Below are 114,000 nucleotides of genomic sequence, written 5' to 3'. Positions count from 1 at the left end.
GCCGCGGGCAAGACGGGTACCGTCGACAACTTCTCCGCCGCCTGGTTCGCCGGGTACACCCCGGACCTTGCGGCGGCGGTCTGGGTCGGCGACCCGCGCGGCGGCTACCAGCACCCCATGTCGGACCTGTGCATGGACGGCCGCTGCTACGGCCCCGTCTACGGCGCGACGATCCCCGCGCCGATCTGGCAGCAGAGCATGGCCGGCGCGCTGGCCGGCACGCCCGCGTCGCCGTTCGTCCGGCCCCCGTCGCACTTCTTCAGCAAGGGGACGGGCGAGGAGAGCGCCCGGCTGCCCGACGTCCGCGGGATGAAGGTCGCGGACGCCGCCGCGAAGCTGCGCGCCGCCGGGTTCACCGTCCGGATCGGCGGCGCGGTGAAGTCCGACTATCCCAAGGGGACCGTCGCGGAGGTCTCCCCGTCGTCGGCGCGGCCCGGCGACACGATCACGCTGCGCCCGAGCAAGGGCGGCGGCGGGCCCAAACGCCGCGCCGAGGCCGGCGGCCCGCGCCACGGAATCCGCGGCTGACCTGCGCACCTGTGTGATCGTCGGGTACCGGGGTAGATCATCCGTCGGGGTGATCCCAGTACCAGTCCATCGGGGGGACGATCGTCATGCGAGCCATCGCCGTGTCCGAATACGGCGCCACGCCGGCGCCCACGCACCTGCCGCGCCCGGAGCCCGGCCCCGGCGAGATCCTCGTCAAGATGATCGCCGCCGGCCTCAACCCCGTCGACTGGAAGATCGCCGACGGGATGCTGAAGGACGCCCTCGAGGCCCGCTTCCCGCTGATCCTCGGCCAGGACGGCGCCGGCGTCGTCGAGGCCGTCGGCGAGGGCGTCACCCGGCTGCGGCACGGCGAGCAGGTCTACGGGATGTTCCGCGACGTCGAGCGCGGCATCGGCAGCTACGCCGAGTACGCGCTGGCCTCCGAAGACGGCCCCGTCACCCGGATGCCCGCCGGGATGATCTACACGCAGGCCGCCGCGGTGCCGACGGCGTGCGGCACCGCGATGGCGATGGTGGACGAGGCGGACCTCGACACCGGGCAGACCGTCCTGATCGTCGGCGCCACCGGCGGCGTCGGCCAGGCCCTCGTGCAGCTCGCCGCGCTCACCGGCGCCAAGGTGATCGCCACGGCCCGCGACGACATGACGGGCACGATCCGCCGCCTCGGCGCCGACGAGACCGTCGACCACTCGCAGGGCGACCTGAACGACCAGGTGCTCCGTCTGCACGGCGACGGCATCGACGCGATCCTCGACGTGGCCAGCGACACCCAGGGCGCCGAGCGCCTCGCGCAGCTCCTGCGGCCCGGCGGCACCTACATCAGCACGACCTGGTCGGTGAACCCCGACGCCATGGAGGCCCAGGGGCACCGCGGCGTCAACCACGTCGGCGCGCCGTCCGCCGAACTGCTCGACCGGCTCTCCGACCTCATCGACGCGGGCAAGCTGCGGGTGATGATCGAGCGCGAGGTCCCCCTGGAGGCGGCGGGCGACGCGCTCGCCGACAACCGCGCCGGAGGAGCCCGCGGCAAGACGGTGATCCGGATCTGAGGTGATCGCGGCCCGCGTCCGGGCATGCAGCACGGAACAGACCCCCGTGAGGAGACCCACATGAACGAGGACGAGAAGCGCGCCCGGATCCGCGACCTCGACGCGAACATCTCCCGGCTCCGCGCCGAGCTGCCCGGCCCGTCGGCGGACGCCACCGACTTCGTCGACGGCGGCCAGAACCTCGCCGCCCGCGAGGAGCTCGCCGGCCAGATCGAGGCCCTGGAGAACGAACGCCGCCGCCTCCGCGACGAGCTCGAGTAACCCAGGGGGGACGACCCCCTGGAACCCCGGTCACGGTGCTGGCCCAGGGGGACGACCCCCTGGAACCCCCGTCACGGTGCTGGCCCAGGGGGACGACCCCCTGGAACCCCCGTCACGACGGACGGGCTGTTTCCCGCTCCGCTGGCGCTCCGCGGGAAACAGCCCGTCCGTCGTCGGGCATGCCCGCTGCGCTCGCTGGCGCTCGCTCCGCGTGCCTGCCCGTGGCGGTGGCTGAGGCATCCTTCCCGTAAGGAACAAAGCCGGGGCTCCTCCGGTTCATGGTTGCGTCAAGCAACCTTCGAGAGGGGGCCCACGTGATCACCTACGAGGACTTCGAGCGCGCCACCCTGTTCTTCGACGCGAAGGACTACGCCGGCGCCGCCCGGCTGCTGGCCCCCGTCGTCGCCGAGGAGCCCGGCAACCGCGCTGCCGTCGAGCTGCTGGCCCGCGCGTACTTCCACAGCGCCCAGCTCGGCCGCGCCGAGGAGACGTTCCGCCGCCTCGTCGAGCTGGACCCGTGCAACGGCTGGGCCCACGAGGCCCTGGCCCGCACCCTGGAGCGCCGCAGCCGCCCCGACGAGGCCCGCACCTACCGCAACCTCGCCCGGGCGATGGGAGTCGGCTCCGCCGAGAAGGTCGACGTCTCCCTGACGGCGGCCGACCTGGCCTGATCCCGCTCGCCGGGACCCGGCTGAACAACTGACGGGAAGCAGAGCCCGCCCCCCGGGGCACGGGCCTGCCTGGCGACTGACAGGCGGTTTCGTCGCGGAGCGGGGAAAATGTCTGTCAGTCGTGACGGGGGTTCCAGGGGGTCGTCCCCCGGGGCTAGCGCGCGTTCCAGGGGGTCGCCCCCATGGGAAGACGCAGTACGAAGCGGGCGCCCTCCTCGTCGGTCTGGCGGTCGGCGAGGATGAGGGAGCCGCCGTGCGCCGCGGCGATGTCGCGGGAGATGGCGAGGCCGAGGCCGGTGCCGCCGGCGTCGCGGTGCCCGCCCTCGTTGAGCCGGGTGAACCGCTCGAAGACGCGCTCGCGGTCCTCGGGAGGGATGCCGGGCCCGTCGTCGATCACCTCGACGACGGCGGTCCCCGGCTCCTCGGTGCCGACGATCAGGGTGACCGCGGACCGGGCGTGCCGGTCGGCGTTGTCGATCAGGTTGGTGAGCAGCCGGGCCAGCTCGCTGCGTCCGGCGCTCACCGTCACGGGGGCTTCCGACAGGACGGTGACGCGGGCGCGGCGGGGGCGGCGCAGCACCTCCTGGTCGGCCAGTTCCGCCAGGTCCACGGTCTCGCGCGGGAAGTTGCGGTCGGCCTCGAGCCGGGCCAGCGCGAGCAGGTCGTCCACGACCGCGCCGACCCGGTCGGTGTTGTTGAGCAGGGCGCGCAGCGTGTTGGGGAGGTCGGTGGCGTCGGGGTCGGCGAGCGCCAGCTCCAGCTCCATCCGGAGCCCGGCGAGGGGGCTGCGCAGCTCGTGGGAGACGTCGACGACGAACGCGCGCTGCCGCGCCACCGCCTCCTCCAGCCGGTCCAGGGTGGCGTTGATGCTGTCGGCGAGCACCGCGATCTCGTCGCGCCGTTCCGGGACCGGGACGCGGCGCTGGATGTCGGTGGCGGTGATCTCGTCCAGCTCCCGGCGGATCGCCTCGACCGAGCGCAGCATCTGGCTCGCCGACAGCCACGTCCCGTACCCGGCGAGCCCGGCGGTGGCGGGGATGCCGAGGCCGAGCAGCGCCGCGAGCAGCGGCCGCGGGAACAGGCCGGGTTCGGGCGCGAGGGTGTACACGAAGTCCTGGCCGGGTCCCGGCAGGCCCACCCGGTACGTCACGACCTGGAAGCACGGGCCGCCGGGCGCGTCGACGGTGCAGCTGCGTCCGTCGCGCCGGTCGTTGCCCGGCGGGGGCCGCGGGAACGCCAGCGGCGGCCGGCCCTGCATCCGGCTGCTCGCGGCGACGATGCGGTGCTGGTCGTCGACGACCTGCGCGAGCGTGTCGTCGACCGTGTAGATGTGCGGGGCCGGCAGCGCGCCGGCGTGGATCAGCGTCGCGATGCGCCGGCCCTCGCGCGACAGGTCCCCGTCGACGTTGTGCTTCGCGTCCTGCCTGATCAGCGCGATGAAGACCACGTAGAGGACGGTGGACAGCAGGAGCGCGGCGAGCGCCGCCGTCACCGTCACCCGGAACCGGACCCGCGAGCCGTGCAGCAAGATCCGCCACACCCAGCGGGTCAGGACCGCTGCGGCACGGCGGAGCCGGACACTGATGACGACCTCCCGGGTATGTTGCCGATACCCGGTGTTTCTTGCCGGAGCAGGGCAAACGCGACCGTGGGCGGCGGGTAAAAGATCGGTCCGCCTGCGGAGGCGTCAGTCGTCCAGGCCCCAGCGTTCGCGGATCGCCCGGTCCACCACTCCGAACAGCTGGTCGATCACGATCCCGACGATCAGGATGACGATCATGTAGGAGATCATGCCGGGGGCGTCGTTCAACTCGCGGGCCTGCGACAGCAGCACGCCCAGCGAGGTGGTGCTGCCGATGATCACCAGCAGCTCGCCGGCCATCAGGCTGCGCCACGCGAACGCCCAGCCCTGCTTCAGCCCCGCGACGAACGACGGCAGCGACGCGGGCATGATCAGGTGCCGGTACAGGTTCGGCCCGCGCAGCCCCATCACCTTCCCGGCGCGCAGCAGGATCGGCGGGGTGTAGTCGACGCCCGCGATGAGCCCGTTGGCGATGGACGGCGCCGCGCCCAGCACCACCACGAACAGGATGGCGCTCTCGCTCAGCTTGAACAGCATGATCGCGAGGGGGAACCAGGCGATCGACGGCATCGTCTGCAGCCCCGTGATCAGCGAGCCGAACGCGCGGCGCAGCACCCGGAACTGCGACACCAGCGCGCCGATCACGACGCCGAAGGCGACCGAGACGGCGTACCCGATCAGCGCCCGCCGCATGGTGAGGCCGACGGCGCTCCAGAAGGAGGAGGTCGTGACGTGGTCCCAGAGCACGGGGAGCGTGTCCTTGGGCCCTGGCAGGACGTAGGACGGTTTCCAGCCGCTCCACACCACCGCCTGCCAGGCGAGCAGCGCGATCAGGACGGCCGTGATGATCGGCCAGACCGCCGACCAGGCGCGCTGCAGCGCCCGGCCGCGGGCGGCGCCGCCGAGTTCGAGGGCGTCCAGCCCGGCCAGCTCCCGGTCCAGCCGGCCGTCCGCCGCACCGGTGTCCGCGGGGACCGTGCCCTCGGCGATGGTGCCCGCCGGGGCCGTGCCCGGCTCGGGGACGCCCGGGGCCGGTGCGTCGTGCCGGCTCGTGGTGTCATGCGCCATGGCGGCCGACCTCCTCTCGCAGCCGGTCGGTGACGGCCGCGGCGAGCTCGGCGACCTCGGTGGAGTCGATCCGCCGGGGCCGCTCGAACGGGACGGGGAACTCCTGCACGACCCGGCCCGGCCGGCTGCTGAGCAGCACCACCCGGTCGCCGAGCCGCACCGCCTCCCGGACGTTGTGCGTGACGAACAGGACGGTGAGCCCGCGCTCGCGCCAGATCCGCTCGATCTCGTCGTGCAGCAGGTCGCGGGTCATCGCGTCGAGGGCGCCGAACGGCTCGTCCATCAGCAGCACGGTGCCCTGGCCGCCGTCGGAGTCGTCGACGGTCAGCGCCAAGGCCCGGGCGAGCGCGACGCGCTGGCGCATGCCGCCCGACAGCTGGTGCGGCCGCTTCTTCGCGAACCCGCCGAGATGGACCGAGTCGAGCAGCTCGGCGGCGCGGCCCCGCCGGTCCTGCCGGGGGACGCCGCGCATCTTCAGCGCCAGCTCGATGTTCGCCGTGACGTTCAGCCAGGGGAACAGCGCGGGCTCCTGGAACATCAGCGCGACCCGCGCGCCCTCGGTGTCGACGGTCCCGGCGCTGGCCTGGTCGAGCCCGGCGACCAGGTTCAGCAGCGTGCTCTTGCCGCAGCCGGACGCGCCGAGCAGGCAGACGAACTCGCCGGGCGCCGCGTCCAGCGACACCTGGTCGAGCGCGAGCAGGGAGGAGCTCCCCGAGCCGAACGCCTTGGAGACGCCACGGAGCCGGACCGCCGCGGCGGTCCGGCTCGGGGCGGCCGTGACGGCCTGTGTCATTTGTCGCTGACCTGTGCCTTCCCGCTCGCCTTGAGCACGTCGTTGAGGGGGCCGAGCTCGTAGATGCCGTTCAGGTCGGTCTTCTGCAGCAGCCCGATCTCCTCGGCGTGCTGGGCGCCCGCGGTCAGCGACGAGGCGACCGGGTCGACGGTGAAGGTGATCGACTTGAACGCGGAGTCCAGGACGTCCGGCTTGAGGGGCTTGCCGCTCAGCTTGGTGAGGGCGTCGTTGGTGACCTTCTCGGCGTCGGCCTTGTTCTGGTTGATGTAGTCGGTGGCCTCGACGACGCCCTCCAGGAGCTTCCTCACCTCGTCCGGGTGCTTCTTCTCGAACTCCTGGCTGACGATGAGGTTCGTGATGACGAACTTGCCGCCGGGCCACAGCGACGACTCGTCCAGCAGCTTGACGCCCTTGTCCTCCAGGATCAGCCGGGACGCGTAGGGCTCGGGGACCCAGGCGCCGTCGATGGTCCCCTGCTGGAAGGTCTGCAGCGTCTGCGGGTTGTCCTGCGGGATGATCTTGACGTCGCCGCTGCCGTCCTTGTTCGCGGTGAGCCCCTGCTGCTTGAGCCAGTACCGGACGGCGACGTCCTGGGTGTTGCCGAGCTGCGGGGTGGCGATCTTCTTGCCCTTGAGGTCCTGGGCGCTCTTGATCCCGGGCTTGACGATCAGGGCGACGCCGCCGGACGCCGCGCCGGAGATGATGTGCACCGCCTTGCCGTGGGACTGCGCCCAGGCGTTGATGGACGGGTTGGGGCCGACGAAGGTCGCGTCGATCGCGCCGGAGAACAGCGCCTCGACGGCCGCGGGGCCGGCGTTGAAGGTGGCGGTCTTCGGCGCCTTGCCGAGGTGCTTGGCGAAGATGCCCTTCTCGACGCCGACGAGCGCGGTGGCGTGCGTGACGTTCGGGAAGTACCCGAGCCTGAGCTGGGTGCCCGCACCGGACTTCCCGTCGCCGCCGTCGTCGCCGCAGGCGCTGAGCGTCCCCGCGCCGGCCAGGACGATCAGTGCCGCGGCGGCCGCGCGCCATCGGAGTCTGCGATGCATTGTCGGCATTCCCTACTTATCAAGTGTGTTTGACGTGCTTAGTAGACAAGGAGGGCAATGATTTCGTCAAGTCGCTTGCGCGGCACGGTCGCGTAACGGCCCCCGCCGCCGAACGGCGAGCCAGTTGGGCGGTGCAGGGGGTGCGCGGGATAGGCTCGGTGATCGCACCGATCTGTCCCGTACCACCAGGGGGTTGCCCGTGTCGTCCATCGAGGCCGTACTCGCCCGGGAGATCCTTGACTCCCGCGGTAATCCGACCGTCGAGGTCGAGGTACTGCTCGCCGACGGGACCGAGGCCCGCGCCGCCGTCCCGAGCGGCGCCTCCACCGGGCAGTTCGAGGCCGTGGAGCTGCGCGACAAGGACGAGCGGTACGGCGGCAAGGGCGTCCGCAAGGCCGTCAAGGCGGTCAACGAGACCATCGACGAGAAGCTCGTCGGCTACCCGGCCTCCGACCAGCGCCTGATCGACCAGCTGCTGAACGACCTGGACGGCACGCCGGCCAAGTCCGAGCTCGGCGCCAACGCGATCCTCGGCGTCAGCCTCGCCGTCGCCAAGGCCGCCGCCGACTCCGCCGGGCTGCCGCTGTTCCGCTACGTCGGCGGCCCGAACGCGCACCTGCTGCCCGTCCCGATGATGAACATCCTGAACGGCGGCGCGCACGCCGACAGCAACGTCGACGTCCAGGAGTTCATGATCGCGCCGATCGGCGCCGCGACGTTCGCCGAGGCGCTGCGCTGGGGCGCCGAGACCTACCACGCGCTGAAGTCGGTGCTGAAGTCCCGCGGGCTGAGCACCGGGCTCGGCGACGAGGGCGGCTTCGCGCCGGACCTGCCGAGCAACCGCGACGCGCTCGACCTGATCGTCGAGGCGATCGGCAAGGCCGGCTTCACCCCCGGCCGCGACATCGCGCTCGCCCTGGACGTCGCCGCCAGCGAGTTCCACGCCGACGGCCAGTACGCCTTCGAGGGCACCAAGCGCTCGTCCGACGACATGGCCGCCTACTACGGCGAGCTGCTCGGCAACTACCCGCTCGTCTCCATCGAGGACCCCCTCGACGAGGAGGACTGGACGGGCTGGGAGGGCCTCACCGCCGCCGTCGGCGACCGCGTCCAGATCGTCGGCGACGACCTGTTCGTCACCAACCCCGAGCGGCTCGGCCGCGGCATCGAGGCGGGCGCCGCGAACGCGCTGCTGGTGAAGGTCAACCAGATCGGCACGCTCAGCGAGACGCTCGACGCGGTGTCGCTCGCGCAGACCAGCGGCTACCGCTGCATGATGAGCCACCGGTCCGGCGAGACCGAGGACACCACGATCGCCGACCTCGCCGTCGCGACCAACTGCGGCCAGATCAAGACCGGCGCCCCGGCCCGCAGCGACCGCGTCGCCAAGTACAACCAGCTGCTGCGCATCGAGGAGCTGCTGGACGACGCGGCCCGCTACGCCGGCGCCGCCGCGTTCCCGCGCTTCGACGCGCAGGGCGCCTGACGGGCCCGTGTCCCGGGACGAGCGGGACGACCCCCGGGGAGACGACTCCCCGGGGGGCGGCGCGCGCCGCGCGAGCCCGGCGCTGACCAGCCGCGCCGCGATCCTCGCGGTGGTGATGTGCGCGATCGCGCTGAGCCTCGCCTACCCTGTGCGCGAGTACATCGCGCAGCGCAAGGAGATCTCCGATCTCCAGCGCAAGCAGGCCGCCGCGCGCAAGAGGGTGGACGAACTCGCCCAACGCAAGCGGCAGCTCGGGGACAAGTCGTACATTGAGCGTGAGGCGACACGAAGGCTGCACTACTGCCGCCCGGACGTGACGTGCTACATCGTGCTGGACGGCGGCGGGGACGACGGGCGCAAGGCCCGCAACGACGGTCCGGCGACCCGGCCGCCGTGGTATGAGACGTTGTGGCGGTCGGTGGAGACCGCCGACAGGCCGCGCTGATCCCGTTCCGCCGCCGGGCGGGACGGGCGGCCGCGACCGGCGGGTGGGGCCGGGCGCGGGCGCGCCGGAGGTGCGGCAGGCCGACACGGATCACGCGATCCGCGGGTGGGGACGAATGATCGACGAACGTTGCACAGGGGCATCCGAACCGGCGTCCGAGCGGGACGTCGCGGCGGTGGCGGCGCAGCTCGGGCGGGAGCCGCGCGGCATCCGCGGGGTCGCCTACCGCTGCCCGTGCGGGCTGCCGGCGGTGCTGGAGACGGCGCCGCGGCTCCCCGACGGCACCCCGTTCCCCACACTGTTCTACCTGACCTGCCCGAAGGCGGCGTCGGCGATCGGCACGCTGGAGGGGAGCGGCGCCATGCGGGAGATGCAGGAGCGCCTCGCCGCCGACCCGGAGCTGAAGGCCGCGTACACCGCCGCCCACGAGGACTACCTGCGCCGCCGCGCCGAGGCCGCCCGCGAGGACGGGATCGAGCCGCTCCCGGCGGGCATGCAGAGCGCCGGCGGGATGCCGGAGCGGGTGAAGTGCCTGCACGCCCTCGTCGCGCACGAGCTGGCCGTGCCGGGCGCCAACCCGTTCGGCCGCGAGGCGCTGGCGGCGCTGCCCGAGTGGTGGCGCTCCGGCCCGTGCGTGTGCACCGACCCCGCCGCCCAGGACGCCCCCGACGCCGAGGAGGCCAAGTGACGCGCGTCGCCGCCATCGACTGCGGGACCAACTCGGTCCGCCTGCTGATCGCCGACATCGCCGCCGGCCCGGACGGCGGCGCGCTCACCGACGTCGAGCGCCGCATGGAGATCGTCCGGCTGGGCGAGGGCGTCGACCGGACCGGCCGGCTGTCGCCCGCCGCGCTGGACCGGACGTTCACCGCGATGCGCGGGTACGCCGAGCTGATCGAGCGGCACGGGTCGGAGACCGGGGAGGGCCCGATCAAGACCCGGGTGGTGGCGACCAGCGCCACCCGCGACGCCGAGAACCGGGCGGACTTCGTCAGCGGCGTCGTCGACATCTTCGGTGTCGTCCCCGAGGTGATCAGCGGGGACGAGGAGGCGGAGCTGTCGTTCACCGGCGCCACCCGCGAGCTGGCCGAGCTGCGCCCGGCCCGCCCGTACCTGGTCGTCGACATCGGCGGCGGGTCCACCGAGTTCGTGCTCGGCAGCTCGTCGGTGGAGGCGGCGCGGTCGGTCGACATCGGCTGCGTCCGGATGACCGAGCGGCACCTGCGCGACGGCGACCCCCCGTCCCCGGAGCAGATCTCCAACACGGTCGCCGACATCGACGCGGCCCTCGCCGAGGTGCGCCGCACGGTGCCGGTCGACGAGGCGCGCACGCTGGTCGGCCTCGCCGGGTCCGTCACGACGGTCTCCGGCATCGCGATGGACCTGCCGGAGTACGACTCGTCCCGGATCCACCTGTCCCGGGTCACCGCCGGGCAGGTGCACGAGGTGACGCGGCGGCTGCTGCACGCGACGCGGGCCGAGCGCGCGGAGATCGGCGTCATGCACCCGGGCCGGGTGGACGTGATCGGCGCGGGCTCGCTGATCCTCGACCGGATCATGCGCGAGTACGGGTTCGGCGCGGTCGTGGTCAGCGAGCGCGACATCCTCGACGGGATCGCCTGGTCGCTGGTCTGACCCCGGCCCGCGCCCGGCCGGCTACCGGCGCCCGCGCCCGGTCAGCCCTTGAGGGACGCCAGCAGCGCGGGGATCAGCACCGCGTTCGGGTTCTGCTGCGGGACGTACAGGACCGGCGACGCGCTCGCGGCCTGCCGGATCCAGACTCGGCCGCCGTCGACGACGGCGCCGGAGATCGACGACCAGCTCAGCGACACCCGGTCGCCGCGCACGCCGCCCGGGTGGACGGTGAGGCCCTGCGCGACGTCCACCGACTCGCCCGCGCGGACGCGCCCGGCCAGCTCGCCGACCAGCCGCGGCTCCGCGCACGCCTGGCACAGCTGGATGAGCCGCCCCCAGACCGTCTCCGGCTCGATGGTCCCGCCCGCCTCGATGACGACCTCGACGCGCGGGCCGCCGTGGAACGGGTGCCGGCCGGCCTGGAAGATCCACCGGGTGCCGGGGGTCTGGCCGAATCCGGCCGGGATCTGCGCGGCCCAGTAGGCGACCCATTCGACGTGCGGCCACGCCAGGGCCGCCTCGCCGTACGCGACGCCCTGCTCGTCGGCGTGGAGGCGCCGTCCGTGCACGGTCGCGGCGACGCCCTGGACGGCGGGCGGCCCGCCCCAGGAGGGCTGCCGCCCGTGGCCGGGGTACGGCTCGGACGGCCGCCGGTGCCCCTGCTCTGACGTGCGGGCACGCGGCGGGCGGTCGGGTTCGGGGTTGAGGCGGTCGGTCCAGGCCCGGCCGTCCCACCAGCGCAGGCTGCCGGTTCCGTAGGGGTCGGGATACCAGCCCGGTTGCGACAAGGGATGCCTCCGCTCGGCAATGGCGCACGCCGGACGCCCCGCGTCCCCGACCGGCGGAACCGCATCGTACCGAGGGGCGTCGCCGGGGCGTGCGAGGATCGGGGGCATGACCGATGCGCGCGCTCCCCATGTGCCACCTGGGACGGGATGGCCCGACGACCCGGCCGCCCCGGACACCCCCGTCGCGCACGGCGCCGGCGACGTCATCGAGCTCGCCGCCGGGGCGCCGGACCTGGCGGAGCTGTGCGCGCGGCAGTCGGTGTGCCGGGCGTGCGACCGGCTGGTGGAGTGGCGGGAGAGGGTCGCGGTGGAGCGGCGGCGGGCGTTCGCCGACGAGGAGTACTGGGGGCGGCCGATCCCCGGCTGGGGCGATCCGGAGCCGCGCATCCTGATCGTGGGGCTGGCGCCCGCGGCGCACGGCGGCAACCGCACCGGCCGGATCTTCACCGGCGACCGGTCGGGCGACTGGCTGTTCGCGTCGCTGCACCGGGTGGGGCTCGCGTCGCAGGCCACGAGCGTGCACGCGGGCGACGGGCAGCGGCTGATCGGCGCGCGGATGGCCGCGACCGTGCGGTGCGCGCCGCCCGACAACAAGCCGACGCCGCTGGAGCGCACGACGTGCCTGCCGTGGCTGGCGCGCGAGGTCGAGGACGTCGCGGGGAGCGTCCGGTGCGTCGTGTGCCTCGGCGGGTTCGCGTGGCAGGGCGTGTGGCCCGCGCTGAAGCAGGCCGGATACGAGGTGCCGCGGCCGCGCCCGAAGTTCGGGCACGGCGCCGAGGTCGAGCTGGCGCCGCCGCCCTCGGCGGCCCGCCGGGATCCGGTGCTGCTGCTGGGGTGCTACCACCCGAGCCAGCAGAACACCTTCACCGGACGGGTCACCGAGGGCATGCTCGACGCCGTCTTCGTCCGCGCTCGCGACTACGGGTAGCGCGCCGCGTCCGCGCGGGGGCGGGTCACATCTTGCCGAGCACGATCGGCGTCAGCCGGATCTGGCCGTGCTGGCAGACGGGGCTCCCCACCCAGTTCACGCTGATGTGCGTGGTCTGGTTGGGCGGGATGATGTGCAGCGCCCTGGCGGTGGGCTCGCACTGGCCGGTCTCGCTCTCGCCCTCGCCCGGGACGACCCCCCAGTGCAGCTGCTCGTAGGCGGAGGCGCCGGCCGGGATCGTGATCGTGCGGGCGCTGCCCTCGCGGACGACCCTCGTCGGGAGCGCGCCGTTGGCGTTGACGAGGCCGAGCCCGGACCAGCCGCCGGTCGTGCAGGACGACCCGGAGGCGTTCTCCAGCTGGAGCGTGGCGTACCGCTGGCCGGCGCCCGCGTTCCCGTTCGAGTACACCGACGCGTTGAAGTCGGAGGTCGTGCAGTGGCGTATCCCGGTGCCGTTGGGACGGGAGCCGTTGCCGGTTCCGGTCGTGGTGGAGGTACCGCCTCCCCCGCCGGGTCCGCTATGGTGTGGTGAGCCGTTCTGCGTGGACGTACTCGCGGGCGGGCTGCTCGCGTTGGACGAGGGGCTGGCGGTGAAGCTGGCGTCGCATCCGGTGAGGGCTGCGGTCAGTGCCGCCGCGGCCACGGTTCCCCAGATGATTCGTTGCATGTTCGCACACCCCTGATACGAGTCGTCGACGGCGGGGCAGGGCCTTGGCCAAGCGGCCGCTGAAGCCGCGCCGACCGGCCCCTGTTCCGGTCGCCGTCGGCGGCGCTTGGCGCCCCCGTACGGCCCTGTCCCGGCCCGTCCTCTCTCTTGCTGGTACGTACGGTGAGATGCCGGGGTGCCCGGGGAAGTTCGCACCTTCAGACGATCTTTCCGCTGTGACGCGTTTGGCGTGATCCGGTGGCGGATGCGGGTATCGGTCCCGTTATGCCTTCCGAGCGCAAGCACATCGTGATCGTCGGCGGCGGCTACGTCGGCATGTACACGGCCCTGCGGCTGCAGAAGCGGCTGCGCGGCGAGCTGCGGCGCGGCGAGATCGCCGTCACCGTCATCGAGCCCCAGTCCTACATGACCTACCAGCCGTTCCTTCCGGAGGCGGCGGCCGGGAACCTGGAACCGCGGCACGTCGTCGCGCCGCTGCGCCGCGTCCTGCCGCGCTGCCGGATCGTCAACGGGTACGTCACGCGGATCGACCACGCCTCGCGCAGCGTGACCGTCCGCCCGGCGGGCGCACGGACCGCGGGGGTGCCGGAGCGGACGATCGGCTACGACCGGCTCGTGGTGGCGCTCGGCTCCATCTCCCGCACGCTGCCCATCCCCGGCCTCGCCGAGTGCGGGATCGGCTTCAAGACGGTCGAGGAGGCCATCTTCCTGCGCAACCACGTGCTGCACCAGCTCGACATCGCCGCCTCCAACCCCGACGACGAGGAGGTCCGCAGGCGGGCGCTGACGTTCGTGTTCGTCGGCGCCGGGTTCGCGGGGATCGAGGCGCTCGCCGAGCTGGAGGACCTGGCCCGCGACGCCTGCAGGTTCTATCCGGGCATCGAGCGGTCCGACATGCGGTGGATGATGGTCGAGGCGACCGACCGGATCCTGCCGGAGGTCGGTCCCGAGATGGGGCGGTGGACGACCGAGGCGCTGCGCCGCCGCGGCATCGAGGTCAAGCTGGAGACGCTGCTGAAGTCCGCCGAGAAGCGGCACATCGTGCTGAGCGACGGCGATGAGTTCGACGCAGGCACCCTCGTCTGGACGGCCGGGGTGAAGCCGCACCCCGTCGTCAAGGAGAGCGACCTGCCGCTGGACGACAAGAGCCGGATCAGGACGACCGACGAGCTGACCGTCGAGGGCCTCGACGGCGTGTACGCGGCCGGGGACAACGCGGCGGTGCCCGACCGGTCCGGCTTCGCCGAGTTCACCGCGCCGAACGCCCAGCACGCGGTCCGGCAGGCCAAGCGGCTCGGCGACAACATCGTGGCGGACCTGCGCGGCGAGCCCCGGAAGGTCTACGAGCACAAGTACGTCGGGTCCGTCGCGAGCCTGGGCCTGCACAAGGGCGTCGCGAACGTCTACGGGCTCAAGCTGCGCGGGCTGCCCGCGTGGTTCATGCACCGCACCTATCACCTGTCGCGGATGCCGACCGTCAACCGCAAGTTCCGCATCACCGCGGACTGGACGCTCGCGCTGTTCTTCCGGCGCGAGATCGTCTCGCTCGGCGAGCTGGAGTCGCCCCGCCAGGAGTTCGAGCTCGCGGCGGGCCGCACCGCCAAGGACGGCTGAGGGGGCGCGTTCCCCGCGGTCGCGACCCCGGGCGTCCGCTCGGCGACGCGCGCCCCGGGTGCGCTGACCTGGCCGTCTCCACGGTCACCCTCCGGATATGATGACGCCGCCCCTGTAGCCCAATGGCAGAGGCGGGCTCCCTAAAAGAGCCATTGTGTCGGTTCGAGTCCGACCAGGGGCACCGTGCGCGCACCGATCAGCCCCTCGCCGGCGGCGAGGGGCTGATCGGGTGCGGGATCTCTGCGCCAGGGTCGTGGCGTCTGCTCGGGCGCAGCGGCACGACGGCGGGGGCGTCCGTCGGCGGGATCCCACCAGGTCCGTATGAAGTTCGGCCGTATGCGGTTGTCGGCGGCTCGCGAGGCGGTCAGTAGTGACGCTCGCGGCGCGCCCGCTCGTGCTCGCGGACGAGGGCGGAGGCGTAGCCGTGGGAGAGGTTGTGCTCCTCGGCCAGCCAGGTGCTCCGTTCCTCGCAGCGGGTGAACGAGGGACCGTTCTCGATCGTCGAGAACCACTCGGGGAGGTCACGTCCTGTGACCAACGGGATGCGGGCGATCAGCTTGCTGTGCGTCTCCGGCGAGTGGTTCAGTGACAATTGGCACCTCCAGGTCGCGGGGCTCTTCCTGGCACTCTGCAACACCGGCCCGTATGTGACAACCCCCTAACGGGGACCTATCTTTTACGTTACGTAGATCATTCGTAACGGGGAGGTCCCCCGGAAAAGCGCAGGTGGCCCGTGCCGGGCGCGCAAGCGCTCCGGCACGGGCCACCGCGGGCCGGTCGTCAGGAGAGCCGCTCCAGGACCATCGCCATGCCCTGGCCGCCGCCCACGCACATGGTCTCCAGCCCGAACTGCTTGTCGTGGAACTTCAGGCTGTTCACCAGCGTGGAGGTGATCCGGGCGCCGGTCATGCCGAACGGGTGGCCGACCGCGATCGCGCCGCCGTTGACGTTCAGCTTGTCGAGGTCGATGCCGAGGTCCTCGGCGGACGGCAGCACCTGCGCGGCGAACGCCTCGTTGATCTCGACGAGGTCGATGTCGCCGATGGTCATGCCGGCCAGGGCCAGCGCCTTCTTCGACGCCTCCACCGGGCCGAGGCCCATGATCTCGGGGGACAGGCCGGTGACGCCGGTCGAGACGATCCGGGCCAGCGGCGTGAGGCCGAGCTCGGCGGCCTTGGTGTCGCTCATGATGACGACCGCGGCGGCGCCGTCGTTCAGCGGGCAGCAGTTGCCCGCGGTGACCGTCCCGTCCGGGCGGAACACCGGCTGGAGCTGCGACACCTTCTCGTAGGAGGTGCCGGGCCGGGGGCCGTCGTCCTTGGACACCACGGTGCCGTCGGGCAGGGTCACCGGGGTGATGTCCTTCTCCCAGAACCCGTTGGCGAGGGCCTTCTCCGCCAGGTTCTGCGAGCGGACGCCGAACTCGTCCTGCGCCTGCCGGCTGACGCCGCGCATCCCGGCGACGTTCTCGGCGGTCTGCCCCATCGCGATGTAGATGTCGGGGACCTGGTCGTCCTGGCGCGGGTCGTGCCACACCGGCGCGCCGCCCTCGGCGGACTTGGCGGTGCGGGCCTGCGCGTCGGCGAAGACCGGGTTCTGGGTGTCCGGCAGGCCGTCGCTGCTGCCCTTGGCGAACCGGCTGACGGTCTCGACGCCGGCCGACACGATGACGTCCGCCTCGCCGGCCTTGATCGCGTGCAGCGCCATCCGGGTCGTCTGGAGCGAGGACGAGCAGTAGCGGGTGATGGTCGCGCCGGGCACGTTGTCCCAGCCGAGCAGGACCGACACCACGCGGGCCATGTTGTAGCCCTGCTCGCCGCCGGGGAGCCCGCAGCCGAGCAGCAGGTCGTCGATCTGCGACGGGTCGAGCTGCGGGACCTTCGCCATCGCGGCGGTGATCATCTGGGCGGTGAGGTCGTCGGGCCGGATGTCCTTCAGCGACCCCTTGAAGGCGCGTCCGATGGGCGAGCGCGCGGTGGCGACGATGACTGCCTCGGGCATGTGCGGGTCTCCTGTCTCAGCGGCCGTCTCCGGACCCGGCGCGACCATCGCGGGCGGACGGTGTTACTCGCCGGTCACCAGCAATCTAGCTCCCGCGCCGCACCCGCGCGCAACCCGGCCCCTCCGGCTGTGCTGACGGTGAGTCTAATAAGTATCCGCTTACTCACCTGGGCGGGGAGTCCCGGCCCGACCGGCCGCGTCAGGCGATGTCCGGAGCGACGGCCGTGGACGGCGGCGTGGTGTCGGCGGCCGGCGCGGAGCGGCGGCGCAGCAGCCGCGCCCACCGCCCCCGGGGACCCCGGTCGCGGCCCGCCACGGACGCGCCCGACACCTCCGTGCCGGAGATCTCCGCCGCCTCGGCCGCCGCCAGGTACACCGGCAGCACGGCCTCGCCGAGCCGCGGATCCGGCAGCGCGCCGAGATCGGGCTCCACGCCGAGCGCGTGCGCCATCGACGGCAGCACGGCCGCCGCGGCGGCGGCATAGCCCCGCGCGGACGGGTGGTAGCGGTCCTCGCTGAACATCGAGATCGGGTCCGCGGCGAACTCGTGGCCCAGCAGGTCGCCGAGCGACACCGAGCGCGCGCCCCGCTCCACCGCCGCGATCGTCTGCGCCGCGGCCAGCTGCCGGCTCGCCCGCCGCGCGATCCACTTCAGCGGCTGCATCAGCGGCTTGATCGTGCCGAGGTCGGGGCACGTGCCGACCACCACCTGGCAGCCCGCCGCGCGCAACCGCACCACCGCGTCCGCCAGGTACCGCACCGACGTGCCCGGCGGCACGCGTCCCGTCACGTCGTTCGCGCCGATCATGATGACGGCGATGTCCGGCCGGACCTGCAGCGCCCGGTCGGTCTGGTCCTCCAGCTCGGCCGACCGGGCGCCCGAGCGCGCCACGTTCGTCATCCGGACGGGCCGCTCGGCGATCGCCGCCAGCCCCGCGGCCAGCATGGCCCCCGGCGTCTCGTCGGCGTCGTGCACGCCGAGCCCCGCCGCGGTCGAGTCGCCCAGCATCACCAGCGACAGCGGCGGGCCGGAGAGCGCCTCGCCGTACAGGCCGTCCGCCGCCGGCGGATCCCCGTTCGGCGTCGCCTGGATGATCTTGCGGGCGAGCTTGGCCTCCGCGACGAGCAGCCCGAACGTGATGCCGCCGAGGGCCGTGATGCCCCCGCCGCCGTAGGCCGCGGCCGCCGCGATCCGGCGCGCTGTGAACGCTCTCAGCATGTCCGTTGACCCTCCGTGATCGAGTTGTACCCTCGCGGGGGCCGTTCGATGCCCGCGGGGCCGATCTCGGCTACCGTCGGTGCTGGGGCATCCCCCTGTGGTGCGTCCGGTTCCCCTGCGTCACACGCTGCTGGAACGGGCGCCCGACCCGTGGAATTCCGACACACTGAACGACAAGGACGTCGCGGTGCACGTACACGACTCGCTCGTCGAGCTGATGGGCAACACCCCTCTCGTTCGGCTGCGCAAGGTGACCGGCGGCTCGCCGAACGAGCGCGGCCCGCAGGTGCTGGCCAAGGTGGAGTACTTCAACCCCGGCGGCTCGGTGAAGGACCGCATCGCGGTCCGGATGATCGACGCCGCGGAGAAGTCCGGCGCGCTGCGGCCGGGCGGGACGATCGTCGAGCCGACCTCCGGCAACACCGGCGTCGGGCTGGCCATCGTCGCCCAGGAGCGCGGCTACAAGTGCGTCTTCGTCTGCCCGGACAAGGTCGCCAAGGACAAGGTGGACGTGCTGCGCGCGTACGGCGCGGAGGTCGTGGTCTGCCCGACGGCCGTCTCGCCGGAGCACCCCGACTCCTACTACTCGGTCTCCGACCGGCTCGCCGCCGAGATCCCCGGCGCGTGGAAGCCGAACCAGTACACCAACCCGCAGAACCCGGTGTCGCACTACGAGACGACGGGTCCGGAGCTGTGGGAGCAGACCGAGGGCCGCATCACCCACTTCGTCGCGGGCATCGGCACGGGCGGCACCATCAGCGGCACCGGCAGGTACCTCAAGGAGGTCTCCGGCGGGCGGGTCAAGATCATCGGCGCCGACCCGGAGGGCTCGGTGTACTCGGGCGGCTCGGGCCGCCCCTACCTGACCGAGGGCGTCGGCGAGGACATCTGGCCGGAGACCTACGACCGCGACATCTGCGACGACGTCATCGCGGTCTCCGACAAGGACTCCTTCCTCATGACCCGCCGGCTGGCCCGCGAGGAGGCCCTCCTCGTCGGCGGCTCCTGCGGGATGGCGGTCGTCGCGGCGCTCCGCGTCGCCGCCGAGGCCGACCCGGACGCGGTCATCGTGGTCCTGCTCCCCGACGGCGGCCGCGGCTACCTCAGCAAGATCTTCAACGACAGCTGGATGGAGGACTACGGGTTCCTGCCCTCCTCCACCGAAGAGGCCCGCGTGAACGAGGTGCTGACCCGCAAGGGCGGGGCGCTGCCGGAGTTCGTGCACGTCCACCCGCACGAGAGCGTGCAGACCGCCATCTCGATCATGCGCGAGTACGAGGTGTCGCAGCTGCCGGTGATGAAGGAGGAGCCGCCGGTGATGGCGGCCGAGGTGATCGGCTCGGTCGTGGAGAGCGAACTGCTCGACGTCCTGGTCAAGGAGCGCTCTGGCCTGCTGGACCCGGTCGAGGCGCACATGTCCGCACCGCTGCCGACGATCGGCTCCGGCGAGCCGGTGAGCAAGGCCGTCGGCGTCCTGGAGAAGTCCGGCGCCGCCGTCGTCCTCGTGGACGGCAAGCCCAAGGGCCTCATCACCCGCCAGGACCTCCTCGCCTTCCTGGCCGATTCGAACAACTGACGTCCGCGAACCGGGCTCCGGCGCTCCGGTGAGACATGCGTCACATCGGGCGTACCGATGTCACGGGACGCCCGGCCGATCCGCTCTCAGGTCCGCCAGCTTCGCGATGCCCGCAAGCCGCGGGCGGAGGAGACGATCGCCATGCCCAGTCCGATGTCTCGCGCCGTGACCGTCGCCGCCGCGGCGGCGGCCGTCCTGGGCGGCACCACCGCCGCCCGGGCGTCCGTGGAACCCGCCGCCGCCTGGACCGTGTCCGCGGGAGGCGCCACCGAGGTGCACGGCACCGGCGGCACCGCCGTCCTGACCAACGACCGGACCGGTGCCAGGATCACCTGCTCGACCGGCCTGACCTTCGCGAGCCGCGTCACCACGGGCCGCACCGCCGGCCAGCGGTTCGGCCTGCTCGACGACTACTACATCGACTGCACCGACGCGAACGGCCTGGCGCTGAGGTTCGGCGACGCCTACCGGGCGCTGCAGAACGCCGACTTCCTGTACGGCACCGGCTACGACGCTTCCGCGGGCCGCGTGACGGGCTTCCTCGACATCGACACGAGCGCCCCGCAGATCCCCGCCCTCGTCGCGCAGACCCTGTCGTCGAACACGTGCCTGCTGGTTTTGCAGCCGCCCGGGGTCGCCTCGGCCCCGAACCACTACCGGGTGCCGATGACGTACACGAATTCCAGCCGCACGCTGACCCTCGGCGCCCCGCTGTCGCTCGTCGCCCCGACCAGTTGCCCCGGCGTGCAGACCACCGACACCTACACCTACTCGGGCACGGTCGTGATCGGCGAGCCGCTGACGATCACGCCCGCGGCGTCCTGACGGCGGGGACCGGAGGCAGGCGCCCGGCCCCGGACGCGGCGAAGCGCCGGAGACCTCGGCGGTCTCCGGCGCTTCGCCTTCAAAGGGAACCGGATTGCGGGCCCCGGCCCGTGGGCGGCATTTCTGACCGGGGCTCCGCAATCCGGCGACTGCGGGGGCCGCCGTCCTAGGACGGGCGGCCCGTGCCGACGTACTGGTCCTGCATCGGGTCGGGGCGTCCGAGCCTCTTCTTCGGCTCGTCGCCGTGGCCCGGCCACCAGGCCCGGTGGCCCAGCATCGCGGTGATGCCCGGCACCAGGAACGTCGACATCACGAATGCCGACAGCGCGATGCCCATCGCGACGGAGAAGCCCATCTGCTTGAGCATGGACACCGGCGCCAGCAGCATCACCGAGAAGGTGCCGGCCAGGATGAGGCCCGCCGCGGCGACCGTCGGGCCGCCGTGCCGGACGGCGCGGGACGCCGCCTCCCGCGGGGAGTGCCCCTCCTTGGCCTCCTCGCGCAGCCGCGCGGTCATCAGGATGTTGTAGTCGGTCCCGATGGCCAGCACGAACAGGTAGAGGATGATCGGCAGCTGGAAGATCACGCCCTCCTTGCCCTGGGCGTACTGGAAGACGTACACCGCGGAGCCGAGCGTGGAGGCGAAGCCGAGCAGCACCGCCACGACCAGGTAGATCGGCGCGACCACCGACCGCAGCAGCAGCGCCAGGATCAGCGCGATCAGCACCGCCGCCACCGGCAGGATCACCGACAGGTCGCGGTTGTTGACGGCGTTGATGTCGGCGTAGGTCGCCGTCGGGCCGCCGACGTAGGCGCGCGTGCCGGGCGGCTGGATCTTGTGCACGGTCGGCGCCAGGTCGTTCTTGACCAGGCTGATCGCCTCGTTGGAGGCCGGGTTCTTCTTCAGCACCAGGTCGACCCGGGTGACGCCGTTCTTGCCGGGGACGGCCTGGTTGACCTGCCCGACGCCGGGGGCGCTCTTGGCCTTCCGGCTGAACTCGTCGATCTGCGCCTTGCCGATCGCCTGCCCGTTGTCGCTCTTGATGAACACCTGGACGGGCTGGGTGAGGCCGGGCGGGAAGCCCCGCTCCATGTCCTTGGTGGCCTGCGCCGACTCGGTGTCCTGCGGGAACCCGGCGGCGAAGTCGTAGTCGGACTTGAAGCCGAGCGCCCCGATGGCCAGCACGACCATGACACCGCCCGCGGCCAGCGCCGCGACGGCCGGGTGGCGGCCGACGCCGCGGCCGATCGCGCCGGAGACCCGCTCCTTCGGCTGCTTCTTCCAGGCCTTCGACGGCCAGAACACCGCGGTGCCGAGCAGCGACACGAGCGCCGGGAACAGGGTCAGCGAGGTGATGCCCATGGTGACGACGGAGATCGCCAGGGCCGGGCCCCAGGCGCTGAATACGCCGAACGTCGCGAGCAGCAGCACCAGGAAGGTGACGGCGATGGCGGCGGCGGCCGAGGAGATGACCTCGCCGACCCGCTCCACCGCGTGGATCATCGCGGTCTTCTTGTCCTCGCCGGCCCGCAGGCGTTCGCGGAACCGGAACATCAGGAACAGGTAGTAGTCGGCGCCGATGCCGAACAGCACGATCAGGATGATGGTGCTGAGACTGTCGTCCCCGGAGAACCCGAAGATCTTCGAGGCGGTGCCGATCAGGCCGAGCGCCACCTGCATGGTCAGCATGATCACGACGATCGGCAGCACCGCGGCGATCGGCGCCCGGAAGATCAACAGGATCAGCCCGATGATCAGCACGAAGGTGGCGATGCCGACGATCTCGAAGGACTTGTTGAAGGAGTCCTCGTTGTCGACGAATCCGGCGACGTCACCGCCGACCTTCGCCTCGAGCCCGCTGCCCTTCAGCAGGCCGGGCAGGTCCTTGCGTATCTCCTTGACCGCGTCGCCCTGCTTCTTGCTGGCGGCCTGGTCGGTCCCCTTCATCGGCACCGAGATGACCTGGACGGCCTTGTTGGGCGCCACCAGCTGCTGGCCGGTGAGGAAGTTGAGCACGGTGGCCGGCTTGTGCGCGTTCATGGACGCGGCGGCCTTGTCGATCACCCGGGTGTCCGCCGGTGTGATCTTCCCTCCGTCCGAGCGCTTGACGACGACGATCGAGGAGGTGTCCTCCTGCTGGGGGAACGCCTTCTGGGCGATCTTGGCCGCCTGGACCGACTCGTACTTGGAGGGCAGGAAGTCGCCCTGGTCGGACTCGGTGGACAGCTTGGGGGACAGCGTGATGATGAGACCCGCGGCCACCAACCAGGCCACGATGGTCCACCATGGGTGTCTCACGACGAAGCGCGCGAGCCGAGCGAACATGCGTCTTCCTTCAATAAAGGGTCATCTCGGGATACTGGTTAAACGGTAGGGAACGCGCGCGCTCTTGGGCTCAACCCGCGTGCTGAAATGGGGGCTGATACCTCCGGGGGAGCTCCTCCTCCCAGAGGAGGGGCGGCGGGTGGATAGCCTCGTACCCATGGACAACGAGGTTCACCGGGGGTTCGAGACCCTGGCCATCCACGCGGGACAGGAGCCCGACCCCGCCACGGGGGCGGTCGTCCCGCCGATCTACCAGGTCTCCACGTACAAGCAGGACGGGATCGGGGGGCTGCGCGGCGGCTACGAGTACTCCCGATCGGCCAATCCGACGCGTACCGCGCTGGAGGTATGCCTCGCCGGGATCGAGACGGGGACGCGCGGGCTGGCGTTCGCGTCCGGGCTCGCGGCCGAGGACGCGCTCATCCGCACCGTCTGCAAGCCCGGCGACCATGTGATCATCCCGAACGACGCCTACGGCGGCACCTACCGGCTGTTCGCGAAGGTCGCCCAGCCGTGGGGCGTCTCGTTCGACCCCGTGCCGCTCGGGGACGCGGCGGCCGTGCGCGCGGCGATCCGCCCCGAGACCAGGCTGATCTGGGTGGAGACGCCGACGAACCCGCTGCTCGGCATCGCCGACATCGCGATGCTCGCGGGCATCGCGCACGATGCCGGCGCGCTGCTCGCCGTCGACAACACCTTCGCCTCGCCCTACCTCCAGCGGCCCCTGGAGCTCGGTGCGGACGTCGTGGTGCACTCCACGACCAAGTACATGGGCGGCCACTCCGACGTCGTCGGCGGGGCCCTGGTCGTCGCGGACGGCGGGCTCGGCGAGCGCCTGGCGTTCCACCAGAACGCGATGGGCGCCGTCGCGGGCCCGTTCGACGCCTGGCTGACGCTGCGCGGGATCAAGACGCTCGGCGTGCGGATGGACCGGCACTGCTCCAACGCCGAGAAGGTCGTGGAACTGCTGACCCGGCACCCCGCCGTCCGCCAGGTCCTGTACCCGGGCCTGCCCGACCACCCCGGCCACGAGGTCGCCGCCAAGCAGATGCGCGCGTTCGGCGGCATGGTCTCGTTCCGGATGGAGTCGGAGGAGGCCGCCGTCCGGGTGTGCGAGCGGACGAAGCTGTTCACGCTCGGCGAGTCCCTCGGCGGCGTCGAGTCGCTGGTCGAGCACCCGGGCCGGATGACGCACGCCTCGGCGGCCGGCTCCCCGCTGGAGGTCCCGGGCGACCTGGTCCGCCTGTCGGTCGGCATCGAGGACGCCGACGACCTCCTCCGCGACCTGGAACTCGCGCTGAGCTGAGCCAGGGGAGCGACCCCCCTGGAACCCCCGTCACGGTCGAGGGGCTGTTTTCGCGCTCCACCAGCACTCCACGCGAAACAGCCCCACCGCCGGGCAGGCCCGCTGCGCTCGCCGGCGCTCGCTCCGCGTGCCTGCCCGTGACCAGGGGCCGAGGTTCATGCCGGGCGGCGGAAAGCGCCGAACCGGGCATGCTTCCCGCAAGTAACGTGATCAAACATCTATACTCAGCCCGCCAGGTTCGTTCACGAAGGGGCCCGGGGTGCGCAAAGTACTGGTCAGTGGGGCGGCGTTCGCCGCGACGTGTGTCTCCGCCGTAGCCGTGCCGATGGCCGCGCAGGCCACCACTCCCGGCCCGAGCCCGACGCCCTCGGTGTCGGTCCCGTCGGACACCCCCACGGGCACTCCCGGCTCCGACGCGCCCACCGGCCCTCCCGGAAGCGGCGCGCCGGGCAGCGAGTCGCCGTCCGGCACGCCGCCGGCGCAGGCCCCGGACGGGGAGCCGCCGGCCGCCGGCGGCGGCACCGACGGCGTCGTCCGCGCCAAGGCCGTCATGGTCACCCCCAAGCTCCCGCGGTCCGCGACGTACAGCTACGGGCCGTCCGCGAGCCAGCGCGTCGACGCCTACTGGCAGCCGACCCCGGCCCAGCGGGCCAAGGCCCGCGGCAACGCCAGGCGCAACGCCGCGGGGGCCGCGGGCGGCGCCCAGAGCGCCACCCGGCCCGGCGTGCTGATCATCCACGGCGGCTACTGGCTCGGCGGCAGCAAGGACGGCTGGAAGTACTTCGCGCGGAGGCTGAGCGACGCCGGCTACGTCGTCCTGTCGGCGAACTACCGGCTCGCGCCGAAGGCGCAGTGGCCGGCGCAGCGCGACGACGCCCTCGGCGCCCTCCGGTTCATGAAGAAGCACGCCCGCACCTGGAACCTCGACCCCGACCGCATCGTGGTGCTCGGCTCGTCGTCCGGCGGGCAGCTCGCGACGCAGATCGGCACCCACGGGACCGGCACGGACCTCGTCCGCGGCGTCGTGGCGCTGTCGCCGCCGAACAACCCGTTCCTGGCCTACAAGGACGGCGCGGCGGCCGGCGCGTCGTCCCGCCAGCGCAAGCTGCGCCAGGCCGTGGTCGACCTCGTCCACTGCGCGCCCGGCTCGCCGGAGGCCACCCTGGAGGCCGCGGGCTGCTGGAAGCGCGTCGAGGACGCCGACAGCGCCACCCACGCCTCTGCGGGCGACGCGCCGATGCTGCTGCTGCACGCCACCGGCGACTTCGTGCCGGTGACGCAGAGCCAGGGCCTGGCGAGCGCGTTGCGCGCCGCGGGCGTCCAGGTGAAGGTGCAGACGGTCGACGGCGTCATGCACGCCTCGGACATGCTGAACGTGGACGGCATCACGCCCGAGATCCTGCAGTGGATCAAGGCGCACACGAAGGCTCGCCCCTGACCCCGAAGGGGCGCACCCCCGGGGGACGTCAGGCGTTCCAGACCATCAGCACGAGGATCACCAGCCAGAGCAGCGCGATGACGCCGGAGATGGCGGCGATCCGGCCGCGCTCCACCTGGGCGACCTCACCGGCCGCGGGCTTCCCCGCCACCGGCGTCTCCCCGGTGGCCTTCGCGGCGCCGGACCCGCCGCCGTCCTCGGCCTGGGCGGCGGCCTCGGCCTCGGCCTGGGGCGCGGCAGCCCCGGCGGCCGTGGCCGCGGCGGGCGCCGGGCCCGCCTCGTCCAGCAGCTTCGCGGCCTTCCGCTGGTCCCGCTCCACGATCAGCAGCAGCACCAGCGCGACGATGAACAGCGTCATCGACACCGACAGCCACGCCTGCGCGAAGTGGCCCTCGGCCAGCCACAGCCCGAACAGGAAGATCAGCAGCGTGCCGACGCCGTAGATCTGGGTGGTGCGGTTCAGGTACCGCACCACGGTGGCGTTCCGGTTGCGGATGTAGCGCGGCGTGGACATCGTCGCGGCGGTCAGCGGGCCCAGCGTGAAGATCGCGAACCCGATGTGCAGGATGAGCAGGATGCGGTCGGAGGTCGACATGTGCCGACCCTAGCGCCGACCGCACCCTAGCGGCGGCCCCTGCGGACCCTCAGGTAGTCGCTGACGACGTACTCGCCGAGCCGGTCGGCGTCCGGCGCGAACACCCGGCCGCCGTTGCGGCGCGCGACCTCCTCCACGAACGACACCAGCCGCCGGTCGTCGGCCAGCATGAAGAAGTTCATGGTGGCGCCGCGCCGGGTCATCTTGTCGACCTCCGCGAGGGTGAGCACCAGCGTGTCGGTGGACGGCGGGTAGTCGAACAGCGAGCGGCCGTCCGGGCGCAGGTGCGCGGTCGGCTCCCCGTCGGTGACGACGAGGACGATCGGCTCGAAGTCGGGGTGCCGGTCCAGGTGCCGGCCCGCGATCATCAGCGCGTGGTGCAGGTTGGTGCCCTGCACCATGTCCCAGTCGAGCCCGGCCATCTCCTCGGGGTGCAGCGTCCGCGCGTAGTTGGAGAACCCGATGATCTGGATCGCGTCCTGCGGGAACTTGCTGGTGACGAGGGTGTGCAGGGCGAGCGTCGTCTGCTTCGCCGCCGCCCACGTCCCGCGCAGCACCATCGAGTACGACAGGTCCACCAGCAGGCAGACCGCCGCGCCGGTGCGCCGCTCGGTCTCGTGCACCTCGAAGTCGTCGACGCCGAGCCGCACCCGCGCCGGGCGCGCCGGACCGCGCCGGTCCACCGCGTCGGCGCCCACCGGCTCCAGCACCTCGGCCGCGGCGAGGGAGTCCAGGGACGCCGCCGGGGCCGCGACGAGGCCGGTCGCCGCGTCGGGCACCGGGCCCTCCATCGCGCTGCGGCGGATCGCGTTGCTCACCGTCCGGACGACGTCGAGGGGCTGCTCGTCGCCGAACCGCCACTCCCGGCTCGACCCGGTCAGCTCGCCCGCCTGGCCGGCGTCGCGCTGGTCGTGGTCGCCCTGCCGGCCCGACGTGAGCTGCGAGAACACCCGGCGCAGCGCCGTCTCGCCGAGCCGCCGCACCGCCTTCGGCGTCAGCTCCAGCTTCCCGCGGTTGCGCCGCAGGTAGCCCTGCTTCTCCAGCTCCTTCTCCAGGCGGCGCAGCGCGTCGAGGTCGTCGACGGCCTGCCGGCCGAGCGCCCGCCGGACGGCGTCCTCGTCGATGTCGTCGAGCCGCGCGCCCGGGTAGTCCTGGCCGAGCGCCGCCTCCAGCTCCGACAGGTCCGCGAGTTCCGCCAGCGCGGTCGTCGCGTCGCCCATCCCGAGCGGATCGTCGCCGTCCATCTGCTCCGGCCGGCCCCAGCCGAGGTCGGGCCTGCGCGTGCGCAGCGCGTCGCCGAGCCGCGTCATCTCCATCGCGAGGCCCGCGTCCTGCATGGCCTGCTCCATCAGCCCCGCCAGCTCGGCGCGCTGCTCCGGGCTGAGCGAGGCGAGCAGCCGGTCCATCGCGGCGGCGCGGCGGGCGAGCTGGTCGACCAGCTCCTCCAGGTTCTCCGGACGCTCGGGGAACATGTCCCCGTACTCGTCCATGAACCGGTCGAAGTCGGCCTGGGTGTGCTCGCCCCGCGCGTCCTTCTCCAGCATCTCGTTCAGCGACGCCATCATGTCCTTGACGCGCTGCATCGCCGCCGGGTCCTGGTTCTCCAGGGCCTGCTTCATGCCCTGGAACTGCGCGTCCAGCACCTCCCGCCGCAGCAGGTCCTTCAGCTGCTCGAACGTCCGCCGCGCCGCGTCGGACCGCCACTGGTAGTCCGACAGCCGCCGGATCGCCTGCGACGTGTCGGACGGCAGCGTGTCCAGCTCCGCCTCCCGCAGCCGCGCGTCGTCGGACGGGTCGGGGAACAGCTCCGCCCGCTCCTGCCCGATCGCGGTGTCGAGCAGCGCCCGCGCCTCCTCCAGCGTCCCGTCGAGGCGGCCCCGCTCGCGCAGCGCGCGGCGCCGCTCCCGCACCTCGCGGAGCAGGTCGTCGAGGCCGCGGCGGCCCTGCGCGTTCGGCAGCCCGCGGCGCAGCAGGTCCCGCAGCGCGTCGTCGGGACGGGTGCCGTCCAGCACCGAGTCGCCCATCGCGTCCAGCGCGTCGCGGACGTCGTAGGGCGGTGCGAGCGGGTCGGGCCCGTCCTCGTACGCGCCGTACCTGTACCGGCTCATCGAACCTCCTCGGACATGGCGCCTCCAGGACCCGCGATCAGGTCCGGTACGTCGCCGTCCCGTCGGCCCGGCCGCCCTGCACGTCCTTGGACAGCCGCCGGGTCAGGAACAGCCCCTCCAGGGCGAACTCCAGTGCGGCCGCGGCCTGCTCGGGGGAGTCCCCGGACATGCCGAGCCGTTCCATGATCTTGGCGAGGCCGGGGACCTGCCCGATCCTGCGCAGCAGCTCGGTGGAGGACACCAGCTCGCCCGACTCGACGGTGTCGCCGGAGTCGAACTTGTCCAGCAGCCCGGACAGGTCGGCGGGGCCGAGCGTCCGCCGGTAGGTCTCGGCGATCGCGCGGCGCAGCAGGTGCTCCAGCACCTCCTGCTCGCGGCCCTCCTCGCTGACCTCGAACTCCACCTTGCCCATCAGCGACGGCACCACGGACGGCAGGTCGCAGACGCGCGCGACGGCGCGCTCCTCGCCGGCCAGCGCCGCGCGCCGCACCGCGCCCGCCGCGACGGTCTCCGCGCCCGCGAGCGCGAACCGCGCCGACACCCCCGACCGCGCGTCCACCGCCGTCGACTCCCGGACGAGCCGGGTGAACCGGGCGATGACCTCGATCAGGTGGTCGGGCACCTCGGCGGGCAGCCCCGCCAGGTCCGCGAAGTCGGACTCCTGCCGGATCAGCGCCAGCTCGGCGTCCAGTTCGAGGGGGTAGTGGGTGCGGATCTCCGCGCCGAAGCGGTCCTTCAGCGGGGTGATGATCCGGCCGCGGTTGGTGTAGTCCTCCGGGTTGGCGGACGCGACGAGCAGCACGTCCAGCGGCAGCCGCAGCGCGTAGCCGCGGATCTGCACGTCCCGCTCCTCCAGCACGTTCAGCAGCGCCACCTGGATCCGCTCGGCCAGGTCGGGCAGCTCGTTGATGGAGAAGATCCCGCGGTTGGTGCGCGGGACGAGCCCGAAGTGCACGGTCTCCGGGTCGCCGAGGGTGCGGCCCTCGGCCACCTTGATGGGGTCGACGTCGCCGATGAGGTCGCCGACGCTCGTGTCGGGGGTGGCGAGCTTCTCGCCGTAGCGGTCGTCGCGGTGCCGCCACTCGACCGGCAGCTCGTCGCCCAGCTCGGCGGCGAGCCGGCGGCAGCGCACGCACACCGGGTCGTAGGGATGGTCGTTGATCTCGCAGCCGGCCACCACCGGGGTCCACTCGTCCAGCAGCCCGCCCAGGGTGCGGATCAGCCGCGTCTTGCCCTGCCCGCGCTCGCCGAGCAGCACGAGGTCGTGGCCGGCGAGCAGGGCGCGCTCGAGATGGGGGAGGACGGTGTCGTCGAAGCCGAGGATGCCGGGGAAGCGCGGCTCGCCGGATCTCAGCCGGACGAGCAGGTTGTGGCGGATCTCGGCCTTCACCGTTCGCTGGACGTGGCCGCTGGTGCGCAGCTCGCCCAGTGTGGTCTCGCGTGGTGTGGATGAACGCACGCGATCGACACTACGTCGCCGACGCGCGCGATCGCACCTGTGCGCCGAGGATTCCTTGGCCCCCGCGCCCGGGCGCGCCGGGACTCGAGCGGGACCTCTGATGTTGGGTCAGATGCGTCCGGCGGGGGAGACTGGGAGATGTGATGCGACCCGGTGAACGGAGTGAGGGAGGCGGCGCCGATGGCGCGATTCGGTGACGGCCTGGCCCTCGGCCCCGATCTGTCCAGTGCCGCCGTGTCCGCGGTCGAGCAGGCGCTCGCGCCGCTGTCCGCGGCGCCCGACCTGGTCTGCGTCTTCATCTCCGGCGACGACCCGGAGGAGATCGCGGCCGCGGCGCGGCGCGCGGCGCTGTCCGCGGCGCCCGCGCTGGTGATCGGCTGCAGCGCGTCCGGAGTGATCGGCGGGGGCCGGGGCGTGGAGGACGCGGGCGCGGTCAGCGCCTGGGCGGCGGTGCTGCCCGGCGCCCGGCTGGAGGCGTTCCGGCTGGAGACGCTGAAGGCCGAGGACAAGCTGATCGTGGTCGGCATGCCGGAGGGACAGGACGACGACGTGGTGGGGCTGCTGCTGGCGGACCCCTACAGCTTCCCGGTGGACGCGTTCGTCGAGCGCTCCGATGACGCGCTGCCCGGCCTCGCGCTCGTCGGCGGCCTCGCGGAGGCGGGCGAGCACGGCGAGGCGCGGCTGTTCGTGGACGGCGACGTGTACGAGGACGGCGCGGTCGGCGTGGTCATCGGCGGCGCCGTGACCGCCGCGACCGTCGTCAGCCAGGGCGCCCGGCCGATCGGCCCGGACATGGTGGTGACGAAGGCCGACGAGAACGTGCTGTACGAGCTGGCGGGCGTGCCGGCGCTGGAGAAGCTGGAGCAGATCGTCCTGGAGCTGCCCGAGGACGAGCAGGAGCTGGCCGGCCGGGGCCTGCTGATCGGCGTCGCGATGGACGAGTACGCCGACGAGCACGAGCGCGGCGACTTCCTCGTCCGCGGGGTGGTCGGCGCCGACACCGACAGCGGCGCGATCGCCATCGGCGACGTGGTGGACGTGGGGCGGACCGTCCGCTTCCAGGTCCGCGACGCGGGCGCCGCGGAGGAGGAGCTGACCGCGCTGCTGGAGCGGTTCGACCTCGCGCCGGTCGAGGGCGCGCTGCTGATCTCCTGCAACGGCCGGGGGCAGGCGATGTTCCCCGACTCCGACCACGACGCCAAGGTGCTCGACCGGGCGTTCGGGCCGGCCGGGGTCGGCGGGTTCTTCGCCGCGGGCGAGATCGGCCCGGTCGCCGGGCGCAACCACGTGCACGGGTTCACCGCGTCCATCCTGGCGTTCGGCCGGGCGGGGGACCGGTGATGGCGGCTGCGGGTCCGGCGGCCGGTCCGGGCGCGGGTTCGGGGCCGGCCGCACCGGTCCTGGCGGTGGACATCGGCGGGACGAAGCTCGCCGCGGCGGTCGTCGAGCCCGGCGGGCGCGTCGTCGCCTACGACCGCGTCGCCACCCCCAACGGGGAGGGGCTGGACGCCGAGGGCCTGTGGCGGACGCTCCAGGGCCTGCTCGAAAAGGTGCACGCCGACGCGGGCTCGCCGGTGCTCGCGGGCGTCGGCTGCGGCTGCGGCGGCCCGATGACGTGGCCCGCCGCCGAGGTGTCGCCGCTGAACATCCCCGCCTGGCGGGGGTTCCCGGTGCGCGAGCGGCTCCGCGGCCGGTACCCGGGGCTGCCCGTCCGCGTCCACAACGACGCCGTCTGCGTCGCGATCGGGGAGCACTGGCGCGGCGCGGGGCGCGGGCGCAGCAACCTGCTCGGGATGGTGGTGTCCACCGGCGTCGGCGGCGGCCTGATCCTCGGCGGGCGGCTCGTGGACGGCGCGAGCGGCAACGCGGGGCACATCGGGCACGTGGTCGTCGAGCCGTCCGGCCCGCCGTGCGAGTGCGGCGGGCACGGCTGCCTGGAGGCGATCGCCCGCGGCCCCGGGCTCGTCGCGTGGGCGCGCGGGGAGGGCTGGCGGCCCGGCGGGCAGGACGTCACGGGCGTCGAGCTGGCGTCCGACGCGCGTCGCGGCCACCCGGTCGCGGTCGCCGCGATGCGCCGCGCGGGCCACGCCATCGGCGTCGCGCTCGCGTCGGCGACCCACCTGTGCGACCTGGACGTCGTCGCGATCGGCGGCGGGGTGTCGCAGGCGGGCGCGCTGCTGTTCGACCCGGTGGAGGAGGCGTTCCGGGCGCACGCCCGGATGGAGTTCGCGCGCAAGACGCAGATCGTCCCGGCGGCGCTCGGGCAGACCGCCGGGCTGATCGGCGCCGCCGCGCTGATCTTCGCGCAGGACCGCTACTGGAACGCGGCCGACTGACCGGCGCAGGGGCGTCCCCGGACGGCAGGGCCCCGGAGCGCCCTCGCGGCGACGGGCCGGCGCCCGGCACGGCCCGTGGGAAGATCGTGGGATGAGTGCCGTCTTCATCGACGAGGTACGCGCCGCGCGGGACCTCCTCCGCGACGTGGCGGTGCCCACCCCGCTGATCTCCTCCCGGGTGCTGTCGGAGCTCATCGGCGGGCCGGTGCTGCTGAAGTGCGAGAACCTGCAGCGCACCGGCTCCTTCAAGATCCGCGGCGCGTACGTGCGGATCGCCCGGCTGAGCGAGGACGAGCGGGCCCGCGGGGTCGTCGCCGCCAGCGCCGGGAACCACGCGCAGGGCGTCGCGCTCGCCGCATCCATGCTGGGCTGCCGGTCGACGGTGTTCATGCCGGTCGGCGCGCCCCTGCCGAAGATCGCGGCGACCAAGGGGTACGGCGCGGAGGTGCGGTTCCCCGGCCCGACCGTCGACGACTGCCTCGTCGCGGCGGAGAAGCACGCCGAGGAGACCGGCGCGGTCTTCATCCACCCGTTCGACCACCTGGACGTGGTCGCCGGGCAGGCGACGATCGGGCTGGAGATCCTGGAGCAGTGCCCGGACGTCGCGACCGTCGTCGGCGCGGTCGGCGGCGGCGGGCTGATGTCCGGCGTCGCGGCGGCGGTGAAGGGCGCCGCGAAGGAGATCGGCCGCGACTCCGGCGTCAAGGTGATCGGGGCGCAGGCCAAGCGGGCCGCCGCCTTCCCGCCGTCGCTCGCGGCGGGCCTGCCCGTCCGCATCGAGCTCCAGCCGACGATGGCGGACGGTATCGCCGTCGGCCGTCCGGGCGACATCACCTACGGGCTGGTCAGCGAGCTGGTCGACGCCGTCGTCACGGTGACCGAGGAGTCCATCTCGCAGGCGCTGCTGCTGTGCCTCGAACGCGCCAAGCAGGTCGTCGAGCCCGCGGGCGCCGCCGGGGTCGCGGCGCTGCTGGAGCACTCGTACGCGGTGAAACCGCCGGTCGTCGTGCTGCTGTCGGGCGGCAACATCGACCCGCTGCTGCTGTCGAAGGTGCTGCGGCACGGCCTGGCGGGCGCGGGCCGGTACCTGGTCGTCCGGTGCCGCCTGAAGGACCGTCCGGGCGCGCTCGTCACGCTGCTGAGCGAGCTCGCCGAGATGGGCGTCAACGTGCTGGACGTGATGCACGAGCGGGTCGCCGCGCGGCTGCACGTCGAGGAGGCGGAGGTGCTGATGCACCTGGAGACCCGCGGCGCCGACCACTCCGAGGACGTCATCGGCCGCCTCCGCGCCAAGGGCTACACCCTGACGCTCAGCTGAATTGCATTGCCCTTGGCGGTCGGGCCCTGGGGGCCGCCCTTCGGCGGGCGATGCGTGCGATCGGTCGGCGGCTGAGGAGAGGAACTCCGCCTGCCGCGGAGGGAGCGGGCGGGGCGCGCCCTCCGCAGCACCGGTCAGAGGGCCGGCTTGCCCTCGGAGTAGAGCCACTTGGCGGCCCAGTCGCTCAGGTCCTTGTGCCCGATCTTCTGGGCGAACGCGACGAAGTCCTTCGTCGAGGCGTTGCCGTAGCGGTAGCGGGCCGGCCACGCCTTCAGCAGCTTGAAGAACGCCTTGTCGCCGATGGTCTGGCGCAGGACGTGGATCGCCATCGCGCCGCGGTCGTACACCAGGCCGTCGAAGATGTGGTCGCGGCCCGGGTCGGCGACCTTGCCCTTCCACAGGTCGTCGCTCGCCGGGGTCGCGTACTCGGCGTCGAAGAGCTGCTGGACGGTCTTGCCGCCGTGTGCGGCGCCGAACAGCCACTCCGAGTACGTCGCGAAGCCCTCGTTGAGCCAGATGTCGGCCCAGCGCCGCGGCGACACCGAGTCGCCGAACCACTGGTGCCCGAGCTCGTGGGCGAGGAGGCCGTAGGACGGGATCGTGCCGGGGTGGCGGCCCAGGTCGTACACCGGGCGGCCCTGGGTCTCCAGCGCGTAGCCGACGCCCGCCTTCACCGTGATGCCGCCGGTGGAGCTGTAGGGGTAGCGCCCGTACAGCCCGGACTCGAAGTCCACGACCTCGGCCGTCTGCTGGTTGAACTTCTTGGCGTCCGCGGCGGAGATCGCCATCGCGCGGTCCGTCGCGGTCAGGTTCGGGACGCCGCCCTTCGTGCGCCCGTTGACCACGTCGTACCTGCCGAACGCGACCATGGCCAGCTCGCTGGCCATCGGGCTGCGCATCTCCCAGCGGGTCGTGGTCAGCCCGCCGGCCGTGCGCGTGCCGGTCAGGTCGCCGTTGGCCAGCGAGGTGAGGTCCTTCGGCGCGGTGAGCGCGAACGAGTACGTCGCCTTGTCGGTCGGGTGGTCGTTCACGGGGTAGACGGTGGCGGCGCCGATCGGCTGGTTCAGCATGATCCCGCCGTCGGCCGTCGGGACCCACCCGGACACGCCCAGCGCCGGGTCGTTGATCGTCTGCGGGACGCCGGAGTAGACGGCGCGGACCTGGAACCGGCGGTGCTCGCGCAGGCCCTTGCGCGGCGTGATCACCAGTTCCTGCGCGCCGGACCGGGTGTAGGACGCCGGGCGGCCGTCCACGGTCAGCGAAGAGATCTTCAGTGGGCCCTGGAAGTCCAGGTCGAACCGGGACAGGTCCTGCGTGGCGCGCGCGGTGACGGTGGTGACGGCCTGGATCGCCTTGGTCTTCGGGTCGTAGCGCAGCGCGATGTCGTAGTGGGAGACGTCGAAGCCGCCGTTGCCCATGTCCGGGAAGTACGGGTCGCCGGCCCCGGGCGCGCCCGGGGTGAACCGCACGGTGTCGGCGCCGGCGGGGGCCGCCGCCGACACCATGAGGCCCGCCGCGGCGCCGAGCGCCACGACGGCAAGAGCTCTGGGGGTTCTGCTCATTCGATCTCGTCCTCGGGTGAGACGACACAAGTGGATCAAGGATTTACGGTGTCACCGCGGTGTTCAAGCGCGTTTCCATCTCGAATTCGTCGATCCGGGACGGATTTCGCCGCGGAACCGGAACGGGGCCGGCGGTGCGGGCTGTGGACAAGGCGCCGCCGCCCGCCGCTCCGGCGAGCCGAACCGGGGCCGTCCGCACGGGCGGCGGACGGTCCGGAAGGTCCGTTCACTGCGGGATGGTGCCGTACGGGCGGCCCGCCCGGTGGGGGAACCGGCCGCTCTTTCCGAGACCCTTGCCGTCCCTTGTCACTTCGCGGGACGGCCCTTGCGGTACAGCCAGGCGTCGAAGAAGGCGTCCAGCCTCTTGCCGGACACCTTGTTCGCCAGCGCGATGAACTCCTTCGTCGTCCCGGTCGAGTACCTGTGCTCCTTCGTCCACGTCTGCAGCAGCCGGTAGAACGCCGGCTCGCCGATCCGGCCGCGCAGCGCGACCAGCGTCATACCGCCCCGGTCGTACACCGAGCGGCCGAACATCTGGCGGCGGCCCGGGTTGCCCGGCGGCACGTCCCACAGGTCGCCGGCCGAGCCCTCCCGGTACCGCTGGTCGAACTGCTCCTGGACGCTCGACCCGCCGGACTTCTCGCCCCACAGCCACTCCGCGTACGTCGCGAAGCCCTCGTTCAGCCAGATGTCCTGCCAGCGGCCGACGCTGACGCTGTCGCCGAACCACTGGTGCGACAGCTCGTGCGCGACGACCGTCGGCTGGAGCCCGAACGCCCCGTACACGGGGCGCGTCTGGGTCTCGAGCGCGAAGTCGACCTGCGCGTTGTCGATCAGGCCGCCGGCGGAGTCGAACGGGTACGGGCCGAACAGCTTGGACCACTGGTCGATGACGTCGGCGTTCAGCTTGGCGAACGCGTCCACGTTCACGCCGGGGACGCTCGGGTCCACCGCGGTGATCACCGGCTTGCCGTCGGAGGTCTTGCCGGTGCGGACCGCGAACCGGCCGACGTCCACGGTCGCCAGGTACGTCGCCATCGGCTGCTTGACGTGCCAGGTCGTGGTGGTCGTGGCGCGGCGGTCGGCGGCCGGGACGACCGACGGGCCGCCGTTCGGCGATTCGCCGCCGGGCGACTCCCCGCCGCCCGAGCCGCCGCCGGGCGCGCCGGGGAGGCCGGGGGCGCCGCCGCCGCCCGAACCGGTCACCGGCGTCGTGGGCTCGCCGTTGGCGATCGCCGTGAGCCCCTGCGGCACCGTGACCTCGAAGTCGAACGTGGCCTTGTCGCTCGGATGGTCGTTGGCGGGGAACCAGGTGTGCGCGCCGCTCGGCTCGCAGGCGATGAAGACCCCGTCGGACGTGCGGACCCACCCGTAGGTGCCGAGGATCGGGTCGGAGATGGTGCGCGGCGTCCCCGAGTACTTCACCACGGTGGTGAACTTCGCGCCCTTCGCCAGCTCCTTGGCCGGGGTGACCTCCAGCTCGCTGCCCGCCCGCTGCTGCCGCGCGGGGCTGCCGTCCACGGTGATGGAGGAGATGGTGAGGCCGGTCAGGTCCAGGTTGAAGCGGCCGAGCGTCTCCTTGGCCGTCGCGGTGATCGTCGCCGTCGCGGTCAGCTCGGTGGACGCGTCCGGCGTGATGTTCAGCTTCAGGTTGTAGTTCTGCACGTCGTAGCCGCCGTTCCCGTCGCCCGGGACGTACGGGTCGCCGGCGGTCGTCGGCCCGGCGGGGCCCGCGGCGGCGCCCGAGGACGGCCCGGACCCCGACCCGCCGTTGCCGATGGAGACCTGGCAGGCGGCGGTCAGCGAGCCCGCGACGGCGAGCGCGGCCAGCCCCGCGGTCCCGCGGAGCGCGCCGGCGCGCAGGGCGGTGCCGCGCGGCGCGGCGCTCCGGCCGCGGCGGCGAGGGCGGGGGCTGGGGGAGTATCCGGCCATATGCACGCCGCCCAGCCTGCCCGTGCCGGGCCGTGCCCGGCAACTCCGGATGCCGTCAGCCGCGCACGTACGGGTCGGGCAGGTGCGCGCCCGCCTTGATGACGACGGTCCGCGCGACCTTGTCGTGCAGCGCCTGCTTGCGCGGGTCCCACAGGATCCACGCCACGTCGATGAGCCCGATGCAGCCGCAGATGCCGCCGAGGACGGTGTAGAACGCCGCCCGGCCCGCCGCCTGCCCGTTCGTGACCGCCAGCCCGTCGTCCTGCCGGACGACCCGGATCTTCAGCAGCATCTTGCCGAGCGTCTGGCCCCACCTGGCCGTCATCAGCCAGAAGTAGAGGAAGCCCAGGACGATGCTGATCGCGTTGGTGCCGACCCGGGCGCCGTCGTACATGGTGCCGTTGTTGTGGATCACGTGGTCCCAGTTCACGAACGGCAGCGAGATCAGCCCGACGACGATCCCGACGATGATGCCGTCGATGATGGCCGCGCCGAGGCGGGCCCACCGGCTCGCCAGCCCGGCGGACGGGTCGGCGTACTCGCCCGGGCCGCCCTGGTACCGGGGGAGCCCGCCGTAGGGGCCGCCCTGACCCGGGTAGGGCTGCTCCTGCCCGTACCCCGGCTGGCCGTATCCGGGCTGCCCGCCGTAGGGCTGCTGCTCGCCGTAGCCGGGCTGGCCGTAACCCGGCTGCTGCTGGCCGTAGCCGGGCTGCCCGTATCCGGGCTGGCCGCCGTACGGCTGCTGCTCACCGCCGTACGGCGGTCCGGTGTACGGGCCCGGCTGTTCCGGCTGCCCGTGCGGTTGCTGCCCGTGCGGCCGGTCCTCCGGCTGGTCCCCGGACCGAGGGTCATTGGGCGGTTGCGTCATGTCTGAGAGGTTCGCCGCGCCGCGTCCGTCCAAACCTCGCCGGCGTCGGCGGGCACCGGAACGTTACCGCCGTGATGATCAAAGGTTGCCGCCGCGCCGGAGATCAGGTACGGGCGTACGGGTCCGGCGCCCACGCCGGCGCCCGCACCACCACCGTCCCCGCCACCGCGTCGTGGACGGCCCGCCGGTCGCGGTCCCACAGGATCCACGCGTTGTCGAGCAGCGCGACGAACCCGAACAGGCCCCCGAACGGGACCAGGAGGGTCAGCGCCGTCGTGATGGCGTCGGCCAGGAACACGAACCCCTGCCGCGCGATGATCTGCCCCCAGCTCGCGGCCGTGCGGTCGTCCGCCCGCACGACGCGGATCCCGACCGCGCGCTTCCCGATCGTCTTGCCCCATACGGCGTGCTGGACCGTGTAGTAGGCGACGCCCAGGAGCATCGCGACGGCATAGCCCACCGCCAGGCGCGGGAGGTCGTAGGCGTCCAGCGGGTTGTCGAGGCTCTGCCCGCTGTCGGCGACCTCCCGCAACCGGTCCCAGCGGATGGCGAACAGGACGACCGGCACGTTGAAGAGGCCCACGATGAACCGGTCGATGAGCCCCGCGGCGAACCGCAGCCCGCGGCTCGCCGGCGCGCCCGGGTCCCCGGGGGCGAAGGACGGCGTGCCGTAGCCGGCGCCCGGCCCGTACGGGGCCTGTCCGTCCGGGGCCTGCGGGTGAGGCGCCTGGCCGTACGGCGCCTGCTGCGCGCCGGGCCCCTGGCCATATCCGGCCTGGCCGGATCCGGGCGCCGGGTACCCGGCCGGGGGCGTGAACACCGGCTGCGGGCGCCCCTGAGGCGCGCCGTACACGCCCTGGTACGGCGGCGGCCGGTCGTCCGCCGGCTCCGCCGGTGCGGGGACGTCCGGCTGCGCCTGCGCGTCCGGCGCGTCCGGGGAGGCCCAGCCCTGCTCCGGCGCCTCCCGGCGCGGCGGCGCCTCGGAATCCTCGGGCGGCTCGGTGTTCTGCGGCGGTTCGGTCATAGCGCCACAGTGTGCCGGTCCGCGCCCCCGTCCGCCCGCCGGGCTCCTGACCGGCCCAGGACACCGCGTGCCCGGGCCGGTCAGGTGCCGCACGCCGGCGGCGCCATCACAGGTTGCCGCGGCGCTCCTGCTCGCGCTCGATCGCCTCGAACAGCGCCTTGAAGTTGCCCTTGCCGAAGCCGAGCGACCCGTGCCGCTCGATCAGCTCGAAGAACACCGTTGGACGGTCCTGCACCGGCTTGGTGAAGATCTGCAGCAGGTAGCCGTCCTCGTCCCGGTCGACCAGGATGCGGCGCTTCTGCAGCTCCTCGATCGGCACCCGCACCTGGCCGATGCGCTCGCGCAGCTCCGCGTCCTCGTAGTAGGAGTCGGGGCTGTCCAGGAACTCCACGCCGGCCGCGCGCATCCGGTCCACCGACGCGAGGATGTCGTTGGTGGCCAGCGCGATGTGCTGCACGCCCGGGCCGCCGTAGAACTCCAGGTACTCGTCGATCTGCGACTTGCGCCTGCTCTCCGCCGGCTCGTTCAGCGGGAACTTCACCTTCCGGGTGCCGTCCGCGACGACCTTCGACATCAGCGCCGAGTACTCGGTCGCGATGTCGTCGCCGACGAACTCGGCCATGTCGGTGAAGCCCATGACGCGGTGGTAGAACTCGGCCCACTCGTCCATGCGCTCGACGTTGCCGACGCAGTGGTCGATCGCCTGGAAGAACCGCTTCTCCGGCGGCTCGACGATCGGGTCGGCGGCCTCGAAGCCCGGCAGGTACGGGCCGGAGTAGTTGGAGCGGTCGACCAGCGAGTGCCGCGTCTCGCCGTAGGTGGCGATCGCCGCGATCGTCACCTTGCCGTGGTCGTCCTCCAGGACGTGCGGCTCCTCCAGTCCCGTGGCGCCCTTGGCGAGCGCGTGCCGGTAGGCGTGCTCGACGTCCGGCACCTCGATCGCCAGGTCGACGATCCCGTCCCCGTGCTCGGCGATGTGCCGGCCGATCGCGGTGCCCGCCTTCACGGGGCCGCGGAACACGAACCGGGCGCCGCCCGACTCCAGCACGTGCACCGCCTCGTCCGGGCTGCCGTTCTCCGGGCCGCGGTAGGCGACCCGGCGCATCCCGAAGGCGGTCGAGTAGTAGTGGGCCGCCTGCTTGGCGTTGCCCACGGCGAACACGACGGCGTCCATGCCCTTGACCGGAAACTCATCCATGCCCACCAATCTCGACGTACACCTACAAGGTGCGCAAGAGTCGCCGAAATCGCTGCACAATCTGTACAGTCGGCAGCGGAAATGATCGGTCGCTCTGTACAGCGTGACCAGGACCACAGCGACGGGAGGACGCCGTGCCCATCGACGAGCTGGACGGCCGGCTGATCGAGATGTTCGCCGCCGAGCCCCGCGTCGGCGTGCTGGAGGCGTCCCGCCGCCTCGGCGTCGCCCGCGGGACCGTCCAGGCAAGGCTGGACCGGCTGTCGCGCGACGGCGTCATCGCCGGGTTCGGCCCCGAGATCGACCCGGCGGCGCTCGGCTACGGCGTCACCGCGTTCGTCACGCTGCAGCTGCGGCAGGCCGGCGGCCACGACCCGGTCGCGCGCCGCCTCGCCCAGGTCCCGGAGGTGATCGAGGCGCACACGATCACCGGCCCCGGCGACATGCTCTGCCGCATCGTCGCGCGCAGCAACACCGACCTGCAGCGCGTCATCGACGTGCTCGTGGACGTCGCGGGCGTCGAGCGCGCGTCCTCGGTGATCTCCCTCGCCACCCAGATCCCCTACCGCACGCTGCCCCTCGTCCGGGAGGCGTCGGGACGGAACGGCGGCCCCGGGCAAAACGACGGTCCGCCGCCCCGCTGAGCGGGACGGCGGACCGTGAAGCGCACTCCCGGCCGGTGACGCCGCTCGGGGGAGCGGCGATCGCGGCGGGGGTCAGCCGCCGTAGGGGGTCGCGTCGAGGATCTCGACGGTCATGCTGCGGCCGTTCGGCAGCGCGTAGGTGGCCTTGTCGCCGACCTTCTTGCCGTTGATCGCCGCGCCGAGCGGCGACTTCGGCGAGTAGACGTCGATGGGCGCGCCGACCTCCTCGCGGGAGGCCAGCAGGAACGTGACCTCCTCTTCGTCGCCCTCGAAGGTGACCGTGACGGTCATGCCCGGGCCGACGACGCCCTCGGTGCGCGGCGCCTCGCCCACGCGCGCGTTCTCCAGGATCCCCTGGAGCTGGAGGATCCGGCCCTCGATCTTGCCCTGCTCCTCCTTGGCCGCGTGGTAGCCGCCGTTCTCGCGCAGGTCGCCTTCCTCCCGCGCCGCCTCGATCTTCTGAGCGATCTCGATGCGGCCCGGGCCCGACAGGTGGTCCAGCTCAGCCTTGAGCCGGTCGTACGCCTCCTGGGTCAGCCAGGTGACGTTGTCAGCGCGGGTCTCGGTCACGGGTACTCCTCATCCACATGTTGCGATCCTCGCCGGCCCTTCCGGGCGGGCGCCACATCGACATGAAGTGCGGCCGGGTGAAACCTCTAGCCTATCCGGTGTGTGCGGGTAAAGGTTCCCTGAACTCGGCGTGTGCAACCGGCCAATCGGGTTTCACCCGCCGACCGGACGATCCAGGCGTCCGCGGCCCGGACCGGCGTCACGCCTTGCGGCAGCCCTGCACCTGGGCGCTGGTCGCCTTGCCCGGCGTGGGCAGCGTCTCCGACATGCCCGCCTTCGACGTTCCGGCCGGGATCGTGACGTCCCTCTTCGCGATCACGGCCATGTTCTCGTCGAAGGCCTGCAGCGTGCAGTGCACCACGTCCCCCTTCGGCTTCGCGACGGAGAAGTTCACCTCGATGGAGGCCGGGCCCGCGTCGTAGGTGATCAGCTGCGCGTCGATGCCGGGAGTCTGCCCCACGTGCGCGGCGATGAACCCGAAGCCGCCCGCCGCGACCGCGCACACGATCCCGATGATCACCAGGCCGAGCCGGCCGCGCTTGGGCTCGGTGGGCGCCTCCGGCGCCGGCACGCTCGTCGTCATCGCGGGGAATCTCCGTGCGGGGTGCGGACGTTGTCAGGGACAATTCTCGTCTGTAGGCGCGGGTGCTCCGAACCGGGGTCCGCCTTCACGGTAAGAACCGCTCGCTGAGAGGGAGATCCCCAGGTGTCCGAGGTCATCGACGATACGACGTGCGCCCGGCCGGACGGGGGTGCCGAGCCGCTGCGCCTGATGGCGGTGCACGCCCACCCCGACGACGAGTCCAGCAAGGGCGCGGCCACGATGGCCCGGTACGTCGCGGAGGGCGTGGAGGTGCTGGTCGTCACCTGCACCGGCGGCGAGCGCGGCGACATCCTGAACCCGGCGATGGACCGTCCCGAGGTCAAGGCCGACATCGGCAAGGTGCGCGAGGCCGAGATGGCGCGGGCCCGCGAGATCCTCGGCGTCGGGCAGCGCTGGCTCGGCTTCGTCGACTCCGGCTTCCCCGAGGGGGACCCGCTGCCGCCGCTGCCCGAGGGCTGCTTCGCGTTGGAGCCGCTGGAGACCGCCAGCGAGCCGCTGGTGCGCGCCGTCCGCGAGTTCCGCCCGCACGTGATGCTGACGTACGACGAGAAGGGCGGCTACCCGCACCCCGACCACGTGAAGTGCCACGAGGTGTCGGTGGAGGCGTTCGAGGCGGCCGGCGACCCGGAGCGCTACCCGGACGCGGGCGACCCGTGGCAGCCGCTGAAGCTCTACTACCACATGACCTTCAGCAAGGACCGCATCCTCGCGCTGCACACCGCGATGGAGAAGGCGGGCCTGGAGTCGCCGTACCACGACTGGATCGAGCGCTTCGAGGACGAGAAGGAGAAGCGCGCGACGTGGGACGTCACGACCCGGGTCCCGTGCGCGGACTACTTCGAGACCCGTGACCGCGCGCTCCTCGCGCACGCGACCCAGATCGACCCCGACGGGTTCTGGTTCCGCGTCCCGCTGGACGTCCAGCGCGAGGCATGGCCGACCGAGGACTACCATTTGGCCAGGTCCCTGGTCGACACCGAGTTGCCGGAGAGCGACCTGTTCGCCGGCATCCGGGAGAAGGTGTGTCTGTAGTGCTACCGCTCGCCCACGCCATTCCGCTCAACAACGACACGGTCAGCCCCGGCCTCCTCGGCTTCGGGGTGTTCCTGGCGCTGCTGATCGCGCTGGTGTTCCTCGTCCGGTCGATGAACAAGCAGATGAGGAAGATCCAGGCGCCCCGGGAGGCCGATCTCAAGCAGCAGGAATGGGAGCGGGCGCAGGCCGCCAAGGCCGCCGCGGCCGCCGACCGCAAGGCGGGCGACGAGTCCGCCGGCACCGCCTAGCCCGGCGCCCCGGCCGGCAGGCATCCCCCCATGAGCGACGCGCGCACCGGGCACGCCGCGCCGTCCGGCATGCCCGCAGGGCGCCCGTCCAGGGTGGACGCCCTGCTGCGGCCCCGCGGCGACGGCACGGCGCGGGTCACCTTCTTCGAGCTCTTCTTCGACCTGGTCTTCGTCTTCGCGGTGACCCAGCTGTCGCACCGGCTGCTGGAGCACCTGACCGCCCGCGGCGCCGCCGAGACGCTGCTGCTCCTGCTCGCGGTCTGGTGGGCGTGGATGTACACCTGCTGGACCACCAACTGGTTCGACCCGGACCATCCGGTGGTCCGGCTGATGCTGGTCGGCGTGATGATCGCCGGGCTGTTCATGGCGGCGATGCTGCCCGGCGCGTTCGGTTCCGGCGGGGTGTGGTTCGCTGCGGCCTACGTGGTCATCCAGGTGGGCCGGACCGTCTTCGTCGTCGCCACCACCTGGGCCCACGAGCTCGGCCGCAACTTCCAGCGGGTGCTGTTCTGGCAGGCGGTGTCGGCCGTGCTGTGGATCGGCGGCGCCCTCGTGGACGCGGCGGACGTCCGCGCCGGGCTGTGGCTGCTCGCCGTCGCGCTGGAGTACCTGGCGCCGTGGCACGGGTACACGACCCCGCTGCTCGGCCGGTCCAGCACGGCCGACTGGACCATCGACGGCGGCCACATGGCCGAGCGCTGCCAGCTGTTCGTCATCATCGCCCTCGGCGAGTCCGTGCTGGTCACCGGTGCGACGCTCGGCGGCCGTACGCCGGGCGCCGGGGTCGCGGCGGGGTTCGTGTCGGCGTTCGCCGGCGCCGTCGCGCTCTGGTGGATCTACTTCGACCACACGGCGGAGAAGGCGGCCGAGCGGATCGCCGAGTCCCCGGATCCGGGACGTCTGGGCCGGTCCGCGTACACGTTCATCCACATCGTGATGGTCGCGGGCATCATCGTCGGCGCCGTCGCGGACGAGATGGTGATGGCGCATCCCGGCGGGCACGTGACGGCCGGTTTCGCCGCCGTCGCGACGGGCGGCCCGGCCTTGTTCGTGTTCGGGCACGCCCTCTTCAAGCGGGCCGTCTTCGGGGACTTCACGCGGGCCCGCCTCACCGCGCTGGTCGCGCTCGCGGGGCTCGCGGCGATCTCGTTCGCGATGGACCGGCTGACCCTGCACATCTGCACGACGGTCGTGGTGGCCGCGCTGGCGCTGTGGGACGTGCGCGCCTACCGGCTGCGCGACCGCGTCCCGAGCGTCCCGGGAGTGCCGGCGATGCGGCCCGTCCCGCTCGGGGAGGCGGCCGCCGACGGCGCCGAGCCCGCCGAGCCGCCACCGGGGCGCTGAGCCGCGAGCCGCAGCCCCGCGGCCGGAACCCGGGCCGGAACCCGGGCCGGGACCGGGCCGGGGCGCCGGGCCCGGGCGCCGGGCCCGGGCGCCGTGGCGGGGCGTCGTGCCGCCCGGTTGGCGCCCGCCGCGTCGGGGGAAGGACCCCGACGTGCGCGCGAAATTCGAGGACTCCTACCGGGCGCTCCCTCCGGACGCCGCCCGGCTGCTCCGGCTGCTGGGCCTGCAGCCCGGCGACGACTTCGGCGCCGCCGCGGCCGCCGCCCTGGCCGGGGTCCCGGAGGCGGATGCCCGCGACCTGCTCCGGACGCTCGCCGACCGCGGTCTCGTCGCCGATGCGGGCGGCGACCGCCACCGGCTGCCCGGGCCCGTCCGCGACTACGCGCGGGAATGGGCCGCCCGCGAGGACACCGAGGAGGAGCGCGACGCGGCGCTGCGCCGGGTCCTGGACCACTACCTCTCCGGTCCGGCGTCCGGCGAGGCGGAACTGGAGGCGGAGGGACTGGCGCTGCTGCACCGGGAGCGCTGGGCGGAGGCCGCCGAGTCGCTGGAGGAGGGCCTGCGGCTCGCCGAGCGCGACGGCGACCGCCGCACGGTGCTGCTGGCCCGGCACAACCTCGGCCGCGCGCTGATGGAGACGGGCGACCTCGACCGCGCCATCCGGCTGCTGGGCTCCCTGCCGGACGAGTTCGCCGCGCTCTCCGACGACCACGACCGGGCCCGCGCCCTCACCACCCTCGGCGAGGCGTACCTGCGCGCGGGACGGCCCGTTGCGGCGACCAACTTCTTCGGCCAGGCACTGGAGATCGTCCGGGCGGAGGAGGCCCCGGAGCGGGAGGGCGACGCGTTCGTGCATCTCGCGGACGCGGCCCGGCAGCGCGGCGACACCGCGGCCGAGGGCGCCGCCCTCGACCGCGCGATCACCCTCTACGGCTCGGTCCCGACCCCCAAGGCGGAGGACGCGGCGCGCCGGCGGGAGGGGCTCACGCCTTCCGATGGTCCCAGCTGACGACGGTGTCGGGGTCCATGACGACGAGGACGCGCTTGGACATGGCCTGCTCGATGCCGGCGGCCATGGCGGGGTCGATGGGCTCGCCGATCTCGGGGACGGGCAGGCCCGCCATGCGGGAGCCGACGACGTAGCCGACCTTGTGCAGCTCGTCGCGGTCCTCGATGACCAGGCCGCGGCCGTACAGTGCGACGCCGCGCAGCTCGTTGTACTCGACGCCGTCCTCGACGAGGCAGGTCATCGTCGGATTGCGGCGCAGGTTCACGACCTTCTGCGACGAGTGGTACGTGGTGAACGCGATCTTGCCGTCGAGCAGCGCGTAGAACATCGTGACGAGGTGCGGCTCGCCGTCCTTGCCGACGGTGGCGACCTGGACCTTGAAGTTGCCGGCGAGGTAGGCGGCGACCTCCTCGGGGGTCATCCTGATCTTGTCGCGCTTGCTTCCGGCCACGCGGCTCTCCCTTGCTCGCATCGGTCCAGGACGCGGTCAGGATAACCAAGCGCTTGCAACGGCCTTCGCCCGGCACCATGGGGGGATGTCCGCACGCGATCTGATCGTCCTCGGCTCCGCCAGCGCGGTGCCGACCAAGGCCCGCAACCACAACGGCTACCTGCTGCGCTGGGACGGGCAGGGCCTGCTGTTCGACCCGGGCGAGGGGACGCAGCGGCAGATGGCGCACGCCGGGGTCGCCGCGAACGACGTGACGTGGATCTGCGTGACGCACTTCCACGGCGACCACTGCCTCGGCGTGCCCGGCATCGTCCAGCGGATCGCGCGCGACGGCGTCGAGCACCCGGTGAACGCGGTGTTCCCGGCGAGCGGCGCGGAGTACTGGCAGCGGCTGCGGTACGCGTCGGCGTTCCACGACACCGAGGTGGTCCGCGAGTGGCCGGTGTCGGGGGAGCGGACCGCGCTCGACCTGGAGGACGCGCCGTTCTCGCTGGTCGCGCGGCGGCTGTCGCACCCGGTGGAGGCGTACGGGTACCGGGTCGAGGAGCCGGACGGCGTGACGATGCTGCCGGAGCGGCTCGCGGAGCGGGGCGTGCGAGGGCCGCTCGTCCGCGAACTCCAGGAGCGGGGGCGGGTGACCGCGCCGGACGGCACGACGGTCGCGCTGGAGGAGTGCAGCGCGCGGCGTCCCGGGCAGAAGGTCGCGTTCGTCATGGACACCCGCCGCTGCGACGGCGTGCGGGATCTCGCGTCCGGCGTCGACATGCTGGTGATCGAGTCGACGTTCCTGAACGAGGACTCCCCGCTCGCGGCGAGGTTCGGTCACCTCACGGCGGGGCAGGCGGGCCGGGTCGCGGCGGACGCCGGCGTCCGGCACCTGGTCCTCACGCACTTCTCCGAGCGCTACCGCGCGGAGGACGAGCACCGCTTCGAGGACGAGGCCGCCGCCGAGTTCGGCGGCGCGATCTCGCTCGTCCACGACCTGGACCGGATTCCCCTGCCGCCCCGCCGGGCCGCAAAACCTCGCCCGCCACAGTGAGACCCCGCCCAACATGGGCAGGACTCGGGGCATGGCTGAAGAAGTCGATGTCGTCGTCATCGGTCTCGGGCCCGGCGGGGAGGACGCGGCGGGCCGGCTGGCCGAGGCCGGCCTGTCCGTCGCGGCCGTGGAGTCCCGGCTGGTCGGCGGGGAGTGCCCGTACTACGCGTGCGTCCCGACGAAGATGATGGTGCGCGCGGCGGGGCTGATCGCGGACGGCACCCGCATCCCGGGGATGGCGGGCGACTCGATCATCCGGCCGGACTGGGCGCCGGTGGCCGCCCGGATCTGCGACGAGGCGACCGGCTCGTGGACGGACACGGCCGCCGCCGACCGGCTCACCGGCAAGGGCGCGCGGCTGGTGCGGGGGGAGGGCCGCATCACCGGGCCGCGCGAGGTGACGGTCGGCGACCGGGTGTTCCGGGCCCGCCGCGGCATCCTGCTCAACACCGGCACGGCGCCGTCGGCTCCGCCGGTCGACGGGCTCGCGGACGTCCCGTACTGGACGAACCGGGAGGCCGTGCAGGCCACCGAGGTGCCGGAGTCGCTGCTGGTGCTGGGCGGCGGCGCGGTCGGGGTGGAGATGGCGCAGGTCTTCTCACGCTTCGACAGCCGCGTGACGGTCGTCGAGGCGGCCGACCGCCTGCTGCTGAACGAGGAACCCGAGTCGAGCGGGCTGCTGCGGCAGGTGTTCGAGCGGGAGGGCATCGGCGTGCGGACGGGCGCGAAGGTCACCGGCGCGTCGTACGCGAACGGCGAGTTCCGCCTGCATCTCGGGGACGAGACCCTGGCCGCCGACCGGCTGCTCGTCGCGACGGGCCGCCGCCCGAACCTGAAGGGCCTCGGCCTGGACGCCGTGGGCCTGGACGAGAACGCCCGGCGGCTCGACGTGGACGGGCACATGCGCGCCGCCGACGGCGTCTGGGCGATCGGCGACATCACCGGCAAGGGCGCGTTCACGCACGTGTCGATGTACCAGGCGTCCGTCGCGGTCCGCGACATCCTCGGCGAGGAGGGGCCGCAGGCCGCCTACCGGGCCGTCCCCCGGGTGACGTTCACCGATCCCGAGATCGCGTCGGTCGGGCTCACCGAGGCGCAGGCCCGCGATCAGAACCTGCCGGTCCGCACCGGGCTCGCGCCGATCCCGGAGTCGGCGCGCGGCTGGATCCAGAAGGTCGGCAACGACGGGTTCGTCAAGCTCGTCGAGAGCACCGAGTGGGGGGTGCTGGTCGGCGCGACCGCGGCCGGGCCGGCCGGCGGGGAGGTCCTCGGCGCGCTGGCCGTCGCCGTGCACACCGAGGCCCCCACCGCGGCCCTCCGCGAGATGATCTACGCCTATCCGACGTTCCACCGCACCATCGAGACCGCCCTCGCGGCCCTCGACGGCTAGCGCTGCCGCCCGTTGCGGCGGCGCATCGCCCGGGGCAGCGCGGTGGCGGCCCGGCCGACCTTGAAGCTCAACGAGTTGCGGACGGAGTCGAGCTCGTGCTGCGCGCGCGCCCGCTGCTCCTCGGCGCGGGCGAGGCGCTCCTTGAGCTCGCGCGTCCGGTCCTTCTTGGGGGCCTTCGGGGCCGGCTTGCCCTTGACGCGCAGCAGCGGCCGCCCGGCCACCTCCTGCACCTCGTGCCAGAGGTCGTCCTGCTCGCCGAGCCAGGCCAGCAGGTCGTCCTGGACGTCCTTCACGTCGCCCCACGTCCCGTAGAACTTCTGGGGGGTGACGCAGACCGGGCGCAGGCCCTCGGCGGCGACCGCCTCCCAGACGGCGGCGGAGACGCCGGGGGTGTGCTCGGAGCGGTAGTCGTCGCAGACGAGCACGCCCTCCACCGGCAGCATCACGTGCGCGGCCTGGATGTCGCCCCGCACGTGCTCGTACAGGTGGGACGCGTCCACGTGCACGAACCGGCAGCTCTCCGGCCGCACGTGGTCGAGGATCACCGAGGTCGGCGCCTGGACGATCCGCGGCAGGCCGTCGTGGAAGGCGCGGTAGTTCGCCTCGAAGGCGGTGCGGGTCAGGCTCGCGTACGACCCGTCCATCTCGGCCTGGTTGGAGTCGTCGGGGGCCTCGGAGTCGAACAGGTCGCAGACGGTGAAGGTCTCGCCGTCGCGCAGGTGGCGCCCGATGAGGATGGCGCTCTTGCCGAGGTAGGAGCCGAGCTCGACGAGGTCGCCCTGCTGGCCGAGGCGTTCCTGGCGGTCCAGGAACCAGGTGAACAGCCTCTGGTCGACCTTGGGGAACCAGCCGTCGACGTCGTCGAGGGAGGTGGGGGTGGAGGGCCGGGTTTCGGTCATGGGTGAAGCTCCAACTTCAGCGGGTGCAGGAGCGGGGGGAGGGGGAGCGTTGGACGACGTTCTTGGTGCTTGTGCCGGGTCGGGGCCCGTCCGCGGACGGACCCGGTCATCGGCGACGTCATCATAGGGGCGGCGCGCTCGGGGGCAACCCGCCGAAACGGGACGGCCCGGGGCCGTGAACCGGGCGCCGGATCGGGCAGGATCGGGGCATGAACCGGCTCAAGGACGCCACCAGCCCGTACCTGCTGCAGCACGCCGGCAACCCGGTCGACTGGTGGGAGTGGAGCGCCGAGGCGTTCGCCGAGGCGCGCCGGCGAGATGTCCCGGTGCTCCTTTCTGTTGGATATGCCGCTTGCCACTGGTGCCACGTGATGGCGCACCAGTCCTTCGAGGACGGTGAGACCGCGCGGCTCATGAACGAGATGTTCGTGAACGTCAAGGTGGACCGGGAGGAACGCCCCGACATCGACGCGGTCTACATGGAGGCCACGCAGGCGATGACCGGCCAGGGCGGGTGGCCGATGACCGTGTTCATGACGCCGGACGGGCATCCGTTCTACTGCGGAACGTACTTCCCCCGGCAGCAGTTCCAGGGGCTGCTGGAGGCCGTCCACAAGGCGTGGACGGAGCAGCGCGACGAGGTCGTCGGGCAGGGGCAGCAGGTCGTCGCGGCCCTGACCTCGCGCGGGACGGGCCTCGCGGGCGGCGAGGTGCCCGGCGCGGAGCGGCTCGCGCAGGCCGTGAAGGTGCTGGCGCAGTCCTACGACGCGGCGCGGGGCGGGTTCGGCGGCGCGCCGAAGTTCCCGCCGTCGATGGCCCTCGAGTTCCTGCTGCGCCACCACGCCCGCACGGGCGACGCGGAGGCCCTCGCGATGGCCGGGCACACGCTGGAGGCGATGGCCCGCGGCGGGGTGTACGACCAGCTCGGCGGCGGGTTCGCGCGGTACTCGGTGGACGCGGGGTGGGTCGTCCCGCACTTCGAGAAGATGCTCTACGACAACGCGCTGCTGGCCCGCGTGTACGCGCACTGGTGGCGGCTGACCGGTTCGCCGTTCGCGCGGCGCGTCGCCCTGGAGACCTGCGACTGGATGCTGCGCGACCTGTGGACGCCCGAGGGCGGCCTGGCGTCGGCGCTCGACGCCGACAGCGAGGGCGTGGAGGGCAAGTACTACGTCTGGACGCCGGAGCAGCTGAGGGAGGTCCTCGGCGAGGACGACGGCGCCTACGCCGAGCGCCTGTTCGAGGTGACGGGCACGTTCGAGCACGGCACCTCGGTCCTCCAGCTCCTCCGCGACCCCGACGACGCGGAGCGCTACGAGCGCGTCCGGACGCTCCTGCTGGAGGCCCGCGCGCACCGGGTGCCGCCGGCGCGGGACGACAAGGTCGTCGCGGCCTGGAACGGCCTCGCCGTCGCGGCGCTCGCCGAGTGCGGGGCGCTGTTCGACCGGCCCGACCTCGTCAGCGCGGCCGAGGACGTGGCGCGGCTGCTCATCGACGTGCACGAGAGCGGCGGGCGGCTCGTCCGGACGTCGCGCGGCGGCGCCGCCGGCGGGAACGCGGGCGTCCTGGAGGACTACGCGGACGTGGCGGAGGGACTGCTCGCGCTGCACGGCGTCACCGGCGACCCCGTGCACATGCGGCTGGCGGGGGAGCTGCTGAACACCGTCCTCGAACGGTTCGAGGACGGGGAGGGCGGCTTCTACGACACCGCCGACGACGCCGAGCGGCTGTTCCGGCGCCCGCAGGACCCGACCGACAACGCCACCCCGTCCGGGCAGTTCGCGGCGGCGGGCGCGCTGCTGTCGTTCGCGGCGCTGACCGGGTCGGACTGGCACCGGCAGGCGGCGGAGGCGGCGCTCGGACCGGTCGGGCCGCTGGCGGAGAAGCACGCGCGGTTCGCGGGCTGGGGGCTGGCGGTCGCGGAGGCGCACGCGGCCGGGCCGGTGGAGATCGCGATCATCGGCGGCCGGGACGACGAGCGGACCCGGGCGCTGCACCGCACCGCGCTGATGGCGCCCGCGCCGGGCGCGGTGGTGAGCGTCGGCGAGCCGGGCGCCGAGGGCGTCCCGCTGCTGGAGGGCCGCGAACCGGTGGACGGGGCGCCCGCCGCGTACGTCTGCCGGATGTTCACCTGCCGGCTGCCCGTGACGACGCCGGCCGAGCTGACCCGCGAGCTACGTGGGCAATTGGATTAGCCGTCCATTTTGTGGCAACGTGACCTTGCTCTCGTTCCCGCATGGTGTTACCAATGGGTAGCGGAGACGGGGCTGACCCGATGGGGCATGACGGGCAGGGGTGCCCGGTGATGCACCGGGTATCTGGACGGTTGCCGCTCCTCTGGGTCATAGTCGTGGGAGCCGGAAGGCTCGACCTCAAAGGAGCGTGGCAGTGCGGAAGCCGAACCGCCGGGTCCTACCGACGATCATCGGCGTTTCGGTCCTGACCACGCTCGCCGCCAATACGGCGGTCCTCATCGCCCGCGGCCACGACGGCGACCCCGCCCCCTCGCCGCAGGAGAAGCGGGCCCGCTACGTCGCCGCCTCCGGCAGCACCAGCCTCTCGCCGGGCGCGGTCGCACCGCTCGGCAAGCGCCTCACGCCGCACGTCCTCGTGGCGGCCCCGTCCGCGCTGCCCGCCGCGACCATCGCGAAGATCCGGGGCGCCAAGGGCGTGAAGGGCGTCGAGGTCGTCGACGCCGTGCAGGGCATGGTCGCCGGCAAGCGCGTCGGCCTGATGGGCGTCGACCCGTCCACGTTCCGCAACTACACGCCGAAGCCGACCGCGCAGTCCGACGCGCTCTGGCGCAACGTCGCGTCCGGCGACGTCGCCATCTCGTTCACGATGGGCAGCGACGGCGGCGTCAAGCTCGGCAGCCAGGTGCCCGTCGGCGGCAAGCAGCACCAGTCGAACCTGCGCGTCGGCGCCTACGCGACGATGGGCATCAGCGACGTCGACGCGGTCGTCTCGCACGCCACCGCGCAGGCCCTCGGCATGCCCACCGGCAACGCGATGCTGATCAGCGTGCCGAAGACGAAGCCGGCCGCCTTCATCAAGAAGCTGAAGAAGGTGCTGCCGAAGCACGCCAAGGCCGTCGCGGTCAACCCGCAGATCGACTTCCCGAGGGCCGGCTCGGACCACGCGCCGACCTCGCACGGCCAGGTGATGACCGCCGGCCAGGTGCAGACCGTGATCAAGGCGGCGTACTCGCGGATCGGCTGGCCGTACGTGTGGGGCGGCGAGTCGGAGGCCGAGGGCGGCTACGACTGCTCCGGGCTGATGCAGTACGCGTTCGCGCGGGCCGGCATCCGCCTCCCGCGCGTCGCCGCCGACCAGGCCCGCGTCGGCTGGGTCATCCCGTACAACAAGGCCGTCCCCGGCGACATGCTGATCTGGGCCAACGACCCCACGGCGCCCGGCTACATCTCCCACATCGCGCTGTACATCGGCAACGGCAAGATGGTCGTCGCGCCGCGCACGGGCCTCGACGTGATGATCCAGAACGTCTACACCCGCAACCTCAAGGGCGCCGTCCGAGTCAGCCCCAAGCTGGCCGCCCAACTGTCCAGCTGATCCGGCGCCCCCGAACCCCGACTACGGCAGGTGTGACCGGGCCCGGCAGGCCGGACCCCACAGCCACACGGCCTGAACCCCAACCCCGGCACGCTCGACCCCCAGCCCCCAGCCCCCGGCCAGGCTCGAACCTCAGCCCCGGCAGGCTCGGATCCCAACCCCGGCACGCTCGACCCCCAGCCCCCAGCCCCCGGCCAGGCTCGAACCTCAGCCCCGGCAGGCTCGGATCCCAGCCCCGGCAGGCTTGAACCTCAGTCCCCGGCAGGCTCGAACCGCAACCACCTCACGGGCGTGCACGCGGAGCGAGTGCAGCGAGCGCAGCGGGCACGCCCGCCGGTCGTGAGGCCGTTTCGCCGCGGAGCTCTAGCGGAGCGGGGAAACGGCCTCACGACCGTGACGGGGGTTCCAGGGGGTCGCCCTCCTGGATAAAAGTCGCCCCCTGGGCTAAAAGCGACAGCCGCGGGACAGGAAGTCCAGGTTGCGGTCGATGAGGTCCGGCATGTCGTGGGCGGTGGCGTCGCCGTCGATCCACTGGTACATGGCGGCCTGCATGACGCCGATGACGGCCCAGGTGAACGCCTGGACCTCCCGGTCGGTGGGCGGGCGGCCGACCCGGGCGCCGACGGCCTCGCACAGCATCGCGGCGGTGCCCTCGCGCATGGACTCGAAGGTCCGGCTGCGCAGCGCGGGGACCTCGGCGGTCAGCCGCAGCCGGGTGTTGATCACCTCGAGGTCCTCGTCCAGCATCTGCGGGAGGATCTCGCGGAGCGTCGCGCGCAGCGCCTCGACCGTGGACAGCTCGGGCGGCTGGTCGCGGAAGATCTCCGCCATGATCGGGTCGTACTCGTCGGTGACCACGACGTCTTCCTTGGTGGGGAAGTACCGGAAGAACGTGCTCGGGGAGATCTCCGCGGCGGCGGCGATCTGCTCGACGGTGGTCTGGTCGTAGCCCTGCTCGGTGAAGAGCCGGAGGGCGTGGTCCTGGATCGCCCTCCGGGTCCTCAGCTTCTTGCGCTCCCTGAGCGGCAGCCGGGCGAGCCGGTCCTCCAGGCGGTCGAGGGCGTGCTCAGGGTGCGACGTGCTCATGTGTCGATTCTGGTTCATCGGCGGTGACGTCCGCACCCCGGCGGCCCGGCTGGAAGGCGAGGAGGAGGACGGCGACGGCCAGCGACGCGGCTGCGCAGGCGGCGAGCACCGCGTCCATCCCGTGGACGTAGGCGTCGCGGGCGGACGCCAGCAGGGCCGCGTCGTGGAGCTTCCCGGCGACCGCGACGGCGCCGCCGACCGAGCCGTGCGCGGCGTCCGCGGCCGCGCCGGGCAGGCCCCCGGTCGCGACGTGGTCGCGGTAGACGGCCGACAGCAGGCTGCCGAGGCCCGCGACGCCGAGGGTGCCGCCGGTCTGGCGGAGCGTCTGGACGAGCCCGGATCCGCGCCCTGCCTGGTCGGCGGGGAGCGCCGCCATCAGGGCGTCCATCGCGGGGACAAGGGACAGGCCGCAGCCGAGGCCGATCAGCAGCAGCCACGGGACGATGGAGCCGTAGGAGTCGCCGGCGTCGGTGAACGCGCCCCAGCCGAGGCCCGCCGCGAGGACGGCCAGCCCGGTCACGATGATCGGCTTGTGGCCGGTGCGCGGGACGATCCGGTCGGTGGTGAGGCCCCCGGCGAGGAGGCCGAGCAGCATCGGGATGAGCCGCAGCCCGGTGCCGAACGCGTCGTTGCCGAGGACGGCCTGCAGGTACTGCGGGAACACGAACAGCAGCCCGCCCATGAGCAGGTTCGCGGCGACGGCGGCGACCATCGCCCAGCTGAACCGGGGGTCGTGGAACAGCCGGACGTCCATCATCGGCTGCGGCGCCCGCCGCTCCCACAGCACGAACGCGGTCAGCAGGACGGCGGAGAGGGCGAGCACGCCGAGCACGGCGGGGTCGCCCCAGCCGCGCACGGGGGCCTCGATGACCCCGTAGACCAGGGCGACGAGGCCGCCCATCGACAGCAGCGAGCCGGGGCCGTCCGCCTTGGGGGCGGCCGGGTCCCTGGTCTCGGGCATGGTGAAGGCCAGGGCGATGCCGCCGACCGCCACGATCGGGACGTTGACCAGGAAGATCGAGGTCCAGGAGAAGTGCTCCAGCAGCCAGCCGCCGAGCAGCGGGCCGATCGGCAGCCCGAGGGCGGACGCCGAGGACCACACGGCGATGGCGCGGGTCCGCTCGTGCGGCGGGAAGACGGCCGGGAGCATGGACATCGACAGCGGCATCATGATCGCCGCACCCAGGCCCATGAAGGCGCGGGCGGCGATGACGCCGCCGGTGCCGCCCGCCAGCGCCCCGGCGAGCGAGGCGGCGCCGAAGACCGCCATGCCGGCCAGCAGCGTGCGCCTGCGGCCGAGGCGGTCGCCGAGCAGCCCGGCCGGGAGCAGCAGCGCGGCGAAGACCAGCAGGTAGGAGTCGACGATCCACTGGAGTTCGCTGGTGCTCGCGTGCAGCTTCTCCGAGATGGTGGTCAGCGCCACGTTGAGGATCGTCATGTCGAAGCCGAGCGCCAGCATGCTCAGCGCCAGGGCGCCGAGCCCCCACCAGCGCCTTTCGTTGCCCACCCTCATGACACTCGCCTCCAAGTAAGAGTCAATCGTTTTTGATAGTAACTCTCAAAAAATAGCGAGTGTCAATCGCGATGGAGGCTGGTGCTGCCGTCCTGCAGGCTGTAATTTTGATTACATGAATACGAGCGAAGCGGCGGACCGGCTGCGCGGCTGGTTCGCCGGGCGCCTGCCCGACGGCTGGTTCGAGGGCGCGCCCGAGGTCGTCGTCGACCGCGAGGAGGTCAGCGTGGTCGGCCGGCTCCCCGAGCCGGACGCCGCGCAGGACGTCTCGGAGACCGAGCGGTCCGCGCTGCTCGCCGGGCACGTCCAGCGCTTCCGCGCCGACACCCGCGACCAGCGCATCGCCATCGCGCGCGAGGCCGAGCACGCCTTCGGCCACAAGGTCTCCTGGGGCGTCGAGTGCGGTGGCCACCGGGAGATGTTCACCACCCTGTCGGTGCCGGTCATGACCCGGCTCCGCCAGCCCGAGCGCCGCGTCCTGGACACCCTCGTCGAGGCCGGGGTCGCCCGCAGCCGCAGCGACGCGCTCGCGTGGTGCGTCCGGCTCGTCGGCAAGAACACCGACGAGTGGCTCGGCGAGCTGCGCAGCGCCCTGGAGCACGTCGAGCGCGCCCGCGCCGCCGGCCCGCAACCCTGACCGCCGCCTCCGCGGATCATTACGCGATCCCGACGTCCGCTGGGTGTGATCATGGTGCCGACCTGGCCTAATGTGCGTTGAAGCGCGGGTCGGCCGCGCCGGGACGACGCCGGGGAGGGGGACGGAGCGTGAGGGCGCTGCGCTGCCTGGACGGCTCGGTGCTGGACGTCGTGCCGGTCGCCTCGCTGGACCGCGGCGGCACCCCGTTCGAGGTCACCCTGGAACTGCGCCGCGACGGCGACCGCTTCGGCGCCGTGGGGGAGCGCTGCGGCTACTTCCTGGCCGACCTCGCCCGCCGGGTCGACGCCGCCCGCGCCGACGGCTCCCCGCAGGCGGCCCGCTGGCCGGACCCCGACGACCGCTTCCCCGACCCGCCCGCGGCCGGCGCCGCCCGGGAGCCCGAGCTGTTCGCCTTCCGCTACCGCGACCGCGGCGACGTGATCAGCACCGGCGAGCTGCGCTGCGCGGTGCGGACGTCCTCGATGTGGGTGGGGCGCCAGCAGTCCGCCGCCGGGCGCTGGCGGGTGGCGCGCCGGGCCGTGATCGAGGCGTGGGGCGCGAGCGGGCGCGGCATCCGCGCCGTGCTCACCTCCGCCGAGCTCGCCCGGTTCCTGAACGCGCTGCTGGCCGATGTCGATCATGCGGGGCTGTCCGGAACGTCAGGAGTGCCCGGAGCGTTCGCGGCGGCCCGGCCGGCCGGGCCGGCTCGGCGCGGCCGGGCCTCCCGACCTGCGCGCTAGCCTGACATCACCGGAACGGCAGGAAAAGTGTCGCCGTCGGGCCATAATTGAGCGTCCGTTCCCATCAGGGAGGATCGCTCGAAGGGATGCCCACATGGGGGTTCGGCGTACGGGGATGTCACGGCGCGACGAGGCCGCGAAGGGCGGCGCCGAGGGCGGCGCGGCCCGGGAGCGCGGTGCGCGCCGCATCCCGTCCGCCGGCGGCCGGCTGACCGCCGCGATCCGCCGCAGCGGGCCGTACGCGGCCGTCCGGGACGCCGTCTACCGCATGTACGAGAACCGCGTCGAGGCGTCCCTGCCCACCGACATCACCCCCCGGCACGTCGGCGTCATCCTCGACGGGAACCGGCGTTGGGCCAGGTCGATGGGGTTGGCCGACGTCAACCACGGGCACCAGCGCGGCGCCGACAAGATCTCCGAGCTGCTGCAGTGGAGCACCGAGGCCGGGGTGGAGCACGTCACGCTCTGGCTGCTGTCCACCGACAACCTGAACCGTCCCGCGAACGAGCTCGACCCGCTGCTGGAGATCATCGAGAACACCGTCCGGAAGCTCGCCGACGAGGGGTGGCACGTCAAGCCCGTCGGCGCCCTCGACCTCCTGCCCGATAAGACCGCCCGCGTCCTGAAAGACGCGGGTGAGGCGACATCCGGCGCTCCCGGCCTGATTGTGAACGTCGCCGTTGGGTATGGAGGTAGGCGTGAGATCGCTGATGCGGTGCGCTCTCTGCTCATCGAGCAGGCGAGCCGTGGCACCAGCATCGAGGAACTCGCCGAGGGCCTCGAGGTGGAGCACATCGCCGAGCATCTCTACACGCGCGGCCAGCCGGACCCGGATCTGGTCATCCGCACCTCGGGGGAGCAGCGCCTGTCCGGCTTCATGCTCTGGCAGAGCGCCCACTCGGAGTTCTACTTCTGCGAGGTCCACTGGCCGGACTTCCGCAAGGTCGACTTCCTGCGGGCGATGCGTTCCTACGCCGCGCGGCACCGGCGCTACGGTACCTGACGGTCTTCCTGTCGCCTCCGTCGCAGAGACCACCGCCCCAGGCCGCCGACCCCTGACCGGGGTCTCCGGCCGTACGGGGGCGGACTGTCGCGCCACCGGTACATCCCCCATAGTCAGGGAGATCGAGTGGCCACAACCTCGCCGCGCCGTCCCGAGTCCGGGATCCCCGCCGGAACGCCCGTTCCGGACCGGCGCACGTACGTCCTCGACACCAGCGTCCTGCTCGCCGACCCGGGGGCGATGACCCGGTTCGCCGAGCACGAGGTCGTGCTGCCCATCGTCGTCATCTCCGAGCTCGAGGCCAAGCGCCACCACCCGGAGCTCGGCTACTTCGCCCGGCAGGCCCTGCGCACCCTCGACGACCTGCGGCTGGAGCACGGCCGGCTGGACGAGGCCGTGTCGGTGCAGGGGCCGAACGGCGACCAGGGCGGGACGCTGCGCGTCGAGCTGAACCACTCCGACCCGAGCGTGCTGCCGGACGGCTTCCGGCTCGGCGACAACGACACCCGCATCCTGTCGGTGGCGGCGTGGCTCGCCCGCGAGGGACGCGACGTGGTGCTGGTCTCCAAGGACCTGCCGATGCGGGTGAAGGCGTCCGCGGTCGGGCTCGCCGCCGAGGAGTACCGGGCGGAGCTGGCCGTGGTGGAGTCCGGCTGGACCGGGATGCGGGAGCTGGAGGTGCCGGGCGGGCTCGTCGAGGAGCTGTACGAGACGGGCGGCGCGGACCTGGAGGAGGCGCGGGACCTGCCGTGCCACACGGGCCTGCGGCTGCTGTCGGAGCGCGGGTCGGCGCTCGGCCGGACGCTGCCCGACAAGTCGGTGAAGCTGGTGAAGGGCGACCGGGAGGTGTTCGGGCTGCGCGGCCGGTCCGCGGAGCAGCGCATCGCCCTCGACCTGCTGATGGACGAGGACGTCGGGATCGTCTCGCTCGGCGGGCGGGCCGGCACGGGCAAGTCGGCGCTCGCGCTGTGCGCGGGCCTGGAGGCCGTGATGGAGCGGCGGCGGCACCGCAAGGTCGTGGTGTTCCGCCCGCTGTACGCGGTCGGCGGCCAGGAGCTCGGCTACCTGCCGGGGTCGGAGAACGAGAAGATGTCGCCGTGGGCGCAGGCCGTCTACGACACGCTCTCGGCGGTGACCACCCCGGAGGTCATCGAGGAGGTGGTGGACCGTGACATGTTGGAGGTCCTGCCTCTCACCCACATCCGGGGCCGCTCGCTGCACGACTCGTTCGTGATCGTGGACGAGGCGCAGTCGCTGGAGCGCGGCGTGCTGCTGACCGTGCTGTCGCGGATCGGCGCGGGCTCGCGGGTGGTGCTGACGCACGACGTGGCGCAGCGCGACAACCTGCGGGTCGGGCGGCACGACGGCGTCGCCGCGGTGGTGGAGAAGCTGAAGGGGCATCCGCTGTTCGCGCACGTGACGCTGACGAGGTCGGAGCGGTCGCCGATCGCGGCGCTGGTGACCGACATGCTCGGCGAGGTCGTCGCCTGACGGACCCGCAGCGGGACCGCACGGACCGCACCGGACGTGCATCGGTCCCGCACGGGACGCGACGGGCGCCCCGCCGGCCCTCTTCGGGAGGCGCCGGCGGGGCGCCCCGTCTCGCGCCTGTGGACGGCCCTGTGGAAAACCGCACGGAACGTGATCCTTAAACGCCGCACCGTCGACTTGTGATGAAGGTCACACAAACCAACGCGGACTGAAGGAATCGCAGGTCTTCCCCCGTTTTCGGGGATGCGAACGGGGAGTTGACAACCGCACCACTCGCAGCATTTGTCTCGTTTCGGTTGCGGAGCAGGGCGCGGACTCGGGCATTGTGTCTCCTCGTAAGCACCCCCAGAACGGTGCCGCCCGCAGCGCACCCCCCTGTGAAAGCGCGCGGGCGCGAGCCGCTCAGGGCCCGGAGCCGTCCGCGGTACGGACGCGCCGCCGGGCCGGGGTGGAAGCAGTTCGCCCGCGTGTCCATGCGCGTGCGACCGTCGGAAGGACCGCCTTGTTCGGAGACCGTCCCGGGTCCCCTAGGCGAGACGAACGACAGAGCTTTGCCCCCGAGGAGCCGTGGTCGCACGCGGCCCCGGCCTCCGCCGAGACCCCCCGGCTCGGCGGCGCCGAGGCATTCCCGGCCGCACCCGGCGCCGAGGACGTCAAGGTCGCCGGTTCGGCGCCCGCGTTCGGCGCGCCCCCCGCGGGCGACACCCTCGGCTTCCAGGCCGTCCCGCAGGGCGAGTCCCCGGCCGCCGCGACCGGCGCGACGGGCGTCCTCGCCATGGGAGCCCCCGGAGCCGGAGGGCAGGACGCCGGCGAGCCCCGCGACGAGATCGCCTTCGGCGCCGGCTCCTCCGCCGGTTCCGGCCGCCGCTCCAACCCCCGGCGCCTCGGCGGCTCCCGCCCCGCGTCCGGCCGGTCCGCCGGCTCGCGCCGCTCCGGCGGCGGCCGCAACGGCCTGAAGATCGCCGCGGTGGTCGCGGGCGCGCTGGTCGTGGTCGGCGGCGGTGGCGCCGCGGCGTTCGCGATGACCGGGTCGGGCGACGGCGGCACCAAGACCGTCCAGCCGAAGAAGCTGGCGGACGCCGCCGCCGCGCCCAAGGTCGACCCCATGGTCATGGAGCAGATGCGCCGCAAGGAGGCCTACGAGCGGGCCTCCCGCGCGACCCGCGAGGACCCGGCCAAGGGGCCGAAGCTGCAGGCCAAGGGCAAGCCGATCCCGACCCCGACCCCCACGAAGTCGAAGACGCCGAGCGGCGGGAGCGGCGGCCCGTCCGGCGACCCCGTCCCGGCGGGCGAGGCGCAGCAGATCGCCAAGGGGCTGCTGCCGAGCTACGGCATGAGCGGCTCCGGCCAGTTCGGCTGCCTGGTGAACCTGTGGAACAAGGAGAGCCACTGGAACACCCACGCGGCGAACCCGTCCGGCGCGTACGGGATCCCGCAGGCGCTGCCCGGCTCGAAGATGGCGAGCGCGGGGCCCGACTGGCAGAACAACGCCACGACCCAGATCAAGTGGGGTCTCGGCTACATCAAGGACCGGTACAGCACGCCCTGCGGCGCATGGGCGCACTCCCAGTCCAGCGGCTGGTACTAGACCGCGTCCAGAAGCACACGAGAGAGGGGCGGCCCAGTGGGCCGCCCCTCTCTCCGTCTCCGCGCCGCCGTGGCGGCCTCTCGCGGGCGAACCCGCCACGGCCTTCCCTCAGCGCCGCGCGCGCCCCCTGACGCCTCCAGCGGTCGCTGAAGCCGTCAGCGGCGGGACGCGTTGGTCATGCCGAGCACGTCCAGCGCCGCGTCCAGCTGCTCCTCGGTGAGCTTCCCGTCGGCGACATGGCCGCGCTCGATCACGACCTCCCGGATCGTCCTGCGCTCCGCGAGGGCCTGCTTGGCGACCTTCGCCGCCTCCTCGTAGCCGATGTAGCGGTTCAGCGGCGTCACGATCGACGGCGACGACTCGGCGTACTCGCGCAGCCGGTCCACGTCCGCCTCGATGCCGTCCACGCAGCGGTCCGCGAGCAGCCGCGACACGTTCGCGAGCAGCGTGATCGACTCCAGCACGTTGCGGGCCAGCATCGGCAGCATCACGTTCAGCTCGAAGCTGCCCGCCGCGCCGCCGAACGCGATCGCCGCGTCGTTCCCGATCACCTGCGCGGCCACCTGCGTCACCGCCTCCGGGATCACCGGGTTCACCTTGCCCGGCATGATCGACGAGCCGGGCTGCAGGTCCGGCAGCCGGATCTCGGCGAGCCCGGCCCGCGGCCCCGACCCCATCCAGCGCAGATCGTTGGCGATCTTGTTGAGGCTCACCGCGACGGTGCGCAGCGCGCCGCTCGCCTCGACGAGGCCGTCCCGGGCGCCCTGCGCCTCGAAGTGGTCGCGGGCCTCGGTCAGCGGCAGCCCGGTGACCCGCGCGATCTCCGCGATGACGCGGGCGGCGAACCCCTCCGGCGTGTTGATCCCGGTGCCGACCGCCGTGCCGCCGAGCGGCAGCTCCGCCAGCCGCGGCAGCACCGCCTCCAGCCGCTCCACGCCGTGCCCGACCTGCGCGGCGAACCCGCCGAACTCCTGCCCGAGCGTCACCGGCGTCGCGTCCATCAGGTGCGTGCGACCCGACTTCACGACCGTCGCGAACTCGTCGGCCTTGCGGGCCAGCGCGTCGCGCAGGTGCCGCAGCGCCGGGATCAGCTCGTGCACGACCGCGCCGGTCGCCGCGATGTGGATCGACGACGGGAACACGTCGTTGGACGACTGGGAGGCGTTCACGTGGTCGTTCGGGTGGACGGGCCGGCCGAGCCGCTCCTCCGCCAGCGTCGCCACGACCTCGTTGGCGTTCATGTTCGACGACGTCCCGGACCCGGTCTGGAACACGTCGATGGGGAACTGGTCGTTCCACCGGCCGTCCGCGACCTCGCGGGCCGCCTCGCCGATCGCCTCGGCGACGTCCTTGTCCAGCACGCCGAGCTCGGCGTTCACCGCCGCGGCCGCCGCCTTGATCCGCCCCAGCGCGGCGATGTGGGCGGGCTCCAGCCCCCGTCCCGAGATCGGGAAGTTCTCGACGGCCCGCTGCGTCTGCGCCCGCCACTTCGCCGCCGCCGGCACCCGGACCTCGCCCATGGAGTCGTGCTCGACCCGGAATTCCTGCTCCGCCATGAAGCCACCTCCGTGAGGGGCGTCCCCGTGGAGCCCCCGCGCAATCGTCGTCGCCGCCCTTCATGGCAGCGGCGCGGGGCGCCCGCGCATTCCCGCGCGGGCGCGGCCGTGATCAGCCCCCGGAGCCCTTCGTCACGGTGTAGCTGACGCGCTCACCGGGCTTGCCCAGCGGTTTCTCCTGGCCGTTCACCCACACGTCGCAGGCGGACGCGTCGTAGATCACCGCGTTGATGTGGGCCTCGCCGTACCGGCGCGCCTCCCCGGCGCTGAGCGTCTCGTCGCTCAGCACCCGCATCGCGGTGCCGGGCACCGAGACGAAGATCTTGCAGGAGCCGCTGCGGGCCCGCACGACCAGCGTGCTGCTCGCGACCCCGGCCGGCGGGGCGGCCTCGCCGGGCCGGCCGGACGGGGTGGAGGCGCGGGAGGTGGGGGACGGCCCCGGGCTCTCCCGCATCATCCCGACGATCAGCGCCGTGGCGCCGATCCCGCAGGACGCGACGGTCGCGCCGATCAGCGCGATCACCGCCATCAGCCGGTAGCGGGGCGTCGCCTGCCGGCGCCCGGCGCGCGGTCCCGCCATGGCTCGCTCCAGCCGGTCCACCGCGCGGGCGTGGCTGAGCCGGCGCGTCGGGTTCTTCTCCAGCAGCCCGGTGATCACCGGGCCGAGCGCGCCGGCGTTCTGCGGCGGCGGCGTCGACTCGTTCGCCAGCGCGCTCAGCGTCGCCATCACGTTGTCGCGCTCGAACGGCGGACGGCCCTCCAGCGCGGCGTACAGGGTCGCGCCGAGCGACCACAGGTCGGAGCGGGGCGTGGCCTTCTCGCCCGCGGCGACCTCCGGGGCGACGTACGCGGGGGAGCCCATGAAGTGCCCGGTCTTGGTCAGGCTCGCCGAGCCCGACGAGAACGCCAGCCCGAAGTCGGTGAGCACGACCCGGTCGCCGTCCAGCAGCACGTTGCTCGGCTTGAGGTCGCGATGCACGATCCCGGCCTTGTGCGCGGTGTTGAGGGCGTCCAGCAGCCGCCGCCCGATGTGCGCGACGCGCTCGGGCGGCAGCGGGCCGTCGCGCTCGATGAGCTGCTCGAGGTTCGGCGCCTCGATCATCTCCATCACGATCCACGGCCGGCCCTGTTCGGTGACGACGTCGTAGACCTCGACGATGGAGTGGGTGCGCAGCTGTGCGGGCGCGCGCGCCTCGCGCAGGGTACGGCGGAAGAAGACCACCCGGTCGTCCTGGGAAAGGTCCTCGGGGAGCCGCAGCTCCTTGATCGCCACCGCGCGATCGAGGAGCTCGTCATGGCCCCGCCACACGGTGCCGTTGGCGCCCTGACCTATTTCCGAGACCAGCCGATAGCGCGTCGCCAGCACGAGGCGCTCTGACTGAGACATGGCGGAAAAGATACCGGAGTGGCCACGCGGTCACCGGGGAGACGTCTCCACCAAGTTGGATTTAGCCCCAATATGTGACCTCCCGCCCCGATACGCCCCGGAATCGGGCCGTCAGGGCCCGGATTCCGGGGACGCCGAGGGCGCCCGGCCGCCAGGTCAGCGGCGGCCGATGGTGAGGACGGGGCCGGTGGTGTCGGCGAAGAAGTCGCCGCCCTTGTCGTCCACGACGATGAAGGCCGGGAAGTCCTCGACCTCGATCTTCCAGACGGCCTCCATGCCGAGCTCCGGGTACTCCAGGACCTCGACCTTCTTGATGCAGTCCTGCGCGAGCCGCGCCGCCGGGCCGCCGATCGAGCCGAGGTAGAACCCACCGTGCTCCTTGCACGCGTCGGTGACCTGCTTGGACCGGTTGCCCTTGGCCAGCATCACCAGCGAGCCGCCCGCCGCCTGGAACTGCTCGACGTAGGAGTCCATCCGGCCCGCGGTCGTCGGCCCGAACGAGCCCGACGCGTAGCCCTCCGGCGTCTTCGCGGGGCCCGCGTAGTAGACGGCGTGGTCGCGCAGGTACGCCGGCATCGGCTCGCCCGCGTCCAGCCGCTCCTTGATCTTGGCGTGCGCGATGTCGCGCGCCACCACCAGCGGGCCGGTCAGCGACAGCCGCGTCTTCACCGGGTACTTGGTCAGCTCGGCCCGGATCTCCGCCATCGGACGGTTCAGATCGATCTGGACGACCTCGTCGTCCAGGTGCTCGTCGGTGGTGTCGGGCAGGTACTGCGCCGGGTCGGTCTCCAGCCGCTCCAGGAACACGCCCTCCGCGGTGATCTTGGCGAGGGCCTGCCGGTCCGCGCTGCACGACACCGCGATCGCCACCGGGCAGGACGCGCCGTGCCGCGGCAGCCGGATCACCCGCACGTCGTGGCAGAAGTACTTGCCGCCGAACTGCGCGCCGATGCCGAGCTTCTGCGTCAGCTCGAACACCTGCAGCTCCAGCTCCAGGTCGCGGAAGCCGTTGCCGAGCGGCGAGCCCTCCGTCGGCATCGTGTCCAGGTAGTGCGCCGACGCGTACTTGGCCGTCTTCAGCGCGTACTCGGCGGACGTGCCGCCCACCACGATCGCCAGGTGGTACGGCGGGCACGCCGCCGTGCCCAGCGAGCGGATCTTCTCCTCCAGGAAGGACATCATCCGCTTCGGGTTCAGGACGGCCTTGGTCTCCTGGTACAGGAACGACTTGTTCGCGCTGCCGCCGCCCTTGGCCATGAACAGGAACTTGTAGGCGTCGCCCGGCGCCGCGTACAGCTCGACCTGCGCGGGCAGGTTGCTGCCAGTGTTCTTCTCGTCCCACATCGTCAGCGGCGCCATCTGCGAATACCGCAGGTTCAGCCTGGTGTACGCGTCGTACACGCCGCGCGAGATGTGCTCCTCGTCGTTCCCGTCCGTGAGGACGTGCTGGCCGCGCTTGCCCATGACGATCGCGGTGCCGGTGTCCTGGCACATCGGCAGCACGCCGCCGGACGCGATGCCCGCGTTCTTCAGCAGGTCCAGCGCCACGAACCGGTCGTTGGGGGACGCCTCGGGGTCGTCGAGGATCCGGCGCAGCTGCGCCAGGTGCGCGGGCCGCAGCAGGTGCGCGATGTCGCGCATCGCGGTCTCGGTGAGGAGTCGGAGGGCCTCCGGCTCGACCTGCAGGAACGTCCGGCCGTTCGCCTCGAACGTGGAGACCCCGTCGGAGGTCAGGAGCCGGTAGTCGGTCTCGTCGGGGCCGAGCGGCAGCAGGTCGGTGTAGGAGAACTCAGGCATCTCAGGCAGATCCTCGCGCGATTCCGATGGGGGCCGCATCACAGGGTACGACCCGGCGCCGCAGCCCGAGGACGACCCCCGCCGCCACCAGCGCCGCCCCCGCGAGGTCCGCCGGCCCCGGCCGTCCCAGCCCGAGGACGACCGTGGTGACGACCGCGCTGACCGGGATCATCCCGGCGAACAACCCCGCCCGGTCCGCGCCGAGCCGGCCGAGCGCCCCGTACCAGAGCAGGAACGCGATCACGGTGACGATCACCGACAGGTACGCCAGCCCCGCGAACTCCGCGCCGGTCGGCGCCCGCAGCACGGCCGTCCCGTCGGTGACCAGCCCCACGGCCAGCAGCATCGGCGCGGCGATCGCCGCCGAGTACGCCGACACCCGCACCGGGCCGAGCGCCGGCAGCAGCGGGACGGCCAGCAGCGAGAAGCACACCTCCCCGGCGAGCGCGCCCAGCGACAGCAGCAGCCCCCGCAGGCTGCCCCCGCCGAACCCGTTGGCGAGCGCCGCCCCGGCCGCGACCACGCACGCCGAGGCGACCACCGCCGGTGCGGGCCGGCGGCCCTCCAGCAGCGGACCGACCAGCGCCAGCACGATCGGCACCGTCGCGATCACCGTGCCGATCGTGGCCGGGCTGGTGTCCCGGGTCGCCGCGACGATGCACACGTTGAACGCGACCAGGCCCGTCCCCGCCAGCGCCGCCAGCAGCGCCCACTCCCGCGCCGCCGGACGCCGGGCCGGCCCGCCGCGCAGCCGCGCCACCGCCAGCAGGATCACCGCGGCCACCGTGTACCGGACGGCCTGGCCGCCGAAGACCGGATAGTCCGCGATCGTCGCGGACACCGCGGTCAGCGTGCCGACGAGGAACATCGCGGTCCCGGCGGCGGCGCCGCCCCCGGAGGAGAGAGAGGAGATCTTCATGACTCGAACGCTAGGAGGCCGTTGGACCTGGAGACAGAGCCAATGGCTACCATCGATCATGGACCAATCCCGGGTAAGTGACGCATGAACGCCCGGTCGACGCTGAGTGTCATGTGACCGACCTCCATCTCCCACTCGACCGCGGGGCGGGACGGCTGGCCGCGCAGATCGCCGCGGGCTTCCGCGCGGCGGTGCGGGCCGGGCGGCTGACCGCGGGCACCCGGCTGCCGTCGAGCCGCGACCTCGCGCGCGACCTCGAGGTGTCCCGCGGCGTCGTCGTGGCCGCCTACGAGCAGCTGACCGCCGAGGGCTTCCTCATCGCCCGGCGCGGCGACGGCACCCGCATCGCCCCCCTCGCCCGCCCCGACGACCCCGACCCCGTACCCCCCGCCGACGACCCCGACCCCGCCGCGCTCCCGTCCTGCGACATCCCGCCCGACCCCGGCGCGCTCTACGACCTGTGGCCCAGCCAGCCCGACCTGTCCGCCTTCCCCCGGGAGCGCTGGGTCGCCGCCACCCGCGCCGCGCTGCGCACGCTCCCCAGCGACGAGCTGACCTACCCCGACCCCGGCGGCGTCCGGCCGCTGCGCACCGAGCTCGCCGGCTACCTCGGCCGCGTCCGCGCCGCCGTCGCCGACCCCCGCCGCGTCGTCATCATGAACGGGGTGGCGCACGGGCTGTCCGCGCTGGTCCGGGTGCTGATCGCGGACGGCCACCGCGTCCTCGCCGTCGAGGACCCCACCAGCGTCCGGCAGCTGCCGATGCTGGAGGCGTCCGGCATCCGGCTCGTCCGGATCCCGGTGGACGCCGACGGCGTGAACGTCGCCGCGCTCGCCCGGACCAACGCGCGCGCCGTCCTCGTCACGCCCGCCCACCAGTACCCCACCGGCGTCGTGCTGTCCCCGTCCCGCCGCGCCGAGCTGATCGCCTGGGCGCGGGACGTCGACGGCGTGATCCTGGAGGACGACTACGACGCCGAGTTCCGCTACGACCGCGAACCCGTCGGCTGCCTGCAGGGCGTCGACCCCGAACGCGTCGTGCTGCTCGGCTCCGTCAGCAAGGCCCTCGCGCCCGCGCTGCGCCTCGGCTGGACCCTCGCCCCCACCGGCCTCGCGACGCGGCTCCGCGAGCACCGCGGCCAGACCGACCTCGGCGCGCCCGTCATCGAGCAGTACGCCCTCGCCGAGTTCCTCCGCAGCGGCGGCTACGACCGGCATCTGCGCACCATGCGGCGCCGCTACCGGTCCCGCCGCGACGCCCTCGCCGACGCGCTCGCCACATACGTGCCGGGCGCGACGGTTCACGGCGTCTCAGCGGGCATCCACCTCTATGTGGAACTCCCGCCCGGATCCGACGAGGACGCGGTGCTGGCCCGCGCCGCGCGGTCCGGGGTGTCGGCGGCCGGCGCCCGCGAGATGTGGTCCGCCGGACGCGCCGCCGACGCGCCCCCCGCCCTCGTGCTGGGATATGCCCGAATTGCCGAAAGTCGCCTGGTCAAGGCGGCACAGCTGCTCGGCAAAGCGGTTACCGGGGGGACGGAAGGGTAGGACCAACATCCCCGGTGTAGGAGGTATGGATGAGTCTGGAAGAGGCCGCACGGCAGCTGAAGATGGCCGGTCACGACGCGCAGGTCGCCTTCGACTGCGTCGGCCTGGGCGACCTCGAACGCGCGCAGGAGCACGCCGTCACCCTGCGCGCCGCCGCCGACGCCGCCGAGGTGGCGCTGAGCCGGGCGCTCCAGGACCTGACGCCGGAACAGGCCCAGGTGGAAGGCGAGAAGGCCGTCACCGCCCTGGAAGAGACTGTGTAGACCCAGGGGGGCGACCCTGCTGGCCCAGGGGGGCGACCCCCTGGAACCCCGTTACGGTCGTCAGGCTGTTTCGCGCTCCGCTAGAGCTCCGCGCGAAACAGCCTGACGACCGTCGGGCATGCCCGCTCCGCTCGCTGCACTCGCTCCGAGTGCCTGCCCGTGGGCGGTGGTCGAGGTCTGGCCTTCCGTGGCCGTGTTCAGCCGGGTTCCACGTGTCGGATCCGCTCGTTGAGGCGCCACGGGCGCGCTCGGGGGCTGCTCAGGCGAAGGGGCGTTCCATGGCGGGCGCGTTGGGGTCGGCGCCCTCGACCGGCTTCGGGTCGAAGCCCTTGGCGGTGACGAACACGACCAGGATCAGCGCGGCCGGGACGGTGAACGCCAGCCGCAGCCCGTGGTCGTGGCTGACCGGCGCGATCGCGCCGACGACGGCGGCGCCGAGCACGAAGCCGACGTAGTTGAAGATGTTGACGCGGGCCACCGCGACGCCGAGGCCGGTCGGGTCGACACGTCCGGCGGCGGAGAAGGAGACCGGCGCGATCACGCTGAGGCCGAGGCCGGCGAGCGCGAAGGCGGCGATGGCGACGGCCGCGTTCGGCGCCGCCACCACGGCGATCATGCCGATGATGCCGACCAGCCCGCCGAGCCGCACGACCTGGACCGGGCCCGAGCGGCGGACGCCGAGGTCGGCGACCGCGCGGCTGATCACCATCGTGATCTGGTAGGCGACGTAGCCGAGCGGCGCGACCCAGTCGCTCGCCGAGAGCTCGTCGTCCAGATACTTGGCGCCGTAGCTGGAGATCGCCGAGTCGGCCAGGTAGGCGACGGCCATCGCCGCGCCGACGACCAGGATCGGGCGCCACGGAACGCTGCGCCCGGCGGCCTTCAGCTCCTCGGCGGACGGCCCGTCGCCCTCCTCCTCGCGCCGGTACAGGCGCGCCCCGGTGGCGAGGGACGCCACGATGCCGACGGCGGCGGCGATCCCGAAGCCGGTGAGGAGCGAGAGGTCCAGCTTGTTGGACGCCGACGCCCACAGGCCGCCGAGGATCCCGGCGACGGACCACACCGCGTAGAAGCCGGTGATCAGGCTGACGCCGTACCGGCGCTCGACCGCGATGGCCTGCGCGTTCATCGAGGCGTCCACCGCGCCGACGAACAGGCCGAACAGCGCGACGGCCCCGTAGAGGGCGAGGTCGTTGTCGCCGGTGGCGCCGATGAGCACGATGGTGACGGCCACCGCGGGCTGCGCGACCCGCAGCACGGGGCCGCTGCCGAAGCGCTTGAACAGCGACCCCGAGATGACGCTGCCGACGCCCGCGATCAGCGGGACCATCAGCAGCACCAGCGAGAGCGTCCCGTCGCTGAGGTGGTGCGTCTTCTGCATCTTCGGCACCTGCGTCACCAGAGAGGCGAAGCACAGTCCCTGGACGGCGAAAGCGGCGTAGGCGGAGACCCGCGCCCGGCGGTCCCGCTCGGTGGTGCCCTCGCTCATGCGGTCCGACCTCTCTGCCTGACACAATGTGAAGAAGATTCGCGTCAGCGTAGAGACAGGGTACGCGCCGGGTCAATCATCCAGGAAGACGTCCCGATCAGTCGATCAGCCGCTTCCGCATCCCCCGGACCGCCAGTATCCACATGAGGGCCGCGAACGCCACCAGCGCCCCCAGATGCCCGAGGTCGGCGAGCGGCCGCAGCCCGAACACCGCGTGCCGCACCAGCTCCACGCAGTGGTAGAGCGGGTTCACCCGCGCCGCGTACCCCGCCCAGTCCGGCAGCGCGTCCACCGGGAAGAACGTCCCCGCCACCAGGAACAGCGGCGTCACCACCCCGGTGATCACGTAGTCGAACGAGTTGATCGACGGCACCACCGACGACGTCCACATCCCGAACAGCCCGAACCCGAGCGCCAGGAAGAACACCATGAACGGCACCAGCAGCATCCCGAACGACGGATCGAGCCCGAAGAACAGCGCCACCACGATCGGCGTGCACGAGTACACCGACGACTTCGCCGCGATCCACAACGCCTCCGCCGTCACCAGCTCGTGCACGTCCACCGGCGCCGCGAGGATCGCGTCGTAGGTGTGCTGGAAGGCCCGCCGGATGTAGGAGTTGAACATCCCCGGGAACACCGACGTGAACAGCGCCGCCGTCCCCACCACTCCCGTGGCCACGAAGTCCAGGTACCGGTAGTGGCCCACCGCCGCGACCATCGACCCGAACCCGTAGCCGAACGCCAGCAGATAGAACGTCGGCTCCACCATCGACGCGAACGACTGCGTCATCCAGTACCGCTTGTACAGCGCCAGTTCGTGCCGCCAGATCCCCCTCAGCGGCGCCACCTCGAAGCGCCGCAGCCGCGGCGCCCGCCCGGCCTCTGCGGTCATTCCACTCGCTCCCCGGTCAGCACCACGAACACGTCCTCGAGGCTGGCGGCCCGGCGCACGCCGTCCGGTCCCAGCTCCTCGTCCAGCGACGGCGCGATCGTCTCCGCCTTCAGCACCGACACCGACGGGCCCGTCCGCCGCGTCGGCAGCCCCGCCGCCCGCGCGACCCGCTCGACCTCCGCCAGCCGGTCGGGCGGCCCGTAGTGCTCCACCACCCGCTCGCCCGCGTACCGCGCGACCAGCTCCGACGGCGATCCCCGCGCGATCACCCGCCCGTGCGACATCAGCGCGCACTCGTCCGCCAGCCGCTCGGCCTCCTCGATGTAGTGCGTCGACATCAGCACGGTCGTCCCGCGCGAGCGCAGCCCGTCGATCAGGCCCCACAGCTCCGCCCGGACCTGCGGGTCCAGGCCCACCGTCGGCTCGTCCAGCAGCACCAGCGCCGGGCGGTGCACCAGCCCCCGCGCGATCAGCAGCCGCCGCCGCATCCCGCCCGAGAGGTCGTCCACCTTCGTCTCCCGGCGCTCGGTCAGGTGCGCGATCGCCAGCGCGTCGTCGACGGCCGCGCGGCGCTCGCGCCGCGGCACCCGGTACAGGTGCGCGAACACCTCCAGGTTCTCCCGGGCGGTCAGCTCCTCGTCCAGGTTGTCCTGCTGGGGGACGACCCCCATCGCCGCCCGCGCCTGCTTCGACTGCGCGGGGACCTCGAACCCCAGCACCCGGATGGCGCCCTCGTCCGCCACCGCCTGCGCGGTCAGCATCTTCATGGTCGTCGACTTCCCGGCGCCGTTCGGCCCGAGCAGCCCCAGGCAGCTGCCCGCGGGGACGTCCAGGTCCAGCCCGTCCACCGCGGTGAACGTCCCGAACCGCTTGACCACGCCGCGCAGGCTGATCGCCGCCGCGCCGGCCTCCCCCTCTTCGGCCGCGAGCTGCGCACGTTGCACCGTCATGCCGTCACCCTAGGTACCGATCCCGGCGAAACCCATCCATTTTCCTCGGGGTCCCCCGCCGTCGGCCCAGTAACCTCTTCGTGTGGACATCCCCCGCCGCCCGGGACAGGCGACCCGCGTGAGCGACCTGCGCGCGTCCGACGCCGACCGGGAGCGCGTCGCCGCCGTGCTCGGCGAGGCGCTCGCGGACGGCCGCATCACCATGGACGAGCACGCCGACCGCACCACCCGCGTCTACGCCGCCCGCACCCTCGGCGAGCTCACCGGCCTCACCCTCGACCTCAGCCCCGAGGAGGCCCAGCCCATCCTCGTGGACGACCGCCCGGTCACGGTCTTCTTCGGCCGCGTCCGCCGCGAAGGCCGCTGGGTCGTCCCCGTCAAGCTGCCGCTGCTCGCCCTCTTCGGCACCGTCGAACTCGACCTGCGCGAGGCCGTCCTGCAGCGCCGCCACATCGTGCTCGACTCGATGGTGCTCGCCGGCCGCGTCCGCCTCCTCGTCCCCGAGGGCGTTCGCGTCGACGTCACGGGCCGCACCGTCCTCAGCACCCGCGAGGTCCGCACCCGTCCCGCAGCCGAGGGCCCCACCATCGAGGTCGCCGGCACCCTCATCTTCGGCTCGGTCAAGGCCAGGGCCCCGAAGCGGACCCTCCGTCAGCGCGTCCGAGGCCGCCTGCGACGCTAGCCCCCATGGACGATCTTCCTCCCCTCGAACTCGCCTTCCCCGGCCCCGAACGCGACCGCGGCGTGGCCGCGATCCTGAACGGCGAGAAGACCGCCTTCACCGGCCTGCTCGAGCTCCACGAGAAGGCCGGCGAACCGGTCCCCGGACCCGGCGACCGGTTCGCCGTGCTCGACTCCGACGGCCGTCCCGCCGCCGCGATCGAGCTCACCGAGGTCCGCGTCGTCCCGATCAAGGAGATCGACGACGCCTACGCCCGCGCCGAAGGCCGCGGCTACGCCGGCGCCGCCGAATGGCGCGCCGACCACGAGCGCTTCTTCCGCAGCGAGGGCGTCGCCGCCTTCCTCGGCCGCACGCCCGAGATCACCGACGACACGCTCGTCGTGGCCCAGCACTTCCGCCGCCTGGATCCCTGACGAGCGCCTTCTAGACCGCGCTGTCGAAGTTGATGGCGCTGTAGGCGCGGAGCTTGCTGAGCTTGTGCTCGCTGGAGATCGTGCGGATCGTGCCGCTGCGCGACCGCATGACGAGGGAGTGGGTGACGGCCGTGCCCTTGCTGTAGCGGACGCCGTCGACCAGCTCCCCGTCGGTGATGCCCGTGGCGGCGAAGAAGACGTCGTCGGAGGTGACGAGGTCGTCGGTGGTGAGGACGCGGCCGAGGTCGTGGCCCGCGTCGAGCGCCTTGCGCCGCTCGGCGTCGTCCTGCGGCCACAGGCGGCCCTGGATGACGCCGCCGAGCGCCTTGATCGCGCAGGCGGCGATGATGCCCTCCGGGGTGCCGCCGATGCCGAGCAGCAGGTCGACGCCCGTGCCGGGACGGGACGCCATGATCGCCCCGGCGACGTCGCCGTCCAGGATGAACTTGATGCGGGCGCCGGTCTCGCGGACCTCCTTGACGATGCCCTCGTGCCGGGGGCGGTCCAGGATGCAGACGGTCACGTCGTGCGTGGAGGAGCCCTTGGCGCGCGCGATGGCGGCGATGTTGTCGGCGATGGGGCGCTCGATGTCGACGACGTCGGCGGCCTCGGGGCCGGTGACGAGCTTCTCCATGTAGAACACGGCGGACGGATCGAACATCGATCCGCGCGGGGCCACCGACAGCACGGCGATGGCGTTGCTCATGCCGAGGGCGGTGAGGCGGGTGCCGTCCACCGGGTCGACGGCGACGTCGCACTCCGCGCCGGAGCCGTCGCCGACCTCCTCGCCGTTGTAGAGCATGGGGGCGTTGTCCTTCTCGCCCTCGCCGATCACGACGACGCCGCGCATCGAGACGGTGTTGATGAGCTGGCGCATCGCGTTGACGGCGGCTCCGTCGGCGCCGTTCTTGTCCCCGCGGCCGACCCAGCGGGCCGCGGCCATGGCGGCGGCCTCGGTCACCCGGACCAGCTCCATCGCCAGGTTGCGGTCCGGCGCGGCCGGCTCGGTGGTCAGCGGGGAGGAAACGGTGGTCTCTTCGGACATGACGGGGCGGCCCCTTCGTTCGATGGTGACTCGGATTCTCCGGGGACCGGACGTCGGGTCACAAATTGGACCAGACCAGCCGGTGCGCCGGGGAGAGCCGCCCGCGTGCGCGGGTCGTTTTGACCGTCACGCGGGCAAGGGATCGTTTCCCCGTGGGAAGAGGGCGTAATCTCTGGGCTCATGAGCAGCGACATCGACGTCTCGTCCGGCGGGGCGGCACAGGACGGGGGCGCGGGAGCCGCGGAGGCGCCCGCGCGCACCTCCGACCGCGGGGCCGCCACGCGCAGCGCCCTGCTGTCCGCCGCCCGGGACGTCTTCTGCGAGGCGGGCTTCGCGCAGGCCGCGGTGACCGACATCGTGGCCAAGGCGGGCGCCAGCGTCGGCAGCCTGTACCACCACTTCAACGGCAAGGCCGACCTGTACCTGACGCTGTTCGAGGAGTTCCAGGGCCGCCAGCAGGAGCGCACCCGCAAGGCGATCAACGCGGTGCGGGACGCGGGCGAGAACGACCCGATGCGGCAGTTCGTCGCCGGCGCCGGCGCGTACCTCGACGGGTGCCTGCGGGAGCGGGACGTCGCGCGGCTGTTCATCTCCGGCGACGGCCCGCCCGGGTTCGACCGGGTGATGCGCCAGCGGCTGAACAAGTGGGCCCGGCGGAACGCGGCGCTGTTCCACACCGCCGACGGCGGCGTCGACGAGGCGCTGGTCGTGGTGCTGACGGGCGCGATGGCGGGCGCGGTGTCGGAGATCTCCCTGATGGACGACGAGGACGCGGCGCGCACCCTTGCGGACGAGATCATGGGCATCGTCGGCACGATCGAGAACCCCCGTACGGAGCAGCCCTGACCGTGCGGGATCCTGGAGGGGTGACCGACAAGAGTCCCGCATCCGCTCCGGAGTCCGCCGAGTCCGAGCAGCCCGCCGCCGGCGAGCGGCCGTCCGCCGGGGAGCCGTCCGCGGCGGAGGCGCCCCGACAGCACGGCGAGGTGCCCGAGGGCGCCGCTTCGGAGGGCGCCGGGGACGCCGCGTCCGACGAGGGCGACGGCGAGCGGACCTCGGCCGAGGGTGAGGGCGCGCAGGCCCGGACGGAGGACGGGGCCGCGGCGGCGCCGCAGGGCGCGGGCCGTCCCGTGGTCCAGGTCAGCCCGGCCGTGTACAAGCGGCTGACGACCGGGCTCGGCGGGTTCACGATGGCGATGGGCGCGTGCCTGCTGCTGGTGCTGGCGATCTTCGTGATCACGCCGCGCGACAACAAGGAAGTGCTGCGCACCGTCGACTACTCCTCGCAGCTGTGGGCGCTGCGCAGCGACGCGCCGTACACGCCGTGGGCGCCGGAGGGCCTGCCGCCGAGCTGGCGGCCGACGAGTTCGCGCCTGAACGGCCTGGACTCGGGCGGCGAGCAGCCGGTGGCGTGGCACCTCGGGTTCGTGACGCCGAAGGGCGAGTACGCGGCGCTGGAGCAGAGCAACGAGAAGGCGGAAGCGTACGTCCCGCGGATGACCAACAGCAGCAAGCCGATCGGCACGATGCAGGTCGCCGGTGAGTCGTGGGCGAAGTACCACCGCAACGACAAGAAGGCGAACTCGCTGGCGCGGCCGGGCCCCGGCGGGATGAGCATCGTGGTGACGGGCACCGCGTCCTACGAGGAGCTGGCGGTGCTCGCCGCCTCGCTGAAGCCGCAGGCCAAGCAGGGTGCGGGCCCGGCGCCGTCGGCGTCGGCGCCGGCCACCCAGGGGTCCTGACCGGGGCCTGCGGGCCCGTCCCGGGCGCGTGTCCCCCTACGGTCAGAACGGAGCCGGGGCTTCGCCGTCCTCCGGTCCCTGCATGGCGGCGGCGAGCCTGGCGCGCGCGCCCTCGAGCCACTCCTCGCAGACGGCGGCGAGCTTCTCGCCGCGCTCCCACAGGGCGAGGGACTCCTCGAGCGTCAGCCCGCCGGCCTCCAGCCGCTTGACGACGTCGGTCAGCTCGTCGCGGGCCTGCTCGTACGAGGGCTTGCGGTCGGTCGCGTTCTCTTCTGCCACTCTCACCACTCTAGGGCTCTTCGCGGTCGGAGACGGTCGCGGTGAGCCGGCCGCCCGCGAGGCGGACGTGGAGGCGTTCGCCGTCCTTGACGTCCGCGGGCTCCCGCACGACCGCCTCGTCCTCGCGCTGGACGATCGCGTAGCCGCGGTCGAGCGTCGCGGCGGGGGAGAGGGCGAGCAGGCGGGCGCGGGTGTGCGACAGCTCGTCCCCGGCCCGGTCCAGGGCGGACGCCACGCACCGGCGGGTCCGGTCGCGCAGCGCCAGGACCTGCTCGGACTGCCGCTCGATCTCGCGGACGGGGTCGGCGAGGGCGGGCCGGGACCGGACGTTCCTCAGCCAGTGCAGCTCCCGCTCCAGGCCGCCCGCCAGGCAGCGGCGGCCGCGGTCGCGGAGCTGCCGGACGAGCTGGAGCTGCTCGCGCACGTCCGGGACGGTCTTCTTCGCCGCGTCGGTCGGGGTGGAGGCGCGGACGTCGGCCACGAGGTCGAGGATCGGGCTGTCCTGCTCGTGCCCGATCGCGCTGACGACGGGGGTGCGGGCGGCGGCGACCGCGCGGACGAGCGCCTCGTCGGAGAACGGCAGCAGGTCCTCCATGGCGCCGCCGCCGCGCGCGATGACGATGACCTCGATCTCGGGGTCGGCGTCGAGCCTGCGCAGCGCCTCCATGACCTCGCCGACGGCGTAGGAGCCCTGGACGGCGGTGTTCTCGACGCGGAACGCGACGGCGGGCCAGCGGCGGCGCGCGTTCTGCAGGACGTCGTGCTCGGCGTCGGAGTCGCGGCCGCAGATCAGCCCGATCTTGCCGGGCAGGAACGGCAGCGGCCGCTTGCGCTCGGGCCGGAACAGGCCCTCGGACGCGAGCACCTGCTTGAGCCGCTCCAGCCGGGCCAGCAGCTCCCCGACGCCGACCGGGCGGACCTCGACGGCGCTGAGCGAGAACGTCCCGCGGTTGATCCAGAAGTCGGGCTTGGCGTGCACGACGACGCGGGCGCCGTCGGTGACGGCGGGCCCGGCGGCCTCGAACACCCCGCGTGGCCCGACGACCCGGACGGACATGTTCGCGACGGGGTCGCGCAGCGTCATGTAGACGGTGCCGCCGCGCGCGTTGAGGTCGGTGATCTGGCCCTCGACCCAGATCCGGCCGAGGCGGCCGATCCAGCCGCCGACCGCCTGCAGGACGGTCCGCACCGGCACGGGGGACTCGGCCGTGGTCTCCATCGCCATGCCCGAAGCCTACGGGCGCCGGGAGGCCGGCGGCGTGTGACGGACGAGACATGCCGGACGGCGCCAATGCTTAGCCCAACTAACTTAGACTGACTAAGTAATTTCGAGGAGAGCGACCGTGACCGTTTCCGAGAGCGCGCTGGCCGAACAGCTCAACCGCAGCCTCCGGCACATCGTGCTGATGCTGCGCCGGGTCAGCGCCGACCAGGCGATCACCAGCCAGCAGCTGTCGGTGCTCGGCTCGCTGGACCACGGGCCGCGCCGCATGACCGAGCTGGCCGCCGAGCACGGCGTCCGGCTCCCCACCATGACCGCGCAGATCAACCGGCTGGAGCGGGACGGCCTGGTCGAGCGCGGCCGGGACGTCTCGGACGCCCGGGTCGTCACCGCCGCGCTCACCGCGACCGGCCGCGAGCGGCTGGCCGCCGGGCGCGAGCAGCGGATCGGCTTCCTCGCCGAGCGGTTCGCGGTGCTGACGGACGAGGAGCGCGCGGCGGTCGCCGCGGCGCTGCCCGCCCTCGACAAGCTCTTCACCGCTCCTTGATCTCTTAAAGGGGGGTCTCCATGCACGCCAAGCCCTCGTCGAACACGAGGCGGCCCTCGTCGAGCACGAAGGGCGGCGGCATCCTCAGGCAGCCGATGTCGGTGTGGGCCACCGCCTTCGCCGCCGTCGTCGCCTTCATGGGCATCGGGCTCGTCGATCCGATCCTGCCCGCGATCGCCGCGAACCTGCGGGCCACGCCGAGCCAGGTCTCGCTGCTGTTCACCAGCTACTTCCTGATCACCGCGGTGGCCATGCTGATCACCGGCTGGGTGTCCAGCCGGATCGGCGGCAAGAGGACGCTGATGATCGGGCTCACCCTCGTGGTGGTGTTCGCCGCGCTCGCCGGGACGTCCGGCACCGTCGGCCAGCTCGTCGGCTTCCGCGCCGGCTGGGGGCTCGGCAACGCGCTGTTCGTCGCCACCGCGCTCGCCGTCATCGTCGGCGCGGCGTCCGGCGGCGCCGAGAAGGCCATCGTTCTGTACGAGGCCGCGCTCGGCCTCGGCATCTCGCTCGGCCCGCTCGCCGGAGCGCTGCTCGGCGACATGAACTGGCGGTTCCCGTTCTTCGGCACCGCGGTCCTGATGGCCGTCGGCTTCCTGCTGATCAGCACGCTGCTCAAGGCGCCGCCGAAGCCGGCGGAGAAGACCCGGCTGAGCGCGCCGATCCGCGCGCTCGGGCACGGCGGGCTGTCCACCACCGCGTTCACCGCGCTGTTCTACAACTACGCGTTCTTCACCATCCTCGCCTTCACCCCCTTCGTGCTCGGGATGAGCGCGCACGGCATCGGCCTGGTGTTCTTCGGCTGGGGCGTCATGGTGGCGCTGGCCTCGGTGTTCGGCGCGCCCGCGCTCCAGCGCCGGATCGGGACGGTCCGCGTCATGTACCTCGGGCTGGCGCTGCTGGTGCTGTTCCAGCTCGGCCTGGCCTTCCTCGGGCACGACGGGATCGTCGCCTGCACGATCCTGTCCGGCATCCCGATCGGGCTGAACAACACCGCGTTCACCGAGGCCGCGATGGAGGTCTCCGACAACCCGCGGCCCGTCGCGTCCGCCGGGTACAACTTCGTACGGTGGATGGGCGGCGCCCTCGCCCCCTACTTCGCGACGAAGCTCGCCGAGGAGGTCAACCCGCACCTCCCGTACGTCGTCGGCGCCGCCTGCTGCGCCGTCGCGATCGGCGTCCTCGTGGTGCGCCGCCGCCACCTGGCGCCTCTGGAGCGCGTCGACATCGACCACGCCTTCCAGGACGAACCGCTGCCCGCCCAGGCGTGATCGCGGGCGGCGGCGTCGCGTCAACGATCACCCGCGCGGCGGCTCGCCTCCGGTGCCGCCGCCGCGCGGGTGTCAGCGCGCCCGCCCCGCCTCCGGCGCCGCTTCCAGGGCCGGAACCCCGAACGGCCGGTGCGCGGCGGCCCAGCGCGTCGCCGGGACGAACGCGACCGCCGCCACCAGGAAGACCGCGCCGAAGACGACCCAGCCGCCCATGCCGTGGCGCAGTGCCGTCTGCGTGACGACGAGCGGCCCGAGCAGCACCCCCGCCGCGAACCCGCTGTTGAAGACCCCCTGGTAGACGCCGTGCGCGCGCTCGTCCGCCAGCTCGTAGCTGAGCGCCCAGGTGCCCGCCGCGCACAGCACCTCGCCGACGGTCTGGACCACCAGCGCCGCCAGGATCAGCAGGGACGCCGTCCACGGCTCCGGGCCCTTGGCCAGCCCGAACAGCAGGCAGCCGGCCGCCATGAGCGTCCCGGCGCGCAGGCACGCCCGCGCCGCGACCCGCGGGTCCTCGACGCCGCGGCTCATCCGCACCTGCAACGCGATGACCAGGACCGTGTTCACCACCAGGCAGGCCGAGACGAGCAGCCGCGGCGCGTGCGTCTCGCGCGTCACCCACAGCGGCACGCCGACCTCGAGGATCCCCTGCTGCAGCACCAGCACCCCGCCCAGCACGGTGATGACCAGGTACGGGACGTCGGCCAGCGCGCCGAAGCCGGCGCCGCCGGACGCCGCGTCCCGCGCCGGACGCACCGCCGGGACCCGCGTCAGCAGGAGCGCCGCCCCCGCGAACGTCACCGCGTCGAGCACCACGATCGTCCGGTAGGCGGACGGGGTGTCCACGACCAGCGCCAGGGACGCCAGCGCCGCCCCGACACCGACGCCGGTGTTGGTCATCATCCGCAGGAACGCCCGTCCCGGCATCCGCAGCCCGGGCGGCAGCGCGTGCGCGACCAGGGCGTTGCGGACCGCGCTCGCGCCCCGGTCCAGGAACGTGACGCCGCAGATCAGCGGCACCGCCGACCAGAACGAGTGCACCTGCGTGTAGCCGAGGATCAGCACCCCCTCCGCGCCCAGCAGCGCCACCACCGTCGGGCGCGCCCCGAACCGGTCGGCGACGCGGCCCATGGGCACCCCGGCCGCGATGCCGAACACCCCGCCCAGCGCCAGCGCGACGCCGACCTGGGACGGCGACATGCCGACCGCGCGGGTGAACAGCAGCGCGCTGGTGGTCATGAAAAGGCCGTTGCCGAGCGTGTTGACCAGCATCGCCGCGGCCAGCACCCGGATCACCGGATGCCGCGCCAGGGCGGCCACGCCCGGGGGAGCGGAGGGGATCGTCGTCATGCGGCCATCCCAGCCGCGCGGCCCGCCGGCGGGAATGGATTTAGGATTCTGCTCAATGTACGAGTTCAGGCTCGGCATCCAGGACCTCGCCGAGACGTCGTTCGGGATGTCGCCGCTGTTCGAGCTGGTGTTCAGCCTGCGTCCGCGCGTGTTCCCGGCCAAGCACCCCGAGCACCTGCCCTGGGTGCGGGAGACCGCCGCCGCGTACGCCCGGCTCGACACCGCGCTCCTGGACGTCCTGTTCGCGCCGCACGGCTGGATCCCGGACTTCCTCACCCCCCGCCCGGCCGGGATCGGCAACGAGATCGCCGACGACCTCGCCGTGCTGCGGCAGACGCCGCCGGACGCCGTCCGGCACGACATCGCCGCCGCGTACCGGCACGTGCCCGTCCCGCCGGTGCTGAGCGGCGATCCGGCCGCCGTCCTCCACCGGATCTGCGCGGCGTTCGCGGCGTACTGGGACGCCTGCGTCGAGCCGTACTGGGCCCGGATGCGGGCGGTCCTGGAGGCCGACCTCGCGCACCGGGCCCGGCGGCTGACCTTCGGCGGGGCCGCCGCGCTGTTCGCCGAGCTGGACGACCGGATCAGCTGGACGCCGGGGCTCGTCCGGCTCGTCATCCCCTCCGGGCTCGCGCCCGAACGCGCCGTGGACGTCGCCGGACGCGGGCTCGTCCTTGTCCCGGGCCTGTTCCTGCGCGGTGCGATCACCATGATCGAGGATCAGGGGCCGCCGCTGATCTGCTATCCGGCGCGCGGCCGCGGCGCGGTGTGGGAGCACGCCGCCCCCGAGGGCCCCGCCGCGCTCGCCGCGCTCATCGGCGCGCGCCGGGCGGAACTCATGGTCATGCTGGCCGCGCCCGCGTCCACCACGGACCTCGCCCGGCGGCTCGGCGTCACGCCGGGCGCCGTCAGCCATCATCTGGCCGCCCTGCACGCGGGGGGGCTCCTGAACCGCACGCGCGCCGGACGGTCCGTCCTCTACATGCGCAGCCCGCTGGGGGACCGGCTCGTCCGTTGAACCCGGGACCGCCGCCGGAAGGCCCGTGCCGCGGCGCCGTGAACGCGCCGAGGCCCGTCCGGAACACGGCCGGACGGGCCTCGACGCGTGCGCTCCCGGGTCAGTTGAGCCCGTTGAGCTTGGCGATCCGGTTCTCGTACATCTTGATCACTTCCGGGCGGGCGGCGTGCTTGCGCTCGTACTCGCGCAGCAGCTTCACCTGGTCCGCCGACAGCCCCCGCAGCCGCGCGCGCAGCTGCGGCAGCGTGGCGTCGTCGTAGTTCGGCACCGGCAGGCCCTCCGCCGCCCGCTCGGCCTCCGCCGGCGCGGCCGGCCTCAGCTCGGGCTTCGGGTCGAACGGGCCCTCGTCCGCGGCCTTCTCCGCCGGGGGCGCGGGCGTCGGGTCCGCCTCCGGGACGGGGTTCGGAGCCGGCTGGGCCTGCGCCTCCGGCTCCGGACGCGGCTCGGCGGGCTTCGGCTCCGGCGCCGGCTTCGCGACCGGAGCGTCGTCCTGGACGGGCTTCGGAGCGGGCTTCGCGGCGGGCTTGCCGACGGAGATCTCCCCGTCGGCGGCCCGGCGCTGCGCCGTCCGGACCGTCCCGCGCTCCGCCGCCGGCCTGGCCGGCCGGGTGCGGGTCCGAGGCCGGGGCTCCGGCTCGGGCTCCTCCCCGCCGCGGACCGTCTCCACGACCTTCCCGACGACCTTCTCCGCGGTTTGCCGGACGTCGGCGCGCAGCCGACCGATCACCGGGCCGACGCCCTCGCCCTCGGTGATCTCCTTGTAGTCGCGGCTCATCCGGTCGCCGAGCAGGAGCGCCCGGCCCACACCGAACATGGCCAGCCGGACGGCGTGCAGCGGGAGATCGCGGACCTGCTCGCCCACCGCGTCCTGGACCTGCTGCTTGAGGCGGCGCGGCGTTCTCGTCATGGTCATTCCTCTTCCTGCCGTCCTGATCACGCACATGCGGCAATCGTGGTCTCGTGTCTCACTCTGCCCCATGGGTGCGAGGAGGGTCACCCCGGGTTAATGGAATTCTGTCCAAAAGCCGCGTGGAGTGGGTCACACAGCGGGCTTCACCAGAGCTTTACCCGTTTTCCCGGCGATCTCCCGCCGCCCGGCGCGCCGCGTCCCGCCGTGCACGGCGCGGACGGGGCGGCTCGTACGATGGAGGCATGACCGCCAACAGCCAGCGCCGTGTCCTGCTCGCCAAGCCGCGTGGTTACTGCGCGGGCGTCGACCGCGCCGTCCAGACGGTCGAGATCGCCCTGGAGAAGTACGGGGCGCCGATCTACGTCCGCAAGCAGATCGTGCACAACGTCCACGTCGTCAAGACGCTGGAGGAGCGCGGCGCGATCTTCGTGGACGAGACCGAGGAGGTCCCGGAGGGCGCCATCGTGGTGTTCTCCGCGCACGGCGTCGCCCCCGTCGTCCACGACGAGGCCCGCGGCCTGAACCTGCGCACCATCGACGCCACGTGCCCGCTGGTGACCAAGGTCCACAAGGAGGCCGTCCGGTTCGCCGCGCAGGACTACGACATCCTGCTCATCGGCCACGAGGGGCACGAGGAGGTCATCGGCACCACCGGCGAGGCGCCCGACCACATCCACCTCGTCGACGGCCCCGACGACGTCGCCAACATCACCGTCCGCGACCCGGAGAAGGTCGCCTGGCTGTCGCAGACCACCCTCTCGGTGGACGAGACGATCGCCACGGTCGAGAAGCTCCGCGAGCGCTTCCCCAAGCTGATGGACCCGCCGTCCGACGACATCTGCTACGCCACCCAGAACCGGCAGACCGCCGTCAAGGAGATGGCCGCGCGGTCGCAGTTGGTCATCGTGGTCGGCTCCACGAACTCCTCCAACTCCGTCCGGCTGGTCGAGGTCGCCAAGGAGCACGGCGCCGACAACGCCTACCTCGTCGACTACGCCGAGCAGATCGACCCGGCCTGGCTGGAGGGCGTCGACGTCGTCGGCGTGACCAGCGGCGCCTCCGTGCCCGACGAGCTCGTCCAGGGCGTCCTCGCGTGGCTGGCCGAGCGCGGCTTCGGCGAGGCGGAGGAGATCGAGTCCGTCGAGGAGCGGATGCGCTTCTCCCTCCCGAAGGAACTCCGCAAGGACCTGCGCGTCACCCCGGTCTAGCCGACCTCCGGGCGCCACTCAGTCGGGTCATGGTGGGGGGATCCCCACGCCCCCGCGCGAGGTCGGCTGAGCGTCGCCCTGCAATCCGCCGGCGCTCCGCTCTGGGCGCCGCTCAGTCGACGTCACCGTGGTGCAGGCGGCGCTCGGCGGTCGTGGTGGGGGACTCGTCCCAGCGGACGGGGTTCTCGTTGTCCTCCTTCTCGAACAACCGGACCCCGACGAGCTTGCCGCGCAGCTCCCGCACGTTCGCCGGCAGCCCCCGGAACACCGTGATCACCAGGACCAGCAGCGTGCCGAAGAACAGCCACGGCGCCGTCGACGCCAGCGACGTCAGCAGCCCGACCGTGAGGGCGCGCAGCAGCGAGCCCTGCCCCAGCGCGTCCACGATCTCCGCGAGGACGGTCGCGAAGAAGAACACCAGCGGCGGGCTCACCGCGATCGTCAGCAGGTCGGCCGGGCGGGTGGCGAACGCGGCGAGCGCGCAGGCGATCGCGAAGCCCGCCCCGGCCAGCAGCCCGACGCCGAGCCACCGCGACAGCAGCGCGCACACCAGCGCCGCGCCGAACATGAGCACGACGCCGCCGCGCCCGGTCAGGGTGACGGCGCCCGACCCGGCGGCGTGCGAGCGGCGCGAGGAGGCGGCGCGCTGACGTCCCACTGGACCCCCTGAGGCCGGCGAGGCGCCGCCGGGCGCGTCGCGTGCCGTCGATGAGCTCATGGCCACCTCTCTCGCCGATCATCTTGATCAGGGATGGCCCGTCCGCCGAAACCTACCGGTTCCGACGCCGCATCAGGCCGAGGCCGCTCCTCGTCGCCGAGGGCACCGCGACCGGAGAGCCCCCGGTCGTTAGGACGGTCCTCGTGCGCCGTCAGTTCGGCCGCCGAGAGAGCGCGCGGACTCTCCTCCACCGGCTGAGGGCCGTCCAGGGACTCGTCCACGACGCCCAGCTCGTTCAGCTTGCGGGCGCTGACCAGCACACGCGTCTCCAGCGAGCCCACCGTCCGGTTGTAGGACGTGATGGCGCCGGTGAGCGCCCGGCCCAGCTCGTCCACGTGCCGGCCCATGGTGCCGAGGCGCTCGTACAGCTCCTTGCCCAGCTCGAACACGGCGCGGGCGTTGCGCGACAGCGCGGCCTGCTGCCACGCGTACGACGCCGTCCGCAGCATGGTGATCAGCGTGGTGGGCGTCGCGATGTGGACGCGCCGCCGCATCGCGTACTCCAGCAGGCCGGGATCGCGGTCCAGCGCGGGCGCGAGGAACGCCTCGCCGGGGATGAACAGCACGACGAACTCCGGCGCCGGGCTGAACGCCTGCCAGTACGACTTCGCGGCCAGCCGGTCGACGTGGTCGCGCAGGTGCCGGGCGTGGGCGTCCAGCCGGACGGGGTCGCCGGTCTCGGCGGCCTGCAGGTACGCGGCGAGGGACACCTTGGAGTCGACCACGATGCTCTTGCCGCCGGCCAGCCGCACCACCATGTCGGGCCGGACCGTCCCGTTCACGGTGGCCGCGCTCGCCTGCTCGTCGAAGTCGCAGTGATGCGCCATCCCGGCGAGCTCCACGACCCGCCGCAGCTGCAGCTCGCCCCACCGGCCGCGCGCCTCCGGCCGCTGCAGCGCCCGCACGAGGCCCTGCGTCTCCCGCCGCAGCTGGTCGGAGCTCTGCCGGACGAAGTCGACCTGCTTGGCGAGCATCGCGTGCGACTCGCGGCGGCCCGTCTCGACCTCGCGGAGCTGCTCCTCCACCCTCGCGAGCGTGTCCTTCAACGGCGCGACCAGGTGCTCGACGGCCTGCTGGCGGCGCTGCAGGTCGCCCGCCGCCTCGACCCCCGCCGCCTTCAGCCGCGCGTCCGCCAGCTCCAGGAACCGCTGGTTGCTGGCGTCCAGCGCCTTCGCCGACAGGTTCTCGAAGTGCTCGGCCATCCGCTCCTCGGCGTAGGCGAGCTTCTCCTCCGCCGCCCTGGCCCGCGCGATCAGCGCGCCCTGCCTGCTCGTCGCCAGCGCGTACCCGGCGACGACGCCGAAGACGGCGCCGACGAGAAGTCCGGCGAAGAGCGCGAGGTCCATTACTTCATCGTGACAGCGGACTCGCGAAGCGCGACCGCGACGCGCCGGATCACCCGCCGGAGCGGACAATCCGTTCACTGTTCGCCAACCGTCCGGGTCACCGGGCCGCCGGCGACCCCGGTCCCGTCCGCCGTCCGGCAGCCCGGGGGGTCCGCGGGGTCCGTAAACTTGACCGCCGTGAGCCTCTCCATCGGAATCGTCGGGCTGCCCAACGTCGGCAAGTCCACCCTCTTCAACGCGCTGACCAAGAACGACGCGCTCGCCGCCAACTACCCGTTCGCGACCATCGAGCCCAACGTCGGCGTCGTCGGGGTGCCCGACCCGCGGCTCGGCGTGCTGGCCGAGCTGTTCGGCTCCCAGAAGATCATTCCGGCGACGATGGAGTTCCTCGACATCGCGGGCATCGTCAAGGGCGCGTCCGAGGGGCAGGGCCTCGGCAACAAGTTCCTCGCCAACATCCGCGAGACCAACGCGATCTGCCAGGTCATCCGCGCCTTCGAGGACCCCGACGTCACGCACGTGGACGGCGACGTCGCGCCGTCCCGGGACATCGAGACGATCAACACCGAGCTGATCCTCGCCGACCTGCAGACGATCGAGAGGGCGCTGCCGCGGCTCGACAAGGAGGCGCGGACCAAGAAGGACAAGGACAAGCTCGCCGTCGTCGACGCCGTCAACGCCGCGCAGAAGCTCCTCGACGACGGCATCACGCTGTTCGCGGGCGCCGAGAAGGCCGGCATCGACCTCGCCCTGCTGCGCGAGCTGCACCTGCTCACCGCCAAGCCGTTCCTCTACGTCTTCAACCTCGACGAGGGCGAGCTGACCGACGAGGCGCTGCGCGGCCGGCTCCGCGACCTGGTCGCGCCCGCCGAGGCGATCTTCCTGGACGCCAAGATCGAGGCGGAGCTGATCGAGCTCCCCGACGACGAGGCGCTCGAACTGCTCCAGAGCATGGGCCAGGAGGAGTCCGGCCTGTCGCAGCTCGTCCGGGTCGGGTTCGCCACGCTCGGCCTGCAGACGTACCTGACCGCCGGCCCCAAGGAGTCGCGGGCCTGGACGATCCGCAAGGGCGCCACGGCGCCCGAGGCCGCCGGCGTCATCCACACCGACTTCCAGCGCGGCTTCATCAAGGCCGAGATCGTCTCCTTCGACGACCTCACCGAGGCCGGCTCGATGGCCGCCGCCCGCACCGCAGGCAAGGTGCGCATGGAGGGCAAGGACTACGTGATGCAGGACGGCGACGTCGTCGAGTTCCGCTTCAACGTCTGAGCCGCCCGCGCCCCGGCCCGCCGCGCCGCCTCCGTGCCGGCTCCGTGCCGTCTCCGTGCCGTCTCCGTGCCGTCTCCGCGCCGCCTCCGTGCCGGCTCGCCGGCGTCCGCGCGCCCCGACCCGCCGCGCCCTTCACGCCAGGCCCCACCGGACGAGTGGGGCCTGGCGCGCGTCCGGGGTCTTGTGTGATTTGCGATACAGGTGTTGCATGTGGGATCGCTCCCCAGGTCACCGCGTGTTCTGTGGCGATATGTCCCAAAGTCGACACTTTGCCGGATTCGCTCGGAAACAGATTGCGGTCGGAACGGACACCCGGTAACCAAGCAACTGCCGAGTCGCGCCGCTTGCCGGAAACCTGGTCAGGCGCACCGTTCGGAGCCTTGGATAGGGGATCGTCACCGTTTGGCAATCTTCCCCGTTCCTGTTGAGCTGGATTGCATTATCCGCAACCGCGTGCCGGGGGTGTGCTTCGCCGCGATGCGCTGGAACAATTGACGCTCGTGGTTACGCTGGGCCCGAGGTGGGGTTCAGAAAGGACCACCGCACAGGACCCAGGCAACAGACCGCGCCGACCGGGGGCGAGGCGCGAGCGGAGGCAGGATGGCTCGCAGGTCGGCCGTAGGACGCGGCCGTGACACGGCCGTGGTCGAGGAGACGGCGGCGCCCGCGGCGCTCGCCGCGTCCGCCGACCCGTGGGACGCGCCCGCGCCCGAACGGCGCCGCGGCCGCTCCGGCGGATCCGGCGACGGCCGGCGCGGCGGCGGACGCTGGGGCGGCTCCGGCGGCCGCTGGTGGGTGTGGGTCGGGCGCGCCGTGCTCTGGGCCCTCATCCTCGTCATCCTCGTCAACGGCATCCGCGCCCCGTTCGAGCGCTTCACCGCCAAGAACGGCGACTCGGCCGGCACCGGCGCCACCGCCAAACCCGGAAAGGGCACCGGATTCCCGAGCAGCGCCGCCGGCGCCTTCGCGCTCCAGTTCGCCAACGTCTACCTGAACTACGACCAGAAGAACGCGCCCGCCCGCGAAGCCCAATTGCGCACCTTCCTGCCCGACGGCGCCGACGCCCAATTCGGCTGGAACGGCGTCGGCACATTGCAGGTCCAGTCCGTCCAGGTCGCCGGAGTCGACGCCCGCGACGCCCACAACGGCACCGTCACGGTCCTCGCCCGCACCGCCGACAAGTGGCTCCGCCTTTCCGTGCCCGTCTACGCGGCCGACGGCGGCGCGCTGGTCGTCTCGGGACGGCCGGCGCTGCTGCCCCCGCCCACCAAGGCCGCGCTCCCGCAGGGCGGCGTCCAGGACCGCGACACCGCCCTGGAGAACGAGCTCCAGCCGTTCCTCGGTACGTTCTTCCAGGCGTACGCGTCCGGCGACCAGGCCGCCCTCTCGCGGTTCTCCGACGGGACGCCGATCGCGGGCCTCGCCGGCTCCGTCAGCTACGTCCAGGTCAAGGAGGTCGTCGCCCCCAAGGGAGCCGCCGACGAGCGGACCGTCACCGCGACCGTGGGCTGGCAGCTGCCCGGCGCCGCGGGCTCCGGCGGCGGCGGCGAGCTCGACCAGGCCTACGAGCTCACCGTGGTGAAGAAGGGGACGACCTGGTACGTCAGAGACATCCGCGGCACCACGGAGCCGAACGCATCATGACCGCAACCCCCACGACATCCGCCGTCCCAGAGAGGTGATCAGTCGATGCTGCACCACATCATGGCGTCGATTCCGCACGAGGTCTGGGCGGAACCGCAGAAGAACGACGAACTCAACACCGGCAATCTCGCCGACTGGCTGCGCAACATCTTCGGCCCGCTCTTCCTCGTCATCGTCTCCATCGTGGCGATCTTCTTTCTGTTCACCCGGGAGATCACGCGTTTCGTCCAATTCATCGTGCTGGCGATAGGAATCGGAGTGGTCTTCTACGTGCCGAACATCATCGAGACGACCGCCCGGGCGATCGCCAAGGCGCTCGGGGTGGACGCCACCTGACCACGCGGAGGTCGGCAGGCGGCACCGTGCTCGCGCAGTTAGGGGAGTAGGGGCGTGGATCTACCCACGTACACGAACATTTGGCGCATCGAGAAGCGGCTGTACAAGCTGTACGACCTGCGGCTTCCGATGCCGCTGCCGCTGGTCCAGATCGGTGTGTTCCTCGGCGTGTTCGTGCCCTGGATCCTGCTGCTGAGATTCGCCGGGATCCCCTTCAAGTCCCCCTGGCACGTCCTGTACATCGTCCCGCCCGGCGTGCTGACCTGGCTCGCGACCCGGCCCGTCATCGAGGGCAAGCGGCTCACCGAACTGCTCCTCTCCCAGACCCGCTACCTCGCCGAACCGCGCACCTGGTGCCGCCTCACCCCGATCCGCGAGCCCCGCGAGGTCGTCGTCGTCGCCCGCGTCTGGCGCGGCGCCGAGGCCCCCGCCCCGGTCGCCGCCCCCGAGCGCGCCGCGGTCAAGTCCCGCCGCCGCGCCCGCAAGGCCGCCGCGGAACCGGCACCGGCCGCGGCCGGCGCGGCCGTCTTCGCTCCGCCGCCCGCCGCCGTCCCCACCGCGGCGTCCCTGGTTCCGGGCCCCGCCGTCGCCGACGGGCCCGTCCCGCTCGCCGACTACGCCGCCCAGTTCGACGTCCCCGCCCCCGCGGCCCCCGCGGCCCCCGCGGCACCCGCCGCGCCTCCCGCACCTGTGGCGCCCGTGGCGCCCGCGGCCTCCGGGGCGCCCGCGCCCAAGCCCTGGCGCCGCACCGACCGCGACATCTCCCACGAGGACGACGTCCAGCTCGAGCCGCACCTCGGCGAGTTCGAACGCCCCCCGGCGACGCCCCGGCTGGAGGTCCCCCCGTCCTCGGCCGGCTCCGGGAAGCGCGGCCTCGCGTCCGGTGTCCGCCGGCCCGGGGCGTCCGCCGAGATCTGGCCCGCCGTCCCCCCGAGCACCCGCCCGGACATCCCCCAGCAGGCTCCCGCCGCCCCCGCCTCCTTCGGCAGGCCCGTCCCCTTCGCGAAGGCCGAGACCCCCGCCCCGCCCCCGCCCGCCGGTCAGGCGCCCGGCGCCCACCCGGTGCCCCTGCCGTTCGGCCCGGGCGGGACCGACGACCCGGCCGCCCGGCAGGCGCGTCCCGAGGAGTCCCCGAGCCCAAGCGAAGAGACCCCCGCGACGACGTCGTCCGCCCCAGGCCCCCACGAAGCCCCGGTGGCGGGTCCGGCGCCCGCCCGCCCCGCGCCCGAGGCCGCCGCAGAACGCGCGCAGGAGTCCGGGCACGCGGACGAGGCCGGAGCCGCTGACCCCGCGCCGCCCGCACAGGAGCCTGCGGCTTCGCCGGGCCACGGCTCCGCAGCAGCCGGTACGGCCGGTGGGCGGGAGTCCGGGCACGGCGACGAGGACCGGACGACGGAATCGCCGGCGCTCGCCAAGCCCGCCAAGGCCGAAACCGCCGGCGCCGCTGAGCCCTCGGCGTCCGCGCCGGAGCCGGAGGCCCCCGTCGCAGGCGATGCCGAGCGCCCGGCCGCCGCGCAGGAGGCGCAGCGCACGGACGAAGCCGGAACGGCCGGTTCGCCGGTCGAGGATCCTGCGCCCGTTGCCGCCGCCGAGGCTTCTCCGACCCCGGCGGGACGCGACGACGCCGCCGAGCGACCGGCGGCTGCCGTCGAGCCCATACGAGGCCGTCGGCGCGGACGCAAGGCAGCCGAGCTGTTCGGCGGCGAGCCCGGTGACAAGAAGGTCGCCGGGTGGAAGGAGGCGGCGTCGCGGAGGGCACCCGCCCCGCCGCCGCAGCGGCCCGCACCTCAGCAGCCGGTCCAGCAGCAGCCGGTCCAGCAGCAGCCCCCGGCGGCGCAGGGACCGACGCGGCCGGATCTGCCGCAGCAGGTTCCGCAGCGGGGCGGGCCTGGCGCGCCCGCGCAGCCGCCGATGGTGCGGCCGCCCGCTCCGACGCGGCCGGACGTCCCGATGCAGGGCCGGCCCGCCGCTCCCGTCGCGCCCGCCGCGTTCGGCGGCACGCAAGGCGGACCCTCGGAGGAGAACGAGTGGCGCCCCGCCAAGCAGGAGCAGGACGCCGGGACGCCGCGCCTCGAAGCGCCGCGGCCGTGGTCGAAGGGGCTGTCCAAGCCGCTGCGTCCGGCGACCACCGACAACACGCCGTGGCCGCCCGTCCCGGAGCCGGGGAGGGCGCCGGAGGCGTACACGGAACTGCCGCCCCAGGGCGTGCCGATCCAGCCGCCGCCCCAGCAGCCGCAGCCGCATGTGCCGCAACCGGCGGAGGAGCAGGCGCCGCCGCGGGAGGTGCGGTCGCAGCCGCAGTCGCCGGTCCGGCCGAGGCCGCTGCCGCCGCCCCCGTCGCCGCCCGCGCACGGCCCCGCGATCACGCCGCCGGGACCGGACCACGAGGTCACGACCGGCGGACTGCGCCGCCTCATCCAGGCCGTCGGCGGCGGGCACGGCGAGGTCGACGCCGAGTACCAGCAGCGGCTCCAGCAGCCGTTCCACGGGACGCGGCACGTCGTGGTGCTCGGGTGCACGGGCGGCGCGGGGCAGACCGTCACCGCGCTGATGCTCGGGCACACGTTCGCGCAGCACAACGGGGAGCCGGTCGTCGCGATCGACGTGAACCCGGGGCCGGGCGCGCTGGCGCGGCGGACGCGCAGCGAGACCAACGAGACGCTGACCTCGCTGATCACCCGCGCCGACCAGGTCGGCAGCCTCACCGCGATGCGCCGCTACACCTCGCAGGCCAAGTCCGGCCTCGACGTCATCGCGGCCGGCAAGAACCCGCTGCAGGCGCTCGACGACCGCGACTACGCGCTGGCGATCCGGACGATCGACAAGTTCTACTCGGTGACGCTGCTGGACACCGCGGCGGCGATCGTCGCGCGCGTCCTGCCGTACGCCGACCAGATCGTGCTGGTCGCGCCGGCCAGCGCGGACGCGCCGCGCGCGGTGGCGATGACGTTCGAGTGGCTGGACGGGCACGGGTACGAGGAGCTCCGCTCCCGCGCCGTCACGGTCATCAACGGGGTGAGCCGCCGCAGCATGGACGACGTCGAGCAGGCGGAGGCGGTCGCCCGGGGGCGTTGCCGTGCCCTCGTCCGCATCCCGTGGGACGATCACCTCAGCATGGACCGCGCGCCCCGCAACGAGCTGAAGTCGTTGCGCGCGCCGACGCGCCGTGCCTATCTTGCCCTCGCCGGTGTGGTCGCCGGCGGGTTCACGGTCGTGCCCGAGCGTTACCAGGAGCTTCAGCAGGAGCAGGAGGCCACCCGATGAGCGCCCCTCGCGGGCACCGAGCCGGCCGGACGGGCGCGAGCGTGGCGGGCGCGCCTGTCGTTGATGTCCGCCCGGATTGTGAACACTCTCCCCGCCAGCCCTTCGCAGCCGCACGCCGATCGGGAGAATCATTGGTCAGGACCAGGGTCGGGAGGACGGCATGAGCAAGGCCAGCCGGCTGGCCGTGCGGTACTTCGACGACCGCGTACTGCTCACCGACAACGCGGCCTGGGCGTACTTCCGGCTGCCCACGGTCTCCTACGAGTTCACCACCGGCGAGGAGCGGGAGGCGCTCGCCACCAACATCACGATCGCGCTCGCCGGGATCCGGATGCAGGACGCCGAGGTGCACCTGCGGATCGCGCACCGCACGTACCCGGCGGCGGAGTGGGCGCTCGCGCTGGACAACACGTCCGACGGCGGCCCCGGCTGGCGGGAGTACCTGGAGGAGACCTACGCGCACGTGTGGGCGAAGGACTTCTGGACGAAGGAGGTCTACCTCGGGGTGCGGCTCGGCCCCCGGGGGATGGGCGCGCACCTGTCCGGCGGGGTGGTGTCGCAGCTCCTCGGGTTCTACAAGCGCAGCGAGAAGGTCCTCGGCGTCAACGACGACGCGATCGACAAGCGCGAGATCGGGCGCTGGACCGACCAGGCCGAGCGGATCGGCCGGGCCCTCGGCGGGTCCGCCCTGTACGCCCGGCACGCGACGTCCACCGAGGTGGCGTGGCTGTTCCAGCACGCGGTGACGGGATCGCTCGCCGACCCGCCGCCGTCGGCGGTGCCGCGCCGGACGTGGGGCAAGGGCGAGATCGAGTCGCTGGTGGAGGGCGCCATCCACAACGGCCGCTCGTACCTGCGGATCGAGCAGCCGAACTTCACCGGCGCGGGCGGCGGCGCGACGGCCGCGTCCTACGTCGCGTACCTGTCGTTCGCCCGATTCCCCGACATGATGCCGTTCCCCGACGGCGAGCCGTGGTTCCACTACGCCGACGCGCTGCCGTTCCCGGTCGAGATCAGCGCGCGGATGAAGCTGATCCCGCCCGCCAAGGCGTCCAAGGACGTGTCGCGAAAGCTCGCGCACGCCCGCGACATGGACCAGCACATCCGGGAGGCGGGCGCGGAGGCGCCGATCGCGCTGGCCGAGCAGATCGACGCGGCGCGGATGCTGGAGCACGGCATCACCAAGGAGCGCCTGCCGTTCGTGTACGGGTGGCACCGCCTGATCGTGTCCGCGCCCACCGAGGACCTCCTCGCCCAGCGGGTCGACGCGGTCGTCGAGCACTACCGCGACATCGGCATCGACGTCGTCAACTCCACCGGCGACCAGTTCTCGCTGTTCCTGGAGTCGCTGCCCGGCGACCAGATCAGGCTGAACGCCTACGCGCAGCGGCAGCCGCTGCGCACCATCGCGGGCGGGATGCCCGTCGCGACCGTCGACCTCGGCGACCGCACCGACGACAACGACGAGGGCTGGATCGGCCCCTACATCGGCGAGACGCTCGGCCGGGCCCGGTCGATCGTCCACTTCGACCCGCTCGTCGCCGCGGCCCGCAACCGGCCGACCGCCGTCGCGATCACCGGCGAGCCCGGCGGCGGCAAGACCACCCTCGCGCTGCTGCTCATCTACCAGATGGCGCTGCGCGGCGTCACGATCGCGGCCATCGACCCGAAGGGCGACGCCGAGTCGCTGGTGGAACTGCTCAAGGCGCGCGGCCGCAAGGCGCGGATCCTGCCCCTCGGGTCCGCCGCGCCCGGCCTGCTCGACCCGTTCTCGTTCGGCGACGACCTCGCCACCAAGAAGACCATGGCGACCGAGACGCTCCGGCTGCTGCTGCCGCGCATGTCGGAGGAGCGCGAGTCCGCGATGATCCAGGCGGTCGGCGCCGTCGCCAACGCCGACCAGCCGTCCCTCGGCCGCGTCGTCGACCACCTGGAGCAGGCCCCCGACCCGGCGTCCAAGAACCTCGGGGCGGTGCTGCGGTCGATGTCGGAGATGCACCTCGCCCGGCTGTGCTTCGACCCGTCCGGCGGCGAGCGCATCGACACCGCCGGCTGGACGACCGTGTTCACCCTCGGCGGCCTCACCCTCCCCGACGTCACGATCTCCCGCGAGGACTACTCCTACGAGCAGCGCCTGTCCGTCGCGCTGATGTACCTGGTGTCGCAGTTCGCGCGGCGGCTGATGCACGGCATCGACCGGCGGCTGCCGAAGGCGATCTTCCTGGACGAGGCGTGGGCGATCACGTCGACGCCCGAGGGCGCCAAGCTGGTGCCCGAGGTGTCGAGGATGGGACGGTCCCGCAACACCGCGCTGATCCTCGTCTCCCAGAACGCGGGGGACCTGCTGAACGAGCAGGTGACCAACTGCCTGTCGTCGGTGTTCTCCTTCCGCTCAACCGAACGGGTCGAGGTGGGCAACGTGATGTCGCTGCTCGGGGTCGAGTCGTCCGACGAGCACAAGGCCGTGCTGCGCAACCTCGGCAACGGCGAGTGCATCTTCCGCGACCTCGACGGGCGGGCCGGCCGGATCGGCGTCGACCTCATCTCCGAGGAGCTGCGGCGCTGGCTGGACACCAACCCGACCCGGTCCCATCCCGGGCGTTCCGAACTCACCGCTGCGGGGGCCGAGGTCGAGGAGGTCAGCCGATGAGGGGTCCCCGCATCCGGACGGAGCGCCTGCAGCGCTCGCCCGGCGAACGCCTCGACCTGCGCCGAAACCGCCGCCGGCGGCACCGCCCGCGCAGCCGCCGCTCCGCGGTGCTGCTCGTCATCATGGCGCTGTTCCTGGTCAGCCCGCTCTCGCCGGCGGCGGCGTCCATTCCGCTGCCGCCCGGTTCCAACCCGAACGACGCGTGCGCTCCCGCCGACAACCCGGCGCCGGAGGCGTACGGGTCCGGGACGGACGGGATGATCAAGCCGCCCGGCTACCCGGACGCGAAGCTGCAGAAGACGCCGGGCGACCAGCTGACCTACTACGACCGGTACGGCACGGCCGGGCAGACCTGGTACGCGGTCGACATGGGCTGCTCGGACGCGATGGCGATGATGGGCAACGCGATCGCCAACACGACGTTCACGCTGGTCCGGGCGGTCGACCGGACGACGATCAGCATCTACCAGGCGGCGGCGTCGGAGTCGCTGCTCGGCTGGCTGAAGAGCACCGTCGACGGCGTGATCAGCGGTATGGGCAAGACGTTCAACGCCCGCTACTGGTCGTGGGTGGTCATCCTCGGCGCGATGTGGCTGGCCTGGTGGGGGCTGGTCCGGCGGCGCGCGAGCAAGGTGACCGAGGGCGTCGTCTGGATGGTCGCCGCGATGGTCGCGCTGATCTGGCTGGTCGCGCGGCCCGCGGACTTCACCACGCTGGGCACGAAGGTGTCGTCGGCGACGAGCGCGGCGTTCAACGCTGCGCTGCCGCAGAGCGACACCAAGGGCGGCAGATGCATCCCGCCGCCGGACGGCAAGCCGGACCCGATGGCGTCGGCGAACCTGGACGCCACGACCCGCAACGCGAACGGGCTGTGGGTGGCGCTGGTCTGCAAGCCGTGGCTGCAGGGCGAGTTCGGCACCACCGATCCGAACGCGAAGATCGTCAAGCAGAACGCGGACAAGCTGCTGTCGTCGCAGGCGGTGGACCTGCCGGAGACGTACGGCGCCGAGAAGGTGGACCTCGGGCAGAAGGCGGACGACTACAAGAGCGTCGCCAAGTCCATCAAGGACGACTATCCCGGGACGTACTCGCTGTTCCAGGGCAAGAGCTGGCAGAACCGGCTGGCGGTGGCGTTCGGCGGGCTGTTCGCGGCGCTGGTCGCCGGCCTGCTGATCATGGTGATCGCGATCGCGCTGATCGTGGTGAAGATCGCGTTCCTGCTGCTGCTGGTGGCGGGGCCGATCTTCCTCGGGATCGGGATCCATCCGGGGATCGGCCGGGTGATCGCGATCCGGTGGCTGGAGCTGCTGCTGTCGATGCTGCTGAAGCAGGCGGCGCTGATCGGCGTGCTGGCGCTGCTGCTGTGGGCGTACGGGCTGATCCTCGGCGAGACGCTGCCGTGGGGACTGCAGATCCTGCTGATCGCGCTGGTGACGTTCGCGGCGTTCATCTACCGCAAGCCGTTCCAGCACCTGTTCTCGGCGGTCGGCTACTCGGCGGTGGGGTCGCGGGAGAAGAGCGAGGCCCATCTGGACAAGTCGGTCGCGCAGGCGCGCAAGAACACGGCGGCCGTGGCGGGCGCCGTGGTGCCGGGCGCGGCCGGGTACCGGCTGGGCCGCTGGGCGGGTAAGCGCGACGCCGCGGCGGAAGCGGCCGGAGCGGGCGCCCTGGCGGACGCGGCCGGCGCGGGCGCCGCGGCGGCCGACCGGCGGACGGGCGTCACCACGGCCGGGGCCGGAGAGGGGCCGTCGCCTGAGGAGGCGCCGGTGCTCGCCGCGAAGCCGCGGACGGGCGGCGTCACCGTGGGGCCGGGACGGTCCCGGCGCGGCGCACCCCCGCTGAACCTGCCGTCGCGGACGGCGAAGGTCATCGACGCGCAGGCCGCCAAGGGCGGTTCGGGCGGCGGAGGTGCCGGCGTGGGCGCGGTCGTCGCGCGGCCCGGCGGGGTCTCGGGCGCGCGCGCGGGCGGCGGCTCGGCGTCGGGTGGCGGCAAGCCGTCCGGCGGCGCGGGCTCCGGCTCCGGTACGCCGCGTCCGACGTCCTGGTCGGGACGCGGCGGAGGTGGCGGTGTGACCGGTGGCGGTAGCGGCGGCTCGGGCGGCTCGGGCGGTTCGTCCGGCGGCGGCTCCGGCGGCTCCGGTGGCGGGTCCAACGGTGGCTCCGGTGGCGGCTCGGGCAACGGGCGCGGCGGCTGGTTCTCCGGCGGCGGGCGCTCGTCCGGCTCCGCCGAGCGCGGCCGCGGCCGCGCGGGCGGCGGGTCCGGCGGGGCCGGAGGCTCGGGCGGCGGCGCGCCGGCGCGCGGGTCCGGCGGTTCCGGCGGGTCGGGCGGGCCGGCGTCGAACGTCCCCCGGCCCCGCGCCGGTGCGGGCGGCGGCGGTGCCGCGCCGTCGAACGGCGGTCCCGGCGGGCGGCAGTCGCCGCCGCCGCTGTGGGGCCGGCGCGGCTCCGAGGAGGGCCCGCCGATCCCGTTCTGGCTGCGTCCGGCCGAGCCCGGCCCGGGTGAGTCCGACCGGGACGAGTGATGAACCTGAACGACCGCCAGCGCAAGCTGCTGTTCGCGGGCCTCGTGGTGGTGCTCGCCGCGATCGGCGTCTACCTGACCGTGGCCGCGCCGGAGCACGACCACGACAAGGCGGACGCGCGCCCGAGCGCGACGGTGACGGCCGGCCCGAGCGCGCCGGCGTCGCCGCCGCCGGGGATCCACAGCACCGTCGACCCGAAGAACTTCGACATCTACCGGCTGCTGCCGTTCTCGCAGCAGGACTTCGCGACGGCCGCCGACCTCGCGCAGCGGTTCGTCGCGGCGTACGGGACGTACCGCTACGACGAGGACCCGACCGCCTACATCGGCCGGATGTCCGGCCTGGTCACCGATGACCTGCGCGGCCAGCTGGAGGCGGGGGCGTCGGCGCCGGGGATCCAGGACCAGCGCCGCAAGGAGCAGGTCGTCGCGCAGGGCGGCGCGTCGCTCGACCAGGTCCGCACCATCGAGAACAACTCGATCATCTTCCTGGTGACCGGAAAGCAGCAGCTCACCCGGAACGGGACGGCGAGCAGCGACAGCAAGCAGTACGCGGTGACCGTGTCGCGCGACGGCGGCTCGCTGAAGGTGTACGCGTTCGCGCCCGCCGACGCGGGCCAGGCGGGGGACACCGGATGACGCCGAGACGCGTGCTGGCGGCGTGCGCGCTCGCCGCCGCGGCGGCGCTGTTCGTCGCGCTGATCTTCGTGCCGATCCTGTTCGGCGCGAGCCAGTTCATGTTCGGCGGCAGCGTGAACGGCGGCTGCGTCGACACCTCGGGGGCGGGCGCGCAGCCCGCGGAGGCGGGCGACGCGAAGTCGATCCCGGCGAACTACCTCGACCTCTACAAGAAGGCCGGCAAGGACTACGGCATCCCGTGGAACGTGCTGGCGGGCATCGGCGAGGTCGAGACGGGGCACGGCACGTCCAACGCGCAGGGCGTGCACAGCGGCGAGAACTACGCCGGCGCGGGCGGGCCGATGCAGTTCCTGGACCCGACGTTCAAGTCCTTCGCGGTGGACGGGAACAAGGACGGCAAGAAGGACCGCTACGACCCGGCCGACGCGATCCCGACCGCCGCCGCCTACCTGAAGCACAACGGCGCCCCGCAGCGGATGAAGACCGCGATCTTCCAGTACAACCACTCGTGGGACTACGTGAACATGGTCCTGGCGTGGGCGAAGCGGTACGGCGGCGGCGACTTCAAGGTGGTGCAGTCCAACGGCGTCGACTGCCAGGACAACGACCTGCCGGCGAACGCCAGCCAGCTCGTCCAGAAGATCATCGCGTTCGCGCTGGCGCAGCGCGGGAAGCCGTACGTGTTCGGGGCGACCGGCCCGGACGCGTGGGACTGCTCCAGCCTGGTGCAGGCGGCCTACCGGGCGGCGGGGCTCGGCATCCCGCGGACCACGTTCGAGCAGTGGCCGTTTGGGCTGAAGATCCCCAAGGGTAAGGAGCAGCCCGGTGACCTGGTGTTCTTCAACTCGGGTCCGGGGACGTCGGCGGACAATCCCGGCCACGTCGGGATGGTCATCGGCAACGGCAAGATGATCGTCGCGAGCTGCTCGGCGTGCGTGCCCGCGATCGGCGTGAAGACCTACAAGCGGCCGGACTGGGTGGGCGTGACGCGCCCGCTGGCGAGCCCGACGCTCAAGGCCAAGGTCGGGGAGCTGGCCGCGCGGCAGCCGGGCGGCTGACCGGGACGCCCCGGCCGGTGGCCGGGGCGTCCGGTGCGGGATCAGCAGCCGAAGTCGATGTCGTAGAACGTGCTGTAGTGGTCGGGCGTCCAGTACATGCCGTCGTGGCCGAGGTCGTCGGATGTGATGATGCGGCGGGCGCCGCGCGTCGAGCTGCCCGGCGTCTTCACCGTGTACTCGTGGTAGTAACCCTGCGGCTCCTGCGGCAGCAGCCCTTCGCGGTTCTGGAAGACCGTGCCGTCCTGCGGGTACGGGAACGGACCGCCCTTGTCGATCAGGGCGATCGTGTCGTCGGCCTGCGACGGCAGCGCCGACTCGCAGACGGTGGAGACGGCGTGGACGGACGGGCCGGGAGCGGCGGCGTAGGCCGCGGAGACGGTGGCGGGCTGCGCCGCGGGTGCGGTGGCGGCGTGCGCCGCGGGGCCGGTGAGCCCCGCGATGAGCAGGGCGGCCGGGAGGAGCGCGCGGCGGAACCGGTGGCGGGGGGTCGTCATGGGGCGAGTGTCGCCCGGACCGTTCGCCCCGTCACCGGCGATCCCGTCGATTCAGGAGAAGTTGCCGACCGCGTCACCGGTGATTCGGCACGGATCGGACGGTTGGTCACCGGAACCGCCGCTTGCCGATCACCAGCAGGACGTCGCGCAGGGCGTCGGCGGCGTCGCGGACCGCCTCGGCGGGCACCCCGGCCATGGCCTCCCTGTGCGCGCGCGCCGAGGCGTCCAATGCCAGCGTCGTGACCCGCAGGCCCTCCGGCGTGAGCTGGACGAACCTGCTGCGGGCGTCGCCGGTGTTGGCCTCCCGCTCGACGTAGCCGGCCTTCTGCAGCCGCTGCAGCACGTTGCTCGTGCCACCGGAGGTGAGGAACGCCGACCGGGTCAGCTCGCTCGGCCTCAGCCGGTACGGCTTCCCGGCCCTGCTCAGCACCGTCAGCACCTCGAACTCGGCGTAGGTGAGCCCGAGATCGGCCAGTTCCCCGCGCAGCGCCTGCTGGACGAGCGCCCCGATCCGCGACGCGCGCTTGCTGACCTCCAGCATCGCGATGACGTCCTCGCCGAGGCCGTCCCGCCGCCATGCCGCGGCCAGCTCGTCCACCTCGTCACGGCGGCCGCCGTCGTCATCGCGCACAAGCCGAGGATACCGGTCGACGTATTGCTTTTTGAAAAGCTTCTTTCTAAGCTTTGCGTCATGACATCGCTTCTCCTCCGCAACGGCACGGTCATCGACACGGCGCCCGAGCCCACCGTCCTCGGGCGCGCGGACGTCCTCGTCGAGGACGGCCGGATCGCCGCCGTCGGCCCCGGCCTCGCCCCGCCCGCGGGCGCCGAGATCCTGGACGCGGCGGGCCGCATCGTGATGCCCGGCTTCGTCGACACCCACCGGCACACCTGGCAGACCGCGATCCGCGCCACCCTCCCCGACAGCACCCTGCCCGCCTACCTGCAGCGCGTCCTCGGCGAACTGGCACCCCGCTACCGCCCGGGCGACGTGTACAGCGGCACCCTCGCCGGCGCCCTGGAGTGCCTCGACTCCGGCATCACGACCGTCGTCGACTGGTCGCACATCATGTTCAGCCCCGACCACACCGACGCCGACATCGCCGCGCTCCGCGCGTCCGGCATCCGCGCCGTCTTCGGCTACTGCTACGGCGGCGGCGACGACCTCACCGCGCTCGCCGCCGAGACGGCCCGCGTCCGCCGCGAGTACTTCGACGGGCCGCCCGGAGCCGTCTCGATGTGGATGGCCGCGCTCGGCCCCGAGATCGCCGGCGAGGAACGCGCGCTCGCCGAGTGGCGGCTGGCCCGCGACCTCGGCCTGCCCGTCACCGTCCACATGGGCGGGCACGGCGCCGACGGCGCGGCGCGCGGCCTGGCGTTCCTCGAGGACAACGGCCTGATCGACCATCCCGCCATGTACGTGCACGCCAACTTCTACACCGGCGAGGAGTTCAAGCGGATCGCCGCCAACGGCGGCACCGTCTCGGCCACCCCCGGGGTGGAGGCGGCGCTCGGCATCGGCGACCCGGCCACCGGCCGCTCGCACTCCGCGGGCGTCCCGACCGGCCTCGGCTGCGACACCGTCGCCAGCGGGCCGGGCGACATGTTCGGCGTCATGCGCGCGGCGTACTTCCTCGAACGCGCCCGCCCGGACGGCGCCGGCACCTGGTTCACCACCGCCGCGGCCCTCCGCGCCGCGACCCTCGGCGGCGCCGAGACGGCCGGCCTCGCCGACGTCACCGGTTCCCTCACCCCCGGCAAGCAGGCGGACCTGATCGTCCTGCGCACCGACACCCTCGGCATGGCGGCGGCGCACGATCCGGTCGCGGCCGTCGTCCTGTCCGCCGAGACGCGGCACGTCGACACGGTCCTCGTCGGCGGCCGCGTGCTGAAGCGCGGGGGAGTCCTCCAGGGCCACGACGTCCCGTCCCTGCTGGACGGGCTGCGGGCGGCGGCGGCCCGCATCACCGCCGGATAAATCGGGAGGGGATCGTCGGTGCCGCGTGGCATGCTGGCGGCGTGGAGTCCGAGATACGCGTCCGCATCGCCGACGACCTGCTGATGTTCCTGCCCGCCGCACGGCGCGAACCGGTGAGCCGGGTCGCGTGGGACGGGACGTCCACGCTCGGGCACGTCGTGGAGTCGCTCGGAGTGCCGCTCCCCGAGGCCGGCCGGATGACCGTCCGCGGCGAGCCCGTCGAGCCGTCCGCGCGCCCCGCGGCCGGCGACGAGGTGAGCGTCGAGCCCGTGCGGCGGCCCCAGCCCGTCCCGCTGGACCCCGGCCAGGACGCGCCGCGCTTCCTCCTGGACGTCCACCTGGGCACGCTCGCGCGCCGGATGCGGCTGCTCGGCCTCGACACCGCCTACCACAACGACATGGACGACCCGTCCCTGGTCGTCCAGGCGAACGCCGAGCGCCGCGTCCTGCTCACGCAGGACCGGGGCCTGCTGCGCCGCCGCGCGCTCTGGTTCGGCGCCTACGTCCGCGGGTCCCGGCCCGACGACCAGCTCCGCGACGTCCTGGACCGCTTCGCGCCCGTCCTCAGCCCCTGGACGCGCTGCACCGCCTGCAACGGCGTCCTCGTCCCCGTCGGCAAGGAGGAGATCGAGCGGGACCTGGAGGCCGGCACCCGCCGCAGCTACGACGTCTACGGCCGGTGCGCCGGCTGCGGCCAGGTGTACTGGCGCGGCGCGCACGGCGACCGCCTTGAGAAGATCGTCGAGGAAGCGACCCGTCAGGTCGGGACCGCCCGCGCCGGAACCGCCCGGCCCCCGGCGGCCGTCTCAGACGGGTAGGGACGGAAGGGGCTGGTCACCATCACCGATCTCGTCGTCGTCGGCGCCGCGATCATCCGCGACGGGCGGCTGCTCGCCGCCCAGCGGGCCGAGCCGCCGCACATGGCCGGCGGCTGGGAGCTGCCGGGCGGCAAGGTGGACCCGGGCGAGTCCGACGAGGACGCCGTGGTCCGCGAGTGCCACGAGGAGCTCGCCGTCAAGATCCGCCCGCTCCGCCGCGTCGGCGGCGACTGGCGGCTGAGCGAGCGCGCCCTCCTGCGCGTCTGGACCGCCGAGATCGTCGAGGGCGAGCCGCGGGCCCTCGAACACCTGGCCCTCCGCTGGCTCGCCCGGGACGACCTGTACGACGTGGCCTGGCTCCCCGGCGACCGCCCCGTCATCGCGGAGCTGGAACCCGACCTCCGCTGAGGCGGGCCCCGCTAGGAGATGCGGTTCGCGCCGGCGAAGTCGGAGCGGGTGGAGAGCTTGGAGATCTTCACCACGTCACCGGTCTGCGGGGCCTGCAGGAACTTGCCGTCGCCGACGTAGATGCCCATGTGGTGCAGGTTGCTGCCGAAGTAGACCAGGTCGCCGGCGCGCAGCGCGGAGCGGGACACCTTGGTGCCGAGCTGGAAGAGGTCGCCGGTGTAGTGCGGCAGGCCCGGCTTGCCGACCTGGGCGTACGCCCAGACGACGAGGCCGGAGCAGTCGAAGGAGCTCGGGCCGGCGGCGCCCCAGACGTAGGGGCTGCCGAGCTTGGTGAGCGCCTTGCGGGCCATCTTGGCGGGCAGGTCCGAGCCCTTGATCGTGGCGGTGAGGCCGGACTTGGGGTCGGTGGTGTGGGTGGTGGTCAGCTTGTCGAGGCGCTTCATGACCTCGTCCACCTTGGCCTTGGCGGCCTTGCGGGCGGCCTGGACCTTCGCCTGGGCCTGCTTGACCTGCTCGGTGCGCTCCTGCGCGGCGCGCTGGGCGGCCTCGGCCTGGTCGACCTGCTTCTGCAGGGCGAGGACGGTGGTGGCCTGGTTCTGCTGGAGGTAGGCCGAGTCGGACAGGCTGTCGGCGCTGCCGCCGGAGCTGAAGATCGCGTCCGGTCCGCCGCTCATGTAGTTGGCGGCGGCCAGCTGGGCGAGCCGCTGGCGGGCGGGCTCGGTCTGCCGCAGCAGCTTCTGCGCGTACGTGGTGGCGGCCTTCTCGGCCTTCACCGCGCGGCCGAGGTCGACGCGGGTCTTGTTGAACTGCTCGGTGAGCGTCTCGGCCTCGTCGTTCAGTTCCTTCAGGCTCTGCTTCAGCCCCTTCTCCGTGGTGGGGAGGGGGCTGGGCGTCCCGGTGGCCGACGGCGCGGCGGCGGGGCCGAAGGGGGTCGCGGCGTGCGCGGCGACGGGGGCGGTGGTGCCGAGGCCGATGACCAGCACTGCGACGGCGGTGGCGGTCGGCGCGACGCGCCGCCGGGGACGGGGGTCCGGTGCCAAGCCGGTGTCTCCTCTCCTCGCTCGCCTACCGGGTTAGCTGACGGGTTCGGGCCAGGAGTCGCCCTACGACGTGCGTCGATTCACCCCAGGGGGATGGGTCCCCGGTTCGTCCGCGGGTGGGTGCCGCGGGGGATTCGGCGGTCCGGTCGCAGCCCCGGGGGGTGGGGCTCCGGACGACCGGATCTCGGGAAGATTACAAAGGATGGGCAAAGATGGCCAATCGGGGCCCGTGTGAGGCACGGGACGAGCGGCTCTGAACGGGCGGCGCCGTGCGCCAAGTAGAATGGTGGCAGCCGCGCGTCTGCGGCGACTCCCGAACTCTCACGCAAGGCGAGCCCGCATGCCCATCTCCACGCGCGACGACCTCCGGAACGTCGCGATCGTCGCCCATGTCGACCACGGCAAGACGACGCTGGTCGACGCCATGCTCTGGCAGTCCGGCGCCTTCCGCGAGAACCAGGACGTCGACGACCGCGTCATGGACTCCAACGATCTCGAGCGCGAGAAGGGCATCACCATTCTCGCCAAGAACACGGCCGTCCGGCACAACGGCCTGACGATCAACATCATCGACACGCCCGGCCACGCCGACTTCGGCGGCGAGGTCGAGCGCGGCCTGTCCATGGTGGACGGCGTCGTCCTGCTGGTGGACGCCAGCGAGGGGCCGCTGCCGCAGACCCGGTTCGTGCTGCGCAAGGCGCTCGAGGCGAAGCTGCCGGTGATCCTGGTCGTGAACAAGACCGACCGGCCCGACGCCCGCATCGACGAGGTCGTGGACGAGACGTACGAGCTGTTCATGGACCTCGACGCCGAAGAGGACCAGATCGACTTCCCGATCGTGTACGCCTCGGGGCGCGCCGGGCGGGCGTCGCTGAACAAGCCCGCCGACGGCGGCATGCCCGACAGCGAGGACCTGGAGCCGCTGTTCACGGTCATCACCGAGACGATCCCGGCGCCGTCGTTCGACCCGGACGCGCCGCTGCAGGCGCACGTGACGAACCTGGACGCCTCCAGCTACCTGGGCCGGATCGCGCTGTGCCGCGTGCACGCGGGGACGATCAAGAAGGGCCAGCAGGTCGCGTGGTGCCGGCACGACGGCAGCATCGAGAAGGTGAAGATCACCGAGCTGCTGATGACGGAGGCGCTGACCCGCAAGCCCGCCGACGAGGCAGGACCGGGCGACATCATCGCGATCGCCGGCATCCCGGAGATCATGATCGGCGACACGATCGCCGACCCGGACGACCCGCGCCCGCTGCCGCTGATCACGGTGGACGAGCCCGCGATCTCCATGACGATCGGCACCAACACCGGTCCGATGGCGGGCCGCGAGAAGGGCACGAAGGTCACCGCCCGCATGGTGAAGGACCGGCTCGACCGGGAACTGGTCGGCAACGTGTCGATCAGGGTGCTGCCGACCGAGCGCCCGGACTCCTGGGAGGTGCAGGGCCGCGGCGAGCTGGCCCTCGCGATCCTGGTGGAGAACATGCGCCGCGAGGGCTACGAGCTGACCGTCGGCAAGCCGCAGGTCGTCACCCGCGACATCGACGGCAAGAAGCACGAGCCGGTCGAGCGGCTCACCGTCGACATCCCCGAGGAGCACCTCGGCGCGGTCACGCAGCTGATGGCGGTCCGCAAGGGCCGCATGGAGCACATGACCAACCACGGCACCGGCTGGATCCGGATGGAGTTCCTCGTCCCGGCCCGCGGCCTGATCGGGTTCCGCACGGAGTTCATGACCGAGACGCGCGGCACCGGCATGGCGCACCACGTCTTCGAGGACTACGAGCCCTGGTTCGGCGAGCTGCGCACCCGCCCGTCCGGCTCGCTGGTCGCCGACCGCTCCGGCGCCGCCACCGCCTACGCGATCACGAACCTGCAGGAGCGCGGCACGTTCTTCGTCGGCCCGACCACCGAGGTCTACGAGGGCATGATCGTCGGCGAGAACTCCCGCGCCGACGACATGGACGTCAACATCACCAAGGAGAAGAAGCTCACGAACATGCGCTCCTCCACCGGTGACGAGCTGGAGCGGCTCACCCCGCCCCGCGTCCTGTCGCTGGAGGAGGCCCTCGAGTTCTGCCGCGAGGACGAGTGCGTCGAGGTGACCCCGGCGAACGTCCGCATCCGCAAGGTGGTGCTGGACGCCAAGGAGCGGGAGCGCACGCGGGCCCGCACCAAGCGCGCCGGCTGACGCCGCCCCGGAGGCCTGAGCCGTCGCGCGAGTGCGCTATCTGACCGGCGAGACGAAGCCGAAGGCGAGTCTCGCCGGGAAGCTCGCGAAGCGAGGTCGCGCTCGCCCAAGCACGGTCAAGGGCCGAGCCGCCAGGCGAGGCCCTTGGGCCGGGGTTGCGTGAACAGAGCGGCCCCGCGGTTCGGAACCGCGGGGCCGTTTCCTTTCGGTCGTGCCGGCCGGTCGTGCCGGCCGGGTGGTGCTAGGCGAGCTGGACGGTGCCGGTCACGTCGGCGGCCAGGCGGAGCTGGTCGCCGTCGCGCAGCGGGGCCTCCACGCCGCGGGGGAGCCGCTCGCCGTTGACGAACGTCCCGTTGGTGGAGCCCTCGTCGCGGACCCAGGCCGTCCCGGACGGGTCGAGCCAGACCGTCGAGTGCCGCCGCGACACGTTGTCGTACTGGGTGAACGTGGCGGCCACCGGCGACTGCCCGGCGTCCCGGCCGAGCACCAGGTGCTGGCCGACGGAGACCTTCAGCTCGCCGGTCGGGAACTGGACCCGCAGGACGGGCGTGCCCTTCTGGGGCAGCGGCCGGCCGCACGAGTTGCACTGCGCGGCGCCCGGGTTGGTCAGCACGGCCTCGCAGTACGGGCACATGAACGCCGTGCTGTCGGGCTGCTGCGGGTGCCCCCGCTGCTGGTCGGGCGGCAGCAGGGTCGCCTCGCGGCCGTGCGGCGGGATCGGCGGCTGCTGCTGCGGCGGCGGGCCGTACTGGTGGTCCGCCGGGCCGGGCTGCGGCATGTACTGGTCCGGCGGCTGCTGGTACGGCTGCTCGGGCTGGTACTGCGGTTCCGGCTGCCGGTACTGGTCGGGCGGCGGCTGGTGCTGCTGCGGAGGCGCGCCCCACTGGTCCTGCTGCGGCTGCTGTTGCTGCGGCGGCGGCATGGACCACGGGTCCGCCGGCTGCTGCCCCTGCTGCGGAGCCCCGTGCTGGGGCTGGCCGTGCTGCGGCTGCTGCGGCGGCGGGCCCCACTGGTCCGGCTGCTGCTGCGGCGGGGGCCCCCACTGGTCAGGCTGCTGCGGGGGCGGGCCCCACTGGTCCTGCGACGGCTGGCCGTGCTGGGGCGGAAGCCCGCCCTGCTGGGGCGCACCGTGCTGAGGGGCACCGTGCTGCGGGGCACCGTGCTGCGGAGGCTGCTGGTAGTCGTGCTGAGGCGGCTGCTGGTACGGCTGGCCTTGCTGCGGCGGGAAACCGCCGTGCTGGGGGGCGCCGTGCTGCGGAGCACCGTGCTGGGGCGGGCCGCCATGCTGGGGGGCACCGTGTTGGGGGGCGCCGTGCTGTGGAGCGCCGTGCTGCGGCGGGCCCTGGTCGTACCCGCCCGGACCGGCCCGGTGGCCGCCTCCCGGGCGCGCCAGGTTGGCCCCGCAGCTCAGGCAGAGCAGATCGCCCTGCTGGTACGGCTCGTCACAGACAGGACAGTTCAAGGTCGCCATGACACATCCCCCGAGCGCACGCCGGCGCGTTCGAGCCTCGACGTGAGGTGCTCCATGTCACCCCTTCGCGGGATCCCGATGTAGTACACCCGCCTTCCCTCCGGCCCTTCGTCCACGGACACCTGTACTCGGGGCCCTGCGTGTTCCCTAGTCTTACCGATGCCGGCCGATGCCCCGTACCGCTCCTCCCCCAGCGGGGTGAGCGGGACGGCGCGCTGGTTCGCCGACCCCCTCCAGAGTAGAGAGCCACCTTCCGGGTGTCGCCCCCTCGGGTTGAGCCGGTCGACGTACGGCCCCGCCATCACGGCATCGCACAGGTCGAGGATCTCGCGCGACCCCCGGACCCGCGAAAGCCGAGAGTAGACATATCCGCTGTAAACCAATATGTCCAATGGCATCGTCTCACGCCGCGCGTCACGCCACGCGCGGATCCCGCGCAGCAGGGCGGCGAGCGCCTCGGGCTGCTGGAACGGCTCGCCGCCGGAGATCGTCACCCCGTCCAGCGGGCCCGGAAGGGACTCCAGCCAGCCGAGGACGGCCTCGACCGGCACGGCCTTGGCCGGGTCCGCCTCCCAGGTGTCGCGGGACAGGCAGCCGTGGCAGTGGAGCGTGCAGCCCTGCGTCCAGATGCCGGCGCGCGTGCCGGGGCCGAGTGTGGTCACCGGATAGTGCGCCTTGGCGAGCAGCAGCGCGGGGGCCTCGTCCACGGGCTCGCCGGGGGACGGGACGGGGGGTCCGGCGGTCACTGGATGTCCAGGTGCACGATGCCGCCCTCGCGCCGGATCCCGTACACGCTGATCCGCTCGTCAGCGCCCAGCTCACGGTCGAACAGCGCGCGCGCCAGCGGGTTGACGAAGTGCGACTCCAGCGCCATGCCGATGCCCCGGCCGCCCTTGTCGAGCTCGTCGGTGCACCAGTCGCGGAGCGTCTGGAGCGCTTCGTCCTGCACCGTCAGCATGAGCCGGTGCTCGTCGGCGACCCGCTTGCAGATGTTCGCGAACTGCAGGTCGAAGATCTTGTGCGCGGCGTCCCCGGAGATGAAGTCGAACACCACGATGTTGTCGCCGAACCGGTTGAGCAGCTCCGGGCGGTTCAGCACCTCGGTGAAGTGCGCGGCGACCGCGTCCTTGATCCGCTGCTCCACCTCGAAGTAGGACATCCCGGGTGTGATGTTGCGCACCCGGTCGCCGGCGAGGGCCGGGACGGCCTCCAGCATGCCCGGCTCGCGGCCCGGCACGAACATCCCGAGGTTCGAGGTGAAGATCAGGATCGACTCGGAGAAGTGCACGGTGTTGCCGCGCCCGTCGGTGAGCCGCCCGTCCTCCAGGATCTGCAGGAACTTGTCCAGGATCCGCGGGTGCGCCTTCTCGATCTCGTCGAACAGGATCACCCGGAACGGGTCCTCCCGGACGGCGTTGGTCAGCTCGCCGCCCGCCTCATGCCCGACGTACCCGGGCGGCGCACCGATCAGCCGGTCCCCGGAGCCCTCGGCGGAGAACTCGCTCATGTCGAAGCGCAGGTAGGCCGACTCGTCCCCGAACACCAGCTCGGTGATCGCCTTGGCCAGCTCGGTCTTGCCGGTGCCGGTCGGCCCGGCGAAGAACAGCACGCCGCGGGGCCGGCTGCCGGACCGGGTCGCCTGCGCGCCCGACAGGCCCAGCACCGCGCGCTTGAGGATGTCGAGGGTCTTGGTGACGGCCTGCGGCTGCCCGATCACCCGCTCCGGGACGCGCTTCTCGCCCTCCAGCACCCGGCGCCGCAGGTGCCCGCGGCTCCACGGGTTGTCGAGGACGCCGAGCTTGTAGGTGCGGACCGCGTCGGGCAGGTCCGCCAGGTCGACGTTGCGCTCCTTCGCCAGCCGCGTCACCTCGATCATCGACTGGAGGGTGAGCCCGTCGGCCTGCTCGGCGAACGAGTCGCACGCCGCCGCGGCGACCTCGTCCGCGCCCACGTCGGTGACCCCGAACGCGCGGGCCAGCAGCCGCGCCGTCTCCTGCCGGTCGCCGAGGTGCGGGCGCGGGATCGTGATCTCGCGGATCGTGTCGTTGTCGGCCGTCAGCCAGGACGGCAGGTCGCCCGGCCGCTCCACCAGCCACACCACCGGGTTGTACAGCGGCTTCGGCCGCGCCCCGTTCCCCCGGACGGGCCGGGCCGTCCGCGACAGCTTCGCGCAGAACCGGAAGAAGTCCCGCTCGGCCGGCTCCATCTCGGTCGGGGTGCGGGCGATCCGCGACGCGGAGTCGATCACGAAGGCGGCGCGCACGTTCTCATGCGGCCGCGCCACCGCCGCCAGGTGCCGGGTCAGCGCCTCCAGCGACGGCCGCTCGTCCTTGATCTTGCCGAGCACCCGCTCGGCGGCGCGCTCGGCCTCGTCGCCGGCCTCGTCGCCCGGGGGCGGGAGGATCTCCAGACCGTCCACCGGGTCGTACACCACCATGAACGACGCGCCGCTGGCACGCAGCGTCTCCCACAGCAGGGACCGCAGCGGCAGCAGCCGCGCGGGCCCGCCGCCCTCCGCCGGCGGCGCCAGGAAGCTGTCGTACAGGTTCCCCGACAGGACGTACTGGGAGTGCACCGACAGCGTCGCGTCGAGTTCGCGGATGAACGGCGGCCAGCCCTGCAGCCGGCCGCCTAGGGTCGGCGAATCAATGCTCATCTGGCTCGCTCCACTCCGCATGTCCCGAGGGGCGCCGGCCTCCCGCGCCCCGCGGCCCCCATTCTCCGATCACGCGCCGCCGACGGGAGACGGCACGTCACGTGGGACGCTCCCGGCGGCGTTCGCGTTGCCCCGAACGCCCACCAGTCTGCCGTGACGCCCCGCCGACCGGCAGTTCCCGGACGCCGGGGTCCACCCGCCAGGACACCTCGGAGCGGATCCCGCCGTCCGCCAGCCGCGCCCGCGCCGCCTCGAACGCCGCGCACCACTCGCGCTCCCGCTCGACGTCGACGCGCCGGTCGTCCTCGCTCTCGGCGGGCCGCTCCCGCACCATCGCCGCCTCGACGCGCGCGGCGCCGTCCACCCGCATCCGCACGCTGTGGTCGGGCCAGGCTCCCTTGGTCAGCACCACCGAGCCGTCCCCGGCGGTCAGCGTCTCGAAACCCGGCTGGACCTCGTAGCCCATGTCCTCGAACGCGGCGGTGATCGAGTCGAGCACGTACCGGCGCTCCGCCTCGGCCTGCTCGGCGGCCTCCCGCTCGGCGGCGCGGCGCCGCGCCAGCTCCCGGGCGTCCTCGGTGCGCCGGTTGGCCTCCCGGATCCGCAGCCGGACCTCGTGCAGGACGCCCTCGGCCTCCTCGGCGGTGCCGACGGCGGCGAGCAGCCGGGCCGCCTCGGCGACCGCGCGGCGCTCGTCCTCGGCGGCGTCGGGGAGCAGCCGCCCCATGATCCTCTCGAGGGTCCGCTGCGCGTCGTCGCCGCGGCGGGGCGGCGGGGTCCTGCCGGTGTCGGCGCGGAGGCCCTCGGCGGGCGCGGTGAAGACCTGCGCGGTGACCTGGGCGGCGAGATGCTCCGACAGGCTGCGCTCCGCCGCGTCCAGGAGCCGGTCCGTCGCGGCGCACCAGGCGGTCAGCTCCTGCGCGGACTCCTCGCCGGGCCGCAGCGGCGGCGGCAGCGCCACGTCCGCGCCGAGCTTGGCGCGGGTCTCGGCGAGCGCCGCGATGCGCGCGTTGCGCTCGACGACCTCCCGCAGCGCCCGCTCGTGCGTGCGGACCTCGGCGAGCGCGGCCTCCCGCGCCTCGGCCCGTCCGGCGGCGAGCGCCGCCAGCGCCTGCGCGCCGCGTCCCGCCGCGTCGCCGCCGCGGCCGAGCACCCGGTTCATGCCCAGGGTCAGCACGACCGCCGCGTCCAGCACGATGTCGGCCTCGACGCCGCTGCTCATGTGGGGGTCCCTCCGAGGTGGCTCGTGCGGGCCTGCTGCCAGCGGTGCATCCGGACACCGGCCGCCACGCCGTGCGCGGCGGCCCCGGCGACCATCACCAGCACCCACAGCACGCTCGCGATGGACGTCAGCGCCGCCGCCAGCAGAAGCAGGATCAGCAGCGGCACCGTACCGGCGAGGAGCAGGAACCCGCAGCCCCGCCGGTCGTTGCGGCGCGCGGCGCCCGACATCGTGCGCGACGCCCGCGACAGCCCCCGGCCGCCCGCGCCGAGCACCTTCGATATCAGCGACCACGGCCCGTACGGGAGGTAGTCGCCGCCCTGCGCGCGCGCCAGCATCACCTCGGCGCCGCACTGCACGCCCCACGCGATGACCGCGAGGACGGCGAGCGCCGCGAACGGCACGCCGCCGCCTGACGACGCGTGCAGCCCCACCGACGTCGTCCCGTCGTCGTGCTTCCCGGCGCCGAACAGGCTCCCGACCACCCAGCTGCCCGCCAGCCAGATCGCCAGGATCGGCAGCGACCACACGACCGCCCGCGTCACCGCCGCGCCGCGCCCGGCGAGGCGCTGCCGCTCCCGGTCCGCCCACTGCGACCGCAGCTCCTCCGAGCGCCGCGCCGCCGCGTGGCGGTCGCGCGCCCGCGCCTCCGCCTCCACGACGGCCTCCGGCAGCGCGCGGGCGACCGCGAGCAGGCGCAGCGGATCGTCGCCCGCCCCGTCCGCCATCCACGCGAACCACGGCACCGGCTCCGCGACGGCCGCCCGCGCCCGCGCCGCGCCCTCGGCCAGCGACCGGTGCGCCTCCGCGGGCCGGGCCGCCAGCGCGAGCAGCGCCAGCAGGACGGCCGGAGGGTTCCCGGCCTCCGCGTCCGGCAGCCGCGCCGCCAGCCCGGCGGGCGTCGCGTCCTGGGCGCGCAGCCAGCGGGCGAGCTCGTTCCACGTCGCGACGTGCGCGCGCCACTGGCCGTCGATCCCGGCCAGCTCCCCGGCGCCCGCGAAACCCGCCAGGACGCGCAGCAGGCCGTGCTCCCACAGGTCCCGCCCCATCCGGCACGCGACGCGATGGTCGGGGTGCCGGGGATCGTCCGCGAGGGCGGCGAGCGCCGGCAGGTCCTCGGCGGACGTCCTGCGGCCGAGGTAGTGGGGCGGCAGCGCGGGATCCAGCCACAGCACCAGATGCAGCAGCTTCACGTCCGGCGGCAGCGCCGACGTGAGCGGGCCGTCCACCAGCGCGATGCGGCTGTCGTCCGGCACGCCCGCTAGCCAGTCCCGCAGGCTCCGCCACGCCTCGCCGGACTCCCCGCGCCCGAAGAAGTACTGCGCGGCATCGTCCCAGTTCTCCACCAGCGCGCGCGCCAGCTCCTCACGCCTCGCATAGCGGGCGCCGAGGAACGGAAGGCCGACGCCCGGCTGCGCGGCCTCCTCCACGACCTGCGGGGACGCCCCGTCCAGCCACTCGGCGACCTGCTCGCCCGTCCACCTGTGCCGCGGATCCCGCGTCAGCAGGCCCTGGCAGAGCAGCCGCAGCCGCGGGTCCGGCACGTCGTCCGCGCTCACCGGACGCGTCGCCAGATGATCGACCACCACGGTCTCGCTCATCCCGCGGAACGGCGCCCGGCCCGTCGCGCACTCCCGCACGATCATCCCGAGCGACCACCAGTCCCGGGCCGGCGACACCTGCCCCGACAGCGACTCCGGCGCCGCGTACGCCAGCGTCCGCGACGACGACGCGAACACCACGCTCTCGTCGAGCACCTTGCTCAGCCCGAAGTCCGCGATCGCCAGCCGCAGCGGCTCCGCCTCGAGGACCAGCACGTTCTCCGGCTTCAGGTCCCGGTGGACGATGCCGGCGCGGTGCAGCGCCCCCAGCCCGTCCGCCAGCTGCGCCGCGATCTCCCTGACGGTCCCCTCCGGCAGGGGGCCGTCGATGAGGTTGCGCAGGTTGCCGTCCGGCGCGTACGCGGTGACCTCGTAGTCGCGGCCGTCCGCGTGCCCCGTCTCGACGATGCGCAGCACGTGCGGCGAATCCAGCGACGGCAGCTTCGCCCACACGTCCCGGTCGGCGTGGTACCCGCGGCGGAACACCTTCGCCACGAACCGGTCGCCCCGCGCGTCCCGCACCAGTAGCAGGTCCGACTCCGCGCCCTGCACGGGCAACTCGGCGACCGCCTCGTACCGATCCGCCAGCGCCGCCGGCAGGCGCATCAGCGGATCGCCGGCCGCCTCCCCGTCCCGCCGCGTCGCCCCGGGCCCGGCCGCCGGCGGCGTGCGCGGCGCGGGCACCCGCTCGTCCCGCCGGGTCGCCCCGGCGTCCCGCCGCGTGTCCCGCGGCCCGCCTCCGGCGGATCCGGCCTCGCCGGACCCGGTCGCGTCGAACTCGCCCACCGCAGTCCCGTCTAGTCCTTGTCCTTGATGGCCCGCAGGTACTCACTGATCTTGAACTGGTTGATCAGGAACTCCAGGACCATCCGGGTGGCCAGCAACTGGAAGATCCACAGGAAGGGGGTCGCGATGAGGGTGAGCAGCCCCAGGGTCGTGTTCCATTCCAGGAAGGCCACGCCGTACCACGCGACCAGCAGCGCCAGCAGCGTTATCAGGACAAGTGCCAGCCGGTAGATGATCTTGATCATCTGGGTCGTGACCATGTGGTCGAAATTGGTGTCGAACAGCGCGCTGAGCAGGCCCTTCGACTGCGGGTCGCGGGGCGTGGGCTGCCACGTCTGGGGCTGTTCGTACGGGCCGGTGCCGTAGGCGCCGGGCGGGCGGGGGCCGGGGACGGGCCCGGGCTGCTGCTGCGGCGGCGGGCCGTACGGTCCCGTGCCGGGGCCCGGCGGGGGCCCCGGGGGGCGCGGTGATTGGCCGGGGTCCGATGGGTGCGTCATCGCCGTCGTCTCCAGTCTGGGGCCGCCTCTAGGAAGACTCTAGAGCCTGATCCGGGCGTCCGGACGGAACGGGACGCGCGGCTCACCGGGCGTGCCGCGGTCCTCGCGGGCGCGGCCGCCGGGCACGCTGTGGAAAACCGGTGGCACGGCTGGTGACGGGAATGTCGCGAAACGGAGCGGCGGCGGGCCGGACCATGGTATTCGAGTCCATTCTCTGAGACGAGGGCCCGGAGGCCCCTTTTCGTCGGCCGCCCCGTGGGGCCAGAGGCTTAAATTCCTTCCCTCACCTGCGTATTTTCCGTTCATTCGATGATTGGACAAGAGAAGTTCACCTTGCTGGTGCACCGTTCTCGGGATCGGTCCAACCGGATATCGGGTAACTTCTCACGAGTCCGTCGGATTGGCGGC

100 protein-coding genes, 1 tRNA gene and 1 riboswitch (1 of these 102 cut by a window edge) are annotated in these 114,000 nt (G+C 73.1%); of the genes, 54 read left to right on the top strand and 47 right to left on the bottom strand.

What is annotated here, in order from left to right; translation table 11 throughout:
• From J4557_RS04415 to J4557_RS04400, 4 genes are all read left to right on the top strand, one after another.
• A protein-coding gene (locus J4557_RS04415) for a transglycosylase domain-containing protein (RefSeq protein ID WP_208265024.1) crosses the window boundary here: on the top strand, window positions 1-528 show its 3' portion. It extends 1,863 nt beyond the left edge of the window; 528 of the gene's 2,391 nt are visible here — the last part of the coding sequence; the start codon falls outside the window, past its left edge; the stop codon is at window positions 526-528.
• An 86-nt stretch (window positions 529-614) separates the two neighbouring features.
• A complete protein-coding gene (locus J4557_RS04410) occupies window positions 615-1,559 on the top strand; it encodes an NADP-dependent oxidoreductase (protein ID WP_208265023.1) in 945 nt (314 codons plus the stop codon).
• Window positions 1,560-1,619: 60 nt separating this feature from the next.
• A complete protein-coding gene (locus tag J4557_RS04405; protein WP_208265022.1) occupies window positions 1,620-1,820 on the top strand; it encodes a hypothetical protein in 201 nt (66 codons plus the stop codon).
• A 314-nt stretch (window positions 1,821-2,134) separates the two neighbouring features.
• Window positions 2,135-2,491, top strand: coding sequence for a tetratricopeptide repeat protein (locus J4557_RS04400; RefSeq protein WP_372442441.1), 357 nt, complete (start codon window positions 2,135-2,137; stop codon window positions 2,489-2,491).
• Between the two features lie 154 nt (window positions 2,492-2,645).
• Here the strand turns inward: J4557_RS04400 and J4557_RS04395 are convergent, their stop codons facing one another.
• The 4 genes from J4557_RS04395 to J4557_RS04380 all read right to left on the bottom strand — a co-directional run bounded on the left by J4557_RS04395 (window position 2,646) and on the right by J4557_RS04380 (window position 6,980).
• Window positions 2,646-4,019 carry a sensor histidine kinase gene (locus J4557_RS04395; protein ID WP_243775217.1) on the bottom strand — a complete coding sequence of 458 codons (1,374 nt, stop codon included), beginning with the start codon at window positions 4,017-4,019 and terminating at the stop codon, window positions 2,646-2,648.
• Window positions 4,020-4,178: 159 nt separating this feature from the next.
• Window positions 4,179-5,141 (bottom strand): ABC transporter permease, encoded by a 963-nt coding sequence (locus tag J4557_RS04390; protein WP_208265019.1) that lies wholly within the window; start codon window positions 5,139-5,141, stop codon window positions 4,179-4,181.
• A complete protein-coding gene (locus J4557_RS04385; protein WP_208265018.1) occupies window positions 5,131-5,934 on the bottom strand; it encodes an ABC transporter ATP-binding protein in 804 nt (267 codons plus the stop codon). The genes J4557_RS04390 and J4557_RS04385 overlap by 11 nt, the downstream gene beginning before the upstream one ends.
• Window positions 5,931-6,980 (bottom strand): ABC transporter substrate-binding protein, encoded by a 1,050-nt coding sequence (locus J4557_RS04380; protein WP_208265017.1) that lies wholly within the window; start codon window positions 6,978-6,980, stop codon window positions 5,931-5,933. Before J4557_RS04380 ends, J4557_RS04385 begins: the two co-directional genes overlap by 4 nt.
• 199 nt (window positions 6,981-7,179) lie before the next feature.
• Between J4557_RS04380 and eno the strand changes: the two genes are divergently transcribed.
• The 4 genes from eno to J4557_RS04360 all read left to right on the top strand — a co-directional run bounded on the left by eno (window position 7,180) and on the right by J4557_RS04360 (window position 10,546).
• Entirely contained in the window at window positions 7,180-8,466 is a 1,287-nt protein-coding gene (eno, locus tag J4557_RS04375; RefSeq protein WP_208265016.1) for a phosphopyruvate hydratase, read from the top strand.
• Window positions 8,467-8,473: 7 nt separating this feature from the next.
• A complete protein-coding gene (locus J4557_RS04370; protein WP_307799381.1) occupies window positions 8,474-8,911 on the top strand; it encodes an FtsB family cell division protein in 438 nt (145 codons plus the stop codon).
• Window positions 8,912-9,026: 115 nt separating this feature from the next.
• Window positions 9,027-9,599 carry a DUF501 domain-containing protein gene (locus tag J4557_RS04365; RefSeq protein ID WP_208265015.1) on the top strand — a complete coding sequence of 191 codons (573 nt, stop codon included), beginning with the start codon at window positions 9,027-9,029 and terminating at the stop codon, window positions 9,597-9,599.
• Complete coding sequence (locus J4557_RS04360; RefSeq protein WP_208265014.1) at window positions 9,596-10,546, top strand: Ppx/GppA phosphatase family protein; 951 nt, start codon at window positions 9,596-9,598, stop codon at window positions 10,544-10,546. Before J4557_RS04365 ends, J4557_RS04360 begins: the two co-directional genes overlap by 4 nt.
• 41 nt (window positions 10,547-10,587) lie before the next feature.
• On the opposite strand, the gene J4557_RS04355 is transcribed toward J4557_RS04360, so the two are convergent.
• Window positions 10,588-11,334: a DUF2510 domain-containing protein gene (locus J4557_RS04355; protein WP_208265013.1), complete on the bottom strand. Its 747-nt coding sequence runs from the start codon at window positions 11,332-11,334 to the stop codon at window positions 10,588-10,590.
• 106 nt (window positions 11,335-11,440) lie between these two features.
• Between J4557_RS04355 and J4557_RS04350 the strand changes: the two genes are divergently transcribed.
• Window positions 11,441-12,262 (top strand): uracil-DNA glycosylase, encoded by an 822-nt coding sequence (locus J4557_RS04350; protein ID WP_208265012.1) that lies wholly within the window; start codon window positions 11,441-11,443, stop codon window positions 12,260-12,262.
• 25 nt (window positions 12,263-12,287) lie between these two features.
• Here the strand turns inward: J4557_RS04350 and J4557_RS04345 are convergent, their stop codons facing one another.
• A complete protein-coding gene (locus tag J4557_RS04345) occupies window positions 12,288-12,929 on the bottom strand; it encodes a DUF4232 domain-containing protein (protein ID WP_208265011.1) in 642 nt (213 codons plus the stop codon).
• A 264-nt stretch (window positions 12,930-13,193) separates the two neighbouring features.
• On the opposite strand from J4557_RS04345, the gene J4557_RS04340 reads away from it, so the two are divergent.
• Window positions 13,194-14,543, top strand: a complete 1,350-nt coding sequence (locus J4557_RS04340) for an NAD(P)/FAD-dependent oxidoreductase (protein WP_208265010.1) — start codon at window positions 13,194-13,196, stop codon at window positions 14,541-14,543.
• Between the two features lie 108 nt (window positions 14,544-14,651).
• Window positions 14,652-14,724 (top strand) — tRNA-Leu (locus J4557_RS04335).
• A gap of 183 nt (window positions 14,725-14,907) precedes the next feature.
• Here the strand turns inward: J4557_RS04335 and J4557_RS04330 are convergent.
• The 3 genes from J4557_RS04330 to J4557_RS04320 all read right to left on the bottom strand — a co-directional run bounded on the left by J4557_RS04330 (window position 14,908) and on the right by J4557_RS04320 (window position 17,763).
• Complete coding sequence (locus J4557_RS04330; protein ID WP_208265009.1) at window positions 14,908-15,135, bottom strand: DUF4287 domain-containing protein; 228 nt, start codon at window positions 15,133-15,135, stop codon at window positions 14,908-14,910.
• A gap of 188 nt (window positions 15,136-15,323) precedes the next feature.
• On the bottom strand, window positions 15,324-16,544 hold the full coding sequence (locus J4557_RS04325; RefSeq protein WP_208265008.1) for an acetyl-CoA C-acetyltransferase: 1,221 nt from the start codon (window positions 16,542-16,544) through the stop codon (window positions 15,324-15,326).
• 199 nt (window positions 16,545-16,743) lie between these two features.
• Window positions 16,744-17,763 (bottom strand): SGNH/GDSL hydrolase family protein, encoded by a 1,020-nt coding sequence (locus tag J4557_RS04320; RefSeq protein WP_208265007.1) that lies wholly within the window; start codon window positions 17,761-17,763, stop codon window positions 16,744-16,746.
• Between the two features lie 187 nt (window positions 17,764-17,950).
• Here J4557_RS04320 and J4557_RS04315 point away from each other — a divergent pair, with 187 nt between their 5' ends.
• Both J4557_RS04315 and J4557_RS04310 read left to right on the top strand, forming a co-directional pair.
• Window positions 17,951-19,339, top strand: a complete 1,389-nt coding sequence (locus J4557_RS04315) for a cystathionine beta-synthase (RefSeq protein WP_208265065.1) — start codon at window positions 17,951-17,953, stop codon at window positions 19,337-19,339.
• 141 nt (window positions 19,340-19,480) lie between these two features.
• Window positions 19,481-20,164, top strand: coding sequence for a hypothetical protein (locus J4557_RS04310; RefSeq protein WP_208265006.1), 684 nt, complete (start codon window positions 19,481-19,483; stop codon window positions 20,162-20,164).
• Window positions 20,165-20,330: 166 nt separating this feature from the next.
• Here J4557_RS04310 and J4557_RS04305 read toward each other — a convergent pair whose 3' ends face one another.
• A complete protein-coding gene (locus J4557_RS04305; protein ID WP_307799379.1) occupies window positions 20,331-22,439 on the bottom strand; it encodes an MMPL family transporter in 2,109 nt (702 codons plus the stop codon).
• A gap of 208 nt (window positions 22,440-22,647) precedes the next feature.
• On the opposite strand from J4557_RS04305, the gene J4557_RS04300 reads away from it, so the two are divergent.
• Together J4557_RS04300 and J4557_RS04295 are read left to right on the top strand one after the other, a co-directional pair.
• The gene (locus J4557_RS04300; protein WP_208265004.1) at window positions 22,648-23,796 is read left to right on the top strand and encodes a cystathionine gamma-synthase; all 1,149 of its coding nucleotides are present in this window, start codon (window positions 22,648-22,650) and stop codon (window positions 23,794-23,796) included.
• A gap of 259 nt (window positions 23,797-24,055) precedes the next feature.
• Window positions 24,056-25,234, top strand: a complete 1,179-nt coding sequence (locus J4557_RS04295) for an alpha/beta hydrolase fold domain-containing protein (RefSeq protein ID WP_307799377.1) — start codon at window positions 24,056-24,058, stop codon at window positions 25,232-25,234.
• 28 nt (window positions 25,235-25,262) lie between these two features.
• Here J4557_RS04295 and J4557_RS04290 read toward each other — a convergent pair whose 3' ends face one another.
• The 3 genes from J4557_RS04290 to J4557_RS04280 are packed head-to-tail and all read right to left on the bottom strand — an operon-like array spanning window position 25,263 to window position 29,396.
• A complete protein-coding gene (locus J4557_RS04290; protein ID WP_208265003.1) occupies window positions 25,263-25,829 on the bottom strand; it encodes a DUF2269 family protein in 567 nt (188 codons plus the stop codon).
• A 26-nt stretch (window positions 25,830-25,855) separates the two neighbouring features.
• Complete coding sequence (locus J4557_RS04285; protein ID WP_208265002.1) at window positions 25,856-27,937, bottom strand: vWA domain-containing protein; 2,082 nt, start codon at window positions 27,935-27,937, stop codon at window positions 25,856-25,858.
• Window positions 27,938-27,974: 37 nt separating this feature from the next.
• The gene (locus J4557_RS04280; RefSeq protein ID WP_208265001.1) at window positions 27,975-29,396 is read right to left on the bottom strand and encodes a sigma 54-interacting transcriptional regulator; all 1,422 of its coding nucleotides are present in this window, start codon (window positions 29,394-29,396) and stop codon (window positions 27,975-27,977) included.
• Window positions 29,397-29,576: 180 nt separating this feature from the next.
• On the opposite strand from J4557_RS04280, the gene J4557_RS04275 reads away from it, so the two are divergent.
• From J4557_RS04275 to ilvA, 3 genes are all read left to right on the top strand, one after another.
• Window positions 29,577-30,737: an FIST signal transduction protein gene (locus J4557_RS04275; protein WP_208265000.1), complete on the top strand. Its 1,161-nt coding sequence runs from the start codon at window positions 29,577-29,579 to the stop codon at window positions 30,735-30,737.
• The gene (locus J4557_RS04270) at window positions 30,737-31,732 is read left to right on the top strand and encodes an ROK family protein (RefSeq protein ID WP_208264999.1); all 996 of its coding nucleotides are present in this window, start codon (window positions 30,737-30,739) and stop codon (window positions 31,730-31,732) included. The genes J4557_RS04275 and J4557_RS04270 overlap by 1 nt, the downstream gene beginning before the upstream one ends.
• Window positions 31,733-31,823: 91 nt before the next feature.
• Window positions 31,824-33,050, top strand: coding sequence for a threonine ammonia-lyase (gene ilvA, locus J4557_RS04265; protein ID WP_208264998.1), 1,227 nt, complete (start codon window positions 31,824-31,826; stop codon window positions 33,048-33,050).
• Window positions 33,051-33,184: 134 nt separating this feature from the next.
• Here the strand turns inward: ilvA and J4557_RS04260 are convergent, their stop codons facing one another.
• From J4557_RS04260 to hppD, 5 genes are all read right to left on the bottom strand, one after another.
• Entirely contained in the window at window positions 33,185-34,612 is a 1,428-nt protein-coding gene (locus J4557_RS04260) for a M1 family metallopeptidase (RefSeq protein ID WP_208264997.1), read from the bottom strand.
• Window positions 34,613-34,918: 306 nt separating this feature from the next.
• On the bottom strand, window positions 34,919-36,544 hold the full coding sequence (locus J4557_RS04255; protein WP_208265063.1) for a M1 family metallopeptidase: 1,626 nt from the start codon (window positions 36,542-36,544) through the stop codon (window positions 34,919-34,921).
• 55 nt (window positions 36,545-36,599) lie between these two features.
• Window positions 36,600-37,412: an RDD family protein gene (locus J4557_RS04250; RefSeq protein ID WP_208264996.1), complete on the bottom strand. Its 813-nt coding sequence runs from the start codon at window positions 37,410-37,412 to the stop codon at window positions 36,600-36,602.
• Window positions 37,413-37,515: 103 nt separating this feature from the next.
• Window positions 37,516-38,436: an RDD family protein gene (locus J4557_RS04245; protein ID WP_208264995.1), complete on the bottom strand. Its 921-nt coding sequence runs from the start codon at window positions 38,434-38,436 to the stop codon at window positions 37,516-37,518.
• A 106-nt stretch (window positions 38,437-38,542) separates the two neighbouring features.
• Window positions 38,543-39,634 (bottom strand): 4-hydroxyphenylpyruvate dioxygenase, encoded by a 1,092-nt coding sequence (hppD, locus tag J4557_RS04240; protein ID WP_208264994.1) that lies wholly within the window; start codon window positions 39,632-39,634, stop codon window positions 38,543-38,545.
• A 134-nt stretch (window positions 39,635-39,768) separates the two neighbouring features.
• Between hppD and J4557_RS04235 the strand changes: the two genes are divergently transcribed.
• Window positions 39,769-40,278 carry an Lrp/AsnC family transcriptional regulator gene (locus tag J4557_RS04235; protein WP_208264993.1) on the top strand — a complete coding sequence of 170 codons (510 nt, stop codon included), beginning with the start codon at window positions 39,769-39,771 and terminating at the stop codon, window positions 40,276-40,278.
• 72 nt (window positions 40,279-40,350) lie between these two features.
• Here the strand turns inward: J4557_RS04235 and greA are convergent, their stop codons facing one another.
• Both greA and J4557_RS04225 read right to left on the bottom strand, forming a co-directional pair.
• Window positions 40,351-40,848 carry a transcription elongation factor GreA gene (gene greA / locus J4557_RS04230; RefSeq protein ID WP_208264992.1) on the bottom strand — a complete coding sequence of 166 codons (498 nt, stop codon included), beginning with the start codon at window positions 40,846-40,848 and terminating at the stop codon, window positions 40,351-40,353.
• A 199-nt stretch (window positions 40,849-41,047) separates the two neighbouring features.
• Window positions 41,048-41,431, bottom strand: coding sequence for a DUF4307 domain-containing protein (locus tag J4557_RS04225; protein ID WP_208264991.1), 384 nt, complete (start codon window positions 41,429-41,431; stop codon window positions 41,048-41,050).
• Window positions 41,432-41,620: 189 nt separating this feature from the next.
• On the opposite strand from J4557_RS04225, the gene mca reads away from it, so the two are divergent.
• The 4 genes from mca (at window position 41,621) to J4557_RS04205 (ending at window position 45,088) form a co-directional block, all read left to right on the top strand.
• A complete protein-coding gene (mca, locus tag J4557_RS04220) occupies window positions 41,621-42,484 on the top strand; it encodes a mycothiol conjugate amidase Mca (RefSeq protein ID WP_208265062.1) in 864 nt (287 codons plus the stop codon).
• Window positions 42,475-42,735 (top strand): hypothetical protein, encoded by a 261-nt coding sequence (locus tag J4557_RS04215; RefSeq protein WP_243775215.1) that lies wholly within the window; start codon window positions 42,475-42,477, stop codon window positions 42,733-42,735. Before mca ends, J4557_RS04215 begins: the two co-directional genes overlap by 10 nt.
• 30 nt (window positions 42,736-42,765) lie before the next feature.
• The gene (locus J4557_RS04210) at window positions 42,766-44,079 is read left to right on the top strand and encodes a low temperature requirement protein A (protein WP_243775214.1); all 1,314 of its coding nucleotides are present in this window, start codon (window positions 42,766-42,768) and stop codon (window positions 44,077-44,079) included.
• 151 nt (window positions 44,080-44,230) lie between these two features.
• Complete coding sequence (locus J4557_RS04205; protein ID WP_208264990.1) at window positions 44,231-45,088, top strand: tetratricopeptide repeat protein; 858 nt, start codon at window positions 44,231-44,233, stop codon at window positions 45,086-45,088.
• Here the strand turns inward: J4557_RS04205 and J4557_RS04200 are convergent.
• Window positions 45,063-45,539 (bottom strand): pyridoxamine 5'-phosphate oxidase family protein, encoded by a 477-nt coding sequence (locus tag J4557_RS04200; protein WP_208264989.1) that lies wholly within the window; start codon window positions 45,537-45,539, stop codon window positions 45,063-45,065. The genes J4557_RS04205 and J4557_RS04200 overlap by 26 nt on opposite strands.
• Window positions 45,540-45,624: 85 nt before the next feature.
• Between J4557_RS04200 and J4557_RS04195 the strand changes: the two genes are divergently transcribed.
• Window positions 45,625-46,578, top strand: a complete 954-nt coding sequence (locus J4557_RS04195) for a ribonuclease Z (RefSeq protein ID WP_208264988.1) — start codon at window positions 45,625-45,627, stop codon at window positions 46,576-46,578.
• A 31-nt stretch (window positions 46,579-46,609) separates the two neighbouring features.
• Complete coding sequence (locus tag J4557_RS04190; protein WP_208264987.1) at window positions 46,610-47,968, top strand: dihydrolipoyl dehydrogenase family protein; 1,359 nt, start codon at window positions 46,610-46,612, stop codon at window positions 47,966-47,968.
• Here J4557_RS04190 and J4557_RS04185 read toward each other — a convergent pair.
• Window positions 47,965-48,867: a class I SAM-dependent methyltransferase gene (locus J4557_RS04185; protein WP_208264986.1), complete on the bottom strand. Its 903-nt coding sequence runs from the start codon at window positions 48,865-48,867 to the stop codon at window positions 47,965-47,967. The two genes, J4557_RS04190 and J4557_RS04185, sit on opposite strands and share 4 nt — an antisense overlap.
• Before the next feature lie 209 nt (window positions 48,868-49,076).
• On the opposite strand from J4557_RS04185, the gene J4557_RS04180 reads away from it, so the two are divergent.
• Both J4557_RS04180 and J4557_RS04175 read left to right on the top strand, forming a co-directional pair.
• Window positions 49,077-51,062, top strand: coding sequence for a thioredoxin domain-containing protein (locus tag J4557_RS04180; protein ID WP_208264985.1), 1,986 nt, complete (start codon window positions 49,077-49,079; stop codon window positions 51,060-51,062).
• A 193-nt stretch (window positions 51,063-51,255) separates the two neighbouring features.
• Window positions 51,256-52,437, top strand: a complete 1,182-nt coding sequence (locus tag J4557_RS04175) for a C40 family peptidase (protein ID WP_208264984.1) — start codon at window positions 51,256-51,258, stop codon at window positions 52,435-52,437.
• A 444-nt stretch (window positions 52,438-52,881) separates the two neighbouring features.
• On the opposite strand, the gene J4557_RS04170 is transcribed toward J4557_RS04175, so the two are convergent.
• Both J4557_RS04170 and J4557_RS04165 read right to left on the bottom strand, forming a co-directional pair.
• Complete coding sequence (locus J4557_RS04170) at window positions 52,882-53,523, bottom strand: acyl-CoA-like ligand-binding transcription factor (protein ID WP_208264983.1); 642 nt, start codon at window positions 53,521-53,523, stop codon at window positions 52,882-52,884.
• Window positions 53,504-55,036: an MFS transporter gene (locus J4557_RS04165; RefSeq protein ID WP_372442439.1), complete on the bottom strand. Its 1,533-nt coding sequence runs from the start codon at window positions 55,034-55,036 to the stop codon at window positions 53,504-53,506. The genes J4557_RS04170 and J4557_RS04165 overlap by 20 nt, the downstream gene beginning before the upstream one ends.
• Before the next feature lie 115 nt (window positions 55,037-55,151).
• Between J4557_RS04165 and abmR the strand changes: the two genes are divergently transcribed.
• From abmR to J4557_RS51530, 5 genes are all read left to right on the top strand, one after another.
• Window positions 55,152-55,673, top strand: coding sequence for an ATP-binding transcription factor AbmR (abmR, locus tag J4557_RS04160; RefSeq protein WP_208264981.1), 522 nt, complete (start codon window positions 55,152-55,154; stop codon window positions 55,671-55,673).
• 128 nt (window positions 55,674-55,801) lie between these two features.
• Window positions 55,802-56,413 (top strand): hypothetical protein, encoded by a 612-nt coding sequence (locus tag J4557_RS04155; protein ID WP_307799374.1) that lies wholly within the window; start codon window positions 55,802-55,804, stop codon window positions 56,411-56,413.
• Between the two features lie 94 nt (window positions 56,414-56,507).
• Window positions 56,508-57,416 carry an isoprenyl transferase gene (locus tag J4557_RS04150; protein ID WP_279575953.1) on the top strand — a complete coding sequence of 303 codons (909 nt, stop codon included), beginning with the start codon at window positions 56,508-56,510 and terminating at the stop codon, window positions 57,414-57,416.
• Between the two features lie 162 nt (window positions 57,417-57,578).
• The gene (gene phoH2 / locus J4557_RS04145) at window positions 57,579-58,907 is read left to right on the top strand and encodes an RNA 5'-3' helicase PhoH2 (RefSeq protein ID WP_208265058.1); all 1,329 of its coding nucleotides are present in this window, start codon (window positions 57,579-57,581) and stop codon (window positions 58,905-58,907) included.
• A gap of 502 nt (window positions 58,908-59,409) precedes the next feature.
• Window positions 59,410-60,495, top strand: coding sequence for an aggregation-promoting factor C-terminal-like domain-containing protein (locus J4557_RS51530; protein WP_307799373.1), 1,086 nt, complete (start codon window positions 59,410-59,412; stop codon window positions 60,493-60,495).
• Window positions 60,496-60,650: 155 nt separating this feature from the next.
• Here J4557_RS51530 and J4557_RS04135 read toward each other — a convergent pair whose 3' ends face one another.
• From J4557_RS04135 to J4557_RS04120, 4 genes are all read right to left on the bottom strand, one after another.
• Window positions 60,651-62,051, bottom strand: coding sequence for a class II fumarate hydratase (locus tag J4557_RS04135; protein ID WP_208264980.1), 1,401 nt, complete (start codon window positions 62,049-62,051; stop codon window positions 60,651-60,653).
• A 112-nt stretch (window positions 62,052-62,163) separates the two neighbouring features.
• Window positions 62,164-63,438 (bottom strand): serine/threonine-protein kinase, encoded by a 1,275-nt coding sequence (locus J4557_RS04130; protein ID WP_208264979.1) that lies wholly within the window; start codon window positions 63,436-63,438, stop codon window positions 62,164-62,166.
• A gap of 156 nt (window positions 63,439-63,594) precedes the next feature.
• Entirely contained in the window at window positions 63,595-65,235 is a 1,641-nt protein-coding gene (locus J4557_RS04125; RefSeq protein ID WP_208264978.1) for a fumarate hydratase, read from the bottom strand.
• Between the two features lies 1 nt (window position 65,236).
• Entirely contained in the window at window positions 65,237-66,154 is a 918-nt protein-coding gene (locus J4557_RS04120; RefSeq protein WP_208264977.1) for a DMT family transporter, read from the bottom strand.
• Window positions 66,155-66,267: 113 nt separating this feature from the next.
• On the opposite strand from J4557_RS04120, the gene pdxR reads away from it, so the two are divergent.
• Window positions 66,268-67,701: a MocR-like pyridoxine biosynthesis transcription factor PdxR gene (pdxR, locus tag J4557_RS04115; protein WP_208264976.1), complete on the top strand. Its 1,434-nt coding sequence runs from the start codon at window positions 66,268-66,270 to the stop codon at window positions 67,699-67,701.
• A gap of 29 nt (window positions 67,702-67,730) precedes the next feature.
• A complete protein-coding gene (locus J4557_RS04110) occupies window positions 67,731-67,964 on the top strand; it encodes a hypothetical protein (protein ID WP_208264975.1) in 234 nt (77 codons plus the stop codon).
• A gap of 259 nt (window positions 67,965-68,223) precedes the next feature.
• On the opposite strand, the gene J4557_RS04105 is transcribed toward J4557_RS04110, so the two are convergent.
• The 3 genes from J4557_RS04105 to J4557_RS04095 all read right to left on the bottom strand — a co-directional run bounded on the left by J4557_RS04105 (window position 68,224) and on the right by J4557_RS04095 (window position 71,298).
• Window positions 68,224-69,453 carry an MFS transporter gene (locus J4557_RS04105; protein WP_208264974.1) on the bottom strand — a complete coding sequence of 410 codons (1,230 nt, stop codon included), beginning with the start codon at window positions 69,451-69,453 and terminating at the stop codon, window positions 68,224-68,226.
• A gap of 97 nt (window positions 69,454-69,550) precedes the next feature.
• Window positions 69,551-70,348 carry an ABC transporter permease gene (locus J4557_RS04100; RefSeq protein WP_208264973.1) on the bottom strand — a complete coding sequence of 266 codons (798 nt, stop codon included), beginning with the start codon at window positions 70,346-70,348 and terminating at the stop codon, window positions 69,551-69,553.
• Window positions 70,345-71,298 (bottom strand): ABC transporter ATP-binding protein, encoded by a 954-nt coding sequence (locus tag J4557_RS04095; RefSeq protein WP_208264972.1) that lies wholly within the window; start codon window positions 71,296-71,298, stop codon window positions 70,345-70,347. The genes J4557_RS04100 and J4557_RS04095 overlap by 4 nt, the downstream gene beginning before the upstream one ends.
• 82 nt (window positions 71,299-71,380) lie before the next feature.
• On the opposite strand from J4557_RS04095, the gene J4557_RS04090 reads away from it, so the two are divergent.
• Window positions 71,381-71,980, top strand: coding sequence for a DUF1707 SHOCT-like domain-containing protein (locus J4557_RS04090; protein ID WP_208264971.1), 600 nt, complete (start codon window positions 71,381-71,383; stop codon window positions 71,978-71,980).
• A 5-nt stretch (window positions 71,981-71,985) separates the two neighbouring features.
• Window positions 71,986-72,393 carry an ASCH domain-containing protein gene (locus tag J4557_RS04085; protein WP_208264970.1) on the top strand — a complete coding sequence of 136 codons (408 nt, stop codon included), beginning with the start codon at window positions 71,986-71,988 and terminating at the stop codon, window positions 72,391-72,393.
• 10 nt (window positions 72,394-72,403) lie between these two features.
• Here J4557_RS04085 and glpX read toward each other — a convergent pair whose 3' ends face one another.
• Complete coding sequence (gene glpX / locus J4557_RS04080; RefSeq protein WP_208264969.1) at window positions 72,404-73,438, bottom strand: class II fructose-bisphosphatase; 1,035 nt, start codon at window positions 73,436-73,438, stop codon at window positions 72,404-72,406.
• 180 nt (window positions 73,439-73,618) lie between these two features.
• On the opposite strand from glpX, the gene J4557_RS04075 reads away from it, so the two are divergent.
• Complete coding sequence (locus tag J4557_RS04075; protein WP_208264968.1) at window positions 73,619-74,284, top strand: TetR/AcrR family transcriptional regulator; 666 nt, start codon at window positions 73,619-73,621, stop codon at window positions 74,282-74,284.
• Between the two features lie 20 nt (window positions 74,285-74,304).
• Window positions 74,305-75,180, top strand: coding sequence for a DUF4245 domain-containing protein (locus tag J4557_RS50715; protein WP_307799372.1), 876 nt, complete (start codon window positions 74,305-74,307; stop codon window positions 75,178-75,180).
• A gap of 42 nt (window positions 75,181-75,222) precedes the next feature.
• Here J4557_RS50715 and J4557_RS04065 read toward each other — a convergent pair whose 3' ends face one another.
• A complete protein-coding gene (locus J4557_RS04065; protein WP_372442438.1) occupies window positions 75,223-75,459 on the bottom strand; it encodes an exodeoxyribonuclease VII small subunit in 237 nt (78 codons plus the stop codon).
• A 10-nt stretch (window positions 75,460-75,469) separates the two neighbouring features.
• Window positions 75,470-76,684 carry an exodeoxyribonuclease VII large subunit gene (gene xseA / locus J4557_RS04060; protein ID WP_208264966.1) on the bottom strand — a complete coding sequence of 405 codons (1,215 nt, stop codon included), beginning with the start codon at window positions 76,682-76,684 and terminating at the stop codon, window positions 75,470-75,472.
• Window positions 76,685-76,802: 118 nt separating this feature from the next.
• Here xseA and J4557_RS04055 point away from each other — a divergent pair, with 118 nt between their 5' ends.
• Window positions 76,803-77,228, top strand: a complete 426-nt coding sequence (locus tag J4557_RS04055; RefSeq protein WP_307799371.1) for a MarR family winged helix-turn-helix transcriptional regulator — start codon at window positions 76,803-76,805, stop codon at window positions 77,226-77,228.
• A gap of 20 nt (window positions 77,229-77,248) precedes the next feature.
• Window positions 77,249-78,499 (top strand): MFS transporter, encoded by a 1,251-nt coding sequence (locus J4557_RS04050; protein WP_208264965.1) that lies wholly within the window; start codon window positions 77,249-77,251, stop codon window positions 78,497-78,499.
• 72 nt (window positions 78,500-78,571) lie between these two features.
• Here the strand turns inward: J4557_RS04050 and J4557_RS04045 are convergent, their stop codons facing one another.
• Window positions 78,572-79,846, bottom strand: coding sequence for an MFS transporter (locus tag J4557_RS04045; protein WP_208264964.1), 1,275 nt, complete (start codon window positions 79,844-79,846; stop codon window positions 78,572-78,574).
• A 55-nt stretch (window positions 79,847-79,901) separates the two neighbouring features.
• Between J4557_RS04045 and J4557_RS04040 the strand changes: the two genes are divergently transcribed.
• The gene (locus J4557_RS04040) at window positions 79,902-80,864 is read left to right on the top strand and encodes an ArsR/SmtB family transcription factor (protein ID WP_208264963.1); all 963 of its coding nucleotides are present in this window, start codon (window positions 79,902-79,904) and stop codon (window positions 80,862-80,864) included.
• A gap of 100 nt (window positions 80,865-80,964) precedes the next feature.
• Here J4557_RS04040 and J4557_RS04035 read toward each other — a convergent pair whose 3' ends face one another.
• Complete coding sequence (locus J4557_RS04035) at window positions 80,965-81,771, bottom strand: DUF8129 domain-containing protein (protein WP_208264962.1); 807 nt, start codon at window positions 81,769-81,771, stop codon at window positions 80,965-80,967.
• A 245-nt stretch (window positions 81,772-82,016) separates the two neighbouring features.
• On the opposite strand from J4557_RS04035, the gene J4557_RS04030 reads away from it, so the two are divergent.
• Entirely contained in the window at window positions 82,017-82,982 is a 966-nt protein-coding gene (locus J4557_RS04030; RefSeq protein ID WP_208264961.1) for a 4-hydroxy-3-methylbut-2-enyl diphosphate reductase, read from the top strand.
• 112 nt (window positions 82,983-83,094) lie between these two features.
• Here J4557_RS04030 and J4557_RS04025 read toward each other — a convergent pair whose 3' ends face one another.
• Window positions 83,095-83,640 (bottom strand): DUF6542 domain-containing protein, encoded by a 546-nt coding sequence (locus J4557_RS04025; protein WP_307799369.1) that lies wholly within the window; start codon window positions 83,638-83,640, stop codon window positions 83,095-83,097.
• Between the two features lie 56 nt (window positions 83,641-83,696).
• Window positions 83,697-85,046, bottom strand: a complete 1,350-nt coding sequence (locus J4557_RS04020) for a DNA recombination protein RmuC (protein WP_208264960.1) — start codon at window positions 85,044-85,046, stop codon at window positions 83,697-83,699.
• Window positions 85,047-85,223: 177 nt separating this feature from the next.
• On the opposite strand from J4557_RS04020, the gene ychF reads away from it, so the two are divergent.
• The 8 genes from ychF to J4557_RS03980 all read left to right on the top strand — a co-directional run bounded on the left by ychF (window position 85,224) and on the right by J4557_RS03980 (window position 98,427).
• The gene (ychF, locus tag J4557_RS04015) at window positions 85,224-86,315 is read left to right on the top strand and encodes a redox-regulated ATPase YchF (protein ID WP_208264959.1); all 1,092 of its coding nucleotides are present in this window, start codon (window positions 85,224-85,226) and stop codon (window positions 86,313-86,315) included.
• Window positions 86,316-86,915: 600 nt separating this feature from the next.
• Window positions 86,916-87,959: a conjugal transfer protein gene (locus J4557_RS04010; RefSeq protein ID WP_208264958.1), complete on the top strand. Its 1,044-nt coding sequence runs from the start codon at window positions 86,916-86,918 to the stop codon at window positions 87,957-87,959.
• Window positions 87,960-88,004: 45 nt separating this feature from the next.
• Window positions 88,005-88,295, top strand: a complete 291-nt coding sequence (locus J4557_RS04005) for a hypothetical protein (RefSeq protein WP_151547330.1) — start codon at window positions 88,005-88,007, stop codon at window positions 88,293-88,295.
• A gap of 54 nt (window positions 88,296-88,349) precedes the next feature.
• Complete coding sequence (locus J4557_RS04000) at window positions 88,350-91,559, top strand: TcpE family conjugal transfer membrane protein (protein WP_208264957.1); 3,210 nt, start codon at window positions 88,350-88,352, stop codon at window positions 91,557-91,559.
• A gap of 160 nt (window positions 91,560-91,719) precedes the next feature.
• Window positions 91,720-94,209, top strand: a complete 2,490-nt coding sequence (locus J4557_RS03995) for an ATP-binding protein (RefSeq protein ID WP_208264956.1) — start codon at window positions 91,720-91,722, stop codon at window positions 94,207-94,209.
• A complete protein-coding gene (locus tag J4557_RS50710; RefSeq protein WP_208264955.1) occupies window positions 94,206-96,731 on the top strand; it encodes a type IV secretion system protein in 2,526 nt (841 codons plus the stop codon). The genes J4557_RS03995 and J4557_RS50710 overlap by 4 nt, the downstream gene beginning before the upstream one ends.
• A complete protein-coding gene (locus tag J4557_RS03985; protein WP_208264954.1) occupies window positions 96,731-97,369 on the top strand; it encodes a hypothetical protein in 639 nt (212 codons plus the stop codon). The genes J4557_RS50710 and J4557_RS03985 overlap by 1 nt, the downstream gene beginning before the upstream one ends.
• A complete protein-coding gene (locus tag J4557_RS03980) occupies window positions 97,366-98,427 on the top strand; it encodes an NlpC/P60 family protein (RefSeq protein ID WP_208264953.1) in 1,062 nt (353 codons plus the stop codon). Before J4557_RS03985 ends, J4557_RS03980 begins: the two co-directional genes overlap by 4 nt.
• Before the next feature lie 41 nt (window positions 98,428-98,468).
• Here J4557_RS03980 and J4557_RS03975 read toward each other — a convergent pair whose 3' ends face one another.
• Window positions 98,469-98,921 (bottom strand): guanyl-specific ribonuclease, encoded by a 453-nt coding sequence (locus J4557_RS03975; RefSeq protein ID WP_208264952.1) that lies wholly within the window; start codon window positions 98,919-98,921, stop codon window positions 98,469-98,471.
• 106 nt (window positions 98,922-99,027) lie between these two features.
• Entirely contained in the window at window positions 99,028-99,552 is a 525-nt protein-coding gene (locus J4557_RS03970) for a MarR family winged helix-turn-helix transcriptional regulator (RefSeq protein WP_208264951.1), read from the bottom strand.
• A gap of 60 nt (window positions 99,553-99,612) precedes the next feature.
• Between J4557_RS03970 and J4557_RS03965 the strand changes: the two genes are divergently transcribed.
• The 3 genes from J4557_RS03965 to J4557_RS03955 are packed head-to-tail and all read left to right on the top strand — an operon-like array spanning window position 99,613 to window position 102,125.
• A complete protein-coding gene (locus J4557_RS03965; protein WP_208264950.1) occupies window positions 99,613-100,899 on the top strand; it encodes an amidohydrolase family protein in 1,287 nt (428 codons plus the stop codon).
• A 41-nt stretch (window positions 100,900-100,940) separates the two neighbouring features.
• Window positions 100,941-101,717 (top strand): Mut7-C RNAse domain-containing protein, encoded by a 777-nt coding sequence (locus tag J4557_RS03960; protein ID WP_307799365.1) that lies wholly within the window; start codon window positions 100,941-100,943, stop codon window positions 101,715-101,717.
• A gap of 21 nt (window positions 101,718-101,738) precedes the next feature.
• A complete protein-coding gene (locus tag J4557_RS03955) occupies window positions 101,739-102,125 on the top strand; it encodes a (deoxy)nucleoside triphosphate pyrophosphohydrolase (protein ID WP_208265052.1) in 387 nt (128 codons plus the stop codon).
• Between the two features lie 11 nt (window positions 102,126-102,136).
• Here the strand turns inward: J4557_RS03955 and J4557_RS03950 are convergent, their stop codons facing one another.
• Window positions 102,137-103,165, bottom strand: a complete 1,029-nt coding sequence (locus tag J4557_RS03950; RefSeq protein ID WP_208264949.1) for a C40 family peptidase — start codon at window positions 103,163-103,165, stop codon at window positions 102,137-102,139.
• Window positions 103,166-103,171: 6 nt separating this feature from the next.
• Window positions 103,172-103,315: riboswitch (cyclic di-AMP (ydaO/yuaA leader) on the bottom strand.
• A 190-nt stretch (window positions 103,316-103,505) separates the two neighbouring features.
• Here J4557_RS03950 and typA point away from each other — a divergent pair.
• Window positions 103,506-105,359 carry a translational GTPase TypA gene (typA, locus tag J4557_RS03945; protein ID WP_208264948.1) on the top strand — a complete coding sequence of 618 codons (1,854 nt, stop codon included), beginning with the start codon at window positions 103,506-103,508 and terminating at the stop codon, window positions 105,357-105,359.
• Between the two features lie 241 nt (window positions 105,360-105,600).
• Here typA and J4557_RS03940 read toward each other — a convergent pair whose 3' ends face one another.
• From J4557_RS03940 to J4557_RS03915, 6 genes are all read right to left on the bottom strand, one after another.
• Window positions 105,601-106,830: an FHA domain-containing protein gene (locus J4557_RS03940; protein ID WP_208264947.1), complete on the bottom strand. Its 1,230-nt coding sequence runs from the start codon at window positions 106,828-106,830 to the stop codon at window positions 105,601-105,603.
• Window positions 106,818-107,576, bottom strand: a complete 759-nt coding sequence (locus J4557_RS03935) for a 4Fe-4S single cluster domain-containing protein (protein ID WP_307799363.1) — start codon at window positions 107,574-107,576, stop codon at window positions 106,818-106,820. The genes J4557_RS03940 and J4557_RS03935 overlap by 13 nt, the downstream gene beginning before the upstream one ends.
• The gene (locus J4557_RS03930) at window positions 107,573-109,486 is read right to left on the bottom strand and encodes an AAA family ATPase (protein WP_208264946.1); all 1,914 of its coding nucleotides are present in this window, start codon (window positions 109,484-109,486) and stop codon (window positions 107,573-107,575) included. The genes J4557_RS03935 and J4557_RS03930 overlap by 4 nt, the downstream gene beginning before the upstream one ends.
• Before the next feature lie 97 nt (window positions 109,487-109,583).
• Window positions 109,584-110,708 carry a response regulator receiver protein gene (locus tag J4557_RS03925; protein WP_208264945.1) on the bottom strand — a complete coding sequence of 375 codons (1,125 nt, stop codon included), beginning with the start codon at window positions 110,706-110,708 and terminating at the stop codon, window positions 109,584-109,586.
• Entirely contained in the window at window positions 110,705-113,095 is a 2,391-nt protein-coding gene (locus tag J4557_RS03920; protein WP_208264944.1) for a protein kinase domain-containing protein, read from the bottom strand. Before J4557_RS03920 ends, J4557_RS03925 begins: the two co-directional genes overlap by 4 nt.
• 11 nt (window positions 113,096-113,106) lie before the next feature.
• Window positions 113,107-113,592, bottom strand: coding sequence for a DUF4282 domain-containing protein (locus J4557_RS03915; protein ID WP_208264943.1), 486 nt, complete (start codon window positions 113,590-113,592; stop codon window positions 113,107-113,109).
• Window positions 113,593-114,000: the final 408 nt, after the last annotated feature.

Source organism: Actinomadura nitritigenes, assembly GCF_017573545.1.
Lineage (GTDB): Bacteria > Actinomycetota > Actinomycetes > Streptosporangiales > Streptosporangiaceae > Spirillospora > Spirillospora nitritigenes.
Note: the sequence above shows the minus strand (reverse complement) of the source record. Positions and strands in the feature narration are given on the sequence as shown.

Excerpts from the sequence above, each read along its gene's own strand:
- J4557_RS04035 (WP_208264962.1), bottom strand. The coding sequence starts at position 81,771 with ATGACGAGAACGCCGCGCCGCCTCAAGCAGCAGGTCCAGGACGCGGTG.
- J4557_RS03980 (WP_208264953.1), top strand. The coding sequence starts at position 97,366 with ATGACGCCGAGACGCGTGCTGGCGGCGTGCGCGCTCGCCGCCGCGGCG.
- J4557_RS04150 (WP_279575953.1), top strand. The coding sequence starts at position 56,508 with ATGGGGGTTCGGCGTACGGGGATGTCACGGCGCGACGAGGCCGCGAAG.
- mca (WP_208265062.1), top strand. The coding sequence starts at position 41,621 with ATGGCGGTGCACGCCCACCCCGACGACGAGTCCAGCAAGGGCGCGGCC.
- J4557_RS04260 (WP_208264997.1), bottom strand. The coding sequence starts at position 34,612 with ATGAGCAGAACCCCCAGAGCTCTTGCCGTCGTGGCGCTCGGCGCCGCG.
- J4557_RS04100 (WP_208264973.1), bottom strand. The coding sequence starts at position 70,348 with ATGACCGCAGAGGCCGGGCGGGCGCCGCGGCTGCGGCGCTTCGAGGTG.
- J4557_RS04190 (WP_208264987.1), top strand. The coding sequence starts at position 46,610 with ATGGCTGAAGAAGTCGATGTCGTCGTCATCGGTCTCGGGCCCGGCGGG.
- J4557_RS03925 (WP_208264945.1), bottom strand. The coding sequence starts at position 110,708 with ATGAGCAGCGGCGTCGAGGCCGACATCGTGCTGGACGCGGCGGTCGTG.
- J4557_RS04345 (WP_208265011.1), bottom strand. The coding sequence starts at position 12,929 with ATGCAACGAATCATCTGGGGAACCGTGGCCGCGGCGGCACTGACCGCA.
- J4557_RS04010 (WP_208264958.1), top strand. The coding sequence starts at position 86,916 with ATGGCTCGCAGGTCGGCCGTAGGACGCGGCCGTGACACGGCCGTGGTC.
- J4557_RS04325 (WP_208265008.1), bottom strand. The coding sequence starts at position 16,544 with ATGCCCGAGGCAGTCATCGTCGCCACCGCGCGCTCGCCCATCGGACGC.
- J4557_RS04340 (WP_208265010.1), top strand. The coding sequence starts at position 13,194 with ATGCCTTCCGAGCGCAAGCACATCGTGATCGTCGGCGGCGGCTACGTC.
- J4557_RS03930 (WP_208264946.1), bottom strand. The coding sequence starts at position 109,486 with ATGAGCATTGATTCGCCGACCCTAGGCGGCCGGCTGCAGGGCTGGCCG.
- J4557_RS03915 (WP_208264943.1), bottom strand. The coding sequence starts at position 113,592 with ATGACGCACCCATCGGACCCCGGCCAATCACCGCGCCCCCCGGGGCCC.
- J4557_RS04350 (WP_208265012.1), top strand. The coding sequence starts at position 11,441 with ATGACCGATGCGCGCGCTCCCCATGTGCCACCTGGGACGGGATGGCCC.
- J4557_RS50710 (WP_208264955.1), top strand. The coding sequence starts at position 94,206 with ATGAGGGGTCCCCGCATCCGGACGGAGCGCCTGCAGCGCTCGCCCGGC.
- J4557_RS04310 (WP_208265006.1), top strand. The coding sequence starts at position 19,481 with ATGCCCAGTCCGATGTCTCGCGCCGTGACCGTCGCCGCCGCGGCGGCG.
- J4557_RS04120 (WP_208264977.1), bottom strand. The coding sequence starts at position 66,154 with ATGAAGATCTCCTCTCTCTCCTCCGGGGGCGGCGCCGCCGCCGGGACC.
- J4557_RS04005 (WP_151547330.1), top strand. The coding sequence starts at position 88,005 with ATGCTGCACCACATCATGGCGTCGATTCCGCACGAGGTCTGGGCGGAA.
- J4557_RS03965 (WP_208264950.1), top strand. The coding sequence starts at position 99,613 with ATGACATCGCTTCTCCTCCGCAACGGCACGGTCATCGACACGGCGCCC.
- typA (WP_208264948.1), top strand. The coding sequence starts at position 103,506 with ATGCCCATCTCCACGCGCGACGACCTCCGGAACGTCGCGATCGTCGCC.
- J4557_RS04380 (WP_208265017.1), bottom strand. The coding sequence starts at position 6,980 with ATGCATCGCAGACTCCGATGGCGCGCGGCCGCCGCGGCACTGATCGTC.
- J4557_RS04170 (WP_208264983.1), bottom strand. The coding sequence starts at position 53,523 with ATGAGCACGTCGCACCCTGAGCACGCCCTCGACCGCCTGGAGGACCGG.
- J4557_RS04365 (WP_208265015.1), top strand. The coding sequence starts at position 9,027 with ATGATCGACGAACGTTGCACAGGGGCATCCGAACCGGCGTCCGAGCGG.
- ilvA (WP_208264998.1), top strand. The coding sequence starts at position 31,824 with ATGAGTGCCGTCTTCATCGACGAGGTACGCGCCGCGCGGGACCTCCTC.
- glpX (WP_208264969.1), bottom strand. The coding sequence starts at position 73,438 with ATGTCCGAAGAGACCACCGTTTCCTCCCCGCTGACCACCGAGCCGGCC.
- J4557_RS04210 (WP_243775214.1), top strand. The coding sequence starts at position 42,766 with ATGAGCGACGCGCGCACCGGGCACGCCGCGCCGTCCGGCATGCCCGCA.
- J4557_RS04185 (WP_208264986.1), bottom strand. The coding sequence starts at position 48,867 with ATGACCGAAACCCGGCCCTCCACCCCCACCTCCCTCGACGACGTCGAC.
- J4557_RS04285 (WP_208265002.1), bottom strand. The coding sequence starts at position 27,937 with ATGAGCCGGTACAGGTACGGCGCGTACGAGGACGGGCCCGACCCGCTC.
- J4557_RS03995 (WP_208264956.1), top strand. The coding sequence starts at position 91,720 with ATGAGCAAGGCCAGCCGGCTGGCCGTGCGGTACTTCGACGACCGCGTA.
- J4557_RS03940 (WP_208264947.1), bottom strand. The coding sequence starts at position 106,830 with ATGGCGACCTTGAACTGTCCTGTCTGTGACGAGCCGTACCAGCAGGGC.
- J4557_RS04180 (WP_208264985.1), top strand. The coding sequence starts at position 49,077 with ATGAACCGGCTCAAGGACGCCACCAGCCCGTACCTGCTGCAGCACGCC.
- J4557_RS04250 (WP_208264996.1), bottom strand. The coding sequence starts at position 37,412 with ATGACGCAACCGCCCAATGACCCTCGGTCCGGGGACCAGCCGGAGGAC.
- J4557_RS04020 (WP_208264960.1), bottom strand. The coding sequence starts at position 85,046 with ATGGACCTCGCGCTCTTCGCCGGACTTCTCGTCGGCGCCGTCTTCGGC.
- J4557_RS04290 (WP_208265003.1), bottom strand. The coding sequence starts at position 25,829 with ATGTCGACCTCCGACCGCATCCTGCTCATCCTGCACATCGGGTTCGCG.
- J4557_RS04165 (WP_372442439.1), bottom strand. The coding sequence starts at position 55,036 with ATGAGGGTGGGCAACGAAAGGCGCTGGTGGGGGCTCGGCGCCCTGGCG.
- J4557_RS04040 (WP_208264963.1), top strand. The coding sequence starts at position 79,902 with ATGTACGAGTTCAGGCTCGGCATCCAGGACCTCGCCGAGACGTCGTTC.
- J4557_RS04245 (WP_208264995.1), bottom strand. The coding sequence starts at position 38,436 with ATGACCGAACCGCCGCAGAACACCGAGCCGCCCGAGGATTCCGAGGCG.
- J4557_RS04255 (WP_208265063.1), bottom strand. The coding sequence starts at position 36,544 with ATGGCCGGATACTCCCCCAGCCCCCGCCCTCGCCGCCGCGGCCGGAGC.
- abmR (WP_208264981.1), top strand. The coding sequence starts at position 55,152 with ATGAATACGAGCGAAGCGGCGGACCGGCTGCGCGGCTGGTTCGCCGGG.
- J4557_RS04075 (WP_208264968.1), top strand. The coding sequence starts at position 73,619 with ATGAGCAGCGACATCGACGTCTCGTCCGGCGGGGCGGCACAGGACGGG.
- J4557_RS04275 (WP_208265000.1), top strand. The coding sequence starts at position 29,577 with ATGGCGCGATTCGGTGACGGCCTGGCCCTCGGCCCCGATCTGTCCAGT.
- J4557_RS04390 (WP_208265019.1), bottom strand. The coding sequence starts at position 5,141 with ATGGCGCATGACACCACGAGCCGGCACGACGCACCGGCCCCGGGCGTC.
- xseA (WP_208264966.1), bottom strand. The coding sequence starts at position 76,684 with ATGGCGATGGAGACCACGGCCGAGTCCCCCGTGCCGGTGCGGACCGTC.
- J4557_RS04405 (WP_208265022.1), top strand. The coding sequence starts at position 1,620 with ATGAACGAGGACGAGAAGCGCGCCCGGATCCGCGACCTCGACGCGAAC.
- J4557_RS04030 (WP_208264961.1), top strand. The coding sequence starts at position 82,017 with ATGACCGCCAACAGCCAGCGCCGTGTCCTGCTCGCCAAGCCGCGTGGT.
- J4557_RS04270 (WP_208264999.1), top strand. The coding sequence starts at position 30,737 with ATGGCGGCTGCGGGTCCGGCGGCCGGTCCGGGCGCGGGTTCGGGGCCG.
- hppD (WP_208264994.1), bottom strand. The coding sequence starts at position 39,634 with ATGGATGAGTTTCCGGTCAAGGGCATGGACGCCGTCGTGTTCGCCGTG.
- J4557_RS04105 (WP_208264974.1), bottom strand. The coding sequence starts at position 69,453 with ATGAGCGAGGGCACCACCGAGCGGGACCGCCGGGCGCGGGTCTCCGCC.
- J4557_RS04085 (WP_208264970.1), top strand. The coding sequence starts at position 71,986 with ATGGACGATCTTCCTCCCCTCGAACTCGCCTTCCCCGGCCCCGAACGC.
- J4557_RS04050 (WP_208264965.1), top strand. The coding sequence starts at position 77,249 with ATGCACGCCAAGCCCTCGTCGAACACGAGGCGGCCCTCGTCGAGCACG.
- J4557_RS04320 (WP_208265007.1), bottom strand. The coding sequence starts at position 17,763 with ATGCTGAGAGCGTTCACAGCGCGCCGGATCGCGGCGGCCGCGGCCTAC.
- J4557_RS04410 (WP_208265023.1), top strand. The coding sequence starts at position 615 with ATGCGAGCCATCGCCGTGTCCGAATACGGCGCCACGCCGGCGCCCACG.
- J4557_RS04135 (WP_208264980.1), bottom strand. The coding sequence starts at position 62,051 with ATGGCGGAGCAGGAATTCCGGGTCGAGCACGACTCCATGGGCGAGGTC.
- J4557_RS04110 (WP_208264975.1), top strand. The coding sequence starts at position 67,731 with ATGAGTCTGGAAGAGGCCGCACGGCAGCTGAAGATGGCCGGTCACGAC.
- J4557_RS04130 (WP_208264979.1), bottom strand. The coding sequence starts at position 63,438 with ATGTCTCAGTCAGAGCGCCTCGTGCTGGCGACGCGCTATCGGCTGGTC.
- J4557_RS04195 (WP_208264988.1), top strand. The coding sequence starts at position 45,625 with ATGTCCGCACGCGATCTGATCGTCCTCGGCTCCGCCAGCGCGGTGCCG.
- J4557_RS04045 (WP_208264964.1), bottom strand. The coding sequence starts at position 79,846 with ATGACGACGATCCCCTCCGCTCCCCCGGGCGTGGCCGCCCTGGCGCGG.
- J4557_RS04385 (WP_208265018.1), bottom strand. The coding sequence starts at position 5,934 with ATGACACAGGCCGTCACGGCCGCCCCGAGCCGGACCGCCGCGGCGGTC.
- J4557_RS04125 (WP_208264978.1), bottom strand. The coding sequence starts at position 65,235 with ATGCCTGAGTTCTCCTACACCGACCTGCTGCCGCTCGGCCCCGACGAG.
- J4557_RS04300 (WP_208265004.1), top strand. The coding sequence starts at position 22,648 with ATGGACAACGAGGTTCACCGGGGGTTCGAGACCCTGGCCATCCACGCG.
- J4557_RS04095 (WP_208264972.1), bottom strand. The coding sequence starts at position 71,298 with ATGACGGTGCAACGTGCGCAGCTCGCGGCCGAAGAGGGGGAGGCCGGC.
- J4557_RS03975 (WP_208264952.1), bottom strand. The coding sequence starts at position 98,921 with ATGACGACCCCCCGCCACCGGTTCCGCCGCGCGCTCCTCCCGGCCGCC.
- J4557_RS04225 (WP_208264991.1), bottom strand. The coding sequence starts at position 41,431 with ATGACGACGAGCGTGCCGGCGCCGGAGGCGCCCACCGAGCCCAAGCGC.
- J4557_RS03985 (WP_208264954.1), top strand. The coding sequence starts at position 96,731 with ATGAACCTGAACGACCGCCAGCGCAAGCTGCTGTTCGCGGGCCTCGTG.